The following is a 112,036-nucleotide window of genomic DNA, read 5'->3' on the forward strand; positions in this document are numbered from 1 at the left end:
GAGGGCCGCTCGGTCGCCGGTGCCTTCCTGCACAATGGCACGCTGGCGATGTTCGAGGCTCAGGGATTCACGCGCAGCCGCAAGATCGGCAAGCACCGTTGGGTGGTCGAAAGGAATGTCAGGCCGGATGGTCTTTGACGGCCGATTCCCTACACCTCAAGCGGGGAACAGCGCTCACTTGCCTTCGAAGAAAGCGTGGATCGCAGCTTCCAGCGTCTCGATGAGCTCGGCATTGCGGGTGCTGCCGGCCCAGATCAAGGCATTGAGCCGCATGTCCTTGTTGAGGAAGTTCACCTTCCTCGTTTCCAGCAGATATTGCACCACGTCATAGTGGCGCCCCTTGATCGCTTCGATGAGCGCGCTGTTGCGGCCGGTCTTGTCGGCCGCATTGACGTCGGCGCCGTGTTCGACGAGCAGCTTGACGATATCCAGATGCCCGGTCCTTGCCGCCTCGATCAGCGCCGTGCGGCCATAATAGTCGGCGCGCGCGTCGATATCGATGTCGGGATGCTTGATCAGCGCCGTTATGGCGGCGTGGTGTCCCTTGGCCGCGGCGAGGCTGAGCGGCGTGCTTTTCCATTTGTTCCTGGAATTTACGTCGATCTCAGGATGCGAAATCAGTTCTTCGAGCACCGGACCGCGGGCGTTATGGGCGGCCAGATGCAACGCCGACCAGCCGCCCTCATCCGTCTGGTTGATGTCAGCCCCGGCCGCCAGCTCGGCGCGGAGGGTCTCGATGTCGCCTTTCTCCGCCGCGCCCAACAGGGTCGACCAGCCTCTCGCGTCCTCGGCTTCCAGGCCCACTGCAGCTGCCTCCGTGAACAGACTTGGCTAGGAGATGCACGCCGGCCTGGCCGGCGTGCGGTATCTTCGGCCAGAAGCCTTTCATAATCGCATGCATGGGGCAAACAGATTTCCGCGCTGCCAGGGCGGAAATCAGGGACCTTAAGCCGCTTGCAGCCGCTCCCGGCCGGGCTGCGGCGGGAAGGCGATGGCGATGCCGGCCGCGCCCAGGCCGACCAGCGCCGAACCGATGAACAGCCAGGAATAGCTGGCATAGGCGTCGAAGATCATGCCGCCGGCGAGCGGCCCGAACGACATGCCGAGGCTGGACAGCAGGGTTGCTGCGCCAAGCACCGTGCCGATGATGCGCGGCCCGAAATAGTCGCGTGCCAGCACGGCATAGAGCGGCATGACGCCGCCATAGGTGGCGCCGAAGATGATGGCCAGAAGATAGAACTGCTCGAGATTGCCGACGGCGAGATAGGCGGCAATCACCACCGCCTGGATGGCGAGGCCCACGATCAGCACCGGCTTGGCGCCCAGCCTGTCGCCAAGCACGCCGTAGAGCACGCGCCCACCGAGGCCGGCAAGGCCCTCGACGCTGTAGATCGACACGGCGGCCATGGGTGCAACGCCGCACGACATGGCATAGCTCACCATGTGGAAGATCGGCCCGGAATGGGCCGCGCAGCAGGCGAAGAAGGTCATGCCCAGCACCAGGAATTGCGGCGAGCGCAGTGCCTGGCCGACGCTAAAGCCGGGATCGTCCGCGACAGACGCCGGCGCGCTGCCATCCGATGCCGCGACCGCCACGGACGGCTGGCGCACCAGGAAGACGGCCGGCAAAAGCAGCACCCAGGCCATGATGCCGATGTCGAACATCGCCGTGCGCCAGTCATAGGCGGTGATCAGCCAGCGCGCGAAGGGCGAGATGGTCATCGGCGCCACACCCATGCCGGCCGAGACCAGCGATACGGCAAGGCTGCGATGGGTGTCGAACCAGGCTGTAGTGAGCGCGATCATCGGCGCGAAGAAGGCGCTCGCCGCCAGCCCAACGATCACGCCATAGCTCAGCTGGAAGACGATGAGCGAATTGGCGCGGCTCGCCACCACCAGCGACAGGCCAAGCAGCACAGCACCCGCAAAGACCACGGGGCGGGCGCCGACACGGTCATAAATGGCGCCCCAGGCGAAACCGCCTGCGCCCATCACCAAAAAATTCAGCGTCATGGCAGTGGAAATACCGGTGCGCGACCAGTTGGTGTCGAGCGCCATCGGCTCGAGAAAGATCGCCAGCGAAAACATCGCGCCAAGCGCAACACAGGTCATCAGCGCACCAGCCGCGACGATGACCCAACGATAGGAATTACCCATGGTCTTCTCCCGAAATCGGTTCGATGCGGCGCGACTTTTTCCAGCTCCGTTGCGCCGCTTGCGTCCGAAGGACGTTGGCGGGATTTCGAATCCGACAATCCGGTTGCATTTTTTATCCGGTTTACGCGGAAGTCCATCCGGATGCCGCGAAAGCAGGCGACGCAAGGGTTGCGCCGGTTGCCCGCAATACCCGGCCAAACCGCAAATTAACCCGGCTTGCCTTAGAAGTCCGTGCGGAGGCGGTCATGGATCTCGTCAGGCATATCAAGAATACGCACTACTTTGCCATCGCGGCCGGCGGTGTCGAGCCCTGGATCATGAAGCCGAGCCCAGGTTATTACGTGCCATTCCGGCATGGCATCTCGCCGAGCGGTCTTGCCTGGTTCTTCGACCCCAAGGAAGGGCTGTTCATCTACGACGTCAGGGCTCGCTCGCTGCGCCGGAATCTCAAGCTGCCGCCGGCGATGGGCAGGAACGGCCAGCCCGACCACCAGCACTCGAACTATGAGGCACTGCAAAGTCCGGATGGGCGCATGGTCTATCACCTGGTCAGCCATGGCATTCGATCGGTTGATCTTCGCGTAATCGATATTGAGCAGCAGGCTGTCGTCAAAGTCATCGAAGGCCTGCCGGGCGCTACGAGAATGAGCCATAACAGCGTGCTGGATGCCCAGGGCAGTGTCGCCTACGCTGCCCTTGTCGAGGACGCCGGGCAGCGCGGCTACGGACTGGCTCGTATCGATCCTGGATCCGGCGATGTCGAAACGGCATTGTGCCTGGGCAGCAATACCGACGACCGCCTGCATTCGCCAAGCCCCAACGGCCGCTACTGGTTGCGCTCCGACAATTCGCATCTGCCGCATGTCACACAACAGGGCGATGACTATTTCAGCTTCGGGATCGAGATATGGGAGGCTTCCCCGCTGCGACCTGTTGCTGTCGCTGCGCCAATGTGGATGACCGCCCATGAATTGCCGGACAAAGGGAATTTGGACAGCGGTGCCTGGAAAGGGGGCAGGCCTGCCAGGCGCGGCGATATCTATCGCAAGCTGTCGAATTTCCTGAAGGAGAACCCGCAATCGACCTGGCGCAATCTCAGCCACAAGAACGCCGACTGGCTTTGGCCAGAGGAGAAAGGCTTCTACGACAACGTCACCTCCAATCTGTTCGACTTCGGCTTCCGGGAAGAGGACATGATCGGCTGGCAGCCGGACAGCCAGGCGTTCTGGGTGCAAAGAAACAACTTCGTCGCCTGCATCGGTGTCGACGGAAAACACTCACCGAAGATGCGGTTCGAGCGCTTCGGCATGCGGCAAGGCACCTGGCTGCCTTGCGCGGCTATTTTCAAATCCGCCACGCCGCTCGATGGGCGGCGGTTGGAAATGGTGTTCGACAATGAGATCGTCATCGCCGACGGCACTGCGCAGGCGTCGACAACGGCCGTCCGCACGATCACGCGGCTGGAAGACGGATGCCGCCCGATCCCGGCGGATGGAAGCGCGGAAGCGGACGTGAAGCTGGCGCAGAAGGCCGAGGAACTGGCGAAGAAGCGCAGCATCTATCGTGTCGAACTGACTGCAATGGACGAGCCCGGCTGTGTGGCGGCCATCGATGCACTGACCGCGCAGATCGGCCCTGATATCAACGACCGCCCGCACGACAACCAGTTGCGCGCGGAGTTCATCGACGGCCGCAAGAAGCTCGATGAAAAGACGTTCTTCACCCATGTCGAAAACACCTGTGCGGCGGCCGCACCCGCGATCGCTCGGCTTCTGCAAGCCGTGTGTGAAAACCTCAATCCGCTGACCAGCGCCTACTATGAGCCCTACAAGGAGGACGCTTCGGTTGGCGCCTTCGGCTACGCGGCGCATGCGCTTGCCGTGCTCGACAAGGACAGCAATCCGCTGCTGCTGCGCTATGGCGCGTTGATGGACATGGAGCACGAGCACTTCTTCTTAGCCGAGATATTTCCTCTCATGCTCGCCAATGAGGCGAGTGAAGCCAGACGCCTGGAAATGGCCGAGAGCTATCTTGTCGGCGGGCTGGGCAACGCCGCCGATCCCTATCCGTTCTGGCGCTCTGCCGGCATGGAGAGACTGGCAAGTGCCCAGTTCTCGCCGCAAGAGTATGCCGGCCGTCTTTTGCGGCTGGCGCGGGAACGCGGCCTCTATGAAAATCCGAAAAGCGATTTCGGATACTTCGACTGGCTCGGCCGCGATATGGCAAAATCGCCGCCGGCGTGGGAGGCGGCGTTGCTCGATCAGCTTAGAATTGCCGTGGCGGCAAAACGGGCCTGACAGCCAGCGCGCCAGACGCAAAATACGCTGCTGACCAAATGCGCTGCTGAATTGACGAGCCGCTCTGCGGCACTAGGTTGGTGATCTCTTCAAACAGGAGATATCGCCCATGCAGCTCCACCGCGGCCGCCTCATCGACCACATCCAGCTGGTGGTCAGGGATCTCAAGGCCAGCCGGCGTTTCTACGAAGCCGTCTTCAAGGTGCTCGGTGTTCCGATCGGCGGCGAGGCCGAGGACTATTTCTGGGCCGACGAATTGTTCATCTCCAGCCTCGACAGCCGGGCGGCGAGGGGGCAACTGACCGGACGCCATCATCTGGCCTTCCAGGCCAGGGACAATGCCATGGTCGATGCGTTCTACAAAGCGGGCCTCGATGCCGGCGGCACCGACAATGGCGCGCCCGGCGAGCGGCCCTATCATCCCGGCTATTATGCCGCCTTCCTGCTCGACCCCGACGGCAACAACATCGAGGCGGTGTTTCATGGGCAGGCGAAGCGCAGCGCAGCCTCGGTCGAGATCAATTTCTAGTGCAATTCCAGGAAAGCGGGCGGCAGTTATTCGCCAGAAACTCGCGTAAAAACAAGGCGTTGAAGCGGCTCGCCGATTCAAACTGTGAGGATCAAGCCGGCGCGTAGCGATTGACCACCATGCCGCAGGCATAGGCTTTCGAACCGATGAGGCGCAGTTTTCTGAAGCCGCCCTGGTCGAAAATCCGTTCGCCGTCGCCGAGTGCGGCCGGGTTGATGAACAGCTGGAATTCGTCGACCAGCCCCGCCGCGATCAGCGCCGAGGCAAAGCCGGCGCCGCCGAACACCGCCATGTCGCCGCCACCTTGAGCTTTCAGCGCGTTGACCTCGCGCGGCAGGTCGCCGCTGGCGAGCGTCGTGCGCTCCCAGCGCGATGCCTTAAGCTTGTCGCTCAGCACCACTTTGCGCGCTTCGACGATGCGTTGCGCAAAGGCATAGAAGGGATCGCGCGGATAGTTCTTGGCGGCATTGCCCCAATGGGTGAGGTAACCCTCCTCGGCCATCTTGCGGCTGAGCAGGATGGTGTCGATGCCGGCGAACACCGCATTGAAATCCTGCTTCAGTTCGTCGTCCCACGGGCAGTTGCCGCCCCACTCCCAGAGCTGCCAGTGCTCGTCGCCGGCCGCACCGACAAAACCGTCGACCGACATCTGCATCTGCAGGATCAGCTTTCTCATCGTCTCTCTCCTCGTTCGACCGGTATGCGGCCAGGCAGCTCGGCCATGTAGTCGCTTTACTTTTGGAACCATTGACATGGCGAAAAAATGATGTCAATAGTAAAGTGATTTAAAAATGGAACCATAGAAATGTCGACCAGGGAAAGATCCGGTTGCCCCATCAGCCTGTCGCTCGAACTGCTCGGCGACCGCTGGACGCTGCTGATCGTCCGCGACCTGGTTTTTGCGGGAAAGAAGCACTTCCGGGAGTTTTTGCTGTCAGGCGAAGGCATCTCGTCGCGCACGCTGGCCGAGCGGCTGCAGACCTTGCAGGATGAGGGCATCGTCACCAAAAGCGACGACCCCACGCACAAGCTCAAGGCGATCTACCGGCTGACCGAGGCTGGCATCGACCTGTTGCCGGTGCTGGCGACACTCGGTGCCTGGGGCAGCAAATACCGCAAGGCCGATCATGAGATGGCGAGAATTGCGGTCGAGTTGGCAGCCGGCGGCGAGGCGGCACTTGAGCAGATGAGGAAGAAGCTGCGCGCCGAGCACATCGGCTAGGGCGCAACGCTAGCGCCCCCTTGGCTATGGCCGCGCTACATCGACAGACGTTCTTCGGGTGACGCTATCATCGATGCATCACCAGGCTCATCCATCCCATCCCGCAAATCGCTGTGGCCTCAGCCATGTCTGCTTCGGGTTGCCATCGCCCGAAAGCACGGCCTCTGCCAGCCAGCGCGCGGTGGCGGGGGCGGCATGCATGCCGATCGAGCCCATGCCGCCATGCACATACAGCCCCTCGATCGCGGTGCGGCCGGCGACAGGCAGCCCGTCCGACAGCATCGGGCGGTTGCCGGGATAGACATTCGTCACCCGAGGCGAGCCGAGGCCGGGCAGCATGCGCAGCGTGCGTGCCGCGATGCGAGCTGCCATGTCGGTGTTGCGCACCAGATCGCGAAAGGCCGGCTGCACTGACGCGCCGAGCTTGGCGTCGCCGCCGCGCATTGGATTGAGGCAGATCGCTTCCACGGCCGGCTGGTCGTCGCGCTGCAAAGCGACATCGGCAAGCCCAGACAGGCTCATGCGCCGCCCGAGTTCCTCCTGGTCCGGCCATGTCAGCTCCTCGACGATCCACGGCAGCTCGAAATCGAGCTTGCCCAACTGGATCAGCCAGCCGCGGCCGGCGGTGAAGGGCAGGCCGGGCAATGGCCCGTCACCGACGGTGCGCCGGAGCATATCGGACATCCACAGGCCATTGGCGATGAAGACCAGATCGGCCGGGATGATGCCCTGGTCGGTCAGCACGCCCTCGACCTTGCCGTTGCGCGAAAAAATCTGCGCGACGCGCAGGCCGGTGCAGATTTTGGCGCCCGCCTCGCGCGCGGCGTGCGCGAAGGCATGGGTCGCGCCCATCGGCTCCAGCGTCCAGGCGCGGCCGACATGGTAGCCGCCGGCCACCTGGAAGCCGATGCGCTTGTGGTCGCGCGCCAGTTCCGCGCCGCTGATCCTGTCCATCGTGACCCCGGCGGCGCGGTAGCGCCCGGCGATATCGGCCGCCGCCTCAAAACTTTGCTCGTCTTCCGAGATCAGGAGATGGCCGATCCTGGCGAACTCGAACGGCACCGGGCCGGCGGCAAGCTCCTCATAGATCGCTGCGCAGGCGTCGAGCATTTCGACCACCTCCGGCTGCGGACCGCTGAGCAAGGTGCCGGTGTTGCGCCCCGAGGATTCGGCCGCGATCAGGGTCTGCTCCAGGATGAGCGTGTTGACGCCTCTCGACGCCAGTTCCCAGGCCAGCGTACAGCCGGCAATGCCCCCGCCGATGACGATGGCATCGACCGGGGCGCCCGCGGCGGAAGCGGTTTGCGGCACGATCTCCTCCCTACGAAGCTCGTATACGAGTATACGAGATTTGTATATTCGTGCAAGCTAATATTTGCTAATGTATGGTCGTTGTGGTCGCCGTTGCCGTTTACCTCTCCCGTGAAGAATTGGGGAGGGAGCGCCGGGGCAAGAGCTTTGGCCTTCTCTGCGTCACAATCTGGGAGTGTACGCGTACGCATGAACAGCCAATGGCCTGACTTTCGAAGGTCCGGCGCCGGCAGGCGGATGAAGGACAGCGCCCATGACGTTGGCGGCAGGAGCCGCTGAAGTTGGCAGGAGGGATCGTATGGGTGGGTTTGCCGAAATGCAGCGGCCGCAGACGGTGGCCGAACAGGTCGCCAATGTGCTGCGCGAGGCGATCGCCGATGGCAGCCTGGCGGACGGCACGATACTGCGCCAGGACGATCTTGCGTTGCGCTTCGGCTTCAGCCGCATGCCGATCCGCGACGCGTTGCGCCAACTCGAGGCCGAAGGCATCGTCCAGATCCACCCGACCAAGGGCGCGCATGTCGCCCGCATGGACGCCACCGAGATCAGGGAGATCTTTGCGCTGCGCGACCTGCTTGAAAGCCAGGCGCTCAACCTGTCTGTCCCAACGCTTGGCAGTGAAAAGCTCGACGAGGCCGCGCAGGTGCTTGCCCGCATCGACGCCGAGCCCGATGTCGCCCGATGGGGCGTGCTGAACCGGACCTTCCATCTGGCGCTCTACAGCGCCTGCGGCAACGCCCGGCTGCTCGCCCTGATCGAAGCGCACCACAATGCCGCCGACCGGTATGTCCGCATGCTTCTGTCCAGCCTCGACTATCGCGGTGTCTCGCAGGCCGAACACCGCGAACTGCTCACCGCCTGCCGCAAGCGCGACACGGCGGAAGCCGTGCGCGTGCTGAAGAAACATCTCTGCGATGGCATGGAGACGCTGTCCAAGGCGGGGATATTGCGGAACGGGTGACTTGTCCCGCCTGCGCCTCTGCGCATAGCCTCAGCCAGGCCCGGCGGGAGGAGAATCGCTTGGACACGACTGTCGTCATTGTCGGTGCCGGCCCGGCCGGCCTGGCGGTCGGCGCCTGCCTGAAGCGGGCAGGGGTGGATTTCGCCATCCTCGAAAAAGCCGGGGAGGTGGCGCCCGCCTGGCGACGTCACTATCGGCGGCTGCATCTGCATACGGTGAAGTCGTTCTCCTCGCTGCCGTTCCTGCCATTCCCCAGGGACTATCCGCGCTACGTGCCGCGCGAAATGGTCGTTCGTTATCTCGACGACTACGCACGAAAATTCGATCTGCGTCCCCGCTTCGGGGTGACTGTGAAAGCCATTCGCCGCAACGACAGCGGTTTTCTGGTCGAGACCGGATCGGAGACCCTGAAGGCGCCCCATGTCGTCATCGCCAGCGGCAACAATGCCGAGCCGATCGTTCCCCGGCTCGCCGCCATCGAGGCCTTCAAGGGCGACGTCCTGCACAGCGCCGATTACACGCAGGCTGCTCCATACACCGGTCGCTCGGTGCTGATCGTCGGCATGGGCAACACCGGCGCCGAGATCGCGCTGGACCTTGCCGAAGGCGGCGCCAAGCCCACCATTTCGGTGCGCAAGGGCGTGCACATCGTGCCGCGCCAGCTGTTCGGCGTGCCGATCCAGATGGTCGGCATCGCCAGCCGGCCGATGCCGCAGGCGGTGAACGACTGGATGTTCCCGATCATTCTCGATTTCGCCCTGGGCAAGCTCGAAAAGTACGGCATCGTGCGGCCGAAACAGGGCATCCTGCAGCAGATCGACGAGGTCGGCCGCATCCCGGTCATCGATGTCGGCACGGTCGACGCCATCACCAAAGGCGCCATCAGGATCGCGCCCGACATCGCGCGCTTCACCGAGCACGGCGCGCTATTCACCGACGGCAGGCAGGAAGCGTTCGACGCCGTCATCCTCGCCACCGGCTACCGTCCGGGCTACGAGAAATTCGTTCCGGCGGAACTGCAGCCGGAACGCAGCGGCGTCAACGCCCGCTCCTCGCAACTCGGCCTCTACCTCGTCGGCTTCTACAACCCGGTCACCGGTCTGCTCCGGGAAATCGGCAGGGAGGCGAAGGCGGTGGCGGCCGACATTGCGCGACGGGTCTGAGTATCGAATACGTTTTTTGCAGCAATGCGGCGCGGGCACTAAGGCACGGCGATGAAACGTCTGCTGTATTCGGTTTTTGCCATTCTGTTTTCGACATGGGCGCACGCGCATGTTCCGCCAACAGCTTTGGCTGACGCCACGGATTTGTACGCCAAATTCGATGAGCTTTTGCGGCAGCGCCAGAGTGAAGGCAACTTGCCGACGCTTAAAAGGCCACAAGACCGCGACCTGCTCCGCAAGCTCTGGGACCATGAGGCCTTGATAGGCACGCCGCCATACGATGCAAGCGATCAGGACACGCTATTTTTTGTAATGAACAAGAGTGGGGCTCTGACAAGGCCCTACGGTCAGGGCGGACCGTCTTTGCACGATGAAGCCACGCTTTCGATGGCATTCCTAATTAGGGTTTCTGGTGCTTTGCAACTGGCTTTCGACGATTATCTCGCCCACCAAACCAACGTTGCCGAACTTTTGCGCGGCAACGGGGCCAAGGCTCGGGGAGGGGTAGAGAAAATGCTTCGTGGCGCGGCGATTTTTCTGTCCGATCCGGCATTGGAGGATAAGAACAAGATACTTCTGGTTGATGCGCTGAGAACCAGCGGTCCTTTTCTGGCGCAGAGCGTTTCCCTTGATCGTCGCCAGGCCATGATTGACTTGTTCGCCCCGTTGGTTGGTCAGCTTCCTGTACCTTCCCTGGAGTCGCTCAATATCTTCATGCAAGGAATCAAGACGGCCGACTGCAACCTCTTGTGCGCTGACGGTAAGTAATATCGATGCAGAGTGTCGTCGGCCGGGCTGAAAGGCCTCAATCCGACACCCGCGCCGCATCCCCCTCATCCAGCAGCCATTGTCGCACCGCCTGCGTCGGTTCGGGATGGCGCTGTTTGCGTGGCACCACGACATAAAAATCCTGCGTGCCGCGCATTTCCGCGCGCAGCGGCTGCACCAGTCGGCTGGCGGCAATGTCGGCCGCAACCAGGAAGCGGCTGGCTAATGCAATACCCTGGCCGGCAATGGCGGCGTCGATCGCCAGCCCGGTCTGGTTGAAGCGCATGCGTTTGGTCTCGCTGGCCATTTTCAGGCCGAGCGTTTTTTCCATGAACTCCGGCCACAGATTGTGCGCGTCGTGCAGCAGCACGTGATGCTGGATGTCGGCCGGCGCGATCTCGTTCGCGCCGGCCGGCAACAGGGCAGGGCTGCAGATGGCCACGATCTGCTGTGGGAACAACAGGTCCACCATCAGTCCGGCGCCGAAGGGCGGGCGGCCTTGCCTGACCGCGATGTCGACGCCATCGGCCTGAAAGCTCGACAGGCTTTCGCTTGCCAGGATCCTGAGGTCGACGAGTGGATTGTGCGCCACGAACTCCGGCAGTTTCGGGATCAGCCATTTGGTGGCAAAGCTCGGCGTGACGCTGATCGTCAGCCTTGCCGGTTCGGGCCGCAACAGCAAGGTGGCCTCCGAGATCAGGTCGAAGGCGCGGCGGATGTTGGGCACATAGGCGCGGCCTTCGTCGGTCAGCGCCAGGCCGCGCGGCAGCCGCTCGAACAGTTTTGCGCCGAGATCGGCTTCCAGCCCGCGTATATGCTGCGCCACCGCTCCTTGCGTTACGTTCAGCTCCTCGGCGGCGATGCGGAAGTTGAGATGACGCGCGGCGGCCTCGAAGGCGCGCAGCGCATTCAACGGTGGCAGGCTGAGGAAGGCTTCGGGCATGCAGTAGTTTTTCTACAGCTTGATTTCAGGCTTTCTGGTTCGAACCAGATCGCAAAACCGGTTATAGCATTGCTCGAACCTCGAAAACATGGCTTTCAGAGCCCCGCCAACCCGTGAAGGAAATCGACATGAGTGTAGAAAAAGTGGCAGTGGTCGTTGCCGGCGGCAGCGGCATGGGTGCGGCAGCGGCAAAGCGGCTGGCGGCGGACGGGTTCAAGGTTGCGATCCTGTCGTCCTCCGGCAAGGGCGAGGCACTGGCCAAGGAGCTTGGCGGTCTCGGCGTCACCGGCTCCAACCAGTCGAATGAGGATCTGCAGCGCCTTGTCGACCTGACGCTCGAGCGCTACGGTCGCATCGACGTGCTGGTCAACAGCGGCGGCCACGGGCCGCGCGCGCCGATCCTCGAGATCACGGACGAGCAGTGGCACACCGGCATGGATGTCTATCTGCTCAACGTCATCCGCCCGGTGCGCATCGTGGCGCCGCAGATGGTCAGGCAGAAGGCCGGCGCCATCATCAACATCTCGACCGCCTGGGTGGTCGAGCCGAGCCCGATGTTCCCGACGTCCGCCGTGTTCCGCGCCGGCCTTGCCGCCTACACCAAGATCTTCGCCAACACCTATGCCGCCGACAATGTGCGCATGAACAACGTGCTGCCCGGCTGGATCGACAGCCTGCCGGCCACCGAGGAGCGTCGCGACAGCGTGCCGATGCAGCGTTACGGGACATCTGAGGAAGTCGCGGCCACCATCGCCTTCCTGGCGTCCGAGGGCGCCGGCTACATCACTGGCCAGAACATCCGCGTCGACGGCGGCATCATCCGCGCGATCTGATCAAGCAGGTCAAAGCGTGATCGCCAGACCGCGAAAGATCGCGATCAAACAAGGGAATAGAGCCAGATCCTGAATCAGTTCGTGACGGCTCTATTTCCCGGTCATCAGATTGAAGACCAGCTGCCGCAGATTGCCGCCGGGACCGAATTCGACCTTGTCGAAGTCGCGGCTGGCCTGGCGCTGCGCCAGCGAGATCTGAGCAAGCTGCCGGGTCAGCTCGGTGCGGATCTTGCTGCAGCCGGGATCGTCGGCGACGGTCATGCCGACGCTGATCGCTTCGATCTTGTGCACCATTTCGACGATTGCCGCGCCATGCACCTTTTCGTGGGCGGCGAGCCCGGCGGCGAAAATCTCCCAGCTCTTCTGCACGGCAGGAGACAGCGGCGCGGCCGGCTTGGGCAAGGTGTAGGTGATGATGAGTTTCGGCCGCGCCGATTTGATAACGCAGGCGCCGCCTTGCGGCTTGTAGTCCCGGGTCCAAGTCAGCTTGAAATTGGTGTGCGCAATGACTCGGCCCTTTCCCAGCAGCGGGCCTGCTTCGCCGATCGAAGCGTAGAGTTCGGGCCCGCTCTGGCCCGATATGGCATAGGTCTCGACCTTCTCGACCGGCTTCCAGTCGGCGCGGGCGGGCGAGGCGAGGAGCAAGGCCGGCAGCAGGGTGAACAGAACGACTGATTTCATGCCGATATCGAGGAGGCCGCCACGGATGTCATGCTTTCGCTCTAGCATCGCGCGCGCCGGCTGACAAAGTGGCTTCGGGTTTTAGTCCTTGCGGCCCCGACAAGCAGCATCATAGTCCGCCAGCACCTGGCCAACCGCCGCGTGGAAAATCGCCTCGGGATTGCCGGCCGGTCCAAGTGCGGCCGGCAGCGTCGGCAGGAACTGCCGCATCAGCGTTTCAGGAATGGCCACGTCGGTGAGCGCCTTGCGCAGGCGGTCGACGGCGGCGATGGCGGTGGGGTTGCTCCAGTAGTAGCGGATCCGGTCGCTGTAGCTGTAATGCCGCTGCAGATAGAGGCTCGCCTTATCGCCATGATAGTGGCTGTGCCAATGGCCGGGCGCAGCCAACATCACGCGCTCCATCGTGCGTGCGAGCGATCGGTCGCCATAGTCGGCAACCATTTCGGAGGCGACCAGGTCGAGACCGTAAAACGCCTCGCGCAGGGCAAATGTCAGGCCCGGACCCACTTTAAGGATCGGAAAGCCGTTGGCGACGAGCGCTGTCAGCGCCGTGCGGCTCTGATAGTCGGTGGAATGCGCCTCGTAAACGAGCGAGCGTTGCTCATCGAGCAATCCGGTCAGGCCTTTCGACTTCTCGGGCGCGTAGGCGACGACATTCTGGCTGCCGAATTCCACGCCCGGCTGCACCACCACGGCGATGACGCGGCCAAAGGCGTCCGTCAGGCCTTCGCGGGCAAAGATGTCGCGATGAATCTCGATCGTGCGCCGCGCCGCCGCGGCGTCAGTGGGCTTCAACTTGCTGATTGCGTGGTCGACGCCGCCCGGAGCGGGAACCTCGGTGCCGATGATGTAGACCGGCAATACGCCGCCGCGCGCGAGCGCTGCCTTTTCAGCCGCCTTGGCCAGGCGCGCCGCCCGGGTCGCGATGGTCTCGTCGTCGAGCGCCGCCGGCTCGCCGGCGCAACCCATCGAGGCGTCGAGATGGATCTTGCTGAAGCCGGCCCAGACGTAAGCCGTGACCATGGCTTCGGCCTTGCTCATCGCCTTTGCGGCCGGTTCCGCACGCCACGGGTTCGGTCCGAGATGATCGCCGCCAAAGATAATGCGCCGGGGGTCGAGACCTTCCCTGCTGGCGATTTCCAGGACGAAGGCGACGAACAGGTCCGGGGTCATCCCGGTGTAGCCGCCGAACTGGTTGACCTGATTGCAGGTTGCTTCGATCAGCAGGCTGGCTTCCTTGTCCGCAACGGCGCGCCTGATCGCCGTCTGGATCACCAGCGGATGCGCCGAGCAGATCGAGGTGATGCCGTAGGGTGTTCCGTTGCGGCGGGCAGCGGCGAGACCGCCAAGGGGATTGGCCATCATCTCGCTGTTCCCTTGATGAATTGATCGAGCCCGTCGAAGCCGGCAACGCCCTCCATCGGGCCTTGCCGCGTGACGTTGCGGGCACCGGCGGCATTGGCATAAAGCAGCGCTTTGCCGGGCTCCATTCCCAGGCGGCGGCAGGTCAGGTAGGTCGCGCCAAAGCAATCGCCGGCGCCGGTCGGGTCGACCTCCTCGACCAGGAACCCGGCGCTGTCGATCCGGGAGCCGTCGGCGCCGAACCATGACGAGCCGGCGGCCCCGCGCTTCAGCACAATCTCGCCGACGCCCCGGGCAAACAATGCCGCCACCGCCTGGTGCTCGTCATCGACGCCGGCCGCGGCGAGCAATTCGTCGCCGGACGGCAAAAGCAGATCGGCATCGTCAACCAGCGTCGAAAACAGCGCGCCGTCGGCGCCGTCAATCAATTCCTTGCGCATGTTCGGGTCGAACGAGGTCGAGCCGCCACGGGCGCGCACCGCCTGCACGGCGTAAGTCACGATTTCCCTCAGCCCGGCCACCGACAGCGTCGATCCCATAATGTGCAGATGGCCGGCTCTATCCGCCAGCAGACGTGCAGCGGCGGTGAGGCGGATTTGGCCAGCGGCGGATTCGGCGATGTTGTAGACAAAGTCGCGGCCGCCATCGGGCCGGTAGCGCACGAAGGCGCATCCGGTCGGGAACCGGTCGCTGACATCGACGGCGGAAACGTCGACGCCGTCGCGCCTCAGTCTTTCCAGGTTGAGCGTGCCGAAATCGTCACGCCCGATGCAGCCGATAATGCCTGCGCCGCCGCCCAGCCTGCCGACCTGATCGATGAAGATCGCCGGCGCGCCGCTCGGGAAGGGCCCTGTCAGCGTCTGCGGTTCGAGGAAGCCAAAGCCCCGTTCCGTCGCCATGATTTCGACCAGGATTTCGCCGGCCACAATCGTTGGCCCCGCGGCCTCGGCGGCGATCTCGCTGCGGCGCGAAAGGCTCATGCTTGCAAATCCTTCTCTCCCCAACCGGACCGCGCGCGGATCATGGCGGCGTGTGCCAGGCTACAGTCGAGGTAAATCGCTGGGAGAGCGAAGTCAACACAAACTGAACGTGCGTACATTTATTTTCATTCGCATGCGCCCTTATCGGTGTGCCTCGTCTTCCCGCAACCATTGCGGAAAGCGACCCTGGCTCCAAAAATCGCGTATTGCCGCGCTTGACTTGCCTGTCCTCAAGCGCAATAAAATATATACGCATGTTCACTTACGCATGCGCATTCGTAAAGGAGGAGACGAAATGCCAATTGGTAAGCGTATTGGAATTTTCGCCGCGTCGGTCGCTGCGTCGGCACTGGCGGCGGGTGCCGCCCTGTCCGAGGAGATCACGGTTGCGACGGTCAACAATGGCGACATGATCATCATGCAGAAGCTGTCGCAGGAATGGGAGAAGGCGACGGGAAACAAGGTCAACTGGGTCGTGCTCGAGGAGAACGTGCTGCGCGAGCGGGTCACCACCGACATCGCCACCAAGGGCGGCCAGTTCGACGTTCTGACCATCGGCGGCTATGAAACGCCGATCTGGGGCAAGAGCGGCTGGCTGACATCGCTCAACGATCTCGGCGACGACTATGACTATGACGATCTGATCGCGCCGGTTCGCAGCGGCCTGACCGTCGACGGCAAGCTCTACGCCGTGCCCTTCTATGCCGAGAGCTCGTTCACGCTCTACCGCAAGGATCTGTTCGATGCCGCCGGCCTGAAGATGCCGGAGCAGCCCACCTATGACCAGATCACGGAATTCGCCGACAAGCTCACCGACAAGTCGAAGGAACAATACGGCCTGTGCCTGCGCGGCAAGCCGGGCTGGGGCGAGAACATGGCCTTTGTCGGCACGCTGGTGAACACATTCGGCGGCCGCTGGTTCGACATGGACTGGAAGCCGCAGATCAATTCGCCCGAGTGGAAGAAGGCGATCGGCTGGTATGTCGACACCATGAAGAAGGACGGCCCTCCGGGAATAAGCTCCAACGGTTTCAACGAGAACCAGACTTTGTTTGCCTCCGGCCACTGCGCCATGTGGATTGACGCCACGTCCGCCGCGGGCCGCGTCTATGATCCCAAGCAAAGCCAGGTTGCCGACAAGGTTGCCTTCGCCAAGGCGCCGGTGGCGGTCACCCCCAATGGCTCGGCCTGGGGCTGGGCATGGAGCCTCGCCATCCCGACCTCGACCAAGAAGGTGGATGCCGCAAAGTCGTTCGTAAAATGGGCGACCTCGAAAGCCTATGTCCAGCGCGTCGGCGAGACCGAAGGCTGGGTTGCGGCACCGCCGGGAACGCGCAAATCCACCTATGCCAGCGCGGACTACCAGAAGGCGGCGCCTTTCGCCGCGACGGTCCTTGCAGCGATCGAATCCGCCGATCCGACCAAGCAGACCAGGGATCCGGTTCCCTATACCGGCATCCAGTTCGTCGCCATCCCCGAATTCCAGGGCATTGGAACCGAGGTCGGTCAGGCGATTGCCGCCGCGGTCACCGGCCAGCAGTCGGTCGACGACGTGCTCAAGGATGCCCAGGCCTCGGTGGAGAAGACGATGACGGAGGCGGGTTACATCAAGTAGGCGCGTTCAAGCCAGGGACGGTGCGTGTGCCGTCCCCGGCGATCCGGGCCTGGAAAAGCCTCCCATTGCAGCAGGCCCGGAGGATGCACGGACCCGTCCACAGCGGGTCCGTGCTTTCCTTGAATTCGCTCGCAGGGGCATGCCTCCCATGACGTCGCGCCGGCCGTCATTGGGCGGCACATCTTTCGAGAAACTTTGGAAAAGATTGAAATGAGACTGAACAACAAGATTGCCCTCATCACCGGCGGCGCGCGCGGCATTGGCCTCGGTTTTGCGCAAGCCTATGCGCGCGAAGGCGCCAGGGTTGTGATTGCCGATATCGACATCGAGCGTGCGACGCGGGCGGCTGCCGCGATCGGCCCTTCGGCCAGCGCTGTCAAGCTCGACGTCACCGACCTCGAAGCGATCGACAGGGTGGTCGCCGAAGTCGACCGCGAACTCGGCGGCATCGACATTCTCGTCAACAATGCGGCCATCTTCGACATGGCGCCGATCACCGATATCACCGAGGCAAGCTACGATCGCGTCTTCGCCATCAATCTCAAGGCGCCGCTGTTCATGATGAAAGCGGTGGCCAATGTGATGATCGCGCGTGGCCGCGGCGGCAAGATCATCAACATGGCGAGCCAGGCCGGTCGCCGGGGCGAGGCACTGGTGACGCTTTACTGCGCCTCCAAGGCGGCGATCATCTCGGCGACGCAGTCGGCGGCATTGGCGCTGGTCAAGCACGGCATCAACGTCAATGCCATCGCGCCCGGCGTCGTCGATGGCGAGCACTGGGATGTCGTCGACGCCCATTTCGCCCGCTGGGAGGGCCTGAAGCCCGGCGAGAAGAAGGCGGCGGTGGCGAAGTCGGTCCCGATCGGCCGTTTCGCCCAACCCGAGGACATTGCCGGGCTCGCCGTCTTCCTGGCCTCGTCCGACAGCGACTACATTCTGGCACAGACCTACAATGTCGACGGCGGCAACTGGATGAGCTGAAGCGCTCTCCAAGCCGCATCGCCAAGGGAGATTGACATGAAGGCCATCCGATTTACCGCCGCGGGCGTTGCCGGCATGGCGGAACTGGACCTGCCAAAGGTCAAGCCGGGGCACGCTCTGGTGCGGGTCCGCGCCGCAGGGCTTTGCCACACCGACATCGAGGTCCTGCATGGCCGCTACGGGGAGGGCGCGTTTCCGTTGGTCCCCGGTCATGAATATACCGGCACGGTCGAGGCCGTCGCCAGCGATGTGACCACCGTAAGGCCCGGTGACCGGGTCGCCGTCGATCCCAACATCCCGTGCGGGCATTGCCCCGCCTGCAGCAAGGGTCTCACCAATCTGTGCGCCAGCCTGAAGGCCTATGGCGTGACCGCAGATGGCGGCTTCGCCGAGTTCAGCCTGGTTGCCGTCGACCATCTGCACAGGATCGGCGATCTCGGTTTCGCCACGGCGGCGTTGGCCGAGCCGCTCGCCTGCGTGCTGAACGGCCTGGGTAGCGCCGGCATCGAGGCCGGCAAAACCATGCCCGGCACCGCGCTGGTCTTCGGCGCCGGGCCGATCGGCCTGCTGCTGGCCCTGTCGCTCAGGGCCAAGGGCGTCAAACACGTGGCGGTTGCCGACATCAGCGAGCAGCGGCTCGCCTTCGCTGAGGCGCTCGGGCTGGAGCCGCTGGTGTCCGGATCGCAGGCGCTGTCGGCGCAGGCGCGCAGCTTCGATTTCGTCGCCGACGCCACCGGTGTGGCCAAGGTGGTCGAAGGCATGATCGGCTTCACCGCCGATGGCGGCACGGCGCTCGTCTTCGGCGTCTGCGCGCCAGACGCCAGGATTTCGGTTGCCCCGTTCGAGATTTTCCGCCGCCAGATCAGATTGGCAGGATCGCATTCGCTGAACCGCAACATCCCGCAGGCGCTCGACATCCTCAGCCAAGACGACGGCACGATGGCGCGGCTGGTCAGCCACCAGCTGCCGCTTTCCGAACTGCTGCCGTTCTTCGCCAAGGGCGGCAGTGATCCGGCAACAATGAAGGTACAATTCTCCGCGGAACAGTAGAATCCGCATGGGCCGCTGCCATGGCAGCCAAGCGGGAATGACTGTTGCTTCGCCTTTCCGAAAAAACGTGACTCATCTATCAAGATGACAGTCCGGACAGGGAGCGTGTGAATGGCAAAGACGATCAGGACGATGGAGGACTTCTCCGACTTCGTCGGTCTGTCGCGCACCACCGTCTCCAAATATTTCAACGACCCCAATTCGGTCCGCAAGAACACCCGCAGCGCCATCGAGGCCGCGCTGAAGAAATCCGACTTCCGGCCGAGCATGTTCGCCGTTAATCTCAACCGCCGCCGCAGCAACATTTTGGGCGTCATCATTCCGAACTCGACCGACCCGTTCTATATGGCGCTGACGCGTCGCATCGAGCTGATCGCCAACGAAGCCGGCTTCCTGGCGTTTGTCCTTTCCTCGGACGGGCGCGCCGAAATGGAGGACCAGGCGATCCAGACGTTCCGATCGATGAACATCGCCGGCGCCATCATCGCGCCGCTCGGCGTGCGGTCGCACCACCGGATCCTGGCCGAGCTCGGCTCGAGCATTCCGCTGATCTACGTCGACTCGCCGCTCGACGAGACCTCCTCCTTCGTCGGCACCGACAACAGGCAAAGCTTCAGGCTGATCGTCGACTATCTCTGCCGCTCCGGCGAGCCGCCCTGCTACTTCGCCATGCCGCTCGTCAACAACAACGCCTCGGCGCGGCAGGATGCCTATGTCGAGGCCATGCAGCAGTTCAAGATGACGCCTGAAATCGTGCCCGTCACGGATGCGCGGTCGTGGGATTTCGAGAAATTCGGCTTTGACGAAGCGCTGCGTATCCTGAAGTCACAGGGCTTTCCGACCAAAACGGTGCTTTGCGCCAACGACCGTGTTGCCTTCGGCGTGCTCGCCGCTGCCTATCAGCTCGGCCTGAAGGTGGGCCATGGCGCGGATTGCGACCTCAGGGTCGCCGGGCACGACGACCATCCGCTGTCGCGCTACGCCTGCCCACCGATCACGACAGTGGCACAGAACTACAACGAGATCGGCCGCTTGGCGATTGAACTCCTGCTGCAGCGGCTGGATGAAAAATCGCCGGCCGCCAAACCCGGCAGCGGCCGCATCCTGCTCAACGCCGAGCTGATGCTGCGCAGCTCGGCTTGAGGGGGGAGGCAGCAGGAATCGGGTGGCGGTTGCCACGACGGCATGCAAATTCGGCCCGGTCGCACGAAAGGGACAGCCATGCTCACGCTTCATGACTATCTGCCGTCGCAAAATGGCTGGAAGGCGAGGGTGCTGCTTGGCCTGTTGAATATCCCCTACGACAGCCATCTCGTCTCGATCTTCGAGGGCGAGAGCCACACAGACGCTTTCCTGAAGCTCAACCCGGCCGGCGCCGTTCCGGTGCTCGAGCTGGAGGATGGCCGCGCGATTGCTGAATCGAATGCCATCCTGATCTATCTCGCCGAAGGCACGTCGTTTCTGCCGGCCGACCGCTATGTCAAAGCCAAGGTCATGCAATGGCTGTTCTTCGAACAGTATCATGTCGAGCCGGTCATCGGCTCGCTGCGTTTCTGGACGCTGACCGGAAGGCTGGAGCGCAACCAGGCCATGGTCACGGCCAAGCGCGAGGCCGGCGCCCGCACGCTCGCCGCGCTGGAGCGCAGCCTGACCGACACCCAGTTTCTTGTCGGCGACACGCTCACGATCGCCGACATCGCCGTCTATGCCTACAGCCATCTGGCCGAGGATTGCGGCTATGCGCTGGCGGATTTTCCGGCGGTCCTTGCCTGGATGGGTCGAGTGGCGGATGCCATCGGTCCTGGCTATCCCGTGCATGTCTACGGCATCGATCCGCATTCGGGTGGGTGAGGGCAGTAGGGCAGTAGGTGTGTGCGGTCGGCATCACCTTATCTTCCCCTACTGCCTTACTGCCCTACTGCCTTATTCCCCTAACTTCTACGCCCTCGACAGCGCCCTGCGCAAAATAACCGAGGCATGGCCGCCGACGCCGTGCGCGGCCGGCCGGCGCTCGACCGCTTCGAAGCCGTGCTTGCGATAAAAGGCGATCGCCCGGGCGTTGCCTTCGATCACCTCCAGCGCAATGCTGGGAATGCCGGCATGGGCGGCGAGCACTGCGTGCAGCAGGTCGGTGGCGAGCCCGCTGCCGAACTCGGTCCTGTCGATATGCAGCCGGTCGAGCAGGACGTCGCCGCGGTCGTCCATCGCCGCCATCGCATAGCCTGATATCGAACCGTCCGGCCGTTCGGCCACGAACGACATCTTGTTGTCATCCAGCAATTCGGCCGCCAGCCGCTCGGGCGCGTGCCTGTCGTCGGAGAGCCGCGCGGTGGTCTCAGGCCCCATGATCGGTGAATAGGTGCGCCGCCAGGATTCACCCAACAGCCGCGACACCGAGGGCACGTCTCTTGCGGTCATGGCTCTGATCTGGGTCATCGCGACGATCATGCCAAGCTCACGCCGGCAATCAAGATGCTGTCGCCACGCAAGTGTGTAAAAGGGGGAGAAGGAAGGATCCTACCTGTCGATCGTCGTCATCACCCGCTCATTGTAGCGCGGCCCTGCAACCTTTCCCGGCGCCAGCGCGTCATCGAGCGCGGCCATCTCGGCAGCGTCGAGCTGGATCGCGGCGGCGACAACATTTTCCTCCAGATATTTTCGCCGCTTGGTGCCGGGAATCGGCACGATATCGATGCCGAAACCGTTGCCCTTGGCGAGCACCCAGGCCAGCGCGATCTGCGCGGGCTTTACGCCCTTGGCGTTGGCCACCTCTTGCACGGCAGCCGCTGCCGTGACGTTGGCGTCGTAATTGGCGCCCTGGTAGCGCGGGTCGCCGCGCCGGAAATCGCCTTCGGGATACTCCTCGGCGCGCTTGACGTCGCCGGCAAGAAAACCGCGGCCGAGCGGCGCGAACGGCACCAGGCCGATCCCGAGCTTCTTGAGCAGCGGGATGATCTCCGGCTCGAGATTGCGCTCCCACAGCGAATATTCGCTCTGCAGCGCCGACACCGGGTGCACGGCATGCGCGCGGGCAATGTTGGCCGCGCCCGCCTCGGACAGGCCGAAGAAGCGCACCTTGCCCTCGGCGACCAGTCGGCCGATCGTGCCGGCGACGTCTTCCATAGGCACCGCCGGATCGACCCGGTGCTGGTAGTAGAGGTCGACATGGTCGGTGCCGAGCCGCCTCAGCGAACCTTCGAGCGCCTCGCGAATATGCTCGGGCCGGCTGTCGCGCTCGGTGCCGACCTGTCTGCCGTTTTCGATGCGGAAGCCGAATTTGGTGGCCAGCGTCACTTCATCGCGCCGGCCCTTCAGCGCCCGCCCGAGCAATTCCTCATTGGCGTAGGCGCCGTAGACTTCGGCCGTATCGAGGAAGGTGCAGCCGAGCTCGATGGCGCGGTGCAAGGTAGCGATCGATTCCGCTTCATCGGCCGGGCCGTACGACTGGCTCATGCCCATGCAGCCGAGGCCGATCACTGAGACCTGCAGCCCCTGGCTGCCGAGTTTGCGTGTTTCTAGCGCCATGTTCGTTCCCTGTATTAATCCGCTTGTGAGAATAGGAACCTACCGGTCGATTTCCATAGACGAGGCGTGAAATACAGGCCGATCACGCAAGGTGTGAACAGCGCTCCATTTCGCGCCCGGCGGCGCAAAATTGACAGACCGCTTGATCTCCCGCATCCTTAAAGCGCCGCCATGTCTTGCGGCTGTTGGGTATGAGCGTAGCATGGCCAGTTCCGTCACCAGCCAGAATTCCAAGCGCGCCGCGGTGCGCAAGGCGCTCGACCGCCACAAGGTCTATGTCACCGCGCAAAGCTTTTCCGGCGGCGTCTACTCTGCCCGCGTGCTGGTCGACGGCGAGGCCTACTGGGTCGACGAATTCCGGCTGAGCCAGCTGCAGGGCGGCCTTTCACCGGCCGAGCTCGACCTGACGCCGGCCACCGACGATTGAGCTGCCGTCGATTGCCATCGATTGAGCAGCCGCCGCATCCCGCCTAGCATGCGGACATGACCACCCCACCCAAGCTTAGAGCGTATCGCGCCAAGCGCGAATTTTCGAAGACGCCGGAACCGGCGGGCGGGCTTGTTTCGGCCGACGGCAACCGCTTCGTCGTTCACAAGCATCATGCCACCGCCGACCACTATGATCTGCGCCTGCAAGTCGGTGGTGTGCTGAAAAGCTGGGCGGTGCCGCGCGGGCCTTCGCTCAACCCGGCCGACAAGCGGCTCGCCGTCGAGACCGAGGATCATCCGCTCGAATATATCGACTTCGAAGGCGTCATTCCCGAGGGCGAATATGGCGGTGGGCCGATGATCGTCTGGGACACCGGCACCTGGGCGCCGATGGACGATGTCGACAAGAGCTTGCGAACCGGCGCGTTCAAATTCCGGCTGGCCGGCGAAAAGCTCAATGGCGGCTGGATGCTGACCCGGCTGAAGCCGAAGCCCGGCGAGGACGAGAACAAGAAGAACTGGCTCTTGTTCAAGGAGCGCGACCTCGCCGCCGACACCAAGCTCGACATTCTCGAAGCGCGCCCGGAAAGCGTGAAGTCGGGCCGCCGCATCGAGGAACTGGTCGTGCCACCGACGAAGCCGGCGCGGCTGCCGCCAAAACCTGGCGCTCTGAAACCTGGAACTCTGCCCGGCGCTGTCAGAGGCGATCCGCCGTCGCGCATCGAGCCGCAACTCGCAACCCAGGTGCCGAAACCGCCGGGCGGGCCGGTTGAGGATACGGGCGAACTCTGGCTGCACGAAATAAAATTCGACGGTTATCGCACCATGGCGCATATCGCCGATGGCGAGGTGCGCCTGATCACCCGCGGCGGCATCGACTGGACGAAGCGCTATGGCGACCTGCCGCAGGCCTTTTCGCGCCTGCCTCTCAGCCAGGCGATCATCGACGGCGAGATCATGGTGCTGGACGAGAAGGGCATTTCGCGTTTCGCGCTGCTGCAGGATGCGCTGTCGGCGGGTGCGGGCTCCAAATTGCATTTCTATGCCTTCGACGTGCTGCATCTCGACGGCTGGGACCTGCGCAAGGCGCCGCTCATAATGCGCAAGGCACTGCTTGCCGAGCTTCTCGCCGGGATGGGCGCCAACTCCGCCATCCAGTTGAGCGATCATGTCGAGGGTGACGGGCAGGGGCTTTACGACCAGGCGAATGAACTCGGCCTGGAAGGCGTCGTCTCCAAGCGCGCCAATGCCATTTACCAGAGTGGCCGCACCAAGAGCTGGACCAAGGTCAAGGCGCTGCAGAAGGGCGATTTCGTCATCGCCGGCTACACCGTCTCAGACGCCGCCGAAGGATTGGCCGCGCTCGGTATGGCCGAATTTGTAGACGGCGAACTGCACTATCGCGGCAAGGTCGGCACCGGCTTCGATGCCGCAACCGCAGGCGACTTGCTGGCACGGCTGGAGCCGCTGCGCGATGGCGCGACGCCACCCGAGGGCGTGCCGCGCGAAATCATGCGCGAGATGAAATGGGTGCGGCCGCTGCTGTCGGCCCGCATCCACTACGCCAACCGCACGGCGGACAATGCGCTGCGCCACGGCGTGTTTCGCGGGCTTAGGGATGTCGGCCTGTCGACGCCGGTCTCGCCCAAGCGCAAGCGGCTGATCGCCGAAGCCGATCTCGCCACCATCTGGGTGACCAACCCGGAGCGCCGGCTGTTCGGCAAGACCGGACCGACCAAACTCGACATCGCCGTCTACTACGCGCTGGTTGGCGACTTCATGCTGCCGCACATTATGGGCCGGCCGGTGTCGCTGGTGCGCTGCCCGACCGGCCTGCCCAAGGACTGTTTCTTCCAGCGCCATGCCTTCACCGGCATGCCGCCTTCGGTGGTGACATTCGACAGCGTCAATTCCGAAGGCGAGACCAAGTCCTTCCTGTCGGTCGAGGGCGCCAAAGGCTATCTGGCGCTGGCGCAGTTCGGCGTTGTCGAGTTCCACACCTGGGGCACGCACCGCTTGAGCCTCGACAAGCCCGACCTGATCGTCTTCGACCTCGATCCGGGCGAGGGCATTGCCTGGCGTGAAGTGGTCGAGGCCGCCGTTCACATCAAGGGCCAGCTGGAAGGGCTCGGCCTGGTGCCGTTCGCCAAGACCTCCGGCGGCAGCGGCATCCACATCACGGTGCCGGTGACGCAAAAGCAGAACTGGAAGAAGCTGCACCAGGCAACCAGCGCCATCTCCACCCATCTGGCGGCCACCGCGCCCGACACCTTCACCACCACCATGGGCAAGGAAAACCGCAAGCGGCGTATCTTCATCGACTATCACCGCAACGCCCGCGGCCACACCTCCGCCGCCCCCTATTCGCTGCGCGCCCGCACCAATCTGCCGGCCTCGACGCCGGTGAGCTGGAGCGACCTGGAGACCATCGATGCGCCGCAGGATCTAAACTACTCCTCGCTGCCGGGGCTGTTGGCGACGTCGGGCGATCCCTGGGCGGACATGGAGGATTTTGCAAGGGATTTGCCGGCCTTCAAGATCTAGGTTCCTCGCCCCCCGTGGTACGGGAAGAGGAATCCAAATCCATCGACGCTTCAGGCAATTTGAATTATCCTCCCTCTGCGCCCCCTCCAATCCGCCTGGAAGGTTTCGTCAGGAATTTGCCGGTATGTTTGGGGCCGGTGTAGGATTTCAGCGGTGTCGTTCGTCCTTCGGACGAGCAGCACTGCATCGGTGTGACAGTGCATGGCCGCGTAGGAGTAGATCATGGCGCCCAGGGCAAGTTGGAAAGGTTACCTCAAGCTCAGCCTCGTCAGCTGTCCGGTCCGGCTCTATCCGGCAACGACGACCAGCGAGCGCATCTCGTTCAATCAGCTGCACAAGAAGACCCACAACCGCATCAACATGAAGCCGGTCGACCCTGAACTGGGGCTGGTCGAGCGTTCGGATCTGGTCAAGGGCTACGAGTACGAGGACAAGCAGTACATCATCATCGATGACGCCGACCTCGACGCGGTGCGCATCGAATCCAACCACACGATGAACATCGAGGCCTTTGTCGATGAAGACGAGGTCGACGTCATCTATCAGGACGCGCCCTATTACATGGCGCCGGACGGCGCCATGGCCGAAGAAACCTTCGCCGTGCTGCGCGAAGCCATGCGCAAGTCCGGCAAGCTGGCGATCGCCCGCCTTGTCCTGTCCAGCCGCGAGCGCGTGGTGACGATCGGTTCGCGCGAGAACGGCATGTTCGTCTGCACCTTGAGAAATCCGAACGAAGTGCGTGGCACGGCTGAATATTTCGGCAACATCCCGGCCGGCAAGCCCGACGCCGAAATGCTGCAATTGGCCGAAGCGCTGATCAAGCAGAAGGAAACCACCTTCGATCCGAAGAACTACGAGGATCGCTACGAGATCGCGCTGATGACGATGATCCGCGAGAAGCTCAAGGGCCACAAGCCGATCATCGCGGCTGCCCCCGAGCGCGGTAATGTCATCAACCTGATGGATGCGCTGAAGGCGAGCCTGTCGCAATCGGCCAAGCCGCCGGCCAAGTCGAAGAGCAAGGCCGACGAGGCGGAGAAGCCGGCCGCCAAGGCAAGCAGTGCTAAGGCTGGGGCAGGCGCGGCCAAGGAAAACCCGTTGAAGGCCAACCTGCTCAAGGCCGTCGGCAAGAGCAAGGGGTGACGGCGCCAACCGGTATAATCCCGGGCGCCGTCTTCGGCACCATCGGCGCGCTGGCGGCATTTCCGCTGCGGCTTGCCGCGCGCGAGGTCGAGCGCCGGCATGGCCAGTTGCGGCGCGGCGTCACCAGGCGCACCAGCCATGTCGTGTTCGGGCGCACGCTGCTCGCCAAGGCCGGCATGGCGAAGGCCGGCGATGTCGAGATCGAGCGCCGTGTCTCGGCCGAGCGCGCCGCCGGGCGAACACTTCTTAGCGAGAACGGCTTCCTGCGCCTGCTCGGCCTGATGAGGGCGCCGGATGCATCTTCGCTGTCCAGGCAATCGCTGATCGATCAGTCGAAACTGTCGGGCGCCGATGTCGACCTGCTCAGCCTGTTCGATGCTTTCGAGCATGATGCAGAACCCTACTCCTTCCGTGACCTGATCCTGGCCCGCAAATATGCCGGGCTGGTCGCCGGCGGCGCTTCATGGGGCGCGATTGCGCGCTCCGTGCACCGCTCCGGCCCGGTCGCCTCGCTCACCGCCAAGTCGCTCAATGTCGGGTCGCAGCATGGCCGGCCCGATGCGATCTATCTCGAAGGCGGCCAGAGCGAGCTTGACGGCCAGCTGCTGTTCGATCTCGGCAACGCGAGTGCAGCCGGCGACGACACGCTGGAGGACTTGTTCGCCGAGGCTGAAAGCGCGGAAGAGGAGGGCCGGCACGACGATGCGGCCGCCCTTTACCAGCGCTGCCTCAGTATCGATCCGAGCGACGCCATCGCCGCCTTCAACCGCGCCAACTGCCTGCGCGGCGCCGGCCGCACAGCCGAGGCCGCCCATGACTACGCAAGGGCGATCAAACTCGATCCGGCCTTCGTCGAGGCGTGGTTCAACCTCGCCGGGCTGATGAGCGACGAAGGCAAGATCGCCTCGGCACGCAGGCATTTGCAAAAGGCGATTTCGCTCGACAAGAGCTATGCCGATCCGGTGTTCAACCTCGCCCGGCTGGAATTCGACGCCGGCAATCTGGCAGAGGCACGGCGGAACTGGGTGCGCTACCTCGAACTCGACGCCGACTCCGAATGGGCGCGCACGGCGCAAAAGGGCATACAGTTCGTGGATTTGCAGCTGACGCGGAAGTCCGTCTCCTGAGCGCCCACTCTTTGCTCCACGTCCTGCCCTGGTCAAATGGGATAGGAGCCGGAAGGGCTATCAGGTTTCTGCAGGTGGAGGATCTGGTAATGGACTGGAAAGGCGGGGAGTTTCCCTTCTTGTGTTTGTTACTTGCGGTTTGTACGGCAGCTTTTCTTTTCTTGATGGTGCAGCAGATTCGTGAGCTGCACTTTTACAAGAGCAATCACTGGGATTTTTCGCAAGACAACAACATCAGTTTAAGCAAATATTGTCGCGGAGAGAGCTCGGATATCCGGGATCTGATGTCCAACAAGGAGCGGATCCTATTCGGTCGACCGATCCTCATTTTCCTAGCAGCAATTTTCTCAATTGCTCTCGCCTCCCTCGTCTTTCACCCGGAGGATTGGAGACGGGGTGGTTCCGAACTCTCCTATCTTTCTTTCGGGAGCCCGCAATCTAATGCCTACTGACTTCCTCTTCGACGGCTTCGACACCGCCCCGGTCACCATCCTGCTGGCGCATGGCGCCGGTGCATCGATGGATTCTCCCTCGATGACCGCCACCGCCAAGGCGCTCGCCGTTGCCGGCTTCCAGGTCGCGCGCTTCGAATTCCACTATATGGCCGCCCGCCGCTATGGCCAGCGCAAGCCGCCGCCGCGCGCCGAGACGGTCAACCCAGAATACATCAAGGCAATCGCCGACCTGAGAGCCAGGGGTGTCACGGGAAAGCTCATCATCGGCGGCAAGTCGATGGGCGGCCGCGTCGCCTCGATGGTCGCCGACGAGATGTTTGCCAAAGGCGAGATCGTGGGCCTCGTCTGCCTCGGCTATCCCTTCCATCCGCCGGCCAAGCCCGAGCAACTCAGGACCAAACATCTCGCCGGTCTGAAAACGCCGACGCTGATCTTCCAGGGCACGCGCGACGAGTTCGGTACCAGGGACGAGGTCGCGACCTACGGCCTTTCCGACACCATCGAAGTGATCTGGCTGGAAGACGGCGACCACGACCTGAAGCCGCGCAAGAGCGTATCGGGGTTTTCGACGGCGGACCATCTGAAGACGCTGGCGGAGACGGTGAAGGGGTGGGCGGGGCGGATCGCTTCCTGATCTCCGCCCCAAGGTCTGTTGAGATTCGGGTCAGGCCGAGTCGAAAATGGTTGATACCGAGAACCGGAGCGGAGCGTACTAAAAGTACGTGAGCACCGGAAGCGCAGGTGTCAGCCATTTGCAGGCCGGCATCATCCGAATATCAGCGGACCTTGAATGAAAATCGCCTCCTTCAACATCAACAACATCAACAGCCGGCTGCAGAACCTGTTGGCCTGGCTGGCGGCAGCCAAGCCCGATGTCGTCTGTCTGCAGGAGCTGAAGGCGCGCGACATGCAGTTTCCGCGTACCGCACTGGCCGAGGCCGGCTATGGCGCGGTGTGGAAGGGCGAGCCGACCTGGAACGGCGTGGCCATACTCGCGCGGGGATCGGAACCTGTTCTGACCGCGGACACGCTGCCGGGCGACGAGGCCGACAGGCAGAGCCGCTACATCGAGGCGGCCGTCAATGGTGTCGTCATCGCCTGCCTTTATGCGCCCAACGGCAATCCGCAGCCGGGGCCGAAATTCCAGTATAAGCTGGCCTGGCACGAAAGGCTGGAGGCGCATGCCGAGCAGCTGTTCGACACCGGCCTGCCGGTGGCGCTGGTCGGCGACTACAACATCGTGCCGGAGCCGCGCGATATCTATGCCACCCGCTCCTATGACGACAACGCGCTGGTGCAGCCGGAAAGCCGCGCCTCGTTCCAGCGCCTGCTCGAGCAGGGCTGGACGGATGCGCTGCGCAAGAAGCATCCGAAGGAAACGCTCTACACATTCTGGGATTATCGCCGCAACCGCTGGCCGCGCGACGCCGGCTTGAGGCTCGACCACATTTTGCTGTCGAAGAAACTGGCGCGCCGCCTCACTGCTGCCGGCATCGATCGTGATGTTCGCGGGCAGGACGGCGCCAGCGACCACGCGCCGATTTGGGTGGAATTGAAGTGAGCTTGGCTGTGTGATCGCGACCACTTCCGTGGACGTTGGTTTGCGCTATTTGTTTCGCTGCGGCTGGCCGCATGATGAGCAAGGTGCGTGCAGCATCGAGGGGGAGCCCGATGGACAGGTTGGCCGAAAGGCTGTTTGCGCTTCCGCTGCTGGCGGCCGCCCTGGCTTGCCTGGTGCGGGCGTATTTGCTGTTCGGCGACAAAGATTTCAGCTGGGACGGAATCATCCACATGCTGCATGGTCCAGCCACGCTGCAGCCGGTGGTGTTCCTGACCGTGGGCGGGCTTTGCCTGTTTGGCGCTTTGTTGTTCTGGGCCGGGCTGCTGCCCGGTCGGCCAGGCAAAACTGCGGGAGCGCCGCTCTTTGGCCGCGACGCCGAGATCGACCCGAAGGGCCGCCCTGGCTTGCGACGCGCCTTTCTCATGCTTCAGGTGATCGCCGTGCTGGCGCTGCTGGCCGACCAATTCACTTGGCGGCGTCATACCGGCCCGGGCGAAGTGGCCACGCCGAGCGAGCCCAATGAACCCAAGCAACATGTCAGCGCCCCACCGGTGCCGGAACCGGTGACACCACCAGCGCCGCCGCTAGCCGCCCCGCCGCCTGAGCAAGCAGCCAAACCTCCAGCAGCGCCGGAGCCGCCGCCGGCTCCGGCCTCGCCGCCACAAGCCGCACTTCCTTCGCCCCCGGAAACCGTGGCGCCCTTGCCACCGCCTCCGCCGGCGCTGCCGACCGAGCCCGACGGTCACCGCGACGCCGTCGTCTGGCTCGCCGTGTCAGCCGATGGCCGCGAAATCATGAGCGCCAGCACCGACCACATGATCAAGCTCTGGGACATCGCCGGCAAGCGGCTGATCCGCAACCTCGGTGAGCACAAGGACATGGCGCGCACGGCGCTGTTCATGCCCGACGGCGCCACCGCGCTAACCGCCGGCGACGACGGCGAAATCGTGCTGCGAAAGCTCGCCGACGGCACCGTGCTGCATGTCTTCTCATCGGGCGAGAATGGCGGCGTGCGCAAGCTGGCGATCAGCCGGGACGGCAAGCGTGCCGTCAGTGGCCACGACACCGGCAACGTCATCGTCTGGGATCTCGTCAACAAATCCGCGCTGCATGTGATGACCGGGCACGACTGGCCGATCAGCACGGTCGCCATCTCGCCCGACGGCACGCGCGCGCTGAGCGGCTCCATCGACGGCACACTGAAACTCTGGGACGTCGAAAGCGGCAAGCAATTGCGCAGCTGGCACGGCCACGAACAGGGCGCCTACGGCGCCGTCTTCACCGCCGACGGCCATCACGTCATCACAGGCAGCGGCGACTACACGATCAAGCTCTGGGACCTCGACACGTTTAGGGAGCTGCGCCGCTTCGAGGGCCATGAAGGCACCGTCTACACCCTGGCGCTGTCGGCCGACGGCAAGCGCCTGGCGTCAGGCTCGCTCGACGGCACCGCACGGCTGTGGGATGTCGACACAGGCAACCAGACCGCCATGTTCGACAGCCGCACCGGCCCGATCTACGCCGTCGCCTTCGCCCCCGACGGCACGCTGCTGACCGGCGGCGACGACCGCACCATCAGGGACTGGCCGGCGACAGGCGACGGCGAAATTCTGTTCGCCGGCGCGCCGCAGTGAATGGTCTGCACGACAGCTGATCTTCCGTGCGAAGGAGATGGCCAACAGACCAGCCGAACGCCGCGTCGGCAGCTTCGCTCAATCCTGACTCTCAACCAGCTCCGGACCACGCAGAAATGTGAGCGCCCCGGGCGAGGTCGTGTCATATAACGGACATCGGCACCGACTACCAAAACCTGTCTTTTATCTGTCAATTTTGGAGGTCACTTATGCTTCGCCCCCTCATCGCGCTTGCCGTTACGACAAGTCTTGCCAGCGCTGCTGGTGCAGCCACGATCTATCCTCTCGACCGCGCCACCATCCTCGCTCAATCGCCTTTCGACCTCAAGGTCGAATTCGACAAGGTCGTCACGCCTGACCAGGTCACGGTGACGATCAACGGCAAGCCGGCCGAAGAGGTCCTCGGCAAGAAGGTCGAATTTGTCGAGAAGGAAGAGGGGGTCGATGCCTCCGCGATTTTGATCCGCGCCGCCAGCATCGCCCAGCCCGGTACCTATGACATCGAAGCCAAAGCTGGCGACGAGACCAAGTCCGTCAAATGGGAGGTGTTCGGAACCTCGGCGACCCCGCGCGCGAAGAACGTCATCTTCCTGCTTGGCGACGGCCTCTCCGTTGCGCATCGCACCGGCGCGCGGATCATGTCCAAGGGCATGACCGAAGGCAAGGCAAACGGCCGGCTCAACATGGACGATCTCGATCATATGGCCTTTATCGGCACGTCGTCGACCAACGCGATTGCCACCGACAGCGCCAACACCATGTCGGCCTATATGACCGGCCACAAGACGGCCGTAAACGCGCTCGGCGTCTATGCCGACCGCACCAAGGCCAGCCAGGATGATCCGAAGGTCGAGACCATCGCCGAGGCGGTGCGGCGCACCGGCAAGAAGTCGATTGGTGTTGTCACCACGGCCGAGGTCGAGGACGCCACCCCGGCAGCCGTCGTCTCCCATACCCGCAGCCGCGGCGACAAGGCCGATATCGTCGGCATGTTCCTCCAGACCCAACCGGACGTCATCCTCGGCGGCGGCTCCGCCTATTTCCTGCCGCAGAGCACGGCCGGCTCCAAGCGCAAGGACGACACCGACTACATCGCCAAATTCCGTGATGCCGGATACGCCCTTGCCATCGACAAGGCCGAACTCGAGGCCGCCGCCAAGACCAACACCGGCAAGATCCTAGGCCTGTTCCACACCGGCAACATGGATGTCACGCTTGATCGCGACTTCCTCAAGAAGGGCACCGTGGAAACCTTCCCCAATCAGCCGGGTCTGGTCGAGATGACCAATGTTGCACTTGGTGAACTGTCGAAGAATCCCGAAGGCTTCTTCCTGATGGTCGAAGGCGCTTCGGTCGACAAGATGTCGCATCCGATGGATTGGGAGCGCTCCATGGTAGAGGTCATCGAATTCGACAAGGCGGTCGGCGTTGCGATGGAATTCGCCAAAACCCATCCCGACACGATGATCGTCGTCACCGGCGACCACACCCACAGCGTCTCCATCGTCGGCACCATCGACGACAGCAAGCCGGGTCCCGACATGCGCGACAAGGTCGGTGTCTATGCCGACGCCGGCTTCCCGAACTACGAGGACAAGAACAACGACGGTTATCCCGACAGCGTCGATGTCTCGCGCCGTCTGGCCATCTTCGGCGCCAACTTCCCCGACTATTACGAGACGTTCCGCCCGAAGCTCGACGGCCCGTTCGTGCCGGCGGTGCAGAACGAGAGCAAGCAGTATGTTGCCAACGAGAAGTACAAGGACGTGCCCGGCGCCGTGCTGCGCATCGGCAATCTGCCGAAGTCGGCCGAAAGCGCGGTCCACGCTGTCGATGACGTCGTGCTGCAGGCCAGCGGCCCGGGTGCCGAAGGCTTCAAGGGTTACATGGAAGAGAGCGACGTCTACAAAGTTCTCGCCGATGCGCTCGGACTGGCGCCGGCGACGAACTGAGCCGCGCAGTCTATGATGATCCCGGCCGCTTCATCCGGTGCTTGCGGATGGAGCAGGCCGGGACGATGGTTCGGGCGCCAGCGGCGCCCGTGCCAGTCGACAAGGGAAGAGCAATCATGGAGTGCAGACCGATCACCCGTCGCGGCATGCTGCTCGGTTCGGCTGCGGTCTGTCTTTCGGCGAGTCTGCGCGGCGCGTCGGCAGCGCCAGAGCCGCTCACCTTCGACGACCTCTACGCCAAGATCGGCGTGCTCGGCATGAGCTTCTCCGACAAGGTCAAGACGCTTGCCGGCCAGGATGTGACCATGCGGGGTTTCATGGCGCCGCCGCTCAAGGCCGAGGCGAAATTCTTCGTCCTGACCGAGATCCCGATGGCGCTGTGTCCGTTCTGCTCGTCCGACGCCGACTGGCCCGACAACATCGTCGTCATCTATCTCGACCAGGCGCAAACCTTCGAACAGGCCAACGCTCTCATCGAAGTGGCAGGCAGGTTGGAAACCGGCTCGTGGACCGATCCGGAAACCGGCTTCGTCAGCCTTTTGCGCATCGTCGACGCGCATTTCTACCGGGCGGCGTAGCGATCATGCTCGGCCTGTCCGTGCGCGATTTGCGGGTCTCCTTCCGCGACCTTGAGAAGCCTGCGCTCGCCGTGCCTGCGCTGGATATCCAACCTGGCGAAAAAGTTGCGGTCACTGGTCCTTCGGGATCGGGCAAGACGACGTTCATCAACATCGTGACCGGGCTGGAACGGACACGCCACGGCTCGGTGCGCTGGAGCGATACCGAGCTTTCCAGCCTCTCCGAAGCCAGGCGCGACCGCTGGCGCTCCGCGAATGTCGGCCTGGTCATGCAGGAATTCTACCTCAGCCCCGGCCTGTCGGCGCTGGAAAACGTGCTGCTGCCCGGCAGACTGTCGCGGGTCCTCCCGGTGGCCGAACTGAAGGCGGAAGCACTGCGGCTGCTCGAACGGGTCGAAATCGCGCGCCCCGGACAGCCGGTCGAAACCATGTCACGCGGACAGATGCAGCGGGTCGCCGTTGCCAGGGCGCTGGTGACGAGACCGGCCATTGTCGTCGCCGATGAGCCGACCGCCAGCCTCGATGCCGATGCCGGAATCGCGGTGGCGAACCTGCTCTTGCAATTGGCCGGCGAGGCGGGAACCACCCTCATAGTCGCCAGTCACGAGAAACGGCTGATCGAAAGGCTGGACCGGATCATCCGCCTGGAGGCCGGTCAGGTGACGCGCGACGCGGCGACATCTGAGGACATACGCGATGAAGCGTTTTGAGCTGGAAAAGGAATAGCCGATGCTCCGCTTCATAGCCGCGGATCTGAGACGCCACTGGATCGGCGTGGCCGCCGTAGCCCTGCTGATTGCGCTGCCACCGCGCTCGGGGTTGCGGTGACGCTCAGCGAGCGGGCGCTGCGGCTGGGCAGCGCGCAAGCCGCCGATGCCTTCGACCTGGTGATTGGCGCGCCGGGCAGCGAAACCCAGCTGGTGCTGTCCTCGGTATTTCTCCAGGCGGCACCCCTGTCGCTGATGCCGGGCGATGTGCTTGCCGGGCTCATCAAGGATAAGCGGGTGGCCTGGGCAGCGCCGGTCGGTTTCGGCGATTTTGTCGAAGACTTCCCGATCGTCGGCACCACGCAAGCGCTGGTCGATGGACTGGGCGGCATCTCCGAGGGCCGCACATTTGCGCTGCTAGGCGATGCGCTGGTCGGCGCCGCTGTGCCCAAAAGCGTCGGCGCTCGCTTTCATCCCGCGCACGGGCAGCTGCATGCGGCGACCGAGATCCACAATGATTTCACCTATACGATTGTCGGGCGCCTCAGCCCCACCGGCACGGCCTGGGACCGGGCGATCATCGTGCCGATCGAGGCGGTCTGGCATGTGCATAAACACGAGAACGGACGCGCCAGAATAGCAGCACTGGTCGAGCAGGTCGACGCGAAAGACGGTGCCGAGCCGCATGGTTTCGATGCGCCGATCAATCCCGATGCCGTTCTCGATCCCGCAGCGCCCGGCCTGCCGGCCGTCCTGGTAAAACCGCACACCATCGCCGACGCCTACAAGCTGCGCCAGCAATACCGCAGCGAACGCACGCTGGCGGTCTTCCCCGGCGAAGTGCTGACCCGGCTCTACGGAACCCTCGGCGATGCAAGGCGCATCCTGTCCGTGGTGGCGGCCGGCGCGCAATTCCTCGTCGCGGCGGCAATCCTTCTGGTCGTCATCGTCCATGTTTTGCAGCGACGGCACCAGATCGGCGCCCTGCGCGCCTTCGGCGCGCCGCGCGCGGTGGTGTTCGGGATCGTCTGGGTGGAAACCTTTGTCATCGTCGGCGCCGGCGTCCTGCTCGGCTTCCTCTTCGGCTATCTCGCCGCCCGAACGATCGCGCATACGATGGGCGAGGTGAGCGGTTTTTCCTTGCCGGTCACGTTCCGCATCGAGGACATGCGTTCGGTGCTGATCTTGCTTGTTGTGGCGGGCCTGGCCGCGGTGGTGCCGTCGATCCTCGCCTACCGGCAGTCGCCGGCGCAGGCGCTCAGGAATTGAACAGAGCCAAGTGTGGCGAGCCACGAGGATGGCTAATCTCCCCCCTCGTGGGGGAGATGTCCGGCAGGACAGAGGGGGGCGCGAAGGATCGCGACCTTGATCCGTTTCGCGCTACCGACGTGCAGTGATGTGACGTCGTCCGGTTTGTTGAGGGGCCGGCGGGACAGCGCCCCCCTCTGGCCTGCCGGCCATCTCCCCCACGAGGGGGGAGATCAGCAGCGTCGCCGTCGTGCCAGCCTTTTGAGGCGTGACACTTGCATCGCCCGATGCCAAGACTCCTTCGCCTGTTGTATCTTGAGAATCCCATGCCCCTCCACCTCGTCGAAGCCTCGATCGCCGACCTGCGCCGTGCCTTGGAAGACGGCACCGTCACCAGCGTCGAGCTGGTCGGCGCCTATCTCCGGCGCATCGCGCATTACGACCGCCATGGCATAGCGCTGAATGCCGTGCCGGTGCTGAACCCAAATATGTTCGAAGAGGCCGCCGCATCCGACCGGCGGCGCCGCAATGGCACCACGCTCGGGCCGCTCGACGGCATCCCTTACACCGCCAAGGACAGCTACAAGGTGAGGGGCCTGACGGTGGCCGCGGGCTCGCCCGCCTTCGAACATCTCGTCGCCAATGAGGACGCCTTCACCATCGCGCGGCTGCGGGCCGGCGGCGCGGTGCTGATCGGGCTGACCAACATGCCGCCGATGGCCAATGGCGGCATGCAGCGCGGCGTCTATGGCCGCGCCGAAAGCCCTTACAATGCCGATTACCTGACCGCCGCCTTTGGCTCCGGCTCGTCCAACGGCTCGGGCACCGCCACCGCCGCCAGCTTCGCCGCGTTCGGGTTGGGCGAAGAGACATGGTCGTCAGGCCGCGCGCCGGCCTCCAACAATGCGCTTGTTGCATACACGCCCTCGCGCGGCGTCATTTCGGTCAGGGGCAACTGGCCGCTGGTGCCGACCATGGATGTGGTGGTGCCGCACACACGCGGTATGGCCGACATGCTGGAACTGCTCGACGTGATTGTCGCCGACGATGCGGAGACGCGCGGCGATTTCTGGCGCGCGCAGCCCTGGGTGACGATCCCGAAAAGCGCTGATCTCCGGCCGCCAAGCTACACGGCGCTTCCGCTGGAGGGATCGCTGAAAGGCAAGCGCCTCGGCGTGCCGAAAATGTATATCGGCCGCGATGACGACGCGGAGCGACCGATCGAGACTCGCGCCTCTGTGGTCGACCTCTGGCGGCAGGCGGCAATCGATCTGGAAAAGCTCGGCGCCGAAGTGGTCGAGGTCGATTTTCCCGTCGTCTCCAACTATGAGCGCGACCGTCCAGGCGCGAAAACCATGGTCGAGCGCGGGCTGGTGCCGGAAGCTTTTGCCGAGCGCGAAATCTGGGACCTCTGCATCTGGGGCTGGGACGATTTTCTGCGCGCCAATGCCGATTCGGTGATCCCCGATCTGGCTTCGGTCGACGGCCCCAAAATTTTCCCGCAGCCGCCGGGCGCGCTGCCCGATCGCTATGGCGATGACGGATTCGACCTCGCCGACTATGTCACTCGGGCCAAGCAGGGCGTGACGTCTTTCCCAGACATTCCCACGCTGGCGGAAGGGCTCAAGGGGCTGGAGGCGACACGGCGTCTCGACTTCGAGGACTGGCTCGATGAGCACAAGCTCGACGCCGTGGTGTTGCCGGCGGTCGCCGATGTCGGCCCGGCCGACGCCGATATCAACGAAGCCTCGGCGGACCTTGCCTGGCGCAACGGCACCTGGGTCGCCAACGGCAATCTGGTCTGGCGCCATCTCGGCATCCCGACCGTCACCGTGCCGATGGGGACGATGGCCGATATCGGCATGCCGGTCGGGCTGACATTTGCGGGGAAGGCCTATGACGATGTCAGGCTGCTGCAATTCGCCGGCGATTACGAGCGCGCCACCCAACGCCGCACCAGCCCGCCACGCACGCCGGCACTGGCGGATGATGTGTTTGTGGGGCGCGGCGGATTGCGGGTCAGCGATGCAGCGCCGCCGGCGTTCAGGCTAGCCGCGGAAACGATACGGCAAGGAGACCAGGCCGAGATCGCTGTAGCGGTCGAACTCGATGCGAAGACCGCTGACATTAAGGTCCACGTCAATGGCGAACCTGTCGCCATGCAGCGAAGTGGCGCAGGTTTTCGCGGTCGCATCGTTGTGCCAGGCGTCGAGCATGAACGGACACACAGTGTCTGGCGCGGCGCTTACGGGTCGATCGTCACCGCGATTGTAAGACTGGAGGATGGGCGTACGGTCGGTGCTTATACAGTGACGGGCGGGGTCGGATGAGGCTAGCTGATCTCCCCCCTCGTGGGGGAGATGCCCGGCAGGGCAGAGGGGGGCGCTGTCCTGCCAGCCTGTCAGCCAAAGCCAGCTGTCTTGCGCAGGTTTCAGACGGGCCAGTGATTGAACGCCGCGATCCTTCGCGCCCCCCCCTCTGGCCTGCCGGCCATCTCCCCCACAAGGGGGGAGATCAGCAGTTCCTGCAGCTCCGCCCGCTTGACCCATCCGCCACCCGCGCTATCTTCGCGCCATGCCAAAAGCTCCCGCTCCGCTCATCGTCATCGATCTCCAGACCAACATGTTCGACGGGCGCGTCGAGCCACCAATCCACGATGCGCCGGTCATTGCGCAGCGCACCCGGTCGCTGATCGACTGGGCGCGGCGCAGCGGCAGAAAGATCGCGTTCGTCAGGCATGACGGGCCGGCCGGCGATCCGCTGGCGCCGGGCGAGCCGGGTTGGCCGGTATGGCCGGAACTCGGCCAGGCCAAGGACGAGCCGACATTCTCCAAGACCGTCCGCAACGCCTTCTCCAATCCCGAGCTTGGCGCCTGGGTGGCCGGGCAGGGTGCCGATGAAGTCGTGCTCGCCGGCGCGCAGACCGATTTCTGCATCGCCGGTACCGTCAAGGGCGCCTTGGCCGAAGGCCTTGCCGTCACTGTCGTGTCCGACGCCCACTCCACGCTGGATACGCCCGACGCGACCGCTGACGAGATCATCGCCCGGTACAACACGGACTTCACCAATGCCGGCGCCACGCTGGTGACGACCAAGGCGCTGACCGGCAGCTGAAACGCCCGGATCGCGTCGAAGACAGGAGACTGCCTTGCAAGTTTTGAAACTGCCGGCCGAAGGCGGCTGCCGCTGTGGGCGCGTGCGGCTGAAGATTTCCGCCAGGCCGCTTTTGACCATGGCCTGCCATTGCACCGGCTGCCAGACCATGTCGGCCAGTGCATATTCTCTGAGCGCCGCCATTCCCTCGGACGGGTTTGAAATCACCCAGGGCGAGCCGGTGGTCGGCGGCCTGCACGGCGCCTCGAAGCACTATTTCTGCCCGCATTGCATGAGCTGGATGTTTACCCGGCCCGAGGGGCTCGACTGGTTCGTCAATCTGCGCCCGACCATGCTCGACGAACCCGGCTGGTTCACGCCGTTCATCGAGACATGGACCAGCGAGAAACTGCCCTGGGCGACGACGCCGGCGGTGCATAGTTACGCGGCGTTGCCGGCGTTCGAGGACTATGAGGGGCTGGTGGCGGAGTTTGCTGGGCGCTGAAGCTGCTGAGCGCTTTACCTTCTCCCCTTGTGGGAGAAGGTGGCCTCGCGAAGCGAGGTCGGATGAGGGGTGCTCCAGCTTGGCGCACACATTCATCTGCATCCGCTGCTTGGCAACAGGAACACCAACGCCTCACTTCGCTGGATCACCCCTCAACCGTCTCGGCGCTAGCGCGCCGATCCACCTTCTCCCACAAGGGGAGAAGGAAGATACAAAAAATTCCATCGAATCGATTGCGCAAACGTTTCGATCACCCTAAGCTTCCCTAAAATCCGCCATCAGAGCGGACGGGAAACGCGATCGGGAGGAGCGCTTGCAGGCGCTGAGTTTCATTGCCGACAATGGCTGAAGTGGCGCGGCGCGCCGGCGTGTCGGTGTCGACCGTCTCGCACGTCGTCAACAACACGCGCTTCGTTTCGCTGGAGAAGGCGAAGCTGATCAACGACGCCATTGCAGCCATGGGCTACCAGCCCAACGAGCTGGCGCGCTCGCTGAAGGCGTCGACCACCAACAGTGTCGGCCTGGCGATCTCGGCGATCTCCAATCCGTATTTCACCGACATCATCTGCGCCGTCGAGGCAGAATGCGCGCGGCTCGGGCTGATGGTGTTTTTGTCCGACACGCAGGAAGACCCCGACCGCGAGTTGCAGGTGGTGCGCGCCTTCCACCAGCGCCGCGTCGACGGCGTCATCCTGGCGCCGTCAGGCTCGCCGCAGCGCGCCATCGACTATCTCGCCGATAAAAAAGTGCCGTGCGTGTTGATCGACCGTTTCGCCGACGACCGCTTCGACCAGATCGGCGTCGAGAACGACACAGCGATGCGCGCGCTGATCGACCATGTCGCGTCCTTCGGCCACAAGCGCATCGGCTACATCGCCGGCCAGCCCGGTCTGGCGACGACGCGCGAGCGCATCGAGGCGTTCCAGGCTTCGCTCGCCGCCAATGGACTTGAAAGCGTGCCGCACTATGTCTCGCCGGAGAATGTCGACACGGCGGCAGCGACCGCATCGACGCATGCGATCCTGTCGCTGCCAACGCCGCCCACCGCATTGGTCACCGGCAACAACATGACGACGATCGGGGCAGTCCGCGCCATCCGCGAAAAGGGTCTTTCCATCCCGCGCGACCTGTCGCTGGTCGGCTTCGACGATTTCGAATGGGCCGACTGTTTCGAGCCGCGCCTCACCTTGGTCGAGCAGCCCTGCACCGAGATCGGCCGCCAGGCGGCCGCCCTGCTCAGCGCCCGCATCGCCTCGAGCGAAGCTCCGCCCCAAGCCGTGCGCCTGCAGGCGACGCTGCAGGCGCGCGCGTCTTGCGGGAGACCGAAATGACCGCGCCGCTTCTGGTGATGACCGGCGCCGTCAAACGCTTCGGCGGCGTGCAGGCACTGCGTGGCGTCGACTTCGACCTCAAGGCGGGCGAAATCCACGCGCTGCTCGGCGAAAACGGCGCCGGCAAGTCGACGCTGATGAACCTGTTGTCGGGCGTCTACACGCCGGACGAAGGCACGATCGCGATCGACGGCAAACCCGTGCGCTTCAACAACCCGCGCGAGGCGCAAGCCGCTGGCATCGCCACCATCTTCCAGGAGCTCGACCTGGTGCCGTCGCTCGATGTCGCCGCCAATCTTTTCCTCGGCCGCGAGCTGATGCGCCCGGGCGGTTTCCTCGACGTGCCGGCGATGCGCCGCGAGGCGAAGAAGCGGCTGGAAGCGATCGAGATCGCCATCGATCCAGGGGCGATGGTGGCGGATCTCTCGATCGGCCAGCGCCAGGTGGTGGCGATCGTCAAGGCGCTGTCCTATGCCTCGCGCGTGCTGATCATGGACGAGCCGACGGCGGCACTGACCGTCGGCGAGGTCGACCGCCTGTTCGACATCATGCGCAAGCTTGCCGCCACCGGCGTCGGCATTGTCTACATCTCGCATCGGCTGGAGGAAGTGCCCGGCATTGCCGACCGCGTGACGGTGATGCGCGACGGCCGCGTTGCCGGCATCACCGAGCCGCACGCGCCGCAGGCCGAGCTGGTGCGGCTGCTGGTCGGACGACCGCTGGACGAGCTCTATCCGCAGCGCGCCAAAGGGGCAGGCAAGCCGCTGCTCAGCCTGAAGAACGCGAGCTTCAAACTCGCCCGCGACAGCGCCGGCTGGCAGGCGCCGCAAGGCGTGTCGCTCGACGTGCATGAAGGCGAGATCGTCGGCCTCGCCGGCATTATGGGGGCAGGGCGCACCGAACTGTTGTCCGCGCTCTACGGCACCGGCCTGTCGGGCCGCTGGGAAGGCGAGGTCGCCATATCGGGCAAGCCGGTAAGACTGGATTCGATCAGCGCCGCCCGCGCCGCCGGTATCGCCTTCGTCACCGACGACCGCCGCGGCTCAGGCCTGATGCTGCGCATGGCGGTCGGGCTCAACCTCGTCATGTCGGTCATCCGTCGCATCTCGCCGGCCGGACTGATGTCGCCAAGCCGCCAGGCGGAAGCGGTCAAACAATCTTTCGGCCAGTTCGACATCCGCCCGAAGAACCCGGATATCGCCGTCGGCGCGCTGTYGGGCGGCAATCAGCAGAAGGTCGTGCTGGCCAAGGAAATCCTCGGCAACCCGCGCCTGCTGCTCCTCGACGAGCCGACGCGCGGCGTCGATGTCGGCGCCAAGGGCGAGATTTACGCGCGGTTGCGGGCGCTTGCCGCGCAAGGGCTCGGCATTCTGGTGGCGTCCAGCGAGATGCCGGAACTGATCGGTCTGTGCGACCGCATCGTGGTGCTGCGCCAGGGGCGCAATGTGGCGGAATTCATGGGCGGCGTCGACGAGCACACGGTGCTGGCCGCGGCAAACGGCAGGGAGGCATGATGTCTGACGAGAAGATTTCGCCGGCCCCCGTGACGACGGCGCCGCAAAAACATCGCGATCCGCTGGCGCTCATCGTGCGCTTCCAGAGCCTGATCGGCCTGGTGCTGGTGGCGATCGGCGGCATCATCTTTTCGCCGCGCCGCCATGGCGAAATCCTGTTCCTCAACCCCGACAACATCGCCAACATCGTGCGCGCCGTGTCGGAGACCGGCATCATCGCCATCGGCATGACCTTCGTCATCATCACCGCCGGCATCGACCTGTCGGTCGGCGCGGTGCTGGGCCTGTCCAGCGTCGTCACCGCCTCGATGATGATCTCCGGCGGCTTCGGCTTGATCCCCACTATTCTCGCCGTGCTCGTCATGGGCATCGTCTTCGGCGCGATACAGGGCACGATCTCGACCCGTTTCAGGCTCGAACCCTTCATCGTCACGCTGGCCGGCCTGCAGGCCGCGCGCGGCCTCGCGTTGGTCGTCTCCGGCAACCAGTACATCAACATTTCCTATGGCGACGGGCCGGGCCTGGCGCCGCCTGTCTTTGCCGTGCTGGGCGAGCGGCTGTTCAACAACACCGTGCCGGTCGCCACACTGGTCTTCATCGTCTTTGCGGCCATCGCCACCATCGTGCTCAACACCACGCGCTTCGGCCGCTATGTCTTTGCCGTCGGCGGCAATGAGCGCGCCGCGCGCATTTCCGGCGTGCCGGTGTCGATGGTGAAAATCTCTGTCTACGCCATCACCGGCTTTGCCGCCGCCCTTGCCGGCATTGTGCACGCCGGTCAGTTCAATTTCGGCAGCGCCAATGACGGCATGGGCTATGAGCTGACGGCCATCGCCGCCGTGGTCATCGGCGGCACCAGCCTGTTCGGCGGCGCCGGCTCGATGGTCGGCACCGTCGCCGGCACCATCATGCTCGGCGCACTCGCCAACATCCTGCAGCTCAACAACATCACCCCCGCCATGCAGTTGCTCGCGACCGCCGCGATCATCGTTCTGGCGGCAGTGCTTCAATCCCTCGTTCGCCGCCGCGAGGGTTTGGGTCGTTAGTGCATGTCGCATGACATCGGTTTTGCGATGACGACATGCACCAACAAACAGGAGGAGACGGCAGGACGTCAACCAAGGTCTGGCCCCCGGCCCGACGAGGAGGAGAGTGAGTTATGAGAACCATTACAAGAGCATCGACCCTCAAGGCCGTGCTTCTGGCAGGTGCCGCCTTGTGCATTGCCGGCACCGCCTACGCCGCCGAGCCGCTGGTGAAAGCCTGCGCCAAGGACGGCCAGTTCATCATCGGTTTTTCGCAGGCCAACAATGCCGAGCCCTACCGCCAGCACGTCAATGACGAGCTGGAGGCGGCGGCCAAGGAAGTGCCTGGTTTCACGCTGCAGATCGCCGACGGCGCCGGCAATGTCAACACGCAGACCTCGCAGGTCGACAATTTCATCACCCAGAAGGTCGACATCCTGCTGATCTCGCCCTTCGAGGCCGCACCGCTGACGCCGGCGGTGAAGCGCGCCATGGATGCCGGCATCCCGGTCATCGAGCTCGACCGCAAGACGGTCGGCGACCCCGGCAAGGACTACACTGCCTTCATCGGCGGCGACAATTTCAAGATCGCCGAGGAAGCCGGAAAGTACACCGCCAAGACGCTGCTGCCCGATGGCGGCGAGGCAGCGGTGCTGCAAGGCCTGCCGAGCTCGACGCCGGCCGTCGAGCGCCTCAACGGCTTCAAGGAAGGCGTGAAGGGAAACCCGAAGGTCCAGATCGTCGCCGAGCAAGCCGCCGACTGGGTGCCGGATAAAGCGCAAGTCGCCTTCGCCGCCATGCTGCAGGCGCATCCCGACATCAAAGTGCTCTACGCCTCCAACGACATGATGGCCGCCGGCGCGCTGCTCGCCGCCAAGGGGGCAGGCAAGGACGTCAAGATCATCGGCACCGACGGCCTGCCGGGCCCGGCCGGCGGCATCGAGGCCGTGGCCAAGGGCGACTGGGTGGCAACCTTCACCTACCCGACGGGCGCCAAGGAAGCGATCGAGATGTCGAAAAAGATCCTGCTCGACTGCGCGACCGAGGTTGAGCCGACGGTGACGGTGGAGACGACGGCGATCACGGCCGAGAATGCCAAGCAGCTGATGGGGAAGTGAGGGGCGAGCCCGGCACTGAGGTTGATGCGCAAGGCCCCGGAAGGGGCCTTGTTTGTTTGAGAACGCCAAACTCCAAGTGCCGCTGAGGGCGGCCGGCCTTGCATCTCATGCAGGTGACGCTCTTATCGCCTGATGAATTCACGGCTTCGGATAACGCGTAGCTGGTGGGCATTCGACCGGACCGATGTTCGTACCTGATCGGCATTGACAGAATCGGTCAAGATCGATCCAAGACTAACAGGTCGATGACAGTGAAGGCGTACCGACTGGAGGGATTCATGTCGAGACGTTTACGCCTTACCAAATTTCGCGATCTGTCGACTAATGATCCATTCTTCGACAGCCTGAAGGTAGGCTACACTGAATTTACCGATTGGTTTTTCAGTAAGGCGAGCGAAGACGTCTACGTTGTTGATGACGGCGCAGAACTCAGTGGGATGATCTATCTCAAGCGGGAGGACGGCGCAGTCGATGATGTCGAACCTCCCCTGCCGGCGAAGGCTTGGCTCAAGGTCGGAACGCTCAAGATAGTCCCGAGAGGCACCAAGCTCGGCGAAAGGGTTATCAAGAAGATTTTCGATACAGCGCTCGATAGAGGGGCTGACGGAATCTACATCACAGTCTTCGAAGTCCACGACAGCCTTATCGCTCTTTTTGAGCGCTATGGTTTCGAGCGGACCGCGACGAAGACAACCCGAAACGGGAGGGAACTTGTTCTCACGCGATCTCTGACGGACTTTGCGGGCGACTCCCTTCGGGATTACCCGTTTATTCACACAAATGGCCAGTCCTACTGGTTGCTAGCGATCTACCCCGAGTACCACACGCGCTTGCTGCCAGATTCGATTTTGCGCAATGAAGCTCAAGAGATTGTTCAAGACGTTTCGCACACCAACACAATTCACAAGGTTTATATTTCGGGCCTGTCTCTTCAGCGGATGTCTCCAGGTGACGTGGTAGTGTTTTATAGGACCACCGATCGGCAAGGGCATGCTCACTATAGGTCGGTAGTAACATCGGTTTGCGTAGTAGAAGAAGTTAAATATAAGAGGGACTTTGTCGATGTCGAGGATTTCCTCGATTATACTAGGCCAAGAAGTGTTTTCACCGAGGACGAATTGCGGGACCAATTTATCACGCGAAGCCGGCTGAGCGTAGCCAAAATGACCTATAATGCAGCTTTCAATCGACGTACGACGCGTGGTCGCCTCATTGAAGAAGGCATAATGTCTGTTCAACCTAGATGGGACTTACGCGCTCTGACCTTGGATCAGCTAACTCACATTCTGGCTGCTGGAGAAATAAATGCGCGTCTTGTTGTCGATTAAGCCTATCCATGTCGATAATATATTAAGCGGGACAAAAATATTCGAGTTTCGTAGGAGAATTTTTGCGCGACGTGACATAAGCACCGTCCTAATTTATTGTACAAAACCAGTAGGAAGATTTGTAGGTGAATTTGACATTGCGGATATAATTGAAGATGAACCGGAGCGGCTTTGGGTGTCGACTGAGAGGGGGTCTGGTATCACTAAAAGCTACTTCGATTCTTATTTCGCAGGCCGGAAAAAGGCGTATGCGCTGAAAATCGGAGAGCTGCGCATCTTTGATGAGCCTATTGTTCCTGCTGACGTTATTGACGAATTCACGCCCCCGCAGTCGTACATGTATGTAGCTGGAAGCGGCGAGGATATTCGGCGCCGACAGCAGCTTCAGTTATTCTGATGGCGCGCGCCCCTCTGATCCTGGTCTTTGGGGTCTCGGGCGTGGGCAAAACGACGGCCTGTTTGACCTATACGAATGCCCATCCTGACTATTTGTATAGTCGCGCCAGCGCAATCCTTGAGAAGGCACATGGTCGGCCTATCGAGGCGCTACGCACGGCAACCGCAACCTCGGTGATTGCAAACCAAGCCGTTCTCCCGTCGGCGGTAGCGGCTCTCAGGGAAGCTGATTCTAATCGGACGATACTGCTTGATTCGCATGCTGTGATAGACAACGACGCCGTGATGGTGGAGGTGCCGCTGGATATTATAGGGGCTCTGGAACCTGATGGGTTCATTCTACTCGAAGCGGATCCCGCGACGATCAGGCAGCGTAGAGATGGGGCGTTGCGAGTCCGTCCATCCCGTTCAGTCGCTCAGATTGGCGACGAAGTACGTGCGGAGCGAAAAGCTGTAGCGTCCTACGCCGCTGCACTCAACAAGCCTCTAGTAACTGACGTTGTTGTGCAATCATATGATTTGCAACCCGCTATCGACCGGCTGCAGGACAAATTCGGTCACAAATAATGAACGAAGTGATCAGTTAGTAATGTCGTTGTAGCCAAGTTCGACAGAGGATGGCAAATAAAGTCCAGGAACGGACGAGGTTAGTTTAAAACCGTAGTATTCAAAAATTCGTTCGAACGATGGCAGCTTCTCAGTATTCACCGTTAGGTGGGGTTTGTCGTAGTCTAGCCAAGTCAAGAGTCTATCGAAAATACGAACACCAATACCTTTGCCAACGTGTGATGGGGCAATACGGACGGTGCAGATTTTTCTTTCGTTATCTTCCTTCTTGGCGATGCCGAGACCCACCAGATAACCATCGCGCTCGACGCGAAGGAGAGTCCGGGACCCATCGCGCAAGCCGGGTACGACCTTTGTCGCAAACCATTGATCGATACCAGGGTAGTCGTTCGACAACGGGAGAAGGAACTGTAGGGCCTCGGCCTCGGACGGCCGAAAGCCTATGCTAGCTCTGTCGGCTAGAGAGAGGGGCGCTGAAAGGCCAAGGGACATGGTCGACATCTTCACTCTTCGCTTCCTACACGGTTGATTGCGGCTACGGTAGGGTCCTTCATCCTTGTATCGGTTTGTTCAGCCGGATTCGTGGTCGCATTGATCGGGGCCGCGAGGCTAACGTTCGTATCCTTGGTCGTAGCGCCGTCAATGCAACTCTGCACGAAGTTTGCAGCGAGGTTGCCCAGAACTCCGAACACGAACGCGATTATGAGATAAGCTAGCCAGATTTTCCTGCTTGCCCGGCGTGTCGTGAGTTTCACGAACGCCGTAAAATCGGTAATCTCACTCGCAGGATCGCTTGCAATCGCCGGCGCGTTGGCTGAACGCTTCCAATGGTAGACCACCATGCCTTCTGGAATGCCACCGGGCATGTAGGTGCTCCACAAATCGTGTTCCAGCAGGCGCATCTTGTGGGAAGGTGTGTTTGAGATCGAAATCTCAGACTGAACCGGGATTGCAGTTAAGAATGCAACAAGGCGCATGGTCATCCCGGCTCCTCGTTCCTTCCTCATGTCTGATTCGAGGGGGTCGGGGAGAGTGCGGGCTTCATTTAGACGGAAATCAAGATATTCGATTTCATGATAGCTGCTTTGCAGAAGCTTATCTGGCGTTGATATCACCCTTTTAAATGGATTGTTGAGATTAATCTCAATCCGCAGTCGAAAATAAGATGCAGATCCTTTTTTGTGCGAAAGAGACGCATCTTTCAGTGTGTCATCCGAGATTGTTAATAGAGTCCCGCCATCGCGATTCTCCATAGCAAGCTCTTTGGTTACGATAACAGGTCCCGATTTAGTAAAGCTGTGGACTCGCGCGAAAACTGAACCGTCGCCTCTCAGCAGTTCAATACTTTTTGGTCCAGAACTAGCTGGTCCGACCCCACGTAAAAGTTCATTGAAAATTCCTTGCGCAATGTCGGCTTGCGTGAAGTAAGGCGAGCAGTCCGTCACCGCCCCCCTCTCAACTTCAAACGGCAGAAATATCCTGATGGAGTCCACCTGTGTGGGATCGTCGACCATCACGCCAACCTCGATAAAATCTGAGGTCGCCTGTGTGTCGTTCCTTCGGAAATTTATATCTCCAGCAATATACCAGTAGTTGAAATGTACCTCGATCTGCGTAGAAGATCTTTGATTCTTTGGCTTGCACCAAACGGCCAAGCTTACATTGCTCGTCACCCTGCACCCCCTACGTCTAAGAAATTTTCCCCCGGTTCATATTTATGACAGAAAATACTCTTTAGGGAAGTGGTCTAGGTAAATTTACACAAGATGGATGTGTGATTGATAGGCATGTCCCTAAGCTGACCTATGGATAGAAGGAATGCCGCATTCTTCTACTAAGTACCGACTTCTCCACTCCGAACCAACGCCTGACAAAACTTGTCACTGGGCAGGAGATTGTAATGCCGCAGGGTGGCTGCTGTCGGCGCAAATGCGGGTGCCTGATGCCGCCGTCTAAACAGTCCTGCGTCTCCGCAGACCACCCACAGCCCCTCCACCTCTGGCGCGAACGAAGACGCATGGGTGCCAATGACGCCGGTATCCGGTATAGGGATTTGCTCACGCCGGCCGATTAGCGCTTAGTAGGCGCGCGGCGCCGGGGCCACACGCCAATGCTAAAAAACTGCAGGCTCGACCAGTTTGGCGCGCCCTGCTAGCCGCGCCCCGCCACAACCTCATTCACGGCGTCGTCGTGAACCCGCTCTGCTCCATCTCGATCTGCTTGGCGATGCCGATGGCGTTCTGGGCTTCCGTCACGGTGCCGCTATCCACCGTCCTGTCCTTCAGCGGACCATTGCCGCAAATCGCGGATCGATTGGCCCCTTGCTTGCGTAATGCCTCATATAACGGCAATAATTTGGTTGCGGGACAGAGTGTGACGTAGCGGGGTTGGGGGTAAGCGTCATGGAAATGCTGATGCCGCTGATTGTGGTCGGGGCGATGCTCCTGATCGTTGGCGGCCTCGTCTACGGCGGGGCAAAACGCATTGCCGGGCTGTTTTCGTCTTCAAAGGAAAAAGCCAAGCCACAGCCAAGCCCTGCGCGACCCTCTGAAGCGGCCCACGCTATATCGCCCAAACCCAGCTCCGCGGCGGAAAAGCTGATCGCCGACATGCAGCAGCAGGCCAAGACCAGCGACGACCAGCGCAAGGCGGCGTTCAAAGCGCATGTCGAGCGCAAGATCCCGCCGATTTCCGTCGATGGCCGCGAAGCGATCGAACGTGGGCAAGCCGCGCGCATTGCGATCAGGCACGTCTTTCCGCCGCGTCTTCCCCAACGAAGCATGAGCTATTTTGGCGGGCTGCCGATCGTCCCCGATGAATTCGACTGGCCAACGGTTCACAATCGGGAGGGATTGCTCGAGCGCCTCAATTTCATGGCGCAGATTGACTGTTCGGATCTGCCGCCGGGGCCAGGACGGGATCTGCTCCCCGAAAAGGGCTATCTCTATTTCTTTGCGCCGATGTCCGACACGTTTGGGGCGGACGCGATGCACTTCGTGGCGCGCTACGAACCACGTCAGGCGACGCAGAAGTGGGCGCCGCTTGACATGCCCTTCACCGCCAGGATTCAGGGATCGGACCCCATGGAAGAAATCTTGCGGGGCAAGCGAACCCATTATGATCGGTTCGAGGTCGAGTTTGCCTGGATCGAGGAGCCGACCGACGCCGAAGTCGCGGCACGTGCGCACGAAGGTCATGCTTTCGAGGTCGCCGACAAAATTCGCACCGAAAGGGTCGACGCCTTCTACGGTCCGCCGGTCGCCCCTGATCCGCTGCTTTCCGCTCATCATGCGCCGAAAGACACGCTTTGGACGCCGTATCCGGGATTTCCGGCCAATTGGCATTCCGCGCGGACCGTTCGGAAGCTTGTGGAGGCGTATCATCGCGAAGAGGCTGCCGATGTCACGGCCCAACTGAAGGCGCTTGGCGATGTTGCCGAAGATAGTCCGGAGGCCAAGCGGCTGCGGACGCTGCAGCGCGAACTGTCGGCGTTCGGTTCGAAGATGTTCAACGCATTCTTTCCGACGGTCAATGCCGGACTGAAGGATTATGACGCACCGCCTCCCGAGGTGAAGCAGCAGATCCTTGCCTTTCTGGAAGACTTGGCAGTCAACGCTATGCCGTCATCCTCGGTACGGCGGCCGCATCATCGGCAGCTACCGCAGGTGATGAATGATTGGCTTTCAATGGCGGCCATCAAAGGTGCCGAGGGGGGACTGACGGATCCGGCCGGCGTAGCGCTGATCGGTCCTGACGTCGTAGCCGCCCTGTCTCACCGCCACATGTCCCGTAGCCATCAGATGCTTGGCAAAGGTGAGGTCGTCCAGGTCGCGGCAGACGAGATGAAGGACCGCTACCTGCTGTTGCTGCAACTTGGACCGGATATGGCGCTCAACTGGACCGTCGGGGAGATGGGCCCGCTGCAATATTGGATCACGCCCGAGGACCTCGCGGCCAAGCGATTCCAGAACACCATTCTGACGATAGAAGCCTACTGACTGACAGGGCTGACGCTGGCGCCGCGCACCCCCCGACCGGCAAGCGCGACCCTTGCCGCCTGAGGTGCCGTTGGCGGGCTTTGGCCGCCCGCCAGCGCGCCGTCGGGTTATTGCGCCGGCGCGGGCGCTGGTGCAGGCGCCGCTACCGCGGGTGCTGGCGCCGCTGCGGGTGCCGCCGCCGTCGTGAACCCGCACTGCTTCTGTTCCATCTCGATCTGCTTGGTGATGCGGATGGCGTTCTGGGCGTAGGCTTCGGTCACCGAGCCGCTGTTGACGGTCTTGTCCTTCAGCGGACTGACGGCCGCGCAAAGGTGGAAGACATGCTCGGTGGCGGACTTCGCGGCGCCGTTCTCCGGTGCGATCCAGTAGACGATATCCTGGCCGTTGGGGTGGGCCGCGTCCTTCGTCGCATCGGCCACCGTGGTGGAGTCGGTGGCGATCGCCTGCGCCTGGGCGGCGACCTCGGGCGAACAGGCTGTGGTGGGCTGCCCCGCCTTGATCTGGGCCGCGCACTGGTTCATGTCCTGTGTGTACTGCTCGACCGATGGCGGCTGGTAGCTGACCCCGATCAGCGTCGCCAGCACGGCCAGCACCGCGCCGACGCCGCCGGCAATCTTCTTGCTCTTGGGATCCATGTTCTTGTCGTTGAGGATCAGGAGAACCAGCGGCAGGAAGGCAATCAGCGTGATGATCGCGCCGAGCTGGTTCTGGACGAAGAACCGGAATGTGTCGGATTCGCGGGCCGGGTCCTTCCGGTTGGCCGCCTTCCAAAGCAGGCTGCCGGCGATGGCGAAAATCGCGATGCCGACCAGAATGCCGATCAAAAGCGGCAGGTTTCCCTGGTCGAACTTGTGCCGGTAGAGCAAGACAATGCCGGCGATCTCGCCGCCAATGGCGATGATCCATGACAGCACGGCGAAAAGCCGAAGGCGCGAGGCGCCGGACTTCTGGCCCTGCGATGCCTGCCAGTCCTTGGTAACGTCTGTTGTCGGCTTGTTGTCGGCCATGACCAGGTCCCCCGGTTTCGACACGTTTGCAGGGCGGCGTCATCGAACAGGCGCCCGGCGCAGCGTCATTGATCGAACGTCGCCTGCCTCAGCGATGAAAGCGCCACGGCAGACCGTATGCCAATCCTTATTGTGCATGAGGGGATTCGTCCATACCCACGGGGCAGGGGCCGGCGATGGTTGTGTTCTAGGCGCCCGATGGGGGTAAGTTCGCCCGGCAGCCGGCAGAGCAATCGCCTATGGCGCTCCCCCTCTCCGTCCGCTACGCGGCCACCTCTCCCCCATTTCATGGGGGCGAGGAAACGCTAATCTCGKAGGCCGCGCCCTCCGAAAGCTTGGGTTCCTCGCCCCCACAAAGTGGGGGAGAGGTGGCTCGGCGAAGCCGAGACGGAGAGGGGGCTGGCGCCCCACTCACCCCGGAAAGATCGTAAACCCGCCATCGACGCGGATGACCTGGCCGTTGATGAAGCGCGCGCGCGGACCGGCGAGGAAGGCCACCGCCTCGGCGATCTCTTCGGGCTCGGCATAGCGGTTCAGCGACTTCCGGCTCGAGTCCATGCGCTCAGGATCGACCGTGCGGGTCGCCTGGAAGCGTGCCGTCTTGGTGGCGCCGGGGCTGACCGCGTTGATGCGCACGCCGTCGTCGATCAGTTCCTTGGCGAGGCAGCGCGTGTAATGCACGACCGCGGCCTTCAAGGTGGAGTAGACGACCTCGGGCGAGCAGCCGAGATGGGCCGCCGCCGACGCGATGTTGATGACGGAGCCGCCGCCGCGCTGCTTCATCGGCGGCACGAAGGCCTGGCAGACCAGCATCGTGCCGATCAGATTGTTCTCGGTGAGCACGCGGATGTCAGCCAGTTCGATGTCGAGGGCGTTGTTCGGGTTCGGCTTGCCGCCCTTGGCGCCGATGTCGCCGCCGGCACAATTGACCAGCACATGCACGTCGCCGAGATCGGCCTCGATCTTGCGCTTCATCTCGGCCACCGCCTTCTGGTCGCCGATGTTGCCGGTCACCGACGTCACCTTCGTCCCATGCCGCTTGAGGCGCTCGACCACTTCGCCGAGATTGGCGAACTCGCCATATTTGGCCGGCGCTTTCTCGTCCATGTCGTGGATCGCGACATTGGCGCCGAGTTCGGCCAGGCGCTCGGCCATCACGCGGCCCAGCCCTCGGCCGGAGCCGGTGACGAAGGCGGTCAATCCATCGAGTTCACGTGTCGTCATCGGGTCTTCTCGCTTTCATCAAACCAAGGTTGCGCATGTTGGCGGCGCTGCGCCGGATCATGTCGAGCTCATAGGAAACCAGGGAACCGTCGTCCTCGCGCTCCCAGGGGGTGCGGGTGTCGGCATCGTCAGGCAGCCGATTGCGCTGGGCGGCCGCCAGGCAGGCGGCAAATTCGCGCGCCGTCTTCGCGGGATAGCCCTGCCACCAGTCGTCGCGCAGGTACCGGACATGCCGCGCCTCCAGGGCGCCCGGTTCGAGAACGGCGGTCATGCGATCGTGGTGTTTTCCGAGAATGGCGAACAGCTCTGCAAACGGCACCGCGCCATCGCCGATGGCGCAACGGATCAGCCGGTAGCCTTCCCCAGTGAACTGCACGCGGTAGTCCTTGAGGTGGACATGACGGACATGAGGTGCGATCCGCCGGGCAAAATCCAGCGGCGCTTCGCCGACCGGGAATGTGTTGCCGGTGTCGAAGGTGACGCCGACGCCGTCGCCGCCAAGGGCGCAGAAATCGACGAGCTCCTGGCTGGTAAAGTCCTGGTGGTTTTCGATGGCGAGGACATAGCCTTCGGCAACCGTGCGGGCGCCCCATTCCCGCAATCGCTCTCGAATGATGCCGGCGTACTCGCTCCATGTCTCGCCGGCAGCGTTGCGGTCGCCGCACAGAACCGGCGTCAGCGCCGTTCGGATGATCTTGGCCCTGAGCAGGCGTGCGGCCCGAAAGGCGTCGTCGAGCGGTTCGCCCACCAGCAGGCCGCCGCTGACGATCGGCGTGATGCCAAGGCCGGCGAGCCGTTCGCGCACCGCGATTACCGCGTCGTCGGAAAGCTCATTCAGCCATGGTACCCAGATCTCCAGCACCCGTGCGCCGAGTTCGGTCGCCAGCGCGATGAAACCGTCGAGCCCCGCCGACCTGGGATTGGCGCGTGGCGTGCCGCGACCCTGGAGGCCGAGATGATAGGTCAGGCCGTAGGGGTTGAGGCCGACCTCGAGCATGAAGCGATCCTTTGATTGGGTCATCGCAGGCCGGCATCCACGGTGATCGACTGCTTGGTGATCATGCGGCTGTCGTCGGCGGCGAGGAACAGCACCGTGCGCGCAATCTCGTCGCCGAGCAGGACCCGGCGGATCATCTGGCGCTGCACGACCTGGTCGACCGAGGCTTGCGTCTTGAACCACAGCTGCCGCTGCCGGTCGGTGATGACGGCGCCCGGCTCGATGGCGTTGACGCGGATGTTGTCGGGGCCGAACGCCTGCGCCAGCGCGAAGGTCAAGCCGACCACCGCAGCCTTGGCCGCCGCATAGGGCGCCATCTCGGCTGCGCCGAAACGCCAGGCGATCGAGGAAAAATTGACGATCGAACCAAAGCCCAATTCCTTCATGTGCGGATGCACGGCCTGGGCAGCAAAGAAGTGGTGCCGCAGGTTCACGTCCTGGGCGTGGTCCCAGCTCGCCTGGGTGATGTCGGCGACGGAGCGGCGATTGTCGTCGGCGGCGTTGTTGACTAGCACTGCGACGGGTCCGAGGCGCTCGCGCACCGTGCCGATTGCGGCCTGGAGGGCGGGGATATCGGTCACGTCGCAGCGCAGGAACAGGGGCGCGTGCGCTGCCGTGGCGAGTTCGCGCGCCAGCGCCTCGCCGGCCTCCTGCTGCAGGTCGAGAAGCGCGACGCGCGAGCCGTTGGCGGCGAAGGCGCGGACCGTGTCGGCGCCGATGCCCGACGCGCCGCCGGTGATCAGCACGACACGGTCGGTCAGGCTCGGATAGGTAGCGAAGGACAAGGCGGAACTCTCTTCGGATCAGGCGTTGGGTCAGATCAGGCGTTGGGTCGTCGGGTCGAACAGGCAGGCACGCGCCATGTCGATGCCGAGCGTCACCGTCTCACCCATTCGTGGCGTGCCGTCGGGGTCGAAACGGCCGGTGATCTCCTTGCCGCCCAAGCGCAGAACGGCCATGGTTTCCGCGCCTGTCGGCTCGACCAGTTCGACCACGGCATCGATTTGCGCGATGCCTGGCTTGCGACGCGCCAGATCGGGATCGAACCGGTAGATATGCTCCGGCCTTATGCCGAGGATGAGCTGCCGCGGCGTATCGGAGGGAAGGGTCTGGACGACCGGCAGGCTGGCCGTCTTGCCGTCGGCGGTCTGCAAGGCAACAGCGGGGCGGCCGCCTTCCTCTCTCAGTTCGGCCGGCAGAAAATTCATCGCCGGCGAACCCATGAAGCCAGCGACGAACATGTTGGCCGGACGGTTGTAGATCGTGGCCGGCTCATCGAATTGCTGGACCTCGCCCTGATGCATCACGGCGATGCGCGATGCCAGCGTCATCGCCTCGACCTGGTCGTGGGTGACGTAGACCGTCGTCTTGCCGACGCGGTGATGCAGCTTCTTGATTTCGGTTCGCATGTCGACGCGCAGCTTGGCGTCGAGATTGGAGAGCGGCTCGTCGAACAGGAACAGTTTCGGATCGCGCACCAGCGCCCGACCCATCGCGACGCGCTGGCGCTGGCCGCCTGAGAGCTGTCCGGGCTTGCGCCCGAGCAGCGGTTCGATCTGCAGGAAAGCTGCAACCCGCTTGACGGCCTCGTCCTGCTGCGGCTTCGGCACGCGGCGGCTTTCCATGCCGAAGGTGATGTTCTCGCGCACCGTCATCGTCGGGTAAAGCGCGTAGGACTGGAACACCATGGCGATGTCGCGGTCCTTCGGCGCAACCGAATTGACCAGCCTTCCGTCGATGCGAATCTCGCCGGAGGTAACAGATTCCAGCCCGGCGATCATCGCCAGCAAGGTGGACTTGCCGCAGCCGGACGGCCCGACCAGCGCGATGAACTCGCCGTTCTGCGCCTCGAGATCGATGCCCTTCAGCACCTCGACCGCGCCGAAGTTCTTGCGCAGGGATCGGATGGTCAATGTCGACATGCAATGCCCTTCTTCCGGGACGGGGTTAGGGCAATCGCATAGGGCGATGCCAGACCCCCACTCCGTCTCGGCTTCGCCGAGCCACCTCTGCCCCCACGTTCGTGGGGGAGAGGAAATGCTAATCTCGGAGGTCGCGGCCGTGAAAGGCTTGGGCTTTCCTCTCCCCCATGAACATGGGGGAGAGGTGGCCGCGAAGCGGACGGAGTGGGGGGCTGGCGATGCCATGGGCGATTGCCCTGCACACGGGTGATCGGCGATTGGAGGCTGGCTCCGCCCAAGTGATCGCGCCTCATTTGATCGCTCCTTGGGTCAGGCCGCGGACGAAATACTTGCCGCCGAAGAGATAGATCAGCAGCGGCGGCAGCGCGCCGATCAGCACGGCGGCGCTCATGACATCGTAGGCGCGAACATTGGTGCCGCTTGCCGTCAGTGCGACGAGCGCGGCCGTGATCGGCTGTTGCTGCCCGGAGGTGAAGACGACACCGAACAGATATTCGTTCCAGATGCCGGTGAACTGCCAGATCACCGTGACGATCAGGATCGGGGAGGAGAGCGGCAGAATGATCTTGCGGAAGATGCGCCAGAAGCCTGCGCCGTCGATGCGCGCCGCCTTGATCAGATCGTCGGGGATGCTGACGTAGTAGTTGCGGCAGAACAAAGTGGTGAACGAAATGCCCTGGATGACGTGGATGAGGACGAGCCCGTAGACCGAATTGCTGAGCCCCAGATTGCCGAGGATGAACGCCCACGGCATCAACGAAATCTGGCCCGGAATGAAGACGCCGAGCAGCATGCAGGTGAACAGCACTTCCGAACCCCTGAAGCGCCATTTCGACAGGATGTAACCGTTCATCGCGCCGACCGCCGTCGAGATGATCGTCGCCGGGATGGTCATTTTCAGAGAGTTGTAGAAGTTGCGCTGCATGCCTTCGCAGGTTCCGCCGATGCAATAGGTGCTCCAGGCCTGGCCCCAGGCTTCGAGGCGGAAGCTGCGTGGCAGCGAGATCAACCCGTTGCGCGCGATTTCCTGCTGGTCGCGGAATGAATTCAGCACCACGACCAGCAACGGGATCAGGTAGATCGCCGCGAAGACAACCAGTAGCCCATAGATGAGAAAGCGGGTGAAGAAATGCCGGCGCGCCGCAACCGTGGCGGCGCGACGATCGAGCGACTGGTCGAGTGAGACGTCAGCCATGGCCGGCTTCCTTGCGCCGCCGCCAGACCACCCAGAACGAGTAGGGCACCAGCACCACGGCCAGAGCCGCAAGCATCATGATGGCGGCGGCGGCACCTTCGCCGATCTGGCCGCGTTGGAACATCAGGTCATAGACGTAGATGGCGGGGAAGGTGGTCGAGATTCCCGGGCCGCCTTTGGTGAGGGCCGCCACCAGGTCGAAGGTCTTGATGGCGAACTGGATCTGGATGACGGCGACAGCCAGGAAGATTGGCGCGATCGTTGGCAGCAGCACCTTGCGATAGATGCGGAAGGTCGATGCGCCGTCGATCTGTGCCGCCTTGACGAGATCCTGATCCACCGAGCGCAGACCGGCGAGGAACAGCGCCATGGCAAAGCCCGAGGCCTGCCAGACGCCGGTGATGATCACCGCGTAGATCGCGTAGTGCCGGTCGCTGGCGAGTGCGAAACTGAAGCTCGTCCAGCCGAAACCACGCACCAGCGCCTGGATGCCGTCGACCGGGTTGTAGAGCCAGCTCCAGACCGTGCCGGTGACGATGAAGGAGACGGCCAGCGGATAGAGGAAGATCGTGCGCCAGGCCGCTTCGCCGCGCACGCGCTGGTCGATCAGGATCGCCAGCAGCAGTCCCACCGCCATCGAGCCGACAATGTAGAAACCGCTGAACAAGAACAAATTGTTGTAGGCGATGTTCCAGCGCCGGTTCGCCCACAGCGACGCATAGTTGTCCAGGCCGACGAAGCCGTAGGTCGGCAGCAGCGAGGAGTTCGAGAGCGAGATGTAGAGCGTCCAGCCGGTGAACACGAAGACGTAGACGAAGCTCGCCACCAGCGAGGGGCCGAGCACCAGCAAGGGCACCGCGGAGCCCAGCCGCTCCCGCCAGGGGCGGGCAGGGGCCGGGACCGACAGGATCAGGTCGTGATTTGACATTCAGAGCACGGGAATGGCAGGGCGCGGGACTGGGATGGCGGATGGCCGGGTGCGATAGTCATTGCGCCCGGCCGTTCCCTGTCTATTTCTGTGCTTCTGCCGCGTCGGCCATCGCATTGGCGCCATCCTCGGCTGACATGTCGGGCGTCGCCACGAACTCCGTGATGGAGTCCATGATAGCGCCGCGCATCTTCTGCGGGATGGTCATGTTGTGCGCCATCGAGCGCACCAGCGTGCCATCCTTGATCGACGCCTGCAGATCCTTCTGCGAGAGCTGCTGGCACGGATTGAAGCCCTTCGACAGATCGATATCCAGGCGTGCCGGGATCGAGCCCTTGGCCTGGTTGAACACCGTCTGGAAATCGGCCGAGAGGATCAGGCTGGCCAGCAGCTTCTGGCCGTCGATGTAATCCTGGTCCTTCTGCTTGAAGAACACGACCGAGTCCGAGTTGAGGATGAAGCCGGGCTTGCCCCAATCGGTCGGCGCCTGGGCGCAGACATAGTCGGTGCCTTCCTTGAAGCCGGCGGCGGTCAACAGGCCGATCGTCCAGTCACCCATGATGTGGAACGCCGCGTCGCCCTTGCCGACCAGCGCCGACATCGAATCCCAGTCACGGCCGACCATGCCCGGATCCATGTACTTGCTCGTCATCAGGCGCATCTGCTCGAAGGCCTTGACCATCCCCGGGCTGCGCATGGCTTCGACATCGCCCTGGACGAAGGCCTTGCGATAGAGATCGATGTCCTGGCCGTAGAGCACGACCTCGAACACCGTCGAATCCGTCCAGTCGGCGGTCGAATGCGAGATGCAGATCTTGCCTGAGGCGACGATCTTGTCGCACGCCGCATTGAACTCGGCCCAGGTCTTGGGCATTTCCGTCACGCCGGCCGCCTGCATGACCTTCGGCGAGGCCCAGAGCCAGTTGATGCGGTGGATGTTCATGGGCGCGGCGACCCATTTGCCGGTCGGCTTCATCACCGGCAGCAATTCCGGCGCCACCACCTTTTCCCAGCCTTCCGAGGCCGCCAGCTCGTCGAGATCGGCGGTCATGCCGGTCTCGTTCCACTCGGCGATTTCGGGGCCTTTGAGCTGCACGGCGGGCGGCGCATTGCCGGCGATCACGTCGGCACGCAGCTTGGCCAGCGTATTGGCCGTGTGACCGGCGATCGAGGTCTGTTCCCATTTGCCGCCCTTGGCAGTGAACATCTCGCCGAGCTTGGCGATCGCCTGGGCGTCCGACCCGGTCGACCATTGGTGCAAGAGGTTCGTCTTGGGCTCGGCGAAGGCTGCCCCGGCGACAAAGGTGCACGCAGCAGCAGCGACCGCGAAGGCGGTCATGACGGATTTCATGGTTTCACTCCCATATGTGGTTGCACGGTTCGTATCGACCGCTTAGGCCGCGGTTTGAAGCCGCCACCGGCGAGATGCGTTAATCTCGAGTTCTTTCCAAGATGACATATTGGAGCTATCAGTCAACGATGATTATGTTGGTCCATGACAAAACCTTCGCTTAGAACCTGGCTGATCGACAGGCCGTCCGCCTCGCCGGAGAGCATGATCGTGCGCTGCCTGAGCGAGCGCGGTGCACTCTCCGCGTTGCAGATCACGCGCGCCACCGGTCTGGCGCGCTCGACGGTCTCGACCGCGCTCAATGGCTTGAAAAAGTCAGGTATGGTGATCGAAGCCACGACGAGCAGCGATGGCATCAAAGCTATAGGCAGGCCGGCAGCGGCGGTGACGCTCAATCCGACAGCGGGCACCTGCGTCGGAATTCACCTGGCTCTTCACGAGATCCGGCTCATCGTCGCCGATGTCTCACATTCCGTCATTGCTGAACAAACTATTCCCATGGCCTTGGACTACCAGCCGCAACAGGCTGCCCAGGCGGTCAAATCGGCAATTGCCCAGTCTTACAAGGAAAACGGTCTGCCGGTGGCGGGGCTCCTGGGGGTTGGGGTCTCCGTCTCCGGCCCTGTCAGTCGCGACGGGATGGTGCTGCGCGCGAGCATGGTTCCAACCTGGGCCGGCGTCAACATCCGGGATGTGTTTGGACCCGTGCTGGAACAGCCGATCTTCGCCGACAATGAGAGCAACTGCGCGGCCATTGCGGAGCTGATGTGGGGTGCGGCCGTCGGCCGTGACGATTTCGTGCTGTTCAAGATCGATCTGGGGGTCGGTGGCGCCATTGTCCAGAATGGCCGGCTGGTGACGGGCATCGCCGGCGGCGCCGGCGAATTCGGCCACATCAGCATCGATCCCGGCGGCGATCTCTGCCGCTGCGGCAATCGCGGCTGCCTGGAGCTCTACGCGAGTTTTACCCGGCCGCTGGAACAGATTTCGCGTGTCGTCGGACGACAAGTCACCATGGATGATGTCATCGCCATGGCCGAACAGGGCGACGTCAGGGCGTTGCGGATGATCGAGGATACCGCCGAGATCGCCGGCCGCGGTCTCGGCCTGATCGGCTCGGTGCTCAATCCGCCGCTTATCATCATCGGCGGCCACATGGCCTTGGCCGGCGACATTCTGTTGACTCCGCTGATCGCCTCCTACGAACGCCACACCCTCATCAAGTCCCGCGACATCGCCCCGGCGCTGCGCACGCGCATCATCATCGGCAAGCACACCGAGAACGACGCCTTGCTGGGCGCGGTCGGCCTCGTGCTGCGACACCAGACGAAGGAACTGTCGTTGGGGTGAGCGTCAGCGCCAACCACACCTATCCACGCCCTTGAGCGCCTCGGCGCGGGACGATTTGGGCAGATCCGCGATCCGTCGAACAGAGGCGTAAAACCTTGGATAATCGCCGGAGCACAAGTCGAACAAGCGAAGAAAGGCCGGAACCTGTTCACCGTAGACAGCAGTCGCGGCGAGCTTTGCGTTGTTGATCGGGGCATTGAACCAGGCGTCGTATCCCCGGTATCCGGCCCAGTCTTTGTCGCGCATCTGCCGGTAGCGCATCCGCAGCCTGTCGATCGTGGCGGCTTTGGCAGCCGCCATCTGCTCCGGGGGACGGGGACTTGCATAGACCTGCCGTAACTCGTCGCGCGTTTTCGCCACCAGTCCGAGAAAATCGGCGTTGCGCTTGCGATCGGCTTCGTAGCGGCGCAATCCGGCCCGATCGCCGGCGGCGCGGAGCCACTTCCTGACGCCGCTGGTTTCGACGGCAACGGCGAAAGCCTCGTTGAATGCGGAATCGCCATCCACATAGAGGCGCTGATGCGCCAGTTCATGAAAGATCAGGCTTGCCAGATAGGTGTCGTCCTGACGCAGCATGGTGCTTAGCAGCGGGTCGCTGGACCAGCCCAGCGTGGAATAGGCGGTGACGCCCGAGACATAGACGTCCAGCCCCTGCTTATGAAGCTCGACGGCGCTCTCGGCCGCCGACTTCCGGGAGAAGTAACCCCGGTACGGAACGCAGCCGAAGACCGGAAAGCACCATGTTATGGGCGCGAGCGAGAATTGCGGCGCTGCAAAAACGGCAAGGGTCACGGCGTCGCGATGGATGTCGACATAGCTGCGGTAGCTGCTGTTGTCGGGCAGCGACAGTTCGTCTGTCGCAAACTGTCTTATGGCGCTCGCCGACGTCAGCTTGGCGCGCAAGGCCTCGGGCGTCGCAGGATCATGGATGAGTTTCCCGACATTCCTGCGCGCCGCCATGATCTGCACATGGCCCTCCAGCGACTGCGCGTAGTAGGAAATGCTTGTGCAGCCGGTCACCCCGGACGCCATGATCGCCGCGGCAAGCACCCGAAGAACGCGCTTCACAGTTTGCCCACCCTTGCTCGTCGCCCCATGCAGCGATGTCTCCCCGTTCTCAAACAGGCGCACCGATTTTCGTCAAGAGCCGCGCGGCAGCAGGTCGTACTTTCGACTTTGGCTGGTTGGCAATGCGGCCATTCGCCTAGGATGGGAGGTCCACCGCGTATCGGCGAAGCCGCGAATCTGTGTTAAGCCGCCGCTCGACCAACCAAAGGACGACAGCTGTGAGCGAACCCACCGTGGCCCAGGCGACCGAGAGCATTTATGCCTCGTTGCGGGCGGACAATGCCGACATCGACGCCCATATCGCAACGCTCAAGGCGGCGCTGGCCCGAGAAGGGGCAAAACAGGCGGTGTTCGATCCGGCCAAATTGGCGCAGAACAACCGCCAGGGCCGCAAGTTGATGCAGGCATATTTTCGCCAGCGCGGCGTGAGCGTAAGTTTTTCGGACTAGCAGAACCGCGCGCGTCGACTAGCTGCCGGCCATAGCCCAGACCGGAAACGCCCGCAGTATTGCCTTGTAATTGGTGGAGCGCTCTCTATCGAATAATATTGAGCGCAATATTGCAGTTGCCGCCGCCGCCATTTGAAATGGCCTGGCCCCAAACGTCCATTGCTGAATCAGCGCGCGGCAATCGGCTGCCTCACGAATCAACTTAAGTCAAGAGATACCGACTTGCGAGCCGGGTATTTTGCTGACATGCTCTGTTTTTTATGGGGTTTTTCACCTTGGCAGGTGTTCAAACGGAAGGGCAAAAGCATGGCAAAGGAATCTACAACTACCGCTTCTCCTGAAAAGAAGGCGGACGCAACTCTGATCGGTAACACAGAAGGAAACGGGCTGAACTTCATGGGAGCCCAGGCCCGGGAAAACGGCGGCGCCGGCGACGGCGTCGGCGTCGACAAGATCCGTGACCTGCTGTTCGGCAACCAGATGCAGGACTATGATCGCCGCTTTTCCAAGCTTGAGGAACGGGTCTTGCAGCGCTTCAAGGACGTCGAGTCCGAAGCCAAGCGCAACCTCGAAATGTACGAGTCGAACGCAAAGAAGCAGATCGACTCGCTTGCGGGGCAGTTGCGGACCGAAAAGGATTCGCGAGCCGACGCCGACAAGGAGATCGATCGGAATCTTCGCGAGCAAAACCAGGCCCTTGAAAAGCAGGTGCGCGCGTTGTCGGATCAACTGAGCGCGCTTGAGCGCGACGTTTCGGACCGGATAAATCGGAACGATCATTCGCTGCGTGAGGAAATCAAGCAGAAGAATGAAGGCGTTCAGATGCTGATCGAGAAAATGTTTGCCGATCTCAGCAACGTCAAGACCGACCGAAATCTTTTGGCTGGCCTGTTTGTCGAGGTTGCAAAAGCTCTGAATCAGGATCCCGTCGGCAGCAAGAGCAACTCGGACCGTAGCTGGAAAGTGAGTTGATGGGACCTTGACGTCAACCGTCGACCCATTCAACCTTCCGCAAAGAACAGCCTCGAACGATAAAGAGATTGATCGCGAGGCTCTGGCTCGTCTTTTGATCGAAATTGCCCGGAACGTTGATCCGGACTACCGTGCGCAGTTCGAGGCGGTTCCAACCGCCGATCCGCGCATGGAAACGCTCCGGCAGTTGCTGGTCAGCCGCGAAATCTCGGAGCTTTCACGCGTTACGCAGCTGCTCGACGAACCCGAGCAGCTTGCGGCGGCCGTGGGTGACGTTCTTCCCAGTGCGGCCGGACGAGCGCCTTATGCCCAACTCGGCGAGGCGCTTGCGCCAGCTGTCGAGCGGGCTGTGCAACGGTCGATCCAGAGAAGCCCGCGCACGCTGACGGATATATTGTACCCGGTGTTTCTGCCGGCAATTCGCAAGTCGATCGGCGAAAAGATCGACCAGACCTTTCAGTCGCTGAATGAAACGTTAAGACACATATTCACCTGGCACGGGCTCAAGTGGAGACTTGAAGCCTGGAGGACGGGGGCAAGCTTCTCGGCCGTTGTTCTGAAGCATTCCCTTGTCTACCGTGTAGAACATGCCTTTCTCATTCATCGCACGTCCGGTCTTTTGATCGCGCATGTAACTGCCGACAATGCGACGAGCGAAGATCCTCAGCTCATTTCCTCGATGCTCAGCGCAATTCAGGATTTCGTAAAAGACTCATTTAACGAGAAAGAGCAGAGCGGCCTGGACACAATCCGTTTCGGCGAGCTTCGTCTGTGGTCGGAAGTTGGACCGTTTGCGACCCTGGTTTCGGTGATCCGGGGAAATCCGCCGGAGGAATTGCATGAAATCGTTCGCGACGTGTTGCTTCGCATCCATGAGCAATCCTCAGAGGCTTTAGAGCAGTTTGACGGCGACGGTTCGCAGCTGGCCTCCGTAGAGGCGCAGTTGCAGACTTGCGTCGAGCTGAAGCAGGAGGAATCCAACGACGGATTTCCCTGGCTGGTGGCGGCCGTTGCCCTGTTGCTTTTGAGTCTGGCAGGCGGTTGGTATTTTCTGTCCTGGCAATCGGCGCAGCGCTGGCAGGCTTATGTAGCCCGCTGGGAGGCTTACGTGTCGCGGCTGGAGGCCCAGCCGGGCATCATCGTTGCCGAACAACAGGTGCGCGATGGCCAGTTCTATATTGCCGGCCTGAGAGACCCGCTTGCCGCCGACCCGCAGTCGCTGTTGTCAGGCACGGGGGTCGATCCGGCCGGGGTCCATTCGCAGTGGCAATTCTATCAGAGCCTTGAGCCGGCGTTCGTGTTGAAGCGGCTGACGGCGTCGTTGGCTCCGCCGGATACAGTGCGGCTTTCGATCGTCAACGATCGCATCGTTGCCGCGGGTGAGGCTCCCGACACCTGGATCGACCGGGCGCGCGCGGCGGCCCAGCAGCTTTCGGCAGGCGGGCCGGTCTTCGATATCTCGGGGGTTCGTGACGTGAGCCCCGAAGTGCGCGCTGCGGAGCGCTGGCAGACCTATGTGTCGCGACTGGAGACCCAGCCGGGCATCATCGTTGCAGACCAAAAGATACGCGACGGCCAGTTCTATATCGCCGGCCTGCGAGACCCGCTTGGCGTCGATCCGCAGTCGCTGTTGTCGGGAACAGAGGTCGATCCCGCCCGGGTTCATGCGCAGTGGCAATTCTATGAGAGCCTTGACCCGGAGTTCGTGTTGAAGCGCCTGACGGCGTCGCTGTATCCGCCCGATACAGTGCGACTTTCGATCGTCAATGGTCGCATCGTTGCCGAGGGTGAGGCTCCCGACACCTGGATCGACCGGGCGCGTGCGGCGGCCCGACAGCTTTCGGCAGGCGGGCCGGAATTCGACATCTCCAAGGTTCGTGATGTGAGCCCCGAAGCACGCGCGGCAGAGCACTGGCAGTATTATGTGTCGCGACTTGAGGCCCAACCGGGGATCATCGTCGCCCAACAAACGGCGAGGGGTGGACAGTTCTACATTTCCGGCCTGAGAGACCCGCTTGCCGCCGACCCGCAAGCCCTGCTGTCCGGAACGGGGGTCGATCCTGCCCGCGTTCATGCACAGTGGCAATTCTATCAGAGCCTTGATCCGAAATTCGTGGTGAAGCGGCTGACGGCGTCGCTGAACCCGCCGAAAACGGTTCAGCTTTCGATCATCCAGGGTCGCATCGTTGTCGTCGGCGAGGCTCCTGCCGGCTGGATCAGCCGGGCGCAGGCGGCCGCCGAACAACTTGCGGCGGACGGAGTGGTTCTGGATGTCTCGCAGCTCACTGAGCTGAACCTTGCAGAACTCAATTATTTGCGAGAGGCCATCCAGGCGACCAATGTCTTCTTCCCGTCCGGCAAGGTTGTGCCCGGACCTGAGCAGGCGCCGGTTCTCGACAGGTTGGCGGAGCAAATCAAGGAGTTCGCCGAGAATGCCCGCAAGTCAGGCGTAACAGCGCGGTTCATGTTGACAGGCCATTCGGACGCCACGGGTCGTGAGACGGCCAACGCGTCGATCAGCACCGCCCGCGCCGAGGCAGTTCGTGCGCTTCTCAACAAGCGCGGTGTCGCGCCGGAACTGCTGCTGGTTCGGGGCGCGGGCACCTTTGAGCCGCTGGTACCTGAAAATAGTCAAGCCGGGAGCTCCACCAATCGCCGGGTTTCGATTACTGTAAACCTGGACTAGTGGAGCCCAAGAATGTTGCAAAAAAAGATCTGCATGCTGGGCGGCTTCGCTGTCGGGAAGACGAGCCTGGTTCGCAGGTTTGTGCAAAGCATCTTTTCAGAAACCTACCTGACCACGGTGGGCGTTAAAATCGACAAGAAGAGTGTCGAACTCCCGGGCAAAACCGTGGATCTGATCTTGTGGGATCTGGCCGGCGAAGACGATATCGGCTCCTTCCGCGTCAGCTATGTCCGAGGTGCAACCGGGCTCGTGCTTGTCGTCGATGGAACCCGCGCCGCAACCCTTGCCGTGGCGCTCACGCTGCGCGAACGGGTCGAGGCCGAATTCGGCGCTATGCCGTTTATATTGCTGATCAACAAATCCGATCTGGCCGATCGGTGGGCAATATCGGATAGTGAGATTGACGAACTGAGGCAGCGTGGATGGCAAATCTATCTCACAAGTGCGCTCACGGGCGAGCATGTTGATGATGCGTTTCATCAGCTTGCCTTGATGGTCACAAAATAGACCATGCATGGATTGCCAAAAGAGGTCAGAGGTTGGATTTTCAACTTCTTCTCCAATGGGCACTCTGTCGCATATGTGAAAATCGACGGCCAGCTTTGCGTAGCTGCCAAGGGCGGTAATGTCGAACATCACGGGCTGTCGTCGCTCCGCATCGGCGAGCCTGTTGCCGAGCAGCTTGAGTTCATGGAAGGGCTACTGCCTTGCCCGGAGCTTCCGTTTCATATCCCGATGGTCGAACTGCCCAGCGGGCGTGTCGCGGATCTTCATTTTTTTGCTGACGATGACTGCGTGTGGCTGCTCTTTCTTGACGCCTCCGCCGAACGCGCCAACAGACAGCGGCTTCAGCAGAAGGCTTATGAAATGACGCTCCTGCAAGAGAGGGAGCGTCAACTCAACGAGAAATTAGTGTCGGCGAACGAGGCGTTGAGGAAGAGCCAGGAGGGATTGGCGCGTGAATATCAGCGCGCCGAAGCCCTGCTCCTCAACATTCTTCCGGCGTCGATCGCGGAGCGCCTGAAGGCGCACAAGAAAATTGCCGACAACCACGCAGAGGTCAGTGTGCTTTTTGCCGACATCGTCGGCTTTACCGAACGAGCGCGGACCGTCGGTGCCGTGACGACGCTCGCTATTTTGAACTACTTCTTCAAGGCGGCGGATCGGCTCTCCGAACGATATGGCTGCGAAAAGATCAAGACAATCGGCGATTGTGTGATGGTCGTCGCTGGCTTGCCCACCGCGCGATCCGATCATGCAAAAGCCCTCGCGCAATATGCCGTTGAGCTGCGCAAGGCGGTTAAGCGCGAGCGCTTCGCGGGAGAGCCGATACGGCTCAGAATTGGAATTCACTCAGGCCCGATCGTCGCCGGCGTCATAGGCAAGAGGCGGTTCGCCTATGACCTGTGGGGTGAGACCGTCAATCTCGCCTCGCGCATTCAAACGTCCGCTGAGCCCGATGAAATCCGTATTTCGGACGCAACGCACCAACTGCTCGGGCCGAAGTTTGTTTGCGATCCACTCGGGGAAACGGAATTGCGTGGTGCGGGTCGTGTGCGAATGTGGCGGCTCCCGGCCTGATTTGCCGCTTGGCAGTGACGACCCTGGAGCGCATTGCGTCTCAAGCCAGCCAAACATCATGGTTTTCGAATGTTCGCAGAGATACGGACTGTCCACTAAGGTTGCCGCGTTCCCCCAACCTGCCTGTCCGCTTGCGGTCCAAAATACTACAGGGCAGCAATGCGCCTCATGTCGGCCATAGAGGCGAACTTGCCTCCGCCCGGAAGCAGACACTGCAATTGACCACGCTGAAGGTCGTGGTCGCGCCAGAGCCTGCAAAGGCGCAACCCGGTACACGAGGGCGAACATTCCGCTGCGGAAACAACTTGAAGAAACGCTTCGCGACCCATAGCATGCCGCGCCATGGTGAAATCTGATCGGGAGGTCAGTGAGATCGGTCGGGTTTTTGAGCCAGTGCAAGCTAGGGAGGACAATAATTATGGCTTCCGAAGTACAGGCAAACAACGGCGTTAACGTAGAGGCGCTGCTCGGCGCACGCGAAGCGCTTACCAACGCCCCGGAGGCGGCGCAGTTCAAGTGGCGCGCGGCCTGCGAATGGAAGGATGGCACCCATAGCCACTCGTCGGTCGAGAGCTTCTACGGTCTCGGCGAGGATCAGCATCGCAAGACCACCTTCACATTCGACGCCGACCATCCGGAGGTCTTCGCTTCCCAGGACAAGGGCGCCACGCCCGTCGAATACGTGCTGGTCGGACTGGCGAGTTGCCTGACCGCCGGCATCGCCGCGGTTGCCCAGAACCGGAACATCCAGTTGAAGTCGGTGAAGGCGACCATCGAAGGCGACATGGATCTCGCCGGAATACTCGGCATCGACAGCGACGTGCGCAACGGCTTCAGCGGCATCACGGTGAAATACAACATCGACGCCGACGCCAAGCGCGAGGACATCGAGGCTATCGTCGCTCAGTCGCAGAAGCGGTCGGCGGTCTATGACATTGTCACCAATCCGACGAACGTCACGGTCGTGGTGAACTGAAAGGCGCTTCGAACCGTAGACTCTCCTGATGAGAGGGCGCGATTAGTTCCGTCACCACAGTGATCGTCGGCGCAGGGCACGCGGGGCTCGCGATGAGCCGCTGCCTCGCGGAGCGCTCTATCGACCATGTGCTGCTGGAGCGCGGCGAGATCGCCCATACCTGGCGCACCGAGCGATGGGATTCGCTGCGGCTGCTCACCCCGAACTGGCAGAGCCGGCTGCCGGGCTTCCGCTATGACGGCGACGACCCCGACGGCTACCGGACGATGCCTGAGGTGATCGACTTCCTCGGCAACTATGCCAAGGCGATCTCGGCTCCGGTCAGAACCCACACGACCGTTACCTCGGTTCGCAGCGACGGGGCGGGATATTTCGTACGCACCGACCGCGGCGAGTGGCGGTGCCGGACCGTGGTGCTGGCGTCGGGCGCGTGCAACGTCGCGCGCCTGCCCGATTTCGCCGTCCGTGTGCCGCCGTCGGTCGCCATGCTGACGGCGCAGTCCTACCGCAATCCGGGTCAAGTCGCAGACGGCGGCGTGCTGGTGGTGGGCGCGTCTGCCAGCGGCACCCAGATCGCACTGGAACTGCAGCGCTCGGGGCGTCAAGTGACCCTGTCGGTGGGCGAGCACATCCGGGCGCCCCGCGTCTATCGCGGCAAGGACCTGGAATGGTGGATGGACGCCGCCGGCGTGCTCGACGAGCGTTACGACGAGGTGGACGACATCAGGCGGGCGCGACGGGTTCCTTCGTTGCAGCTTGCCGGCACGCCCGACCGCACCACCCTTGACCTCAATGCGCTCGACGACCTCGGCGTCCGGCTCATCGGTCGTCTTGCCGGCATCACCGAAGACGGCAAGGCCCAGTTTGCGGGGTCGTTGCGCAACATGTGCGCGCTTTCCGATCTCAAAATGGCCCGGCTGCTCGACCTCATCGACGAATGGGCGTGCGCCAACGGCCTGGACGCTACGGTCGGGCCGCCGGATCGCCTGCCGCCGACCCGTGTCGAGGACAACCCGCCGCTCGGCCTCGATCTTGCCGGAGGCGCTATCAGGACGATCATCTGGGCCACCGGCTACCGGCCGGACTACTCCTGGCTGGACCTGCCGGTCCTCGACCGCAAGGGCCACGTCCGTCACGACGGCGGTGTAGTGGAACATCCAGGCCTGTACCTGATGGGGACGCAGTTTCTGCGCCGCCGCAAGTCTGCTCTGATCGACGGCGCTGGCGACGACGCGCGTGATCTCAGTGATCATCTGGCATCGTACCTCGGGCAAAATTCAGTCTGCTAGAGCAATTCAAGGAAAAGTGTGAGCGGTTTTCCGTCCGGAATTGCGTAAAAACAAAGAGATAGAGCAATTCGCCGTTTCCGTGAAACGGTGAAATGCTCTAGCAGAATCAACGAGACCCCAGAGGGAACAGGTTGGTTGCCTTGACAACCCCGAATTCTGCTCCCCTGCAGTCATATTCCCAGGTGCAGCTTCGGCTTCCAGAAGGGGCGGAACAGCTCGATCTTCGGACAGCGGTTCATCACCACTTTCAAGCCAGCTTCCTCCGCCAACCGGGCGGCAGCGTCATCGCGCACCCCAATCTGACCCCACAGAACCTTGGCATTGATTGCGATGGCCTCCTGTGCAACTTCCAGCAGATCCTCGGAGCGGCGAAAAACCTCAACCATATCGACAGGCCGGTCGATGGCCGCCAGTGACGGGTACACCTTAAGCCCTCGAATTTCATCCAGACCGGAGCTGGGGTTGACCGGGATCATGTCGTAGCCGGTTTCGTGCAGCACCCTGAGAACGCCATAGGAAAACTTGGTCTTGTCGGGGCTGGCCCCGACCATCGCGATGGTTTTGACCGATTTCAGAATCTCTTGCAGATAAGCCTCCGAATAGGGCTCATCATGGTTCATATGGGTCATGTCTTGTCGTCCAGCGGGGTCGCGATATCGGCTTTCAATTCATGCGGAGCCAGGGGGTCGAGGAAGGGGTTGCGATAGAGCTTGTCGTGGCTTTCAACGCCGACCTCCAGCGTGCAGTCGCTCATGGGCCGGGCAACGCAGAGGATTATGTAGCCATTGTTGATCTGGCGGTTGTTCAGCGCTCGCTGCGCCTTTTGGTCGACTTTGCCGCTGATCATCTTGGCCGCACAGCTTATGCAGCCGCCATACTTGCACCCGTAGGGCAGGTCCACGCCCTGCTCGCGCAAGCTTTGCAAGAGGGGCTTGCGCCGATCGACGTCAAAGGCCGCGCCGCCTTGATTGGCGAGAGTGATGGTAAAGTTGGTCATACCCAGATGTCACTCGTGCAATCACCGCCGGGATAACGGGTTTCGTGGCAGCGGCTTGGTCCATTTGGTTCCTTGCCAAAATCAACGACAAACAGCGGATCAATTTCCATGCCGCCGTTTTCCGTATCGCAATTGACCATCAGCATGCATCCGCCATTGGTGCGGATTTCCGGATAGAACTGATTGTCCCAGGTCGAGAAGAGCGAGGTCGTCACGTAGAGACGCTTGCCGTCGAGGCTGAGCTGTATCATCTGCGGCCCGCCAGTCACTTTCACGCCATTGACCTCAGGTGCACGGCCGAGAAGTCCGCCCATCCACACTTGTCCGGCAAGCCTGGCGTTGTGAGGGTCCGAGATGTCGTACTGGCGGATGTCGCCATGCAACCAGTTGCACAGATAGAGATATCTATCGTCCATGCTGAGCAGAATGACCGAGATCACGCCCGGTATCGGTATCGGCCATTCGGGATGCGGCTCATTGCCGACATCGACGATTTTTTCCCATTGCCAGTCGCCCGCCGCATCCTTCCACCAATGGATGATGTTTGCCGAAAGGGCCGCGCCAACAAATCCGTGACTGCTGTCGGGATTGTGATGGAATCGCACTTCCAGTGGGATCAGGCCATCTTCACCGAGATAGAATGTCTGTTTTGGCTCCTTCTTTTCAAAATCCCAGAAATGGATCTCCCGGCCATATTTAAGATGGCCAACCTCTTCCAGGTCAAAGCCAGGCATGAAGGTGTTGGGCGCGGCCCACTCCGAGCTGACCATTACGTTATGTCGCGGTTGGTACCAGAAATCATAACCAAACTTGATACTGCCCATGGAGTTTTCCCAGCGGCCGACAATCTCGAACTCCTTGCTGAGCTGCAAATAGCCGCCGGGGGCATTGCCTTGAGCGTCGCCAAGCATGGAAACGATGATGTCCGAGCCGAGGCAATGCACAGTGTGCGGAGCCGACAGATTGGTCCTGGCCTTGATGTCAGCGCCGTCTATGACCTTGAACAGGGTCGGATTGCGGGGATCGGTGCCACAATCGACAATATGCAGATTTGACGAGCGTACACCCGGCACGATGAGATATTTCCGCTCCATGCTCGCATCGCCATGGCACGACGAACAGGCATTCCAGCCCGAGTGATGAAGCTCATCGCCAATGCCCGGCATTTGCAAACGCGAAATCACCTGGCTGTAGGTCGAACTGTCCGGGTCGACATCGATGGTGCACAGATAGTCCGGCTTCTGAATGCCCGTGCCGGTGTAGATGGCAATCGTATAGAGCAGCTTTTCGCGAGGTGCCGTCATCGCCTCGGCTGGAGAAGCATAGCCCGGTCCACAGCAATGATTGGTCATGGGTACTTCCCTTTGAACAGATCACTGGCCGGCCCCAACGGGGTCGAGCTGGAATGTTAGTGCATGCTTGGCATTGGCGCTATGGCCGGGGTGGCTTGTGAAGTGCGCACGTGACGCACAACTTGGCGACAGAGCCCCCATGGGACGCCACGTATTGACCGCCCGAGGGTTATTGAGAACCCTTGCAGCGGCCCAATCATCATCGGAGCGTATGGCAGCGAACCATAACCAGGTCAGCAACTGGTCAGGTCACGCCGATATACGCACGGCGCTTAAAGGTCCGCTTCTGGCCTTCTGAGCCCCGAAGCAGCCATTCCGCTTTCGGCCCCATTGCCGTCATCTGCGAAGTTGCATCCGATTGGCCGTTCTGGCGCTTAGCCGGTCACTGAAGCCGCAGAACATCATCCATGGAACGGCAATCGTGGCTCAGGCTCTGTCATCGCGCAAGGCATGCTTGCGTGGTCAAATTGCCAGGTGCTCCAACTCTAGATCAGCCCGCGCATCGTCAGTTCAGCCTTCAGATAGGCATAATAGATCGGCGCGGCGACAAGACCCGGCATACCGAACCAGGCCTCCATGAAAACCATCGCCAGAAGAAGCTCCCAGGCACGCGCATTGATCCGCGAACCGATAATCTTGGCGTTTGCGAAGTATTCGAGCTTGTGAATGACGACGAGAAAGGCAAGCGAGCCTATTGCTGCAAGGAAGGAGATGCTGAGGCTGACAACCACGATCACCGTGTTGGAGATCAGATTGCCGACGACCGGCAGAAGGCCGGCGACGAAAGTCAGCGCTATCATCGTCCTGATGAATGGCAGATCGATGCCCAAGGACGGCAGAACAGCGACGAGATAGATCGAAGTTAGAAACGTATTCAACGCAGAAATCCGGATTTGCGAGAACACGATGTTGCGAAAGGCCTTGCTCAGTAAGTTGACACGATCCGCCAGCGCGTCCGCCAATGGGCCAGGCTCGCCCGATGCCGCCGCCGAGCTTACCGCGATCAAGCCGCCGATCACCATGCCGACGATAATGTGGACCACCAGGACGCCGAAATCCCGACCGACGAGTTGAAGCTGGCCAGCATGTTCGCGGAGCCATCGGGCAGCGAAGACTTCCAGTTCCTCGATGTTCGACGGAAAATAGTCCATCGCCCAGGTTGGGAGATGGACGCGCGCGGTATCGATGATCTCGGCCATCTTCTTGAGGAGCGTTACGACGTTCTCCGAACCGCCAGTCAATTGCGACACGCCGCTAAAGATAGCAACGGCGATCAGGAGCATGAAAATCAATGCCACCAAGGTCAGCGCAAGGCTTTTCGTCAGGCTGCTGGAGACCCCGATTCGATGGAGCATCGGTGCGGCGAAATGAACGAGGTTGAACACGAGAAGGCCCGAAAGCAGTGCCGGAAGCAGGCCGAGCTCGAGAACGGCGACGAGCGCAACAAGCGCGAGCAGGCACGACGCGAGATAGAACCCTGGGAAAGTCAGCACTTTTCACCTGCGGAGGCAGCCAAGTCCTCTTCGGTTTCAATTAGTTTGATACCCGGTGATGCGCAAGCGAACAAGCGCGCCCAATACGTGTGTTAAGCTGTCCGAGTGCGATCTGAAACGCGATATTTGGATATGAAATCACGGAGCCCAGCTTCTGGCGCAAAGCGGTCGGCATTACCCTGGATGAAAAGGTCGGCTTTCTAGCCCCATCATCCCGAAAGCGGACGTTCCGCTTCCGGCCCAAATGCGACATCAGTTCTTCCGTTGAACATCACGAACTCCGCCAGCATCTGCCCCGATAAGCCCAAAGCAGCTTGTATGATTCAAGGCTAATATATGCTATCCCTGCGTCATGCGCGGACTGCTGGCACTTGGAATGCTGGTATTGGCGGCTACGACGGCAGCCGCAGGTGAGCCGTTGTTCGACTCCATCGCCGCCGGCGACAAGGGTGCCGTGGAGCAAGCCCTGGCAGGCGGTGCGGACGTCGACAGCCGGGCACGCGACCAGGCAACCCTCCTCATCGCTGCAGCGCTCGACAACCAGCCCGAAATCGCCGAATTCCTGGTGGGCAAGGGCGCCGACGTCATGGCGCGTAACTCGGGCGGTTTTACCCCGCTTCATGCCGCGGCCTTCTCGGGCAGCCTGCCTATCGCCAAGCTGCTGCTGGAGAAAGACGCGGTGCTCGACGATGCCGCCAACAAGGCGGGCGTTACGCCGTTGCTGGTGGCCGTTGAGGAAAACCACCTTGAACTGGCCGAATTCCTTATCGCCAAAGGTGCCGATGTGAACCATCCCGAGGGTCATGGTTACATGCCGGCAACGCGCGCATTCTGGAAGGGCAATACGGATATCTTACGACTGTTGAAACGCCATGGTGCTACCTGCCAAGCCAAAATCCTTGGCGAGGCGAACGCGGCGAAGTGCGCAGAAATCCACGATTGACGGAGGATGCAGATGAGCACGATGATCAAGTCACGACTGGTTCGGAATCTGGGGGCGGCGGCCCTGGTCGCTGTAGCTGCCGTCGCCGGCGCGGGATCGGCCTGGGCCGACGACTCGGTAAACACCGGCTATTTCGGCGGTGTGGCGATCATGGGCTACGACACGGTCGCTTATTTCACTGACGGCAAGGCCGTGAAGGGCTCCGAAGAATTCACTTATGAATGGCTGGGGACACCTTGGCATTTCGCCAGCAAGAAACACCAGGAAATGTTCATGAGCGAGCCGGTCAAGTACGCTCCTCAATATGGCGGCTACTGCGCTGGCGAAGTCGTGGGCGGTGGGGTCACGGTCAATGTCGATCCGGAAGCATTCAAGATTATCGACGGCAAGCTCTACCTGATCTACGACGTCGACAATGCGGATGATTTCGCCGCACATGCGGCTGAAAACATACCGAAAGCCGATGCCAACTGGCCGCAGGTCGCGGCCAATCTGGAGCTCGACAAGTACCACTGAGCTAGAGCAATTCCAGGAAAGGTGTGATCGGTTTTCCCGGGAAAAGCGCGAAGCGCTTTCCCTTGGGAATTGCGTAAAAACAAAGAGATAGAGCGGTTCGCCGTTTCCGCGAAACGGTGAAATGCTCTAGCTTCGTCTACTGGACGACCGTGAAGTGAAACACCTTGCTTGTGTTGACATAGGAGTAGCCTGTGCCGGCTGCGTCATTGCGTCTGTAGACGGAACCGCAGTCGGGGCGCCCGAACAGGTTCTCGCTCTGCTCGCACAAGAGATCGCCATCGACGTAGACGGTTTCGGTGACCAGCCGCGTCGTCGTGCGGAAGGCCGCCTTGCCGTCGCTCCCGATCTGAAGGAAGGCTGGTCGTAGAGCGGGTTCGATCTGGCCTTGCAGTGTATGGCCAAGGACGAGGGACGCGATCTCCGCACCCTTCAACCGGTCGCGTTCGTCCGCGGCAAAGCCGTAGGGCCATTCGGGTAGTCCTGCCTGGCGCAGCGCATTGACGATGGTCGCCAGATCCTGCGGGTTCCGGAAATGTTGAGTCATCTGCCACCCAGCCAAGGAGTCCACGTAGCTGGACCCTGCTCCGAGGCGGAGCCCATCGGCAATTGCGGCTTTCGCATCCGGTAGACGGCCGCCGCGGACATACGCCGCAGCGAGCGTAAAGCGAAAATTGGCAACTGTGGGCGCGTCGTCGCGTGTGCGTTCGAGAGTCTCGATCGCTTTCTCGGCATTCCCCTGCAGAAGAAAAACCAGTCCGGCAGCTTCCCGGTTGATGGGTGAAAGGTCGGGGTCGAGCCTGAGCGCCGTCTCGACCGCATTGGCAGCTTCGGCGTGATTGCCGGCGTATAGTTGAACATATCCAAGGGCTGCTTGCGCCTCTGCATCGCCCGGACCGAGTGAAACAGCCTTCTTGGCAGAGGCAATCGCATCTTCGTAGCGGCGATTCACGACCTGCATGATACCGAGAATGGCATAGGGCGACGAAAGGTCCGGTTCGAGTTCCAAAGCTCGGCTCGCCTTCTCATAGGCTCTCTTTTGTGCGGGCGCGCTCTGGATGATGTCGTTGAAGGCCTCGCGCCAGACATAGACGGTGGTGCGCGCGTCGGCCGCAAAGGCTTCGGCGAAGGCGGAGTCGAGCCCCTCCGCCTTTTCATAGAGCGCCAGCGCCTGCCGCAGACCGGCCAGAAGGCCGCTGCGTGACGCCGTCTCGGCTTGTAGATAGTAATCGTAGGCCTCGAGATTGTTCGTCGGCGGGCGTGCCATTCGCTCGCTCTCCGTTGCCGAAGCCTGGATACCGAGCGCTTTGGCGATCTCCCCGCTCATCTCGTCCTGGACACTAAACACGCCAGCCATGCCGCGGTCGAACCGGTTGGCCCACAGATTATCGCCGCTTGCTGTGTCGATGAGCCGGGCATTGACGCGGATTTGCTCGCCGGTGCGGCGCACGCTCCCCTCGACGACGTAGCGGACGCCAAGGTCGCGCGCGACGTCCGCCGGCGCTGCAGGCTTGTTCTTGTAGGCGAACACCGAGTTGCGCGCGATGACGTCCAGGCCGGAAAGCTTGGTGAGGTCGGTGATCAGATCCTCGGTGATGCCGTCAGCGAAATAGTCCTGGCCTGGATCGCCGTCGAGGTTTGTAAACGGCAGCACGGCAACCGATGGTCGGTCGGCCCGGGAAGATGTCCTCGATTGCCACGCAAACCATCCTGCAAGGAGCACGACGAGCAGGACCGCGATTCCTGCCATCCCAATCGCCCGGGGGGATACCGGCCGGCGAACGGCCACCTTGATTTTCCCTGCGGCTGCGGGATCCAGCAGGAGCCGGTAGGCGCGAACGGGATCGGCGATGTTCTTGAGGCGCTGCTCGCCAAGACTGGCAAAGCCGACATCAACCTTGTGCAGCGCGTGATCGAACGCCGTGCCCGAGATGCATACACCCCCTGGCTCGGCCATCGACTCCAGTCGCGCGGCGATGTTGACGCCATCGCCGTAGATGTCATTTTCCTCGACAATGACGTCGCCGAGATTGACGCCGATGCGAAACCGGATCTGGCGGGCATCGGCAGTGCCTTTGTTGCGATCGGCCATCCGACGCTGGATCATGGCAGCACACTGGACGGCATCGACGACGCTGGCGAACTCGACCAGCGCGCCGTCGCCCATGAGCTTGATCATGCGCCCGTGGAATTCCTTGATCGCGGGGTCGACCAGTTCGCGACGGCAACTTTTCAACCGCTCGAGCGTGCCGACCTCGTCCTCGCCCATGAGGCGGCTATAGCCAACCACATCGGCAGCAAGGATTGCGGTGAGCCGTCGCTCCATACCTGCCTGCGCCCTCCCGTCCGATCACGCGGCTTCGCTGCAGCCTATTCCAGTCCCGCGTCGGACGCGAGCGTGCGCAGCCGCTTTCCAGAGGGATGTCCTTCTATCCGCGAGTCCTGAGATATCACCCAGACGCGCATCTACTGAACCACCGTGAAGTGAAACACCTTGCTTGAATTGACGAAGGAATAGCCGCCGCCTTCATCGACATGGCGCCTATAGACCGGTCCGCAGTCCGGGCGCCCGAACATATTCTCGCTCAGCTCGCACAGCAGGTCGCCATCGACACGGACGGTCTCGGTGACCAGCCGCGTCGTGGAGCGGAAGGCTGCCTTGCCGTCGCTCCCGATCTGGAGGAAGGCTTGTTGGAGACCTGGTTCAAGCTGGCCCTGCAGCGTATGGCCCAGCACCAGCGAGGCAATCTCTCCACCCTTCAAACGATTGCGCTCGTCGCCGGTAAAGCCGAACGGCCATTCGGGCAAGCCCGCCTGCTGTAACGCGTCGATGATGAGAGCCAGATCCTGCGGGTTGCGGTATTGCGCACCGTTGACCCGGTATGCGGACAACGAATCGAACCCCGGTGTCGACATGGCAGCCAGTCCCTCGGCGACCGCCGCCTTGGCATCCTGCAGCCGGCCGGCGCGGGCGTAGGCGGCACCGAGCGTGACCGTGAAGTCTCCGACTGACGGTGCGTCGTCGCGGGTGCGTTCGAGCGCCTCGATCGCCTTGTCGTTGCTCCCTTGAATGAGAAAGACCAGACCGGCAATTTGCCGGTTGATGGGTGAAAGGTTGGGATCGAGCCTGAGCGCGGTCTCGACCGCTGCGGCTGCCTCGGCATGATTGCCGGCGAACAATTGCACGTACCCCAGAGCTATTTGCGTCTCCGCATCGCCGGGGCCGAGTGCGACGGCTCGTTCGACCGAAGCGATGGCTTCCTCGTAGCGGCGATCCACGACCTGCATGATGCCAAGAATCGCATAAGGCGACGAAAGGCCCGGGTCGAGTTGCAGCGCGCGGCTTGCCTTCTCATAGGCGCGCTTGCGCGCGGGCGCGCTCTGCAGAATGTCGTTGAACGATTCGCGCCAGATATAGACTGTTGTGCTTGCATCCGCCGCGAAGGCTTCGGCAAAGGCGGGATCAAGTTCCTCCGCCTTGTCGTAGAGCGCAAGCGCCTCCCGCAGCCCGTCGCGCCGGCTGGTCCGTGCTGTCTGCTCGGCACGAAGGTAGAAGTCGTAGGCTTCGAGGTTTTCGGTCGGCGGGCGCGCCATGCGCTCGCTTTCCGCTGCTGAAGGTTGCATGCCGAGCGCTTTGGCGATCTCCCCGCTCATCTCTTCCTGGACGGCAAACACGCCAGCCATGCCGCGGTCGAACCGGTTCGCCCATAGATTATCGCCGCTTGTTGTGTCGATGAGCCGGGCATTGACGCGGATTTGCTCGCCGGTGCGGCGCACGCTCCCCTCGACGACGTAGCGGACGCCAAGGTCGCGCGCGACGTCCGCCAGCGCTGCAGGCTTGTTCTTGTAGGCGAACACCGAGTTGCGCGCGATGACGTCGAGACCGGAAAGCTTGGTGAGGTCGGTGATCAGATCCTCGGTGATGCCGTCGGCGAAATAGTCCTGGCCAGGATCGCCGCCGAGGTTTGCAAACGGCAGCACGGCAACTGACGGCCGCGATGGCGCTGAGAACTTCTGCCATGCGAAAATGCCGGCAAGCACGGCGAATGCCAGAGCCGCGACACCCGCCATGATCATGACGCGCGATCCCGGCCGGTGTGGCGCGGCCACGACCTTGCCCGATGCCGCGGGATCCAGCAGCAGCCGGTACGCACGAACCGGATCGGCGATGTTCTTGAGGCGCTGCTCGCCAAGACTGGCAAAGCCGACATCGACCTTGTGCAGCGCGTGATCGAACGCCGTGCCCGAGATGCATACACCTCCCGGCTCGGCCATAGCCTCGAGGCGCGCGGCGATGTTCACCCCATCGCCATAGATGTCATTTTCCTCGACGATGACATCGCCGAGATTGACGCCGATGCGAAACCGGATCTGGCGGGCATCGGCGGTATCTTTGTTGCGATCGGCCATCCGGCGTTGGATCATGGCAGCGCACTGGACCGCATCGACGACGCTGGCGAACTCGACCAGCGCGCCGTCGCCCATGAGCTTGATCATGCGCCCGTGGAATTCCTTGATCGCGGGGTCGACCAGTTCGCGACGGCAACTTTTCAACCGCTCGAGCGTGCCGACCTCGTCCTCGCCCATGAGGCGGCTGTAGCCAACCACATCGGCAGCAAGGATCGCGGTAAGCCTTCGCTCCATGTGCGGTGTCTTCCCCCCCCTAGGTCAACGCCTCGCTGACGAGCGTATTCCAGTACTCCGTTGATTGCGAGCGTTCTCGGCCCCCCTGGGGCGGCGGTCAATGCAATCACGCAGCCCCGGTCACTTACTTTACGTTCAGCTCCATCATGTAAGGCTTCGCACTCCCGGGGGGCCGTACGCCAATGCTGGACAATTACGAGATCGACCGGTTTGGCGTGATCCACCAGATCGACGTCACGCCGATCAAGTACGACAAGAAATACATGTCCTACTACGAGGACCTGAGCGACCGCACCATCAAGCTCGGCTATCAGCGGCTTGGCTGGGTGCTGGGGATCACCGGTGAAATACCGCGGTCCGTGCTCGAGATCGGCTATGGCACCGGTACCTTCATCGAAGCCGCGAAGATTACCGGGGTTGCCGACTGCGCCGGCTGCGACATCACCAGGTTCCCGCTGCCCAAGGGTGTGCGCTTTGTCGATTGGGAGGAAGCGCTCGCCGGTTCGTGGGATCTCGTGGCCATGTTCGACGTGCTCGAGCACATCCCTGACCTCAGTTTTCTTGCTCGCCTTCAGGCCCGCCATGTGGCCATCGCCGTTCCTTACTGCCGCTGGCGTGAGCTCGGCGCCGATGGCGACGCGTGGTTCGAGACGTGGCGCATGCGTCTGCCCAACGAGCATTTGCACCATTTCGATCGGGAGTCGCTGGTGGCGCTGCTGGCGGACCACGGCTTCGAATGCGTGACGCTGAATGGATTCGAGGACGGGATCAGGTTGCGGCCGGGCGAGGCGGGTCCGAATATCCTGTCCGGCTTTTTCAGGAAGCTATAGGCCGGTTCTCTCCGCGGCAGAACCTCGTTCAAAAAAACGAGGCCCGCGAACGGGCCTCATCCCGTTGACGGCTGGCCGCTCAGCCCTTCTTCATTGCCTTCATGGCCATGTCCATGTGCATCACGCAATCGTCGGCCTTGTTGGCCTTCATGGCTTCCTTTGCCATGTCCATTTCCTTCATGGCTGCGTCCTTCTTCATGGCGTCGCCGGCCATGGCGTCCATGTCGGTCTGCAACTTCATCATCGATGCGTCGTCGCATTTCATCATCGCATCGTCTGCGAATGCCGGTTGAGCGACGACCATAGCCAAGGCTGCGGCTGCAAGTATGGATTTCAGCATGACGTTTCTCCTACCTTTCCCAATCGGGGATGAATCTCCCCCTTGTTGTTTCGGTGGCAGGCAAAAAACGTTACGCTGGCGGCCAGTTTAATATTTTCGTTCTCTCGGGGAACCTCTTCAGAGAACCAGATTTCGCGGAGCCCTGCAGGAGCGTTGCCTGGCGCGTCACCCCTTGGCCTTCACCAGCCGCTCCAGCGCATCCACGATCAGATCGCAGAATTTGGAATGGTCGAGCTTCATCGCCACGGTGTGGCGGAAGTCGGTCTGCTCGCTCGCCGTGCCGCCGAAATGGTGCATGCCGCCCATTTTTTCGAAATTGCAGACCGTCATGCCCTTGGTCCACCGTCCGGCAAGCTCGACGCGGATATCGGCCTTCTCGGTGGTGAAAACGCTTGGGTCGATCATGGCAGCCACGCAGCAGGCGTCATGGATGGCGGGATACTCGATCTGCAGGAGGCCGCCATGCGTGGTGGCGATGAATGCCCAGATATCGAGAATGAACTTGGCCATCGGGCCGCCAATGGCGCGCACCCGGTCCTGCAGGTCGGGCGTCGCCAGCGCCTGGTGCGTGAGGTCGAGCCCCACCATGGTGACGTCCCAATTGGCGCGGAAGACCACGTCGGCGGCCTCCGGGTCGCCATAGACATTGAACTCCGCCCCAGGTGTGATGTTTCCCCGCGTGTAGGCGCCGCCCATCGCGACGACCTTCTTCACACGGCTGACGATGCGCGGGTCCTTGCGCACGGCAAGCGCGATGTTGGTGTAGGGACCGACCGGCACCAGCGTGACCGTCTTCGGCTCGTGCGCCATGACCGTGTCGATGATGAAGTCGACGGCATGGCGCTTGTCGAGCTCGAACGAGGCCGGCGGCAGGTCGGGGCCGTCGAGCCCGGTCTCGCCATGGATCTCGACGGCCAGCATCTGGTCAATGAGGAGCGGGCCGGGAGAGCCTTTCGCCACCGGCACCTTGATGCCATAGGCGGTGCAGACCGAAAGCGCATTGCGCGTGGTGTTCTCGACATTGTGGTTGCCCGAAACCGTAGTGATGCCGAGGAGGTCGATGTTCGGATTGCCTGCCGCCAGCAGGATGGCGATCGCGTCGTCATGCCCGGGGTCGCAGTCGAGAATGATCTTTTCCATGGTGGTTCCTCCTCCGTCGGCCGAGTCTGCCGGGACAAGAGACTGGCGTGTTTGCGCCGTCAAGGTTCTGGTTCTCGACAGATGTAGTGCCAACCCGCTCTGCCCGACGCCGGCATCCGAAGGTTCGCAGGCTCCGGAACAACGGCTTGGCCGACAGCGGCTGAATCGACACTTCAGGCCAGCAGGCCAAGTGTCTGACATCGTTGGCGCGTTTACTCAGGCGCCACCCTTGGTAGCGCTTCTCCCATCCCCTGAACTGATTTGCATACAAATGTTTCCGGGCGGGCACGCTATGTGAACCGCTTCACCGTTGCCGCGAAATCGATCGGTTACAGAGGCCGTGCAAGAGCGGGCTCGAGGCAGCGCTCTGCTGCTGCATGGAGGTAACCGATGTTTGAAAGTCTCACCAGAATTCGCGCCGCCTTGGCGCGCGCCAGCAGGCACAGGAAGACCGTGCGGGCACTGAATGCGTTGCCGACGGAGATCCAGAAGGACATTGGCTGGACGGAATCGAAGGCGATCGATGAGATACGGCTGCCGTTCTAAGCGCAGCAACGGTCTCCTCAGATGGAGGGCAGGCTCTTGCTCTCCTTGCCTACCCCAGCCACCACCACAGCGCCGCAAGCACAAGCACGATCGCGGCGATCGACAGCCCCAGCATGATGTAGCTGCCCTTGATGATGTCGCGGATGATCTTCTTGATGCTTTCGCGGTCGTTGAGGTTGGGGAACGGCTCGTTGGGCAGCGCCACGCCGAGGAAGGCGCACAGCGGCGCCCAGCCGTCGCTGACCTTGAACACCAGCAGCTTTTCCGGTGGCACCGCCGCTATCACCTCCTCGGTGTAGGCGTTATAGCGTGCGATCGCCTTGGCGCGGTCGTCCATCACGCCGGCCAGCGTGCGCCCCCAGACCAGTTTGCTCGACATATCGCCGAATTTCCGGCCGAAGGGCGTCAGCCACTCCAGGATCTTGAACTGCCAGACATTCTTGGTGAAGTAGATCGTGTCGATGGTGCTGTCGTACCAGGCTTCGGCGCCGCGCGGGTGCAGGGTGAGCAGCACCTTGGCGTCGGGATAGGCGGCCATCAATTCGCGCCACACGCAGCAGCCGGGATTGTCGACCGTCGCCTTGTAGTTGGCAAAGACTTTGGTCCAGTCGTGCTGGCTGCCGGGCGGGCTGTTCGCCACCTTGCGCCAGAAGTCGAGATGGCCCTTGTTGGCCTTGTTGATGATGACTTCCTGCATGTGGTAGCTGGGAAAGCCGAGCCTGTTCAGCGCGGCAAAGGTCGACCATGTGCCGGTGCGGCCGAATCCGGCCCCGATGAGCTCGAGTGTCATTTACCCCCCCGTTCTTGAGACCGCTGTTCTTTTTATGCCGGTCGTCTCGAAACGAGGTTGCATCCACGCCTTTGGACGCGCAACAATTTTCCCTGTGCGGGGGTGAAAATGTGTTTGCTTTTCCACCTGGGCCACGCGGAATGGCTTTCTGGCTATTCCAGCGGGATAATAGGTCAGCTAGATTGACCTAAATTCGCATGGTCGGAACGATCATGCTGGACCAGATGCCGTATCCGGGGAGGTGGGCTGATGAGTTTGATGGACCTGTTGGCGTCACGCGCCTCGCGCATGAAGGCGTCGGAAATCCGCGAGCTGTTGAAACTGCTCGACCAGCCCGACATCATCTCCTTTGCCGGCGGCATTCCCGATCCCGCTTTGTTTCCCTCGCAAGCCATTGCCGATGCCTACGCCTCGGTGCTCGGCGGCGCGGAGGCGAGTGTTGCCCTGCAGTATCAGGTCTCCGAAGGCTATCTGCCGCTGCGGCGCTGGCTGGCCGGCCAGATGGGCAAGCTCGGCATCGCCTGCGACGAGCACAACATCTTCATCACCTCCGGTTCGCAGCAGGCGCTGGATTATCTGGGAAAACTATTTCTGTCGCCGGGCGACACCGCGCTGGTGACGTGGCCGACCTATCTCGGCGCGCTGCAGGCCTTCAATGCCTATGAGCCACGCTACGACCGGCTGACGCCGGATGGCGGCAACATGACGCCGGCCGCCTACCAGGCGGCGGCCGCAGCTGCCGGCGGCAACGTAAAATTCGCCTATCTGGTGCCCGATTTCGCCAATCCGACCGGCGAGACGCTGAACCGCGCGCAGCGCGAGGCGGTGCTCGATCTCGCCGGCGAGCTCGACATCGCCGTCATCGAGGACGCCGCCTATCGCGCGCTGCGCTATGACGGCGAGGGCGAGCCGCCGATCCTGGCGATCGACTGCGAACGCTCCGGCGGCATCGAAAATGCCCGCACGCTCTATTGCGGCTCGTTCTCAAAAATCCTGTCGCCGGGCATGCGCGTCGGCTGGGTCTGCGCGCCGCGCCGCGTCGTCGAGCGCCTGGTGCTGATGAAGCAGGCCTCGGACCTGCACAGCCCGTCGATCAACCAGCTGGTCATGCACCGCGTCTCCGAGGCGGTGTATGACGGCCAGGTGGAAAAGCTGATCGATGCCTATCGCGGCCGCCGCGACGCTCTGCTTGCCGCGCTCGAGGCCGAAATGCCCGATGGTGTGAGCTGGAGCCGCCCCGAAGGCGGCATGTTCGTCTGGCTTACGCTGCCCGAGGGCTCGGATGCCACGGCGCTGCTCGCCCGTTCGGTCAAGGAAGCCCGCGTGGCGTTCGTGCCGGGCAATGCGTTCCACGCCGACGGCTCAGGCCGCAACACGATGCGCATGAGCTTTACGCTGGCGGATAAACGCGCCGTGGGTGAGGGCGTGCCGCGGCTGGCGAAGTTGATGGGATGAGCTCCCTACCTCCCCCTTGTGGGGAGGTCGGACCGAAGGTCCGGGTGGGGGTGCTTGGCGCCGACCCCCACCCCGATCCGCTTTGCGGATCGACCCTCCCCACAAGGGGGAGGGTAAAAAGTCACTCCGCCGCGACCAACTTGTCCTGCGTCTTGGTCTCGAAATCGCCGGCGTCGTGGCGTTCGTGCAGCTGCATCGCCGGGTCGCCGAAGGCGCGGTTGACCATGCGGCCGCGCTGCACCGTCGGGCGGGCGTCGATCGCTTTGGCCCAGCGCTGCACATGCTTGTAGTCCTGCACCGACAGGAACTCGGCGGAATCATTGTACATGCGGCCGAGCGCCAGGCCGCCATACCAGGGCCACACCGCCATGTCGGCGATCGAGTAGCCGGCGCCGCCGAGATATTCGGTCTCTGCCAGCCGCCGGTCGAGCACGTCGAGCTGGCGCTTGGTCTCCATGGCAAAGCGGTCGATGGCGTATTCGAACTTTTCCGGCGCATAGGCGTAGAAATGGCCGAAACCGCCGCCGAGATAGGGCGCCGAACCCATCTGCCAGAACAGCCAGGACAAGGTTTCCGCGCGCGCCGGCTGTTCGGTCGGCAGGAATTCGCCGAACTTTTCCGCGAGATAGAGCAGGATCGAGCCGGATTCGAAGACGCGAACCGGCGTCTTGCCGCTGCGGTCGAGCAGCGCCGGGATCTTGGAGTTGGGGTTGACCTCGACGAAGCCCGAACCGAACTGGTCGCCATCGTTGATCTTGATCAGCCAGGCGTCGTATTCGGCGCCCTTTTGGCCGAGCGCCAGCAGTTCCTCCAGCATGACAGTCACCTTGACGCCGTTCGGCGTCGCCAGCGAGTAGAGCTGCAGCGGATGCTTGCCCACCGGCAGCACCTTGTCGTGCGTCGGGCCGGCAATCGGCCGGTTGATGCTGGCGAACGTGCCCCCATTGGCTTTCTTCCAGCTCCAGACTTTCGGCGGGGTGTATTCGGTCATGCGGAGATTTCCTCAGGGTTTGGCGGGTCGAATATGCTGCCAAACATAGGTGCAAATTAGAAAGGTTCAACTTGTGTTGAACTATTATCGATAGGGGCGTTGGTTTTTCCTTCTCCCTTACAGGAGGAGAAGGGAAGAGCGCCCCTTGCGTCTCGCCCAGCGCGGCATACCTATAAAGGGTAATCTCCGCCCGCCAGGATGAAAGCATGCCCATAGATCCTCTGTCCCCGCTTTTGCGCTCCGTCGTTGCCGTGCGCGCCACGGTGCCCGACGACGCCTTTACGGCGAACGCCTTGGGCACGCGCCGGGAAGGCAGCGGCGTCGTCATCCGCGGCGACGGGCTGGTGCTGACCATCGGCTATCTCATCACCGAGGCGGAAGAAGTCTGGCTGACCGACCAGGACGGCCGCGTCGTGCCGGCGCATGCGCTGGCCTACGACCAGGAAACCGGTTTCGGCCTGGTGCAGGCGCTGGCGCCGCTCGGCCTGCCGGCTGTTGCCTTGGGTGATGCCGAGAAAGCCAAGGTTGGCGACCCCGTGGTGTTTGCCGACGGCACCGGCCGCTCGGTCAAGGCCCACATCGTCACCAAGCAGGAATTCGCCGGCTATTGGGAGTATCTGCTCGATGAGGCGATCTTCATCGCCCCGGCGCACCCGTCCTGGGGGGGTGCTGCGCTGCTCGGTCAGGACGGCAGCCTGCTCGGCATCGGCTCGCTGCTGCTGCAGATGAGCCGCAACGGCGAGGTGGCAGACATCAACATGGTCGTGCCGATCAACCTGCTGACGCCGATCCTCGACGATCTCTTGACACGCGGCCAGGTGGCGAAGCCTCCACGTCCGTGGCTCGGCGCCTTCTCGGCGGAATCGAACGGCGCCGTCATCGTGATGAGCGTCGCCGAAGGCGGCCCCGCCGCCAAGGCAGGCCTGCGCCAGGGTGACATCATCTCCGACGTGCGCGACGGCGAGGTCGACGGTCTGGCCGATTTCTACCGCAAGCTCTGGCAGAATCCGGCGGGTTCGGAGATCCCGCTGAGGGTGGTGCGCGATGGCCGCGAGACCTGGCTCAGAGTGAAATCGGCCGACCGCAACAGCTTTTTGAAGAAGCCGCATTTGCAGTAGGGCTCCCCCTTCTCCCCTTGTGGGAGAAGGTGTCGCCGAAGGCGACGGATGAGGGGTGTTCCAGGGAACGCCAACGCCTCACTCCGCTGGAACACCCCTCATCCGTCTCGGCGCTACGCGCCGATCCACCTTCTCCCACAAGGGGAGAAGGGAAAGCGGCGCCCTCGACGCAGCTGACAGAAACTGGCATCGACAGCCGGTAGAACCGGTCCGGCAACAAACGAGGTGATGATGGCGCCGTTCAAGGTCGATCCGCAAAGAGTCCGGGAATTCCCGGATCCGGATAGTTTCTATGCCTGGTTGCGCGAGAACCATGCCGGCGAGAGCGAGGTCTGGATCAAGGTGCACAAGGTCGGCTCGGGCCTCGCCTCGATCACACCCAAACAGGCCATAGACGTGGTGCTGTGCTTCGGCTGGATCGATGCCATACGCAAATCGCTCGACGACAAGAGTTTTTTGCAGCGCTACACGCCGCGCGGCAAAAAGAGCATCTGGAGCAAGATCAACATCGACAATGTCGCCCGCCTGATGGAGGAGGGCCGCATGACCGAGCATGGGCTAAAACAGGTCGAGGCGGCCAAGGCCGACGGCCGCTGGGACCGCGCCTATGCCTCAGGCAAGGATATGAAGATCCCCGACGATCTGCAGGCCGCCATCGACGCCGAACCTGAGGCGAAAGCGATGCTGGCAAAACTGTCCGCTCAGAACCGCTTCGCGCTGGCGTTTCGAACCCACAACATGAAGACCGAGGCGGGGCGCAGGAAGAAGATCGAGGCCTTCGTCGAAATGCTGAAACGCGGCGAGACGATCTATCCGCAGAAGCGGTGAGGGTGGCTCGCCTCTTCACTCATGCACCCCATCGCATAGCGATTGCCGTCCCAGGCTCTAATCAATCGATCCGGCTCATGCCATCTTCTCGGGAAAATCGAGATGGACATGAAACGATGAACACCCACTCCGGCAAGGTCGCGCTCGTCACCGGCGGCAATCGCGGGATCGGCCTGGAGACCGGCCGACAGCTGGCGGCGCTCGGCTTCACTGTGCTCATCGGTTCGCGTGATCCGGCCAAGGGCGAGGCGGCGGCGCGACAACTGGGCGGCAAGGTGGAGGTCATCGCTCTGGATGTCGCAGCAGTCGATGCGGCAGCACTTGCCGTGGCCGAAATCGAGCGCCGCTTCGGCCGGCTCGACGTGCTCGTCAACAACGCCGCCATCCACTATGACCCACGCGCGCGGGCGCTGAAGCCCGACTGGACGGTGATCCGCGAAGCCTTCGAGACCAATGTCTTCGGCGCCTGGCGCATAGCTGCCGCCTGCGCGCCGCTGCTCAGCGCCTCCGGCCATGGCCGGCTGGTCAATGTGTCCTCCGAGGGCGGATCGCTCGCGTCGATGGGCGCCGGCGCCCCGGCTTATTCGACCAGCAAGGCGACGCTCAACGCGCTGACCTGCATTCTCGCCGCCGAATTGCGCGGCGCCGGCGTGCTGGTCAACGCCATCTGCCCCGGCTGGGTCGCGACCGACATGGGCGGTCCCGGCGGACGCCCGGTGGCGCAAGGGGCAGCCGGCATCGTCTGGGCCGCCACCTTGCCGGATGACGGCCCGACCGGCGGCTTCTTCCGCGACGGCAAAAGACTGCCGTGGTGATGGGGCAGGAGCCGTCCAGCGATGCTGAGTGCACTGGATTGGATGATAACATATTATTTTTGTTGAGTTTTCCACTCAATTCGGCAGAAAGTGATTTGGTAGTGGAAAAAATAGAGCAAATTATTGTTATTTAACATTTTTCCACTATGGTATTGAAAATCACGCGCAAGAGTGGAAAACAATGCTGAGCGAGTTGACCGGCGAGCAACGGCGCCAACTCATCGACACGCAGCAGGTCTACGAGGCCTGGTTGCATGCCAATGCCGAGCGCCAAAGGCGCTTTGCAGGCAGCATGCGCTGGGTCGAGCGCAACGGCGCTGAGTATCTCCTGCGCAAGGTCCGGCAGGTCGAGAATTCGCTTGGACCGAGAAGCAGCCGGACGGAGAAGGCGTTTGCCGCGTTTTCCGAGGGCAGGGCGCAAAACAAGGATCTGCTGGCTGGCCTGTCCAATCGCCTGAACAGCCTGGCCAAGGTCAATGTGGCAATGGGTTTGGGCCGGATGCCGGCAATCGCTGCACGGATATTGCGGCGGTGCGCCGAAACGGACCTGCTCGGCAGGCAGTTGATGGTCGTCGGCACCAACGCGCTATTCGCTTACGAGGCTCTGGCCGGTGTCCAGGTTACCAGCGGCCTTACGGCGACTGGCGACATCGACTTGCTTTTCGATTCCCGCCGCCGCATCAGCTTCATGACCGTTGAGAAAGTGAGCCAGTCCGGTTTGATTGGGCTGTTGCGCAAAGTGGACAGATCATTCAAGCCGCTCCAACCCCGCGCTTTCAGAGCAACGAATCGTGATGGCTACCTGGTCGATCTGATCCGCCCACAGGCAAGACACATCCGCAAGGACAATGCCCCTACCTCCATTACGCCGCTTGCCGATGACCTCGACAGCGCGCCCATGGTTGGGCTGCAATGGCTCATCAACGCGCCGAAGGTGGAGGCTGTGGCGATTGATGAGCGCGGCTATCCCGTAAGCATACCGACGGTCGACCCCCGGATTTTCGCCTTGCACAAGGCCTGGCTGGCCATGCGGCCGGACCGGTCTGCGGTCAAGGCGGTGAGAGATCGCGAGCAGGCGGAGGTGGCTGCCCGCATTGCCACCGACTATCTTTCCCTTCCGCTGGACAGCGAACATCTCAAAGGGCTTCCGGCGGCACTGCGTGAAGCTGCGGCCACGACGCTCTCACCGCCGGGATCGCGAGGCTTTTCCGAAGACTCTCGAATCGAGCCTGACTGGTAGCGGCGACCCGCCCCGCGCGCCATGCTACGAAAATAGCATTCTCGCCGCGCGAAATGTGATGCTAGGTTCCCGGTGCACCCGGGGCGGAGGGGCGCTACAGGAGGAGTGGCGGGCGCGACGGCCCGAATTTCAGCGAGAACCGGACGGAACTGTTGAACCATTGCAAGGCTGCCGCGTTTCCCGGCGTCGGCCCAAGGGAGGAACCACCTGTGAAAGCATCCTATCTCGTCTCAGCCGCTCTGCTCGCGGCGACTGCGATGCCGGCGGCGGCCGGCGAAATTTCCGACGGCAAGGTCAAGATCGGCATCCTCAACGACCAGTCGGGCGTCTATGCCGATTTCGGCGGCAAATGGTCGGTCGAGGCCGCCAAGATGGCCGTCGAGGATTTTGGCGGCAAGGTGCAAGGCGCTCCGATCGAGATCGTCAACGCCGACCACCAGAACAAGCCCGACATCGCCTCCAACATCGCGCGCCAGTGGTATGACACCGAACAGGTCGATGCCATCATGGAGCTGACGACCTCCTCGGTGGCGCTCGCCGTCCAGGGGCTGTCCAAGGAAAAGAAGAAGATCGACATCGTCACCGGCGCCGCTTCGACAGAGCTGACCGGCAAGCAGTGCTCGCCCTATGGCTTCCACTGGGCCTACGATACCCATTCCCAGGCGGTCGGCACTGGCGGTGCGCTGGTGCAGCAGGGCGGCGACAGCTGGTATTTCATCACCGTTGACTATGCCTTCGGCTATTCGCTGAAGGAGCAGACCTCAAAGGTGGTTGAAGCCAGCGGCGGCAAGGTGCTGGGCGAAGTGCGTTACCCCTTAGGCTCGACCGACTATTCCTCGTTCCTGCTGCAGGCGCAGTCCTCCGGCGCCAAGGTCGTCGGTCTCGCCAATGCCGGCCTCGACACCTCCAACACGATCAAGCAGGCGGCCGAGTTCGGCATCGTTGCCGGCGGCCAGCGGCTGGCGGCCCTTCTGTTCACGCTCTCCGAAGTGCATGGGCTCGGCCTGCAGGCGGCGCAGGGCGTGGTGCTGACCGAAGGCTTTTACTGGGATCGCGACGACAAAAGCCGCGACTTCGCCACCCGCTTCTTCAAGCGCACCAACCGCATGCCCAACATGGTCCAGGCCGGCACCTACTCGGCGGTGTTGCAATATCTGAAGGCCATCGACAAGGCCGGCACCGACGAGACCGAAGCGGTCGCCAAGCAGCTGCATGAATTGCCGGTCGACGACGTCTTTACCGCCAACGGCAAGGTGCAGGCCGACGGCTCGATGGTGCACGACATGTATCTCTACCAGGTCAAGAAACCCGAGGAGTCGAAGAAGGACTGGGACTACTACACCTATCTGGCGACCATTCCAGGCGACAAGGCCTTCACCAAGGCCGAAGACAGCGGCTGCCCGCTCGTCACCAAGTGACGGTGGCGCAGGCTGAAGCCGTCCGGGCGGGCGGCACAAAAGACACGCCGCGGGTGGTGCTTTCCGCCCGCGGCCTGCGGCGTGATTTCGCCGGTTTCGTCGCCGTCAACAATGTCGACCTCGACGTCCATCACGGCCAGATCCATGCGTTGATCGGGCCGAACGGCGCCGGCAAGACGACGATCTTCAACCTGTTGACCAAATTCCTGCAGCCGACCAGCGGCCGGATCGAATTGTTGGGCAGCGACATCACCCGCACGCCGCCGGCCAGGGTGGCGCGCATGGGCCTCGTCCGCTCGTTCCAGATCTCGGCGATCTTTCCGCATCTGAGTGTCCTCGACAATGTTCGGGTCGCCCTGCAACGGCCGAGCGGGCTGGGCTTCCAGTTCTGGCGCTCGCTGTCGGCACTCGACAAATTGACACCAAGGGCGCGCGAGCTTCTCGCCATTGTCGGCCTCGACGATGTCGCGCATCGGTTGGCCGGTGATCTCTCCTATGGCCGAAAACGCGTGCTCGAGATCGCCACCACGCTGGCGCTCGATCCGAAAGTGCTTCTGCTCGACGAGCCGATGGCCGGCATGGGGAATGAGGATGTCGGAACGATTTCGGGCATCATCCGCTCGCTGGCACGCGACCGCGCCGTGCTGATGGTCGAGCACAATCTCACCGTCGTTGCCGACCTCTGCGACTGGATCACCGTCATGCAGCGCGGCCAGGTGCTCGCCGCCGGCGACTACGCAACGGTGAGCACGGACGAGCGCGTCCGCATCGCTTATATGGGGACCGAGCATGAAGGGGCGGGGCATGAGTGAGCCGCTGCTTGCCGTGCGCGATCTCCACGCTTGGTACGGCGAGGGCCACGCGCTGCACGGCGTGAACCTCGATGTCTTTCGCGGCGAGACGGTAACGCTGCTCGGCCGCAACGGCGTCGGCAAGACCACGACGCTGCGCGCCATTATGGGGCTGGTCCGCAAGCGCAGCGGCAGCGTCACCTTCGACGGCAGCGACCTGATGCGCCTGCCGTTGCATCGTGTTGCGCATAAGGGTCTGGGCTTCGTACCTGAGGAACGCGGCATCTTCGCCACGCTCACTGTCGACGAGAACCTGATCCTGCCGCCGGTGGTGGCCAAGGGCGGCATGAGCGTCGAGGAGATATTCGACCTCTTTCCCAATCTGAAAGAACGCCGCAACAGCCCCGGCACCAAACTCTCTGGCGGCGAGCAGCAGATGCTGGCCATTGCCCGCATCTTGCGCACGGGTGTTCAGATGCTGCTGCTCGACGAACCGACCGAGGGCCTGGCGCCGGTCATCGTCCAGCGCATCGGCGAGTTGCTGGCGACCTTGAAGAAGCGCGGCATGACCATCCTGCTGGTCGAGCAGAATTTCCGCTTCGCCGCCCGCATCGCCGACCGCTTCTATCTGATGGAGCATGGCAAGGTGGTGGAGGGTTTTGCCGTAAGCGAGCTTTCTGCTCACACCGAACAGCTGCACGAGGTGCTTGGGGTATGATGACGCCATGACGATGATCTTCGGCATCCCCGTCCAGGCCTTGCTCGGCCAGATGCTGGTCGGGCTGATCAACGGCTCCTTCTACGCCATGCTCAGCCTTGGGCTGGCCGTCATCTTCGGCCTGCTGCGCATCATCAACTTTGCCCATGGCGCGCTCTACATGTTCGGCGCCTTCATCGGCTATCTGATGCTGGTCCATCTCGGCATCGGCTACTGGCCGGCACTGGTCCTGGTTCCGCTCGTCGTCGGCGTGTTCGGCATGGCGGTCGAGCGCCTGGCGCTGTCGCGGCTCTACCGGCTCGATCCGCTCTACGGCCTGCTCTTCACCTTCGGCCTGGCGCTGGTCATCGAAGGCGTCTTTCGCTTCTACTACGGCGTGTCAGGCAATCCCTATGCCGTGCCGTCCCAGCTCGCCGGCGGCACCAATCTCGGCTTCATGTTCCTGCCCAACTATCGCGGCTGGGTGGTGGTTGCTTCGCTCATCGTCTGCATCGGCACCTGGCTGCTGATCGAAAAGACCAGGCTCGGCTCCTATCTGCGCGCCGCGACCGAGAATCCGGAGCTGGTGCAGGCTTTTGGGGTCAACGTGCCATTACTGCTGACGCTCACCTATGGGCTGGGCGCGGCCCTTGCGGGGCTCGCGGGCATTCTGGCGGCACCGGTCTATCAGGTCAGCCCGCTGATGGGGTCGGATCTTATCATCGTCGTCTTCGCTGTCGTCGTCGTCGGCGGCATGGGCTCGATCCTCGGGGCCATCGTCACCGGCTACATGCTCGGGCTCGCCGAGGGCTTGACCAAGGTGTTTTATCCCGAGGCGTCGAACCTCGTCGTCTTCGTCATCATGGCGATCGTGCTTCTGCTGCGCCCCGCCGGCCTGTTTGGAAGGGATGCCTGAGATGAGCGAGGCAACCCTTCACGAGCAGCGCACCGCCGCTTCCGTCCGGCTTGAGCGGGTGCTGATAGCACTGGCCATACTGGCGCTCATCGCCGCGCCCTTCTTCGTCTATCCGATCTTCCTGATGAAGATGCTGTGCTTTGCGCTGTTTGCCTGCGCCTTCAACCTGCTGCTCGGCTACACCGGGCTGTTGTCCTTCGGCCATGCCACCTTCTACGGCGCCGCCGCCTATTTCTGTGCTTACGCCGTCAAGGACTGGGGCTGGCCGCCGGAAGCCGGCATCCTGCTCGGCACCGCGGGTGCTGCCGTGCTCGGACTGGTCATGGGCTTCCTCGCCATCCGCCGGCAAGGCATCTATTTCTCGATGATCACGCTCGCGCTGGCGCAGATGTTCTACTTCTTCTGCGTCCAGGCGCCGTTCACCGAAGGCGAGGACGGCATCCAGGGCGTACCGCGCGGCACGCTGTTTGGCGTCATCGATCTCAACGTCACCTTGAACATGTATTTTGTCGTGCTCGCCGTTTTCCTCATCGGCGTCTTCGCCGTCTGGCGTATCGTCAATTCGCCCTTCGGGATGATCCTGCGTTCGATCCGCGAGAACGAGAACCGTGCCATTTCGCTCGGCTATTCGGTCGGCCGCTACAAGCTCGCCGCCTTCGTCATGTCGGCGGCGCTCGCCGGGCTTGCCGGCGCCACCAAGGCGATCGTCTTCCAGTTCGCGACCCTCACCGACGTCACCTGGCAGATGTCGGGCGAGGTGATCCTGATGACCCTGCTCGGCGGCATCGGCACCATGGTCGGCCCGGTCGTCGGCGCCGGCCTCGTCGTCGGCCTGGAAAACACGCTCGCCACCTCGGGCTTCCCGGTGACCATCGCCACCGGCCTGATCTTCATGATCTGCGTGCTGGTCTTCCGCCGCGGCATCGTCGGCGAGATATACGCGCGGTGGCTGGCGCCGGCCGACGCCGGCCGCGATCAATAGGTGATGGTCACCACCACCGTGTCGGTATAGACGCCGGCCGAGGGCGTGGCCTGTGGCGGCACGCGGCCGTAGACGGTGAGGGGTTGCGCCGCGCCCGTCCCGGTGCCGGCCACCGTGCTTCCCGGCGTTCCGGCATCGCCCCAGGGCTGCGAGCGCGCATTGTCCTTGTAGAGGCCGTACGTCACCCGCTCGGCGCCCTTGGACATCTTGCGGTTGGTCGGCGTGCCGCCCGTCGTGCCGCCGTTGAGCGACACCGTATAGGCGGTGGTCGGCGTGCAGGTGACCGAGACCTGGCCGGTGGCGTCGACATTGGCGTCGAGCACGCCCTTGGGGCCGAAATCGATATTCTGGGTGGCGACCAGGCAATTGGCCGGCACCGTGGCATTGACGGTGAAGGTCGGAGACGGCGCCGTGAAGCCGAACCCAGTGTTGCAGCTGTTGCCGAGCAGGTCGTTCTGGTAGCGAAACTCGAGCTGGCTGCCGGAAAATGTCGACAGATAAGTGCCGGGCGGAACCGTCGACTGGCCTCCGGTCACCCGGCCATAGATCGTTGCGCTGCCCGATGCGTTGCCGATCAGAACCGGCAGCGCGATGACCGGTGGGCGCGATGCATAGGGCCAGTTATAGGAACCCCACACGACGCTCATTCCGGGGTCCGAATAGAGCTGGTAGTTGAGGCTGTTGGCGCCGCTCAGCATCTGCCTCGCTGCCGCCGACGTCGCACCGCCGCTGCCGGCGCCGATATGCGGACAGACCAGGATGCGCACCAGCCCGCCGGTGCAATTGATGTTCAAGGTCGCCGTCGCGGTGGCCGCGGTGGCCGACAGCGTGTCGATGAGGCCGAAATTGACGTTGGTGACGCTGAAGCTGCAGCTCTGCGCGCGGGCAAGCGATGGCAAGATCGCCAGCAGGATGGCCACGATTGCGGCGCGCAGCATTTGGCCCGGCATTGTCATTGGCACACCACGTCCTTGATCGTCACTTGCCGGCCGCGCACCGCCTCGAAGGGGAACGTCGCCCGGCACGAACTGCCGTCGCCGCGATCGACCAGCACTGAATTCTGCCGGGCGAGGCCCTTGATATAGGCCTGCCCATCATAGCCGACGACGAAGTCTTCCGCGCCGCCGTCGAGGCGTCCCGACAGCCCGGCTTCGAGCGGCGTTCCGCTCGCATCGACCAACGTCACAAGGGCTGCCTGTGCCGCCTCCGACACGCCGAACTTCAGCACCACGCCATTGCGATCGGCCGGGACGACGGTCTCCTTTGTGGTCGGGACATCGGCGTCGACGGGCAAGTTCTTCGGGTCGATGGAGACCGTGTTCAGCTCATACGAATTGAGCCCGGTGACCAGGATGCGGCCTTTGCTGTCGGTCTTTCCGACCGGCCTGTTCTGATGCAGCACCTCGACGTCAGGCGTACCGACATCGACGACGGCAAACGCATCGTCGATGCGGTTGGTGGCGAACACGCCGCCGCCGGCGACCGCGATGGCCCCGTCCATCTGCCCGGTCACGCGAAAATCCTTGTCGAACTGCTGGGCGCTGGCCGCCAGGCGCGCAAACAGCGCCCGATAGCTGACCGATGCCGAGCGGTTGGGCGTTTCACCTTCCGACGTGCGCAGCCGCCAGCCGACGCTGCCGACCTCCGCCTGTTCGGACTTGGCCAGGTCGGCAACGACATTGAGGCCGTCAGGCCCTTGCTCGACGCCTGTGGAGGCTGTGATGTCGTCGTTGAACGGGATCGAAAGCCCGGCGAACACGCCATAGCTGCTGTCGTCGTCGAGATCGGCAAAGGCCGTGGCATAGAACGTGCTGCGCTTGAAGATCGCCTGGCTGTAGGAGAGCCCGACGATCTGGCTGGTATCGCCCTCGGCGCTTTTGAGATGGGTGTAGGAGAGGTTGAGGCTGGAGAAATCGATCGGCATCGGCACGCTGAGCGTCACCTGGTCGACCGCGCGCGGCACGCCGGCGCTGAAACGCGTGAAGTCGTCTGGATCGAGAACCGGCTGCGCCGTCACCGAGGCGATGTCTTCATAGCCGCCGAAGGCCCTCTGCATGTGCGCGTTGATCGCCCAACCTTCATAGCCGAATTCGACGCTGGCATCGACCAGCGAGCCGGTGCGCCCGTCATGATGGCTGCCCGCCATCGCCGCCGACGCCGCTCCATAGGGGCCGAGCGGAAAGGCAGCGCCGATGCCGCCATTGATCAGATCGGCACCGCCCTCGGCATGGGCTTCCAGCGTCAGCTGGTCGCTCAGGCCATAGCGCGCCGTGGCGGCGCCCATGACGCGCCCGTCATAGTCGTCGGAGGAGATGCCGAAATTGCGCCGCGCCATGCCCGCCTCGACGGAAAAATCGAGCAACCCTTTGCGCAGCAGCATGTTGGAAGCATAGAACGGCAAGGTGGCGGTGGTCTCGCGCCCGAGGCTGTCGCGCAGCACCACCTGCGCCTGCCCGGCGCCGGTGAACACCGGCAAATTGGTGACCTGGAACGGCCCGGGCTGGATGTCGCCGGAATAGGTGCGCACGTTTTGCGTATAGACTTCGAGGGTCGACGGCACCGCCGCCGTGCCGCCGAAGGAGGGCAGGGGTAACGTCACCAGATCCGAGCGCAGGCTGAAATTGCGCTGCGCCTGGATGCCGCCGAGATAGACGGGCCGCGTCCACGACAGGCCGCCGGAGACGAAGTCGCCGGCCCGGTAGGTCATCAGCCGGTCGGGGTCGGAATAGCTCCAGGTCGTGTTGAGCCGGGTGAAGCCGCCGAACCTGTCGTCGGAATAGCCGGCGATGAACGACTGGCCAAGCGTTCCATAGGGGCTGAACACACGCGTGTCGAAGCCGCCCGAGATGCCCTGGAACAGTTCGTTGTCGCCGTCGAACAGTGTGTTGGAGCTGGCAAACAGCGAGTAGTTGATTACCGCGCCATAGCCCGATTGCGGCGCCGGCCGGTCCTGCAAGCGCAAGCCGAGATCGATCATGCGCGCCTCGCGGCTGTCATTGGCGGCGGTGACGTAGAGGCGCTGCGCCGCCTCGTCGATCTGAAACGACACGTCCGCCAGCTGGTCGAGCCTGACCAGGCCGCCGGCGTCGACGGCACCCTCCGGTGGCTTCAACCCGACCTCCTTCAGCTCTTGCGGCGTCGCCGCCAGGCCGCCATCCGGCATCTCGGTGAAGTTGCCGATGAGTTTCGTAGAGGCGTCGTTGATGAACACCTCCAGATAGAGGCTGCGGCCGGCTGGCAGAACGGGATCAGGCTTTTCGGGGTTCGTCACGGCCGGCAGTTCTTGCGAGTTCACTGCCGGGCAAGGTGTGAAAGTCGCGAGCGCGACGACAATCGCGGTGCTAGCGGCCCTTGACGGCAACTTTGGCATCGAAGGGTCCAAGATCGCTCTGTGCCTTCAAAAGCACGGAGCCCGCGGACAGTGACTTGCTGCTGCCGATCGGCCACTGCATGGTCGCGCCGCCCAAGATATAACCGACAAGCCCGTTTCGGTTGCCGAGCTTCTTGCCGCCCTGGGTCAGCATCAGGTTGGACAGGCGAAAGCGGCTCTGGCCGCTGTTGCTGGCGGTGAGCATCAGGCTGCCGCCATTGCGCGACAGGCTCCACGCGATCGCCGGCGCGGCTGCGTCGGCGTTGCGGAAAAACACCGGCACCGAATAGCGCAGCGCGAGCGCGACTGTACCGGCCCTCTTGCGCGAGGGGTCCGGCAGTTCGTCGATGATGACGCGGTAGCTCTCTTCGGCGCGCACCGGCGCCTTCGAGACGCGCACGACGCGAACCACGTATTGGGCGTTGGGTCCGAGCTTGGTCGATGGCGGGCTGGCGACCACGTCCGTGGTTGGCGTCAGCGTCTCGATGCCGCCGGACTGGCTCCATGCGAAGACCCTGATCTGCACATTGATCGGCCGCTTGGTGTCGTCGTTGCTGAGGTTGAGGACCGCCGCGCTGTCGGGCGCGATAAGCTCGAGACCTGTCGGCGCCACCCTGAGCGAAGCGGCGTGTGAGAGACCGGCGCACAGCAAGAAAAGAGCCGTGGCGCCGATGCATGAAAGCATGGATCGCATGGTCGTCCTCGTATTGGCGTCGTCGGTCAGTAGGTTACGGTGATCGCAACGGTGTCGGTGTAGACGCCTGCCGCCGGCGTCGTTTGCGTTGGAACACGGCCATAGACCGTGATGTTCTGCACACTGCCATTGCCGGTTCCCGAAACCGTTTCGGTGGGGATCGTTGTCCCCCAGAGCTGCGTGCGAGTGCTTTCCCTGTAGATCGTGTAGTTGATTGTCGCCGACGCCGGTCCGGTCATCTTGCGGACCGCGGTGGTCGCGCCCGCGCCAAGCCCGACGCCCAGACCCACATCGTAGGTCTTCCCGGTCGTGCATTGCACGCCAATGGTGCTTGTCTGGTCGAAATTCGTATCGATGACGCCGTGCGTGCCGAAATCAAGATCGCTTGCCGTCTGGACCTTGCATTCGTCGATAATGGTGATGCGCACCGTTATGTTGCCGGACGCAGTGGCGGCGATCGCGGGCAGGGTTGGAAGCAGCGACGCTCCCAGCAGCAGCGCGTATTTCAGCAATCTCATGCGTATGTCCTCCGTCGGGCGGACCGTTCCTCGCGAACAATCCTGACCCGGATTTCACCCCTGCAGCTCCTCCCGCTGCATGCTTCGCAAAGACATTACCATATCGGTAATATCAAAAGCGAACTTCGTAATGATTATTACAACTTAGATTCGGATTGCAACAGATGAATAACTGCAAGACTATCAGATAACTTTGGTTAATATTTGGTTAATTAGGGTAAAATCGACATATTATGGAAGTGAAAATTCGTCTATCGATAATTTATTTTGGACTTTTCGCCGAAAAGGCGGAAATTGATATCAAATCATCTTGATTTGATAGAGTCTGGCCTTGTTGTCTCCCATTATCGATTATTTCGCAGCGTATGCCGGCGCCAAGCGGCCGTCGCCGTCGCTGCGCCGCTAGGGCCGCATTCCCCAAAACCCTGTTCCGCCCGGCCCAAGCATCGCCGTCCCGGCTGAGATAAATCCACCGCCGTCGGATCCAGGGAAACACATGCGAATCATTCTTGCCACGCTCGCCCCGGTTTCCTTGGGCAGCGCATCCGCCGGACGGGAGATGCGCCTGTTGTCCCATGGAGCCATGATCGCACGGCCGGCAGCCGCGCGGACCGACCGCCAGAGCGTCAAGAAAGGAAGAACGATGAAGAAGACCTATGAAAAGCCAAGGCTTCAGAAGCGCGAAAAACTGACCGGCGTCACGGCAGTGATCATCGTGTCGAGCCCGGTCGAAAACGGCAGCTGACGCCTTGATCGGCATCGGACCACTGCGGACAAGGAGAACGGCTATGGATCAGCATGCGAACCTGTCACCGGGCTTTCGGCGCAATCCGGGCAAGGTGATCACCGTCGAACCCTTCAAGGGGCGTGTCGTCGTGTTTGCCAACAGCGTCATCATCGCCTCGTCGGCGAAAGCCAAAATGGTGACCGAGCCGCCTTACCCCTCCCGCTTCTACATCCCGTTCGAAGACATCGATTTCCGCAAGCTGGAGAAGACCGACCTGTCGACCGAGTGCCCCTACAAGGGCGTCGCCAGCTACTGGAACGTGCTGCCGGCGGCCGAGGCCGGCAACGATGCGATGTGGGCCTACGTGCAGCCTTTCGACGAAATGGCGGCAATCCGCGACCACGGCGCCTTCTATCCCGACAGGGTCTCCATCGATGCTGCGCCGCGCTGAACGCGGGCAGCGATTTTCATGCTGGCCAACGCTGCCTCGGGCCGAGCCTGAAGGCGCTTTGGTTTTGCATCGGCGACAAGCCGACAACGAAGACAACAAGGTCATGGACGAAAAGCAGAGAGCCATCCTCGACGAGATCCCGCGTCTGCGGCGCTATGCGCGCTCGCTGCTGCGCGACCGCGATTCCGCCGACGACCTCGTCCAGGATTGCCTGGAACGGGCGCTCTCGCGGCTGGACAACTGGCAGACGGGAGAGAGCCCGCGAAAATGGCTGTTTACGATCATGCATCATCTGTTCATCGACCAGATGCGCAAGGTGAACCGGCGTGGCGAAGCCTCGATGCTGCCGCTGGAAGCCGGCGAGGTGCAGGCCTCTCCCGCCGACCAGCTGGAGAACGTCGCCGCGCGCGAGATCATCGACGCGCTGCAGGCGATCAGCCCCGACCGCCGTGCCGCCCTGACCATGGTCGCCATCGAGGGCTTTTCCTACGCCGAGGCCGCCGAGATGCTCGGCGTGCCGGCCGGCACGCTGATGTCGCGCATTGCACGTGGCCGTGAGGAACTGCGCGGTCTGCTCGAGGACAATGCGCGCCGCCGCGCCATAAGGATCGTCGAACCCGGGCCGGGCCGGGCAACTCCAATCAGGGCGCCCATGGCATGACGAACCCCGATCGCATGACGAAGCCTCGCGGCATGATCCGGCACCATTGCAGGTCTTGCGCCTCGTACGCGCACGCATCCGGTAACGGATTCTTGTCTGCTTGCGTGTACAATGGCGCCGATGGGGTGGACGAAACCAGGGCATGGCTGAAGAGAAAAAACGCAACGGCGAGTTCTGGGCGCTGGCGCTCGAATGCGCTCATCTCGGCGTATGGGACTGGGATGTTTTGAGCGGCGATTGCTTCTATTCGCCGACCTGGTCGCACATGCTGGGTTACGAGGATGGCGAGCTTGCCAACAGCAGCGATCTCTGGCTGAAGCTGACGCATCCCGACGACCGTGAGCGGGCGCTGGCCAGCGGCGAGCGCCACATTGCCGGCCTGACCACGTCGATCGAGACCGAGCTGCGCCTGAAGCACAAGGACGGCCACTGGATCTGGGTGCTGGACCGCGGCGGCATTGTCGAGCGTGACGCGACAGGCAAGCCGGTCAGGCTGATGGGCGTCCAGACCGACATCAGCCGGCAGAAAGAGGCCGAAGCCGAACTGGAGCGGGTCAATGTGCGCTTCCGCCTGGCGCTGGCGGCCAGCGGTACCGGCATCTGGCATCACGATATCGACGCCAACAAGAGTTATTGGGATGCCCGCACCAGGGAGATTTTCGGCCTCGTCGCCGACACGGACGAAGTGACCGCCGACCTCTGGCACACCTATCTCCACCCCGACGACAAGGACGCCACCGAGCGCGCCCATCTGTCGCCGCTTGCGACCGACGGGGTCGTCGCCTCGCAATACCGCATCGTCCGGCGAGACGGCGAAATCCGTCATGTCGAATCGCTGGTGCGCTTCATCGCAGCCCCAGACTCCGCGGGCCAGATCCTCGGCACCGTGCGCGACATCACCGAGGACAAGAAGCGCGAACGCGAACTCGCCTACGCAGCCCACCACGATGCGCTGACCGGCCTGTTCAACCGCGCCGCCTTCGACCGGCTGCTGGCCGAACACATCGCCACCGAGCGGCTTCTGCCGCTGGCGGTGTTCTATGTCGATCTCGACTACTTCAAGGCGCTCAACGACTTTGCCGGCCACGCCGCCGGCGACCTGGCGCTGAAGGGCGTCGCCGCCGGCATAGTGGGCTGCCTGCCGGCATCGGCGCGCGCCGCGCGCCTTGGCGGCGACGAGTTCGCGCTGCTGGTGCCCAATTGCGAACCTGCCGAGGCCGAGGCGCTGGCCGTCGCCATTCTTGCGGCCGTGCGCGACGCCGATCTCGGCCTGCCAGTGACGTCGCGCAAGCTTGCGGCCAGCATCGGCATCGCCTTCGTCGACGACACCACCACGACGGTGGCCGATGCGCTGGCCTGTGCCGACGACGCCTGCTACGCGGCCAAGGCCGCGGGGCGCAACCGCTTCGCGGTGTTTTCGGCCGACGCGGCGTCGGGTTCCGGCGGCCTCAACGCCGCCCGCGTCGCCGCCGACACGGTCGACGCGATGGATGACGGGCGGCTGAAACTGTTCGGCCAGGAGATTCATCTGCTGGGTCTGCCCTGGCGCGAGAGCCGCCATGTCGAAGTGCTGGCGCGGCTTGTGGGCAAGAATGGCAAGCTGATTCCGCCGGGCGAGTTCATTCCGGTCGCCGAGCGCTTCGGCATTGCCTCGCGGCTCGACCGCTGGATCATCAAGACCGCACTGTCGCAGCATGGCTCGGCCATGAAATCGGGCGCCATCACGCTCGGCTTCAACCTGTCGGCGCAGACGCTGAGCGACCCGCTGCTGTGGGATTTCGTCGACGCCGTCATCGCCGAGACCGGAGCGCCGCATTCCGGCATCGGTTTCGAAATCACCGAGACCGCCGCCGTCACCAATTTCGACGCCGCCGAACAGTTCGTGCGCAAGGCGCGCGAGCGGCAATGCCGCGTCAGCCTCGACGATTTCGGCGCCGGCATGAGCTCGTTCGAATATCTCAGGCGCTTTCCCGTCGATCAGATCAAGATCGACGGCTCGTTCATCGAAAACATCGCCCAAAACCGGTTCGACCGCGAGATCGTTTCGGCCATAACGGGCATCGCCAAAAGCCTCGGCTGCGCGGTGGTGGCCGAAAAGATCGAAGAGCAGGCCGCGCTCGAGATTTTGCGCAGCATGGGTGTCGCTTACGGCCAGGGGTTTCTGCTGCATCGGCCGGAGCCGCTGGAGGCGATCGTCGCAAGGGCAAGCGCCGAGGCGCCGCGCAAGCGCTTCGGCTGACGCGGCCGAGCCGTTACCGAACCGCCCGTTGAGGTGCGTTCCTCAGCTCAACCGGCGTCGGCCTTTTCCCGCTTTTGCTGCTCGGCTTCCTTTTTGCGGCGCAGCACCTCGTCGGTGCCGACAATCTCCTTTGCTCCGCCGGAAATGGAGGTCGAGACGACGGCGGGCGGATCGCTGGCGGGAAAGCTGTCTTCCAGGCCTGATTGCAGCTGTTCCTCGAGCGTATCGGGGTTTTCGGAGCGGCCCTCGGTGCGGCGCTCGCCAACGGCCTCGACATCGCTTTTGGTGTCGGGATGAGCGCGGGCTTCGCTGATCGTCGACACCACCAGCTCGATGGCAAACTCTCTCATCGCCTCGGCTTGCGGTTCATCTACCTCCAGGCCTTCGATCAGGCGGATGAGCGACTTTTCCACGTCGCCCAGTTCCTTGGGTCCCTGGCAGCGCGCCAGCCGCCGGGTAAGCGAACCGATCAGCACCGGGGCGAATGTCGAATAGGCAAGCCGGCGTGTGTCGTCGACATGTTCGGGATGAAGCTTTTGCAAGGACATGGGTTCGTGCCTCCGGTCAAAATCTGCTCGGCCAGCAGCGTCCGCCGCTGGTCCTCCCTTAGGAAACAGAGGGGAGAGCAAGAGGTTCCATGGTGCGGTCAACAGCGACGCCGATACTCAGCTCCACAGCGAAGCCATGGTCAGCGACGCTTCGAAGATCTGCTCCCTGTTCTGGTTCAGCATCTTGACGGTGATCTGCCGATGCTCGCCCTCCGGCATCTCGTCGCGGGCGACATCGTGCAATATCCGCAGCGCCTCGGCTCCCGCACGCTCGCGGCTTGGGAACAGCTGCCCCTCTTCATCGATCTGGTTTTCGGTGTTGTAGAGATCGAAATAGAACCGTTCCATGGCGCAAGCATCCTGTATGAAACGCTAAACCCCTGTCCGCAGCCATGGTTCCATCCGGCTGATTCCCAAACAGATTCTCGCCATCGCTAACTGGGGAGGGAGCCGCAGTGCCCGGCCGTGTGCAACCGCACCCGATCTCCGGCGTTGAGCCACGGCAACCGATCCCGGATGGAAGAACCCCTCAATGCTAGAATCGCTCTATCTGAACCTTGGCCAGCATGACGCCCTCTCAGAAGAGGAGAAGGGCCTGCTGGCCGGCGCCATGACGGTCGAGATGGATTTTGCCACCGGCCAGGACATCGTTTCCGAGGGATCGAGACCCGGCTACAGCACGCTCATCATCGAAGGGCTGGCGGCGCGTTACAAGGTGCTGGAGGATGGCGGCCGACAGTTCACCTCGTTGCAGGTGCCCGGCGATTTTGTCGATCTGCACGCCTTTCTGCTCAAGACCATGGATCATGGCATTATCGCTTTGTCGCCATGCCGGGTCATCGCCGCCGACCACAGCCGGCTTCGCGCCATCACCGAACAGGCGCCGCATCTCACCCGGTTGCTGTGGCTGGACACGCTGGTCGACGGCGCCATCCACCGCGAATGGATCGTGGCCATGGGCCGGCGCTCCAAGACCTCGCATCTGGCGCATCTGGTGTGCGAGCTGTTCGTGCGGCTTCAGGTCGTCAAGCAGACCAACGGGATGAGTTTTCGTCTGCCTTTGTCGCAGGCCGAACTGGCCGACGTGCTGGGGCTGTCGATCGTTCATATGAACCGGGTCATCGGCGCGCTGCGCAGGCTCGGCGTCATCGGCTGGGCAAATCACATGGTGACGATCCTGGGCTGGCAGCGGCTTGTCGAGATCGCCGAGTTCGACCCGACCTATCTCAGCATGAACCGCGAGCCGAGATAGGTCATCGGCGTTCCAAAGGGACGCGACTTCGCCTCAGCCGGCCTTTTAGTGATGCCCGCCCAGCGACGCCAATTCGTCGAGCATGGCAAGGGCAGCGCTTGGCTTCGCCGGCTTCAGCAGGCCCTGTTGGGCGGCGGCATTCTTGAAAGCGGCAAAGGCGATGGCCGGGCGGCAAATGCCGTTCAGCGCGTCATCCACCAGCCTGGCGGCCGCCTTGTAGCCCTGCGCGTCCTTGTTCTTCCACTTTCCGTCCAGCGCCTTGCTGGCGTCGGCGATCGACGACACCGTCATCATGCTGCCGTCCACGAATTTGATTGTCAGGGGAAGAAATCGGCTCATGAGACATTCACCATCCGAACCATTCGCGCGTCCGCCACAAAAGCCCGGCAAAAGGCGCGACCAGGAAGGCTGCGGCGCCCAGAACCAGAATGGGATTGTTTATCGATTTCATGGATAGCCTCCGTGAATCGGGATCGCCATAAACGAGGAAATCGCGAAGTGGTTGCAGGCTTGCGCAAGCTACATGTTGCTTGCCGGCCGGATCGGTTGGTGTGGCCGGTAGGGCGGCCGCGACTGCGGCTTCAACGGGATGTCGGCGAGCGAGTTGCGGATCGGCCTGAACAGTATTTGTGGAGCAGCAGTGCGCCGGCGCAACACTGTGGCCGACAGTTTGGCAATCAGATTTCGAACGTCCATGGACTCCTCCTCTAGAGTCCCCCATGCCCGATCAACTACCACCTCGCGACCGCTGCCCGCATTTAACTTTGATGTAGGCAGGACGAATATGCGAGACGTCGCAGACGCTGCTGCAACCGGATGGGTTTTCGTGCATTCTTGTGCATGGCCATGACGCTTCGCCTCGACATGCCGGCAAAATGCTGCTCCTACTGCGGCTCGCGCGATCACGACTATGAGGATTGCCCGAAGCGCAAAGCCGACGCCGAGCGACAGAACGAGGAGCAGCCAGGGCAGGGCCCTGCGCGTGAGAGACTTCTAGCCACCTGAATTCAGCACATTGCGCGAAGACGAGCCGCCGCCGGCGTCAGCCGATGCTCGACCATCGCCCCTCAATTCGATGTCCCTGACGAAGGCCATGAGCAATTCCATTCCCTCCGGCCAGTCGCCCAGCCCGCTGTCGCTGTTGATATGGCCGAGCGGTCCGGCGCTGTGCAGCGCGCTGCCCCATTGCCCGGCCTTCGCCACGGCATAGCCATGCGGGTCGTAAGGATCATCGGTGCTGGCGACGATCAGCGAAGGAAAGCGGAGCGGCCCGCGCGGCGTGTCGGCGAAGGGGCGCCCGTAGGCGGGATAGACCGGCGATGCCGGATCCGGAACCGCAACCAGAAACGCGCCGGCGATCTGGCGGCTCGATGCCGCCTGCCAATGCGCCACCAGCAGGCAGCTCAGGCTGTGGGCGATGAGCACCGGCGGCGTTGTTGCCTGTGACACCGCGGTTTCCAGCGCTGCCACCCAGTCGTCGAAATCCGGCAGGTCCCAGCTCGCCGGGCTGAAGCGGCGCATCGCCGGATTGGCCTGTTGCCAGCGTGTCTGCCAATGGGCCTCGCCCGATCCGCCGCTGCCCGGCAAGATGATGAAGTCGGTCATGGACTGTCCTGTCTCCTGGTGAACGATGCCGGCCAATTCTAGGTCTTCTCCTCATCCGCGGAATGAGAGATCATCGGAAAGCAGCGAAGAATTCCGATGGATTGAAGGTGCTCATGGCAAATGGCGATTACCGGCCGCGGCTCGACCCCACCGACATGGCGATCATAGAGATCGTGCAGGAGGATGGCCGCATCGGCATTTCCGAACTTGGCCGCCGCGTCGGCCTGTCCCAGCCCGCCACGTCGGAGCGGGTGAAGCGGCTGGAGGAGCGCGGCATCATCGCCGGCTACCGGGCAGTGATCGATCCCGCCGCTCTCGGTCTCGGCACCATGGCCATGATCCGCCTGCGCACCACGCATGAGCACATCCAGACCTGCCTGAAGAAATTCGCCGCCATGCCGGAAGTGGTCGAGGTGCTCAGGGTGACCGGCGAGGACTGCTTTCTCGTCAAGGTCGTTGTGCCGTCGCCGCCCGACCTCGAAGTGATCGTCGATGCCATCGGCCGCTACGGCGCGGTGACGACCAATGTGGTTTTGCGCGCCGAGCCGCCGAAGCGGCTGGGGCGCGAATTGATGACGCGGCCCTGACTTCGAGCCGTGACTTTTTCTGGGATGGATTGAAAAACCGGTGTTGAATCGGTCTATGGTCGGGACGGGTTGCGCGGGTGGCGGATGTCGTCTCAATCAGAAGTGGCGGATGTCGCCTCGATCGGAATTGGTGCGGGCTCTGCCGGGGCGGCGGGACGCCTGCGGTTGGCCGCATTCGTCGCGATCGCCGGATTCATGATCGCCGGTCCGGTCGCCGAGCAGGTCTTCGGGGTGCAATCGGCATGGCTGCGTTCCTGGACCATGTTCAGCGCGATCGGGCTTGGCGTGATCGACGCTTCCTTCGAAATCCGCCAGCCCGATGGCGGGCTTGTCCCGCTCGACCGCTTCGAGATGCTCGGCGCTCCCCGCTACGGCAAGCTGAAGTGGATCCAAGATCGCGAAGAACTGGCTTCCGTCATCCAGCGGCTCTGCACGGCCGCCGGGCAGGGCGCCGACATCCGTGTCCGCGCCCGGCAGGCCACGAAGAGCGGCTGGCAGATCATCCATACCGATGCCGAAAATGCCTGTGCCGGCTGACGCCATCGCCGACTGGCCTGGCTGGCGGCTGATGCACGCCATCGCCGCACGCTTCGTCGACTGGGCGGCCTATTCGGAGGGCTCGTCGCGTTCGTCCGCGTTGATCCGCATCGGCCTGGCCATGCTGTTCTGGTCGCGTTGGGCGGGCGAGTTGTTGCTCTACAGGGATCAATCGCCGGTCGGCCTGTTTCTGGCAGTCAATTTCTTCCTCGCCACAACGCTGCTCTTCATCGGCTATCACAGCCGCATCGCCGCTGTCTGGGCCGGCGCCGTCGGGCTGGTGATGTACCACTATTTCGGCTTCCAGCTCGGTCGCGAACCCTGGACCCACCACCATGCCTATCTGCTTGCGGTCGCAGCGCTGCTGATCGCGCTCACCCCCTGCGGCCGCTCGTATTCTCTGGACCGCTACCTCGCGGTGATGCGCGCCGAACGCGCGGGCCTGCCGCCGCCGGCGGAGCGCGGCAATCTGTGGGGGCTGCGGCTGATCGTGGTGCAGCTCTCGGTGCTCTATTTCTTCGCCGCCTTCGACAAGACGAGCTACGCCTTTCTGAGCGGCGCGCGGATCGAGGCGATATTCCTCTGGTACTATGCGGGTTCGGACTATCCGGCCGGGCTTGCCTGGCCGGCGACGATCATGTCGCTCGCCGTGGTCGCGCTCGAATATTGCCTTGACTTTGGCCTGCCGTTTCGCACGACGAGGCGCTATCTGCTGCTGCCGGGCCTGGCCTTCCACGCCATCATCTATCTGACGCTGCCGGTCTATACGTTCAGCGCCACCATGGTGTTGCTCTATCTCGCCTATTTCGATGCCGATGCTGTCGACAAGGTCATCGCGCGTCTCCAGGGGATCGGATTGGCAGGTACTGCCGGAGAGGAAATTTCGTGAAGCGTGGTTTGTTGTTTTCCGTCTTCGTCGCGGCGGCCATCGGCCTGGTCTGCGGCGCGGCGCGTGCCGGCAGTGCGCAGGACTACTATCCCAAGCGTGCATGGGGGCCCTTCAACGGTGGCCAGATGAACACGTCGCTGCTGGTGTTCCGCGACCTCAACCGCAACGGCGTCTACGATCTCGGCGACCGGCCGATGTCGCGTGTGGCTGTCGAACTCGACAAGCCGAAGGGTGACTCCATCATGCGATTGACCAATGTGAGCGGCTTCGCCAACTTCCGCATGTCGGTCATCCAGCGCGATCTCGAAGTCGTCGATCCCGGCCATTACGCGTTCAAGGTTGTGCCTCCGCCAGGGTATTCCGTCACCACCGGCAACGCCTCGCAGGAAAGCGACTACGTCGTTTCACCTGGATCGCCGGGCGACATGATTGCCTCGCGCACGACGCACCCGGTCGGGCTTGCGGCGGACTTGACGATCAGCGGCGTGGCCGCCGCCGGGTCGCGCGTCTCCCTCACCGGGCCGGGCGGCGCCACTGCCGCCGCCAAGGTCGGCCCGGATGGGCGCTTCAGCGCAGCCGTGACATCAGGCGAATGGCTGGTCGATTTTTCGGCCAACGGGGTGACTGAGCGGCGCAAAATTGTGGTCGGCGCAGCACCTGTGGTGCTCTCCGCGTTTTCGGGCAAAGGCGGACCTGCCGAGCAGCCGCTGCCCAACCAGCATGTCGTCGGCTTCGACGACCTGATGACGACGCCGGGCGTGTTCGAGGTCCCCTCCGGCTATGGCGGGCTCGACTGGTACAATCTCGTTGCCATGCACCAGCGCTTTACCGACGGCCCGGGCTACATCAACACCACCATGTCGGGCGAATTCATCGCCTACAACAGCTCTGGCCATCCGGCCCAGGTGTTCAGTGACAAGCCGTTCGATTTCACCGGCGCCTATTTCGGTGCCGGCTGGGACGGCGCTGAAGGCGAGACGCTCATTCTCAAGGCCTGGCGGGGCGACGAGCCCGCCTATGAGGATCGACTGGTGCTGTCGGCCAACGGACTGATCTACTTCGCGGGTGACTATCGGCGCATCACGCGGCTCGAAATCCGGACACAGCATTACTGGCAGGCCGCGATCGACGATTTCGCCTATCGCACCGGTCCGTAGCAGCAAGCAAACGTTGCGGCCGTTGCCGGTGATTCCGAGGTGGCCTGAGGCTAGGCCACGTCAGCAAGACGTTCTCTGGGAGGCTCCGCAGGAACGGGCGCCGTCCGAATGAGCGGGAGTGGTGGTGTTGTGATGGCCGCCGCCATTGCCGCCGGCACTGCCATTGCCGCCTGAACTGCCGTTTCCGCCGGAGCTGCCATTTCCGGTACCGCCATTGCCGCCATTTCCGGTACCACCGTTGCCGCCGTTTCCGGCGCCGCCATTGCCACCGGCGCCGCCGTTGCCGCCATTTCCGGCGCCACCGTTGCCGCCATTTCCAGCACCGCCGTCGCCGCCATTCCCGCCGGCACCGCCATTACCGCCGTTTCCAGCGCCGCCGCCATTCCCACCGGCGCCGCCATTGCCGCCGTTTCCAGCACCGCCGGCGCCGCCGTTCCCGCCGGCGCCGCCATTGCCGCCATTTCCAGCACCGCCGTCGCCGCCATTGCCACCGTTACCGCCGTTGCCGCCATTTCCAGCACCGCCATCGCCGCCATTCCCGCCGGCACCGCCATTCCCGCCATTTCCGGCACCGCCGTCGCCGCCATTTCCACCGGCGCCACCGTTGCCGCCGTTTCCAGCACCGCCGTCGCCGCCATTCCCACCGGCGCCCCCATTGCCGCCGTTTCCGGCGCCGCCGCCATTTCCACCGGCGTCGCCGCCATTGCCGCCGTTGCCGCCGTTTCCACCGGCGTCGCCACCATTGCCGCCGTTACCGCCGTTGCCGCCATTTCCGCCGGCGCCACCACCATTGCCGCCGTTTCCACCATTCCCGCCATTCCCACCTGCGGCTCGCGCCAGCAGAGCGCGCTTGGCCTCTTGCAATTGGGCTTTCGGATCCATCGGCCCGTGGAATCCGTCTCGCGGGTCCGGCAGGACCGACGCCGCGCGGGTTGCCATCGGCAGCAGCATGGTCGACGCCAGCAGCGCCGCCGCCAGAATGCTCCTGAATTGCGGGAAGGGACGGCGCGCCATATTGGCATTCGCCATGGATGCTAAAAACCCTGAGCGTCCTGCCGACCCGACAGGCTCCGCACCGATTCTCATTGAGACCAAACCCGCCATCCGACTATCCCGCCCGGTCTATAAACCGCTTCGGCGGGTGTTTTTCGACCCACCCCAAAAAAAGTCAGGGCTCGCCACGGGGCGGCCTTCGCCGGGCGGTGAGCACGGGCGGTCCGCGGCTCGATCAGCCATCCGCAGATGCTGGGTCAGGGGAGACCGCCCAGACAATTTTTCTTAACCCCTGTCGGAACCGCCGCCCTTCCTCCGTCCTTGGAGCATCAACAGCTTCAACCCTGGAGGACATTATGGAAACCGTTCAATCGCCGTGGCAGACCGCGGCCCTTCTCATCGCCCGCCTGATCCTGGCCGCCATGTTCGCGATGGGCGTGGCCTTCAAGTTCATGGATTTGGGCATGACCGCCGGCTACATCGCCGCCGCCGGTTTCCCGTTCCCGCTGTTTCTGGCCTGGTGCGCCGCGATCCTCGAAACGCTTTTGGTGATCGCCTTCCTGACCGGCGGGTTCTTCACGCCGGCGGCCCTGGTCGCCGCCGTCTACGTGGTCTTCCTCGGCTTTGCCTTCCACGGTCCGTCGCACTGGGCCGGAAACCAGGCCGAGTTCGGCGCCTTCATGTCGCATTTCCCGTTCGCCGCCGGCCTGCTGTTCGCCGCCGTGCACGGCCCGGGCAGCGTGCTGGCCTCCAAGCTCGGCCGGTGGTGAACGTCTGCCCCTTGGGCCGCGGCGACGGCGACTAGTCTGGCCTAAGCCTTGCGGTTGAATACGACGATATTGTCACTGTACTTGCACGTTTTGGCGCGATAAGCACGGTGACAGGTCCAAGGGGGAATTCATGAGCATTGCCACGCGTTTTGCTGCCGTTCTAGTCGGCACGTCACTGGTTGCCGGCTGTACTTCGCTGTCGGAGGGAGAGTTCAACACCGTGCATGCCTATCTCGGCAGCCCGGCCGCCAAGCGATCAGCCATCAACGATTGCATCACTGACGAAAGAGCCACGTCGCAGTCCGACAAGAACAATTTGTCGGCGCTCATGAATGTCAGCCCGGCACGATACGAAACCGCCTTCTGCAATCGGGTCGTCAATGCCCTGGCCACCGGCAAGATCACCTACGCCGACTACCGCAAGATGCTGTCGGCCAGCGCCGACAACAGCAAGCTCATCAAGATCCTGCAGGGGCGGTATTGAGATCGGCTGCCTCGCGCGCTGGTCACAGCTCCGAGTAGGCCAGCCTCACATCTGGTCGTTGTAGGGTTCCTTCATCTGGCCGACCATGC

The 112,036-nt window shown here is 62.8% G+C and carries 109 protein-coding genes and 1 pseudogene (2 of these 110 only partly in view); 68 read left to right on the plus strand and 42 right to left on the minus strand.

Annotated features, from left to right (window positions below; translation table 11 throughout):
• Window positions 1-138, plus strand: partial view of a hypothetical protein gene (locus AC1DYJ_RS23360; RefSeq protein WP_477281952.1) — the end only. Its footprint begins 429 nt before the window's first position; the window shows 138 of its 567 coding nt (coding positions 430-567); the start codon falls outside the window, past its left edge; it ends in the stop codon at window positions 136-138.
• A 36-nt stretch (window positions 139-174) separates the two neighbouring features.
• Here AC1DYJ_RS23360 and AC1DYJ_RS23365 read toward each other — a convergent pair whose 3' ends face one another.
• On the minus strand, window positions 175-804 hold the full coding sequence (locus AC1DYJ_RS23365) for an ankyrin repeat domain-containing protein (protein ID WP_477281954.1): 630 nt from the start codon (window positions 802-804) through the stop codon (window positions 175-177).
• Window positions 805-945: 141 nt separating this feature from the next.
• Complete coding sequence (locus tag AC1DYJ_RS23370; RefSeq protein WP_477281955.1) at window positions 946-2,157, minus strand: MFS transporter; 1,212 nt, start codon at window positions 2,155-2,157, stop codon at window positions 946-948.
• A 245-nt stretch (window positions 2,158-2,402) separates the two neighbouring features.
• Between AC1DYJ_RS23370 and AC1DYJ_RS23375 the strand changes: the two genes are divergently transcribed.
• Both AC1DYJ_RS23375 and AC1DYJ_RS23380 read left to right on the plus strand, forming a co-directional pair.
• On the plus strand, window positions 2,403-4,454 hold the full coding sequence (locus AC1DYJ_RS23375; RefSeq protein ID WP_477281957.1) for a hypothetical protein: 2,052 nt from the start codon (window positions 2,403-2,405) through the stop codon (window positions 4,452-4,454).
• Between the two features lie 109 nt (window positions 4,455-4,563).
• Window positions 4,564-4,983, plus strand: coding sequence for a VOC family protein (locus AC1DYJ_RS23380; protein ID WP_477281959.1), 420 nt, complete (start codon window positions 4,564-4,566; stop codon window positions 4,981-4,983).
• Window positions 4,984-5,074: 91 nt separating this feature from the next.
• Here AC1DYJ_RS23380 and AC1DYJ_RS23385 read toward each other — a convergent pair whose 3' ends face one another.
• Window positions 5,075-5,659 (minus strand): dihydrofolate reductase family protein, encoded by a 585-nt coding sequence (locus AC1DYJ_RS23385; protein WP_477281961.1) that lies wholly within the window; start codon window positions 5,657-5,659, stop codon window positions 5,075-5,077.
• Between the two features lie 129 nt (window positions 5,660-5,788).
• On the opposite strand from AC1DYJ_RS23385, the gene AC1DYJ_RS23390 reads away from it, so the two are divergent.
• Window positions 5,789-6,205: a winged helix-turn-helix transcriptional regulator gene (locus AC1DYJ_RS23390; protein ID WP_477281963.1), complete on the plus strand. Its 417-nt coding sequence runs from the start codon at window positions 5,789-5,791 to the stop codon at window positions 6,203-6,205.
• 87 nt (window positions 6,206-6,292) lie between these two features.
• Here the strand turns inward: AC1DYJ_RS23390 and AC1DYJ_RS23395 are convergent, their stop codons facing one another.
• Window positions 6,293-7,516 (minus strand): NAD(P)/FAD-dependent oxidoreductase, encoded by a 1,224-nt coding sequence (locus AC1DYJ_RS23395; protein WP_477281965.1) that lies wholly within the window; start codon window positions 7,514-7,516, stop codon window positions 6,293-6,295.
• Between the two features lie 298 nt (window positions 7,517-7,814).
• Here AC1DYJ_RS23395 and AC1DYJ_RS23400 point away from each other — a divergent pair, with 298 nt between their 5' ends.
• The 3 genes from AC1DYJ_RS23400 to AC1DYJ_RS23410 are packed head-to-tail and all read left to right on the plus strand — an operon-like array spanning window position 7,815 to window position 10,408.
• Window positions 7,815-8,477 carry a GntR family transcriptional regulator gene (locus AC1DYJ_RS23400; RefSeq protein WP_477281967.1) on the plus strand — a complete coding sequence of 221 codons (663 nt, stop codon included), beginning with the start codon at window positions 7,815-7,817 and terminating at the stop codon, window positions 8,475-8,477.
• A gap of 59 nt (window positions 8,478-8,536) precedes the next feature.
• The gene (locus AC1DYJ_RS23405) at window positions 8,537-9,640 is read left to right on the plus strand and encodes a flavin-containing monooxygenase (RefSeq protein ID WP_477281969.1); all 1,104 of its coding nucleotides are present in this window, start codon (window positions 8,537-8,539) and stop codon (window positions 9,638-9,640) included.
• 51 nt (window positions 9,641-9,691) lie between these two features.
• Complete coding sequence (locus AC1DYJ_RS23410) at window positions 9,692-10,408, plus strand: hypothetical protein (RefSeq protein WP_477281971.1); 717 nt, start codon at window positions 9,692-9,694, stop codon at window positions 10,406-10,408.
• 37 nt (window positions 10,409-10,445) lie between these two features.
• Here the strand turns inward: AC1DYJ_RS23410 and gcvA are convergent, their stop codons facing one another.
• Window positions 10,446-11,351 (minus strand): transcriptional regulator GcvA, encoded by a 906-nt coding sequence (gene gcvA / locus AC1DYJ_RS23415; protein ID WP_477281973.1) that lies wholly within the window; start codon window positions 11,349-11,351, stop codon window positions 10,446-10,448.
• A 128-nt stretch (window positions 11,352-11,479) separates the two neighbouring features.
• Here gcvA and AC1DYJ_RS23420 point away from each other — a divergent pair, with 128 nt between their 5' ends.
• Window positions 11,480-12,184, plus strand: coding sequence for an SDR family oxidoreductase (locus AC1DYJ_RS23420; protein WP_477281975.1), 705 nt, complete (start codon window positions 11,480-11,482; stop codon window positions 12,182-12,184).
• 90 nt (window positions 12,185-12,274) lie between these two features.
• Here AC1DYJ_RS23420 and AC1DYJ_RS23425 read toward each other — a convergent pair whose 3' ends face one another.
• The 3 genes from AC1DYJ_RS23425 to AC1DYJ_RS23435 form a co-directional block, all read right to left on the minus strand.
• Window positions 12,275-12,865, minus strand: coding sequence for a DUF922 domain-containing Zn-dependent protease (locus AC1DYJ_RS23425; protein WP_477426269.1), 591 nt, complete (start codon window positions 12,863-12,865; stop codon window positions 12,275-12,277).
• A gap of 81 nt (window positions 12,866-12,946) precedes the next feature.
• Window positions 12,947-14,227, minus strand: coding sequence for a D-tagatose-bisphosphate aldolase, class II, non-catalytic subunit (locus tag AC1DYJ_RS23430; RefSeq protein WP_477282621.1), 1,281 nt, complete (start codon window positions 14,225-14,227; stop codon window positions 12,947-12,949).
• Window positions 14,227-15,207, minus strand: coding sequence for a tagatose kinase (locus AC1DYJ_RS23435; RefSeq protein WP_477281979.1), 981 nt, complete (start codon window positions 15,205-15,207; stop codon window positions 14,227-14,229). The genes AC1DYJ_RS23430 and AC1DYJ_RS23435 overlap by 1 nt, the downstream gene beginning before the upstream one ends.
• 295 nt (window positions 15,208-15,502) lie before the next feature.
• Between AC1DYJ_RS23435 and AC1DYJ_RS23440 the strand changes: the two genes are divergently transcribed.
• The 5 genes from AC1DYJ_RS23440 (at window position 15,503) to AC1DYJ_RS23460 (ending at window position 20,704) form a co-directional block, all read left to right on the plus strand.
• Window positions 15,503-16,822, plus strand: a complete 1,320-nt coding sequence (locus tag AC1DYJ_RS23440) for an ABC transporter substrate-binding protein (RefSeq protein ID WP_477281981.1) — start codon at window positions 15,503-15,505, stop codon at window positions 16,820-16,822.
• Between the two features lie 210 nt (window positions 16,823-17,032).
• Window positions 17,033-17,803, plus strand: coding sequence for an L-iditol 2-dehydrogenase (locus AC1DYJ_RS23445; protein ID WP_477281983.1), 771 nt, complete (start codon window positions 17,033-17,035; stop codon window positions 17,801-17,803).
• Window positions 17,804-17,839: 36 nt separating this feature from the next.
• Window positions 17,840-18,853 (plus strand): zinc-dependent alcohol dehydrogenase family protein, encoded by a 1,014-nt coding sequence (locus AC1DYJ_RS23450; protein ID WP_477281986.1) that lies wholly within the window; start codon window positions 17,840-17,842, stop codon window positions 18,851-18,853.
• A 132-nt stretch (window positions 18,854-18,985) separates the two neighbouring features.
• Complete coding sequence (locus AC1DYJ_RS23455; RefSeq protein ID WP_477282623.1) at window positions 18,986-19,996, plus strand: LacI family DNA-binding transcriptional regulator; 1,011 nt, start codon at window positions 18,986-18,988, stop codon at window positions 19,994-19,996.
• Between the two features lie 78 nt (window positions 19,997-20,074).
• Complete coding sequence (locus AC1DYJ_RS23460; protein ID WP_477281988.1) at window positions 20,075-20,704, plus strand: glutathione S-transferase family protein; 630 nt, start codon at window positions 20,075-20,077, stop codon at window positions 20,702-20,704.
• Between the two features lie 87 nt (window positions 20,705-20,791).
• Here AC1DYJ_RS23460 and AC1DYJ_RS23465 read toward each other — a convergent pair whose 3' ends face one another.
• Window positions 20,792-21,289 (minus strand): N-acetyltransferase family protein, encoded by a 498-nt coding sequence (locus AC1DYJ_RS23465; protein WP_477281990.1) that lies wholly within the window; start codon window positions 21,287-21,289, stop codon window positions 20,792-20,794.
• An 81-nt stretch (window positions 21,290-21,370) separates the two neighbouring features.
• Window positions 21,371-22,378, minus strand: coding sequence for an aldo/keto reductase (locus tag AC1DYJ_RS23470; RefSeq protein ID WP_477281991.1), 1,008 nt, complete (start codon window positions 22,376-22,378; stop codon window positions 21,371-21,373).
• Between the two features lie 202 nt (window positions 22,379-22,580).
• Between AC1DYJ_RS23470 and AC1DYJ_RS23475 the strand changes: the two genes are divergently transcribed.
• The 22 genes and pseudogenes from AC1DYJ_RS23475 (at window position 22,581) to AC1DYJ_RS23580 (ending at window position 46,633) form a co-directional block, all read left to right on the plus strand.
• On the plus strand, window positions 22,581-22,805 hold the full coding sequence (locus AC1DYJ_RS23475; RefSeq protein ID WP_181060457.1) for a hypothetical protein: 225 nt from the start codon (window positions 22,581-22,583) through the stop codon (window positions 22,803-22,805).
• Between the two features lie 56 nt (window positions 22,806-22,861).
• On the plus strand, window positions 22,862-25,351 hold the full coding sequence (gene ligD, locus AC1DYJ_RS23480; protein WP_477281994.1) for a DNA ligase D: 2,490 nt from the start codon (window positions 22,862-22,864) through the stop codon (window positions 25,349-25,351).
• A 222-nt stretch (window positions 25,352-25,573) separates the two neighbouring features.
• Window positions 25,574-26,494 carry a non-homologous end joining protein Ku gene (gene ku, locus AC1DYJ_RS23485; RefSeq protein ID WP_477281996.1) on the plus strand — a complete coding sequence of 307 codons (921 nt, stop codon included), beginning with the start codon at window positions 25,574-25,576 and terminating at the stop codon, window positions 26,492-26,494.
• The gene (locus AC1DYJ_RS23490) at window positions 26,491-27,621 is read left to right on the plus strand and encodes a tetratricopeptide repeat protein (RefSeq protein WP_477281998.1); all 1,131 of its coding nucleotides are present in this window, start codon (window positions 26,491-26,493) and stop codon (window positions 27,619-27,621) included. Before ku ends, AC1DYJ_RS23490 begins: the two co-directional genes overlap by 4 nt.
• 89 nt (window positions 27,622-27,710) lie before the next feature.
• Window positions 27,711-28,073 carry a hypothetical protein gene (locus AC1DYJ_RS23495; RefSeq protein WP_477282000.1) on the plus strand — a complete coding sequence of 121 codons (363 nt, stop codon included), beginning with the start codon at window positions 27,711-27,713 and terminating at the stop codon, window positions 28,071-28,073.
• A complete protein-coding gene (locus AC1DYJ_RS23500; protein ID WP_477282002.1) occupies window positions 28,063-28,710 on the plus strand; it encodes an alpha/beta hydrolase family protein in 648 nt (215 codons plus the stop codon). The genes AC1DYJ_RS23495 and AC1DYJ_RS23500 overlap by 11 nt, the downstream gene beginning before the upstream one ends.
• Before the next feature lie 156 nt (window positions 28,711-28,866).
• Window positions 28,867-29,637 (plus strand): exodeoxyribonuclease III, encoded by a 771-nt coding sequence (locus tag AC1DYJ_RS23505; RefSeq protein WP_477282004.1) that lies wholly within the window; start codon window positions 28,867-28,869, stop codon window positions 29,635-29,637.
• 110 nt (window positions 29,638-29,747) lie between these two features.
• Complete coding sequence (locus AC1DYJ_RS23510; protein WP_477282006.1) at window positions 29,748-31,271, plus strand: WD40 repeat domain-containing protein; 1,524 nt, start codon at window positions 29,748-29,750, stop codon at window positions 31,269-31,271.
• Between the two features lie 209 nt (window positions 31,272-31,480).
• Window positions 31,481-33,223 carry an alkaline phosphatase gene (locus tag AC1DYJ_RS23515; RefSeq protein ID WP_477282008.1) on the plus strand — a complete coding sequence of 581 codons (1,743 nt, stop codon included), beginning with the start codon at window positions 31,481-31,483 and terminating at the stop codon, window positions 33,221-33,223.
• A 116-nt stretch (window positions 33,224-33,339) separates the two neighbouring features.
• The gene (locus tag AC1DYJ_RS23520) at window positions 33,340-33,801 is read left to right on the plus strand and encodes a hypothetical protein (RefSeq protein ID WP_477426271.1); all 462 of its coding nucleotides are present in this window, start codon (window positions 33,340-33,342) and stop codon (window positions 33,799-33,801) included.
• Window positions 33,802-33,806: 5 nt separating this feature from the next.
• Entirely contained in the window at window positions 33,807-34,511 is a 705-nt protein-coding gene (locus AC1DYJ_RS23525) for an ABC transporter ATP-binding protein (protein ID WP_477282012.1), read from the plus strand.
• Window positions 34,512-34,530: 19 nt separating this feature from the next.
• A pseudogene (locus AC1DYJ_RS23530) lies at window positions 34,531-35,777 on the plus strand (ABC transporter permease).
• 305 nt (window positions 35,778-36,082) lie between these two features.
• Entirely contained in the window at window positions 36,083-38,086 is a 2,004-nt protein-coding gene (locus AC1DYJ_RS23535; protein WP_477282014.1) for an amidase, read from the plus strand.
• 244 nt (window positions 38,087-38,330) lie between these two features.
• Window positions 38,331-38,870 (plus strand): isochorismatase family protein, encoded by a 540-nt coding sequence (locus AC1DYJ_RS23540; protein WP_477282016.1) that lies wholly within the window; start codon window positions 38,331-38,333, stop codon window positions 38,868-38,870.
• Window positions 38,871-38,904: 34 nt separating this feature from the next.
• Window positions 38,905-39,354 (plus strand): GFA family protein, encoded by a 450-nt coding sequence (locus AC1DYJ_RS23545; protein ID WP_477282018.1) that lies wholly within the window; start codon window positions 38,905-38,907, stop codon window positions 39,352-39,354.
• Between the two features lie 332 nt (window positions 39,355-39,686).
• The gene (locus AC1DYJ_RS23550) at window positions 39,687-40,685 is read left to right on the plus strand and encodes a LacI family DNA-binding transcriptional regulator (protein WP_477282020.1); all 999 of its coding nucleotides are present in this window, start codon (window positions 39,687-39,689) and stop codon (window positions 40,683-40,685) included.
• Complete coding sequence (locus AC1DYJ_RS23555; RefSeq protein ID WP_477426272.1) at window positions 40,682-42,199, plus strand: sugar ABC transporter ATP-binding protein; 1,518 nt, start codon at window positions 40,682-40,684, stop codon at window positions 42,197-42,199. The genes AC1DYJ_RS23550 and AC1DYJ_RS23555 overlap by 4 nt, the downstream gene beginning before the upstream one ends.
• Window positions 42,199-43,245: an ABC transporter permease gene (locus AC1DYJ_RS23560; protein WP_477282023.1), complete on the plus strand. Its 1,047-nt coding sequence runs from the start codon at window positions 42,199-42,201 to the stop codon at window positions 43,243-43,245. The genes AC1DYJ_RS23555 and AC1DYJ_RS23560 overlap by 1 nt, the downstream gene beginning before the upstream one ends.
• A 113-nt stretch (window positions 43,246-43,358) precedes the next feature.
• Window positions 43,359-44,342 carry a substrate-binding domain-containing protein gene (locus AC1DYJ_RS23565; protein ID WP_477282025.1) on the plus strand — a complete coding sequence of 328 codons (984 nt, stop codon included), beginning with the start codon at window positions 43,359-43,361 and terminating at the stop codon, window positions 44,340-44,342.
• Between the two features lie 278 nt (window positions 44,343-44,620).
• Window positions 44,621-45,670: a GNAT family N-acetyltransferase gene (locus AC1DYJ_RS23570; protein ID WP_477282027.1), complete on the plus strand. Its 1,050-nt coding sequence runs from the start codon at window positions 44,621-44,623 to the stop codon at window positions 45,668-45,670.
• Window positions 45,648-46,067: an ASCH domain-containing protein gene (locus AC1DYJ_RS23575; RefSeq protein ID WP_477282029.1), complete on the plus strand. Its 420-nt coding sequence runs from the start codon at window positions 45,648-45,650 to the stop codon at window positions 46,065-46,067. Before AC1DYJ_RS23570 ends, AC1DYJ_RS23575 begins: the two co-directional genes overlap by 23 nt.
• Complete coding sequence (locus AC1DYJ_RS23580) at window positions 46,067-46,633, plus strand: AAA family ATPase (protein WP_477282031.1); 567 nt, start codon at window positions 46,067-46,069, stop codon at window positions 46,631-46,633. The genes AC1DYJ_RS23575 and AC1DYJ_RS23580 overlap by 1 nt, the downstream gene beginning before the upstream one ends.
• 12 nt (window positions 46,634-46,645) lie before the next feature.
• On the opposite strand, the gene AC1DYJ_RS23585 is transcribed toward AC1DYJ_RS23580, so the two are convergent.
• On the minus strand, window positions 46,646-47,134 hold the full coding sequence (locus AC1DYJ_RS23585) for a GNAT family N-acetyltransferase (RefSeq protein WP_477282625.1): 489 nt from the start codon (window positions 47,132-47,134) through the stop codon (window positions 46,646-46,648).
• Between the two features lie 2 nt (window positions 47,135-47,136).
• Window positions 47,137-48,306, minus strand: coding sequence for a hypothetical protein (locus AC1DYJ_RS23590; RefSeq protein WP_477282033.1), 1,170 nt, complete (start codon window positions 48,304-48,306; stop codon window positions 47,137-47,139).
• Window positions 48,307-49,035: 729 nt separating this feature from the next.
• On the opposite strand from AC1DYJ_RS23590, the gene AC1DYJ_RS23595 reads away from it, so the two are divergent.
• Window positions 49,036-50,631 (plus strand): DUF1963 domain-containing protein, encoded by a 1,596-nt coding sequence (locus AC1DYJ_RS23595; protein ID WP_477282034.1) that lies wholly within the window; start codon window positions 49,036-49,038, stop codon window positions 50,629-50,631.
• A 107-nt stretch (window positions 50,632-50,738) separates the two neighbouring features.
• Here the strand turns inward: AC1DYJ_RS23595 and AC1DYJ_RS23600 are convergent, their stop codons facing one another.
• From AC1DYJ_RS23600 to AC1DYJ_RS23635, 8 genes are all read right to left on the minus strand, one after another.
• Window positions 50,739-51,638: a hypothetical protein gene (locus tag AC1DYJ_RS23600; RefSeq protein WP_477282036.1), complete on the minus strand. Its 900-nt coding sequence runs from the start codon at window positions 51,636-51,638 to the stop codon at window positions 50,739-50,741.
• 411 nt (window positions 51,639-52,049) lie between these two features.
• Window positions 52,050-52,862 (minus strand): SDR family NAD(P)-dependent oxidoreductase, encoded by an 813-nt coding sequence (locus tag AC1DYJ_RS23605; protein WP_477282038.1) that lies wholly within the window; start codon window positions 52,860-52,862, stop codon window positions 52,050-52,052.
• A complete protein-coding gene (locus AC1DYJ_RS23610; protein WP_477282040.1) occupies window positions 52,849-53,883 on the minus strand; it encodes a sugar phosphate isomerase/epimerase family protein in 1,035 nt (344 codons plus the stop codon). Before AC1DYJ_RS23610 ends, AC1DYJ_RS23605 begins: the two co-directional genes overlap by 14 nt.
• On the minus strand, window positions 53,880-54,644 hold the full coding sequence (locus AC1DYJ_RS23615; protein WP_477282042.1) for an SDR family NAD(P)-dependent oxidoreductase: 765 nt from the start codon (window positions 54,642-54,644) through the stop codon (window positions 53,880-53,882). The genes AC1DYJ_RS23610 and AC1DYJ_RS23615 overlap by 4 nt, the downstream gene beginning before the upstream one ends.
• Before the next feature lie 30 nt (window positions 54,645-54,674).
• Window positions 54,675-55,781, minus strand: coding sequence for an ABC transporter ATP-binding protein (locus AC1DYJ_RS23620; protein WP_477282044.1), 1,107 nt, complete (start codon window positions 55,779-55,781; stop codon window positions 54,675-54,677).
• Window positions 55,782-56,070: 289 nt separating this feature from the next.
• Window positions 56,071-56,976, minus strand: coding sequence for a carbohydrate ABC transporter permease (locus AC1DYJ_RS23625; RefSeq protein WP_477282046.1), 906 nt, complete (start codon window positions 56,974-56,976; stop codon window positions 56,071-56,073).
• Window positions 56,969-57,904: a carbohydrate ABC transporter permease gene (locus tag AC1DYJ_RS23630; RefSeq protein ID WP_477426274.1), complete on the minus strand. Its 936-nt coding sequence runs from the start codon at window positions 57,902-57,904 to the stop codon at window positions 56,969-56,971. Before AC1DYJ_RS23630 ends, AC1DYJ_RS23625 begins: the two co-directional genes overlap by 8 nt.
• Window positions 57,905-57,986: 82 nt before the next feature.
• Window positions 57,987-59,255 carry an ABC transporter substrate-binding protein gene (locus AC1DYJ_RS23635; RefSeq protein ID WP_477282050.1) on the minus strand — a complete coding sequence of 423 codons (1,269 nt, stop codon included), beginning with the start codon at window positions 59,253-59,255 and terminating at the stop codon, window positions 57,987-57,989.
• A 204-nt stretch (window positions 59,256-59,459) separates the two neighbouring features.
• Here AC1DYJ_RS23635 and AC1DYJ_RS23640 point away from each other — a divergent pair, with 204 nt between their 5' ends.
• Window positions 59,460-60,605, plus strand: coding sequence for an ROK family transcriptional regulator (locus AC1DYJ_RS23640; protein ID WP_477282052.1), 1,146 nt, complete (start codon window positions 59,460-59,462; stop codon window positions 60,603-60,605).
• 3 nt (window positions 60,606-60,608) lie between these two features.
• Here the strand turns inward: AC1DYJ_RS23640 and AC1DYJ_RS23645 are convergent, their stop codons facing one another.
• Window positions 60,609-61,637, minus strand: a complete 1,029-nt coding sequence (locus AC1DYJ_RS23645) for an aminopeptidase (RefSeq protein WP_477282627.1) — start codon at window positions 61,635-61,637, stop codon at window positions 60,609-60,611.
• 254 nt (window positions 61,638-61,891) lie between these two features.
• Here AC1DYJ_RS23645 and AC1DYJ_RS23650 point away from each other — a divergent pair, with 254 nt between their 5' ends.
• The 7 genes from AC1DYJ_RS23650 (at window position 61,892) to AC1DYJ_RS23680 (ending at window position 69,626) form a co-directional block, all read left to right on the plus strand.
• Window positions 61,892-62,122 (plus strand): hypothetical protein, encoded by a 231-nt coding sequence (locus AC1DYJ_RS23650; RefSeq protein WP_477282054.1) that lies wholly within the window; start codon window positions 61,892-61,894, stop codon window positions 62,120-62,122.
• 306 nt (window positions 62,123-62,428) lie between these two features.
• Window positions 62,429-63,094, plus strand: a complete 666-nt coding sequence (locus AC1DYJ_RS23655; protein ID WP_477282056.1) for a hypothetical protein — start codon at window positions 62,429-62,431, stop codon at window positions 63,092-63,094.
• 7 nt (window positions 63,095-63,101) lie between these two features.
• A complete protein-coding gene (locus AC1DYJ_RS23660; protein WP_477282058.1) occupies window positions 63,102-65,780 on the plus strand; it encodes an OmpA family protein in 2,679 nt (892 codons plus the stop codon).
• Between the two features lie 12 nt (window positions 65,781-65,792).
• Entirely contained in the window at window positions 65,793-66,287 is a 495-nt protein-coding gene (locus tag AC1DYJ_RS23665) for a Rab family GTPase (RefSeq protein ID WP_112561831.1), read from the plus strand.
• Window positions 66,288-66,290: 3 nt separating this feature from the next.
• Window positions 66,291-67,361 carry an adenylate/guanylate cyclase domain-containing protein gene (locus AC1DYJ_RS23670; RefSeq protein ID WP_477282060.1) on the plus strand — a complete coding sequence of 357 codons (1,071 nt, stop codon included), beginning with the start codon at window positions 66,291-66,293 and terminating at the stop codon, window positions 67,359-67,361.
• Between the two features lie 418 nt (window positions 67,362-67,779).
• Window positions 67,780-68,337 (plus strand): OsmC family protein, encoded by a 558-nt coding sequence (locus AC1DYJ_RS23675; protein ID WP_023679231.1) that lies wholly within the window; start codon window positions 67,780-67,782, stop codon window positions 68,335-68,337.
• A gap of 59 nt (window positions 68,338-68,396) precedes the next feature.
• Window positions 68,397-69,626: an NAD(P)-binding domain-containing protein gene (locus AC1DYJ_RS23680; RefSeq protein WP_477282061.1), complete on the plus strand. Its 1,230-nt coding sequence runs from the start codon at window positions 68,397-68,399 to the stop codon at window positions 69,624-69,626.
• Window positions 69,627-69,796: 170 nt separating this feature from the next.
• On the opposite strand, the gene AC1DYJ_RS23685 is transcribed toward AC1DYJ_RS23680, so the two are convergent.
• From AC1DYJ_RS23685 to AC1DYJ_RS23700, 4 genes are all read right to left on the minus strand, one after another.
• Complete coding sequence (locus AC1DYJ_RS23685) at window positions 69,797-70,246, minus strand: CoA-binding protein (protein ID WP_477282629.1); 450 nt, start codon at window positions 70,244-70,246, stop codon at window positions 69,797-69,799.
• Between the two features lie 5 nt (window positions 70,247-70,251).
• Window positions 70,252-70,623, minus strand: coding sequence for a 2Fe-2S iron-sulfur cluster-binding protein (locus AC1DYJ_RS23690; protein WP_477282063.1), 372 nt, complete (start codon window positions 70,621-70,623; stop codon window positions 70,252-70,254).
• A complete protein-coding gene (locus AC1DYJ_RS23695; protein WP_477282065.1) occupies window positions 70,620-71,975 on the minus strand; it encodes a selenium-binding family protein in 1,356 nt (451 codons plus the stop codon). The genes AC1DYJ_RS23690 and AC1DYJ_RS23695 overlap by 4 nt, the downstream gene beginning before the upstream one ends.
• Window positions 71,976-72,460: 485 nt before the next feature.
• Complete coding sequence (locus AC1DYJ_RS23700) at window positions 72,461-73,468, minus strand: AI-2E family transporter (RefSeq protein WP_477282067.1); 1,008 nt, start codon at window positions 73,466-73,468, stop codon at window positions 72,461-72,463.
• Window positions 73,469-73,820: 352 nt separating this feature from the next.
• Between AC1DYJ_RS23700 and AC1DYJ_RS23705 the strand changes: the two genes are divergently transcribed.
• Both AC1DYJ_RS23705 and AC1DYJ_RS23710 read left to right on the plus strand, forming a co-directional pair.
• Window positions 73,821-74,411, plus strand: coding sequence for an ankyrin repeat domain-containing protein (locus tag AC1DYJ_RS23705; protein WP_477282069.1), 591 nt, complete (start codon window positions 73,821-73,823; stop codon window positions 74,409-74,411).
• A 12-nt stretch (window positions 74,412-74,423) separates the two neighbouring features.
• Entirely contained in the window at window positions 74,424-74,927 is a 504-nt protein-coding gene (locus AC1DYJ_RS23710) for a YHS domain-containing (seleno)protein (RefSeq protein ID WP_477282070.1), read from the plus strand.
• A gap of 136 nt (window positions 74,928-75,063) precedes the next feature.
• Here the strand turns inward: AC1DYJ_RS23710 and AC1DYJ_RS23715 are convergent, their stop codons facing one another.
• Window positions 75,064-77,250, minus strand: a complete 2,187-nt coding sequence (locus AC1DYJ_RS23715) for an adenylate/guanylate cyclase domain-containing protein (RefSeq protein ID WP_477282072.1) — start codon at window positions 77,248-77,250, stop codon at window positions 75,064-75,066.
• Between the two features lie 140 nt (window positions 77,251-77,390).
• Window positions 77,391-79,568, minus strand: coding sequence for an adenylate/guanylate cyclase domain-containing protein (locus AC1DYJ_RS23720; protein WP_477282074.1), 2,178 nt, complete (start codon window positions 79,566-79,568; stop codon window positions 77,391-77,393).
• A gap of 182 nt (window positions 79,569-79,750) precedes the next feature.
• Between AC1DYJ_RS23720 and AC1DYJ_RS23725 the strand changes: the two genes are divergently transcribed.
• Window positions 79,751-80,398: a class I SAM-dependent methyltransferase gene (locus AC1DYJ_RS23725; RefSeq protein ID WP_477282076.1), complete on the plus strand. Its 648-nt coding sequence runs from the start codon at window positions 79,751-79,753 to the stop codon at window positions 80,396-80,398.
• 79 nt (window positions 80,399-80,477) lie between these two features.
• Here AC1DYJ_RS23725 and AC1DYJ_RS23730 read toward each other — a convergent pair whose 3' ends face one another.
• Window positions 80,478-80,738 (minus strand): hypothetical protein, encoded by a 261-nt coding sequence (locus AC1DYJ_RS23730; protein WP_477282078.1) that lies wholly within the window; start codon window positions 80,736-80,738, stop codon window positions 80,478-80,480.
• Window positions 80,739-80,903: 165 nt separating this feature from the next.
• Window positions 80,904-81,878, minus strand: coding sequence for a nucleoside hydrolase (locus tag AC1DYJ_RS23735; protein ID WP_477282079.1), 975 nt, complete (start codon window positions 81,876-81,878; stop codon window positions 80,904-80,906).
• 390 nt (window positions 81,879-82,268) lie between these two features.
• Between AC1DYJ_RS23735 and AC1DYJ_RS23740 the strand changes: the two genes are divergently transcribed.
• A complete protein-coding gene (locus AC1DYJ_RS23740; RefSeq protein ID WP_142867119.1) occupies window positions 82,269-82,424 on the plus strand; it encodes a DUF1127 domain-containing protein in 156 nt (51 codons plus the stop codon).
• Between the two features lie 49 nt (window positions 82,425-82,473).
• Here AC1DYJ_RS23740 and AC1DYJ_RS23745 read toward each other — a convergent pair whose 3' ends face one another.
• Window positions 82,474-83,214, minus strand: coding sequence for a sulfotransferase family protein (locus AC1DYJ_RS23745; RefSeq protein ID WP_477282081.1), 741 nt, complete (start codon window positions 83,212-83,214; stop codon window positions 82,474-82,476).
• A gap of 246 nt (window positions 83,215-83,460) precedes the next feature.
• On the opposite strand from AC1DYJ_RS23745, the gene AC1DYJ_RS23750 reads away from it, so the two are divergent.
• Window positions 83,461-84,669: an aminotransferase-like domain-containing protein gene (locus AC1DYJ_RS23750; protein ID WP_477282631.1), complete on the plus strand. Its 1,209-nt coding sequence runs from the start codon at window positions 83,461-83,463 to the stop codon at window positions 84,667-84,669.
• A 121-nt stretch (window positions 84,670-84,790) separates the two neighbouring features.
• On the opposite strand, the gene yghU is transcribed toward AC1DYJ_RS23750, so the two are convergent.
• Window positions 84,791-85,660, minus strand: a complete 870-nt coding sequence (gene yghU / locus AC1DYJ_RS23755) for a glutathione-dependent disulfide-bond oxidoreductase (RefSeq protein WP_477282083.1) — start codon at window positions 85,658-85,660, stop codon at window positions 84,791-84,793.
• A 206-nt stretch (window positions 85,661-85,866) separates the two neighbouring features.
• Between yghU and AC1DYJ_RS23760 the strand changes: the two genes are divergently transcribed.
• From AC1DYJ_RS23760 to AC1DYJ_RS23800, 9 genes are all read left to right on the plus strand, one after another.
• A complete protein-coding gene (locus AC1DYJ_RS23760) occupies window positions 85,867-86,778 on the plus strand; it encodes a S1C family serine protease (protein WP_477282085.1) in 912 nt (303 codons plus the stop codon).
• A gap of 231 nt (window positions 86,779-87,009) precedes the next feature.
• Window positions 87,010-87,606 (plus strand): YdeI/OmpD-associated family protein, encoded by a 597-nt coding sequence (locus AC1DYJ_RS23765; protein WP_477282087.1) that lies wholly within the window; start codon window positions 87,010-87,012, stop codon window positions 87,604-87,606.
• A gap of 116 nt (window positions 87,607-87,722) precedes the next feature.
• On the plus strand, window positions 87,723-88,421 hold the full coding sequence (locus AC1DYJ_RS23770) for an SDR family NAD(P)-dependent oxidoreductase (RefSeq protein WP_477282089.1): 699 nt from the start codon (window positions 87,723-87,725) through the stop codon (window positions 88,419-88,421).
• Between the two features lie 181 nt (window positions 88,422-88,602).
• Window positions 88,603-89,661, plus strand: a complete 1,059-nt coding sequence (locus AC1DYJ_RS23775; RefSeq protein ID WP_477282091.1) for a GSU2403 family nucleotidyltransferase fold protein — start codon at window positions 88,603-88,605, stop codon at window positions 89,659-89,661.
• A 209-nt stretch (window positions 89,662-89,870) separates the two neighbouring features.
• Window positions 89,871-91,079, plus strand: coding sequence for an ABC transporter substrate-binding protein (locus tag AC1DYJ_RS23780; protein ID WP_477282093.1), 1,209 nt, complete (start codon window positions 89,871-89,873; stop codon window positions 91,077-91,079).
• Window positions 91,076-91,891: an ABC transporter ATP-binding protein gene (locus tag AC1DYJ_RS23785; protein ID WP_477282095.1), complete on the plus strand. Its 816-nt coding sequence runs from the start codon at window positions 91,076-91,078 to the stop codon at window positions 91,889-91,891. The genes AC1DYJ_RS23780 and AC1DYJ_RS23785 overlap by 4 nt, the downstream gene beginning before the upstream one ends.
• On the plus strand, window positions 91,884-92,588 hold the full coding sequence (locus AC1DYJ_RS23790; RefSeq protein ID WP_477236229.1) for an ABC transporter ATP-binding protein: 705 nt from the start codon (window positions 91,884-91,886) through the stop codon (window positions 92,586-92,588). The genes AC1DYJ_RS23785 and AC1DYJ_RS23790 overlap by 8 nt, the downstream gene beginning before the upstream one ends.
• A gap of 7 nt (window positions 92,589-92,595) precedes the next feature.
• Window positions 92,596-93,483, plus strand: a complete 888-nt coding sequence (locus tag AC1DYJ_RS23795; RefSeq protein ID WP_112566970.1) for a branched-chain amino acid ABC transporter permease — start codon at window positions 92,596-92,598, stop codon at window positions 93,481-93,483.
• 1 nt (window position 93,484) lies between these two features.
• Window positions 93,485-94,465 carry a branched-chain amino acid ABC transporter permease gene (locus AC1DYJ_RS23800; RefSeq protein ID WP_477282097.1) on the plus strand — a complete coding sequence of 327 codons (981 nt, stop codon included), beginning with the start codon at window positions 93,485-93,487 and terminating at the stop codon, window positions 94,463-94,465.
• Here AC1DYJ_RS23800 and AC1DYJ_RS23805 read toward each other — a convergent pair.
• The 4 genes from AC1DYJ_RS23805 to AC1DYJ_RS23820 are packed head-to-tail and all read right to left on the minus strand — an operon-like array spanning window position 94,459 to window position 99,047.
• Window positions 94,459-95,403, minus strand: a complete 945-nt coding sequence (locus tag AC1DYJ_RS23805) for a Csu type fimbrial protein (RefSeq protein WP_477282633.1) — start codon at window positions 95,401-95,403, stop codon at window positions 94,459-94,461. The genes AC1DYJ_RS23800 and AC1DYJ_RS23805 overlap by 7 nt on opposite strands.
• Window positions 95,404-95,417: 14 nt before the next feature.
• On the minus strand, window positions 95,418-97,835 hold the full coding sequence (locus tag AC1DYJ_RS23810) for a fimbria/pilus outer membrane usher protein (protein ID WP_477282099.1): 2,418 nt from the start codon (window positions 97,833-97,835) through the stop codon (window positions 95,418-95,420).
• Window positions 97,807-98,529 carry a fimbrial biogenesis chaperone gene (locus AC1DYJ_RS23815; protein WP_477282101.1) on the minus strand — a complete coding sequence of 241 codons (723 nt, stop codon included), beginning with the start codon at window positions 98,527-98,529 and terminating at the stop codon, window positions 97,807-97,809. The genes AC1DYJ_RS23810 and AC1DYJ_RS23815 overlap by 29 nt, the downstream gene beginning before the upstream one ends.
• A gap of 26 nt (window positions 98,530-98,555) precedes the next feature.
• Window positions 98,556-99,047 carry a Csu type fimbrial protein gene (locus tag AC1DYJ_RS23820; protein WP_477282103.1) on the minus strand — a complete coding sequence of 164 codons (492 nt, stop codon included), beginning with the start codon at window positions 99,045-99,047 and terminating at the stop codon, window positions 98,556-98,558.
• A 788-nt stretch (window positions 99,048-99,835) separates the two neighbouring features.
• Between AC1DYJ_RS23820 and AC1DYJ_RS23825 the strand changes: the two genes are divergently transcribed.
• From AC1DYJ_RS23825 to AC1DYJ_RS23835, 3 genes are all read left to right on the plus strand, one after another.
• A complete protein-coding gene (locus AC1DYJ_RS23825; RefSeq protein WP_477282105.1) occupies window positions 99,836-100,225 on the plus strand; it encodes a DUF427 domain-containing protein in 390 nt (129 codons plus the stop codon).
• Window positions 100,226-100,328: 103 nt separating this feature from the next.
• Window positions 100,329-100,886: an RNA polymerase sigma factor gene (locus AC1DYJ_RS23830; protein ID WP_477282107.1), complete on the plus strand. Its 558-nt coding sequence runs from the start codon at window positions 100,329-100,331 to the stop codon at window positions 100,884-100,886.
• Between the two features lie 142 nt (window positions 100,887-101,028).
• Complete coding sequence (locus AC1DYJ_RS23835; protein ID WP_477282108.1) at window positions 101,029-103,125, plus strand: EAL domain-containing protein; 2,097 nt, start codon at window positions 101,029-101,031, stop codon at window positions 103,123-103,125.
• A 47-nt stretch (window positions 103,126-103,172) separates the two neighbouring features.
• Here the strand turns inward: AC1DYJ_RS23835 and AC1DYJ_RS23840 are convergent, their stop codons facing one another.
• Together AC1DYJ_RS23840 and AC1DYJ_RS23845 are read right to left on the minus strand one after the other, a co-directional pair.
• Window positions 103,173-103,673: a hypothetical protein gene (locus AC1DYJ_RS23840; protein ID WP_477282110.1), complete on the minus strand. Its 501-nt coding sequence runs from the start codon at window positions 103,671-103,673 to the stop codon at window positions 103,173-103,175.
• 117 nt (window positions 103,674-103,790) lie between these two features.
• Window positions 103,791-104,021: a DUF6894 family protein gene (locus AC1DYJ_RS23845; protein WP_352593112.1), complete on the minus strand. Its 231-nt coding sequence runs from the start codon at window positions 104,019-104,021 to the stop codon at window positions 103,791-103,793.
• A 184-nt stretch (window positions 104,022-104,205) separates the two neighbouring features.
• Between AC1DYJ_RS23845 and AC1DYJ_RS23850 the strand changes: the two genes are divergently transcribed.
• The gene (locus AC1DYJ_RS23850; protein WP_477282113.1) at window positions 104,206-104,925 is read left to right on the plus strand and encodes a Crp/Fnr family transcriptional regulator; all 720 of its coding nucleotides are present in this window, start codon (window positions 104,206-104,208) and stop codon (window positions 104,923-104,925) included.
• Window positions 104,926-104,970: 45 nt separating this feature from the next.
• Here AC1DYJ_RS23850 and AC1DYJ_RS23855 read toward each other — a convergent pair whose 3' ends face one another.
• The 3 genes from AC1DYJ_RS23855 to AC1DYJ_RS23865 form a co-directional block, all read right to left on the minus strand.
• Window positions 104,971-105,264 carry a DUF982 domain-containing protein gene (locus tag AC1DYJ_RS23855; RefSeq protein ID WP_477282114.1) on the minus strand — a complete coding sequence of 98 codons (294 nt, stop codon included), beginning with the start codon at window positions 105,262-105,264 and terminating at the stop codon, window positions 104,971-104,973.
• A 180-nt stretch (window positions 105,265-105,444) separates the two neighbouring features.
• Window positions 105,445-105,621 carry a hypothetical protein gene (locus AC1DYJ_RS23860; protein WP_477282115.1) on the minus strand — a complete coding sequence of 59 codons (177 nt, stop codon included), beginning with the start codon at window positions 105,619-105,621 and terminating at the stop codon, window positions 105,445-105,447.
• Between the two features lie 297 nt (window positions 105,622-105,918).
• Window positions 105,919-106,530 (minus strand): RBBP9/YdeN family alpha/beta hydrolase, encoded by a 612-nt coding sequence (locus AC1DYJ_RS23865; protein WP_477282117.1) that lies wholly within the window; start codon window positions 106,528-106,530, stop codon window positions 105,919-105,921.
• A 113-nt stretch (window positions 106,531-106,643) separates the two neighbouring features.
• On the opposite strand from AC1DYJ_RS23865, the gene AC1DYJ_RS23870 reads away from it, so the two are divergent.
• From AC1DYJ_RS23870 to AC1DYJ_RS23885, 4 genes are all read left to right on the plus strand, one after another.
• Entirely contained in the window at window positions 106,644-107,117 is a 474-nt protein-coding gene (locus tag AC1DYJ_RS23870) for an Lrp/AsnC family transcriptional regulator (RefSeq protein WP_477282119.1), read from the plus strand.
• Window positions 107,118-107,219: 102 nt separating this feature from the next.
• Complete coding sequence (locus AC1DYJ_RS23875; RefSeq protein ID WP_477282121.1) at window positions 107,220-107,654, plus strand: hypothetical protein; 435 nt, start codon at window positions 107,220-107,222, stop codon at window positions 107,652-107,654.
• Window positions 107,638-108,543: an HTTM domain-containing protein gene (locus AC1DYJ_RS23880; protein WP_477282123.1), complete on the plus strand. Its 906-nt coding sequence runs from the start codon at window positions 107,638-107,640 to the stop codon at window positions 108,541-108,543. Before AC1DYJ_RS23875 ends, AC1DYJ_RS23880 begins: the two co-directional genes overlap by 17 nt.
• Window positions 108,540-109,700, plus strand: coding sequence for an SdrD B-like domain-containing protein (locus AC1DYJ_RS23885; RefSeq protein WP_477282124.1), 1,161 nt, complete (start codon window positions 108,540-108,542; stop codon window positions 109,698-109,700). The genes AC1DYJ_RS23880 and AC1DYJ_RS23885 overlap by 4 nt, the downstream gene beginning before the upstream one ends.
• 50 nt (window positions 109,701-109,750) lie before the next feature.
• On the opposite strand, the gene AC1DYJ_RS23890 is transcribed toward AC1DYJ_RS23885, so the two are convergent.
• Complete coding sequence (locus tag AC1DYJ_RS23890; RefSeq protein ID WP_477426276.1) at window positions 109,751-110,518, minus strand: hypothetical protein; 768 nt, start codon at window positions 110,516-110,518, stop codon at window positions 109,751-109,753.
• Window positions 110,519-111,049: 531 nt separating this feature from the next.
• On the opposite strand from AC1DYJ_RS23890, the gene AC1DYJ_RS23895 reads away from it, so the two are divergent.
• Both AC1DYJ_RS23895 and AC1DYJ_RS23900 read left to right on the plus strand, forming a co-directional pair.
• Window positions 111,050-111,463: a DoxX family protein gene (locus tag AC1DYJ_RS23895; RefSeq protein WP_477282128.1), complete on the plus strand. Its 414-nt coding sequence runs from the start codon at window positions 111,050-111,052 to the stop codon at window positions 111,461-111,463.
• A 130-nt stretch (window positions 111,464-111,593) separates the two neighbouring features.
• Window positions 111,594-111,947 (plus strand): hypothetical protein, encoded by a 354-nt coding sequence (locus AC1DYJ_RS23900; RefSeq protein ID WP_477282130.1) that lies wholly within the window; start codon window positions 111,594-111,596, stop codon window positions 111,945-111,947.
• A gap of 45 nt (window positions 111,948-111,992) precedes the next feature.
• Here AC1DYJ_RS23900 and AC1DYJ_RS23905 read toward each other — a convergent pair whose 3' ends face one another.
• A protein-coding gene (locus AC1DYJ_RS23905) for a hypothetical protein (RefSeq protein ID WP_477282132.1) crosses the window boundary here: on the minus strand, window positions 111,993-112,036 show its 3' portion. Its footprint extends 262 nt past the window's final position; 44 of the gene's 306 nt are visible here — the last part of the coding sequence; the start codon falls outside the window, past its right edge; the stop codon is at window positions 111,993-111,995.

The organism is Mesorhizobium sp. P2_B11 (genome assembly GCF_056404855.1).

Coding starts and splice junctions, on each gene's coding strand:
- AC1DYJ_RS23475 (WP_181060457.1), top strand. CDS start 22,581: ATGGCCAGTTCCGTCACCAGCCAGAATTCCAAGCGCGCCGCGGTGCGC.
- AC1DYJ_RS23730 (WP_477282078.1), bottom strand. CDS start 80,738: ATGCTGAAATCCATACTTGCAGCCGCAGCCTTGGCTATGGTCGTCGCT.
- AC1DYJ_RS23420 (WP_477281975.1), top strand. CDS start 11,480: ATGAGTGTAGAAAAAGTGGCAGTGGTCGTTGCCGGCGGCAGCGGCATG.
- AC1DYJ_RS23835 (WP_477282108.1), top strand. CDS start 101,029: ATGGCTGAAGAGAAAAAACGCAACGGCGAGTTCTGGGCGCTGGCGCTC.
- AC1DYJ_RS23540 (WP_477282016.1), top strand. CDS start 38,331: ATGCCAAAAGCTCCCGCTCCGCTCATCGTCATCGATCTCCAGACCAAC.
- AC1DYJ_RS23825 (WP_477282105.1), top strand. CDS start 99,836: ATGGATCAGCATGCGAACCTGTCACCGGGCTTTCGGCGCAATCCGGGC.
- AC1DYJ_RS23900 (WP_477282130.1), top strand. CDS start 111,594: ATGAGCATTGCCACGCGTTTTGCTGCCGTTCTAGTCGGCACGTCACTG.
- AC1DYJ_RS23685 (WP_477282629.1), bottom strand. CDS start 70,246: ATGAACCATGATGAGCCCTATTCGGAGGCTTATCTGCAAGAGATTCTG.
- AC1DYJ_RS23510 (WP_477282006.1), top strand. CDS start 29,748: ATGGACAGGTTGGCCGAAAGGCTGTTTGCGCTTCCGCTGCTGGCGGCC.
- AC1DYJ_RS23380 (WP_477281959.1), top strand. CDS start 4,564: ATGCAGCTCCACCGCGGCCGCCTCATCGACCACATCCAGCTGGTGGTC.
- AC1DYJ_RS23760 (WP_477282085.1), top strand. CDS start 85,867: ATGCCCATAGATCCTCTGTCCCCGCTTTTGCGCTCCGTCGTTGCCGTG.
- AC1DYJ_RS23890 (WP_477426276.1), bottom strand. CDS start 110,518: ATGGCGGGAATGGTGGAAACGGCGGCAATGGTGGTGGCGCCGGCGGAA.
- AC1DYJ_RS23735 (WP_477282079.1), bottom strand. CDS start 81,878: ATGGAAAAGATCATTCTCGACTGCGACCCCGGGCATGACGACGCGATC.
- AC1DYJ_RS23645 (WP_477282627.1), bottom strand. CDS start 61,637: ATGGCGTCCGGGGTGACCGGCTGCACAAGCATTTCCTACTACGCGCAG.
- AC1DYJ_RS23695 (WP_477282065.1), bottom strand. CDS start 71,975: ATGACCAATCATTGCTGTGGACCGGGCTATGCTTCTCCAGCCGAGGCG.
- AC1DYJ_RS23745 (WP_477282081.1), bottom strand. CDS start 83,214: ATGACACTCGAGCTCATCGGGGCCGGATTCGGCCGCACCGGCACATGG.
- AC1DYJ_RS23795 (WP_112566970.1), top strand. CDS start 92,596: ATGACGATGATCTTCGGCATCCCCGTCCAGGCCTTGCTCGGCCAGATG.
- yghU (WP_477282083.1), bottom strand. CDS start 85,660: ATGACCGAATACACCCCGCCGAAAGTCTGGAGCTGGAAGAAAGCCAAT.
- AC1DYJ_RS23515 (WP_477282008.1), top strand. CDS start 31,481: ATGCTTCGCCCCCTCATCGCGCTTGCCGTTACGACAAGTCTTGCCAGC.
- AC1DYJ_RS23610 (WP_477282040.1), bottom strand. CDS start 53,883: ATGACCCAATCAAAGGATCGCTTCATGCTCGAGGTCGGCCTCAACCCC.
- AC1DYJ_RS23740 (WP_142867119.1), top strand. CDS start 82,269: ATGTTTGAAAGTCTCACCAGAATTCGCGCCGCCTTGGCGCGCGCCAGC.
- AC1DYJ_RS23895 (WP_477282128.1), top strand. CDS start 111,050: ATGGAAACCGTTCAATCGCCGTGGCAGACCGCGGCCCTTCTCATCGCC.
- AC1DYJ_RS23525 (WP_477282012.1), top strand. CDS start 33,807: ATGCTCGGCCTGTCCGTGCGCGATTTGCGGGTCTCCTTCCGCGACCTT.
- AC1DYJ_RS23445 (WP_477281983.1), top strand. CDS start 17,033: ATGAGACTGAACAACAAGATTGCCCTCATCACCGGCGGCGCGCGCGGC.
- AC1DYJ_RS23605 (WP_477282038.1), bottom strand. CDS start 52,862: ATGACGACACGTGAACTCGATGGATTGACCGCCTTCGTCACCGGCTCC.
- AC1DYJ_RS23815 (WP_477282101.1), bottom strand. CDS start 98,529: ATGCGATCCATGCTTTCATGCATCGGCGCCACGGCTCTTTTCTTGCTG.
- AC1DYJ_RS23765 (WP_477282087.1), top strand. CDS start 87,010: ATGGCGCCGTTCAAGGTCGATCCGCAAAGAGTCCGGGAATTCCCGGAT.
- AC1DYJ_RS23715 (WP_477282072.1), bottom strand. CDS start 77,250: ATGGAGCGACGGCTCACCGCAATCCTTGCTGCCGATGTGGTTGGCTAT.
- AC1DYJ_RS23830 (WP_477282107.1), top strand. CDS start 100,329: ATGGACGAAAAGCAGAGAGCCATCCTCGACGAGATCCCGCGTCTGCGG.
- AC1DYJ_RS23560 (WP_477282023.1), top strand. CDS start 42,199: ATGTCTGACGAGAAGATTTCGCCGGCCCCCGTGACGACGGCGCCGCAA.
- AC1DYJ_RS23500 (WP_477282002.1), top strand. CDS start 28,063: ATGCCTACTGACTTCCTCTTCGACGGCTTCGACACCGCCCCGGTCACC.
- AC1DYJ_RS23580 (WP_477282031.1), top strand. CDS start 46,067: ATGGCGCGCGCCCCTCTGATCCTGGTCTTTGGGGTCTCGGGCGTGGGC.
- AC1DYJ_RS23870 (WP_477282119.1), top strand. CDS start 106,644: ATGGCAAATGGCGATTACCGGCCGCGGCTCGACCCCACCGACATGGCG.
- AC1DYJ_RS23410 (WP_477281971.1), top strand. CDS start 9,692: ATGAAACGTCTGCTGTATTCGGTTTTTGCCATTCTGTTTTCGACATGG.
- AC1DYJ_RS23620 (WP_477282044.1), bottom strand. CDS start 55,781: ATGTCGACATTGACCATCCGATCCCTGCGCAAGAACTTCGGCGCGGTC.
- AC1DYJ_RS23390 (WP_477281963.1), top strand. CDS start 5,789: ATGTCGACCAGGGAAAGATCCGGTTGCCCCATCAGCCTGTCGCTCGAA.
- AC1DYJ_RS23725 (WP_477282076.1), top strand. CDS start 79,751: ATGCTGGACAATTACGAGATCGACCGGTTTGGCGTGATCCACCAGATC.
- ligD (WP_477281994.1), top strand. CDS start 22,862: ATGACCACCCCACCCAAGCTTAGAGCGTATCGCGCCAAGCGCGAATTT.
- AC1DYJ_RS23630 (WP_477426274.1), bottom strand. CDS start 57,904: ATGTCAAATCACGACCTGATCCTGTCGGTCCCGGCCCCTGCCCGCCCC.
- AC1DYJ_RS23460 (WP_477281988.1), top strand. CDS start 20,075: ATGCTCACGCTTCATGACTATCTGCCGTCGCAAAATGGCTGGAAGGCG.
- AC1DYJ_RS23385 (WP_477281961.1), bottom strand. CDS start 5,659: ATGAGAAAGCTGATCCTGCAGATGCAGATGTCGGTCGACGGTTTTGTC.
- AC1DYJ_RS23575 (WP_477282029.1), top strand. CDS start 45,648: ATGCGCGTCTTGTTGTCGATTAAGCCTATCCATGTCGATAATATATTA.
- AC1DYJ_RS23675 (WP_023679231.1), top strand. CDS start 67,780: ATGGCTTCCGAAGTACAGGCAAACAACGGCGTTAACGTAGAGGCGCTG.
- AC1DYJ_RS23720 (WP_477282074.1), bottom strand. CDS start 79,568: ATGGAGCGAAGGCTTACCGCGATCCTTGCTGCCGATGTGGTTGGCTAC.
- AC1DYJ_RS23430 (WP_477282621.1), bottom strand. CDS start 14,227: ATGGCCAATCCCCTTGGCGGTCTCGCCGCTGCCCGCCGCAACGGAACA.
- AC1DYJ_RS23600 (WP_477282036.1), bottom strand. CDS start 51,638: ATGGCCGACAACAAGCCGACAACAGACGTTACCAAGGACTGGCAGGCA.
- AC1DYJ_RS23535 (WP_477282014.1), top strand. CDS start 36,083: ATGCCCCTCCACCTCGTCGAAGCCTCGATCGCCGACCTGCGCCGTGCC.
- AC1DYJ_RS23375 (WP_477281957.1), top strand. CDS start 2,403: ATGGATCTCGTCAGGCATATCAAGAATACGCACTACTTTGCCATCGCG.
- AC1DYJ_RS23705 (WP_477282069.1), top strand. CDS start 73,821: ATGCGCGGACTGCTGGCACTTGGAATGCTGGTATTGGCGGCTACGACG.
- AC1DYJ_RS23450 (WP_477281986.1), top strand. CDS start 17,840: ATGAAGGCCATCCGATTTACCGCCGCGGGCGTTGCCGGCATGGCGGAA.
- AC1DYJ_RS23800 (WP_477282097.1), top strand. CDS start 93,485: ATGAGCGAGGCAACCCTTCACGAGCAGCGCACCGCCGCTTCCGTCCGG.
- AC1DYJ_RS23770 (WP_477282089.1), top strand. CDS start 87,723: ATGAACACCCACTCCGGCAAGGTCGCGCTCGTCACCGGCGGCAATCGC.
- AC1DYJ_RS23855 (WP_477282114.1), bottom strand. CDS start 105,264: ATGAGCCGATTTCTTCCCCTGACAATCAAATTCGTGGACGGCAGCATG.
- AC1DYJ_RS23670 (WP_477282060.1), top strand. CDS start 66,291: ATGCATGGATTGCCAAAAGAGGTCAGAGGTTGGATTTTCAACTTCTTC.
- AC1DYJ_RS23425 (WP_477426269.1), bottom strand. CDS start 12,865: ATGAAATCAGTCGTTCTGTTCACCCTGCTGCCGGCCTTGCTCCTCGCC.
- AC1DYJ_RS23810 (WP_477282099.1), bottom strand. CDS start 97,835: ATGCCAAAGTTGCCGTCAAGGGCCGCTAGCACCGCGATTGTCGTCGCG.
- AC1DYJ_RS23820 (WP_477282103.1), bottom strand. CDS start 99,047: ATGAGATTGCTGAAATACGCGCTGCTGCTGGGAGCGTCGCTGCTTCCA.
- AC1DYJ_RS23565 (WP_477282025.1), top strand. CDS start 43,359: ATGAGAACCATTACAAGAGCATCGACCCTCAAGGCCGTGCTTCTGGCA.
- AC1DYJ_RS23655 (WP_477282056.1), top strand. CDS start 62,429: ATGGCAAAGGAATCTACAACTACCGCTTCTCCTGAAAAGAAGGCGGAC.
- AC1DYJ_RS23860 (WP_477282115.1), bottom strand. CDS start 105,621: ATGGACGTTCGAAATCTGATTGCCAAACTGTCGGCCACAGTGTTGCGC.
- AC1DYJ_RS23690 (WP_477282063.1), bottom strand. CDS start 70,623: ATGACCAACTTTACCATCACTCTCGCCAATCAAGGCGGCGCGGCCTTT.
- ku (WP_477281996.1), top strand. CDS start 25,574: ATGGCGCCCAGGGCAAGTTGGAAAGGTTACCTCAAGCTCAGCCTCGTC.
- AC1DYJ_RS23625 (WP_477282046.1), bottom strand. CDS start 56,976: ATGGCTGACGTCTCACTCGACCAGTCGCTCGATCGTCGCGCCGCCACG.
- AC1DYJ_RS23805 (WP_477282633.1), bottom strand. CDS start 95,403: ATGCTGCGCGCCGCAATCGTGGCCATCCTGCTGGCGATCTTGCCATCG.
- AC1DYJ_RS23370 (WP_477281955.1), bottom strand. CDS start 2,157: ATGGGTAATTCCTATCGTTGGGTCATCGTCGCGGCTGGTGCGCTGATG.
- AC1DYJ_RS23570 (WP_477282027.1), top strand. CDS start 44,621: ATGTCGAGACGTTTACGCCTTACCAAATTTCGCGATCTGTCGACTAAT.
- AC1DYJ_RS23635 (WP_477282050.1), bottom strand. CDS start 59,255: ATGAAATCCGTCATGACCGCCTTCGCGGTCGCTGCTGCTGCGTGCACC.
- AC1DYJ_RS23595 (WP_477282034.1), top strand. CDS start 49,036: ATGGAAATGCTGATGCCGCTGATTGTGGTCGGGGCGATGCTCCTGATC.
- gcvA (WP_477281973.1), bottom strand. CDS start 11,351: ATGCCCGAAGCCTTCCTCAGCCTGCCACCGTTGAATGCGCTGCGCGCC.
- AC1DYJ_RS23470 (WP_477281991.1), bottom strand. CDS start 22,378: ATGGCGCTAGAAACACGCAAACTCGGCAGCCAGGGGCTGCAGGTCTCA.
- AC1DYJ_RS23665 (WP_112561831.1), top strand. CDS start 65,793: ATGTTGCAAAAAAAGATCTGCATGCTGGGCGGCTTCGCTGTCGGGAAG.
- AC1DYJ_RS23850 (WP_477282113.1), top strand. CDS start 104,206: ATGCTAGAATCGCTCTATCTGAACCTTGGCCAGCATGACGCCCTCTCA.
- AC1DYJ_RS23400 (WP_477281967.1), top strand. CDS start 7,815: ATGGGTGGGTTTGCCGAAATGCAGCGGCCGCAGACGGTGGCCGAACAG.
- AC1DYJ_RS23440 (WP_477281981.1), top strand. CDS start 15,503: ATGCCAATTGGTAAGCGTATTGGAATTTTCGCCGCGTCGGTCGCTGCG.
- AC1DYJ_RS23790 (WP_477236229.1), top strand. CDS start 91,884: ATGAGTGAGCCGCTGCTTGCCGTGCGCGATCTCCACGCTTGGTACGGC.
- AC1DYJ_RS23865 (WP_477282117.1), bottom strand. CDS start 106,530: ATGACCGACTTCATCATCTTGCCGGGCAGCGGCGGATCGGGCGAGGCC.
- AC1DYJ_RS23585 (WP_477282625.1), bottom strand. CDS start 47,134: ATGTCGACCATGTCCCTTGGCCTTTCAGCGCCCCTCTCTCTAGCCGAC.
- AC1DYJ_RS23435 (WP_477281979.1), bottom strand. CDS start 15,207: ATGAGCCTTTCGCGCCGCAGCGAGATCGCCGCCGAGGCCGCGGGGCCA.
- AC1DYJ_RS23505 (WP_477282004.1), top strand. CDS start 28,867: ATGAAAATCGCCTCCTTCAACATCAACAACATCAACAGCCGGCTGCAG.
- AC1DYJ_RS23710 (WP_477282070.1), top strand. CDS start 74,424: ATGAGCACGATGATCAAGTCACGACTGGTTCGGAATCTGGGGGCGGCG.
- AC1DYJ_RS23640 (WP_477282052.1), top strand. CDS start 59,460: ATGATCGTGCGCTGCCTGAGCGAGCGCGGTGCACTCTCCGCGTTGCAG.
- AC1DYJ_RS23520 (WP_477426271.1), top strand. CDS start 33,340: ATGGAGTGCAGACCGATCACCCGTCGCGGCATGCTGCTCGGTTCGGCT.
- AC1DYJ_RS23495 (WP_477282000.1), top strand. CDS start 27,711: ATGGACTGGAAAGGCGGGGAGTTTCCCTTCTTGTGTTTGTTACTTGCG.
- AC1DYJ_RS23465 (WP_477281990.1), bottom strand. CDS start 21,289: ATGACCCAGATCAGAGCCATGACCGCAAGAGACGTGCCCTCGGTGTCG.
- AC1DYJ_RS23455 (WP_477282623.1), top strand. CDS start 18,986: ATGGAGGACTTCTCCGACTTCGTCGGTCTGTCGCGCACCACCGTCTCC.
- AC1DYJ_RS23845 (WP_352593112.1), bottom strand. CDS start 104,021: ATGGAACGGTTCTATTTCGATCTCTACAACACCGAAAACCAGATCGAT.
- AC1DYJ_RS23880 (WP_477282123.1), top strand. CDS start 107,638: ATGCCTGTGCCGGCTGACGCCATCGCCGACTGGCCTGGCTGGCGGCTG.
- AC1DYJ_RS23775 (WP_477282091.1), top strand. CDS start 88,603: ATGCTGAGCGAGTTGACCGGCGAGCAACGGCGCCAACTCATCGACACG.
- AC1DYJ_RS23840 (WP_477282110.1), bottom strand. CDS start 103,673: ATGTCCTTGCAAAAGCTTCATCCCGAACATGTCGACGACACACGCCGG.